Consider the following 103560-nt stretch of genomic DNA (forward strand, 5'->3'; position numbering starts at 1 on the left):
GCCGGTCTTCCGGGTGAGCTGAGCCGGAATGTGATCGGATGGTGCACACGGACCCCGAACACGGGACCTCACTGAAGGGATTCATCGTGGCAACCACGCGCTCCGCACACACCGTGTGGGAAGGCAACCTGTTCCAGGGCAACGGCGTCGTCACCTTCGACTCCTCCGGAGCCATCGCCGCGCAGCCGGTGTCGTGGCCCTCGCGCGCCGAGGCGGCAGGCGGCAAGACCAGCCCGGAGGAGCTGATCGCGGCCGCGCACTCCAGCTGCTACTGCATGGCCTTCTCCAACGGCCTGGACAAGGCCGGCACCCCGCCCACCAAGCTGGTCACCTCCGCTGATGTGACCTTCCAGCCGGGTGAGGGCATCACCGGCATCCACCTCACCGTCGAGGGCACGGTGCCCGGCATCAGCGAGGAGGCGTTCCTCGCCGCGGCCGAGGACGCCAAGGCCAACTGCCCGGTCAGCCAGGCCCTCAAGGCCGTCCCGATCACCCTGTCCGCGAAGCTCGCCTGAGCGTAGAGGATCATGGTTCGCGCAGGCCGCCCACCCGGGCGGCCTGCGCGACGTCGGTTCGGGGTATGACATGGACGCCGATGAGTCGGAAGGACCGCGATGGGGACGGGAACGGCAGGGAGCGCGACGGTGCTTGACTCCGCCACTCGGGAACTCACCCGTATTCTCCTGCTGTTCAGCCTGGGCTGCCGGGTCCGCCCGCCCGACCCCGCCCCGGAGGGCCTCGTCGACCGGTTCCCGTTCGGCCGGTTCAGGCCGCATCTGGAGTCCGGCGAGGCGGTGCTGCCGGTACCGGTGCTGACCGAGCGAATAGCCCCGGGCGATCTGAGGCTGCCCGACGGCGACCACGGCCTCGTCCTCTCCTCCGTCGACCTCCTCGTCGTCGCCACCCCGCGCGGGGACGCCACCCTGCTCCTGGACTGCGAGTTCGCCGGAGACACCGACGCCCTCGCCGTCGCCTCCTGGCTCGCCACCACCTGCTTCGAGCGCCACCAGCTGGAACTCGGTGACCGGCCGCTGCTGGAGGCGCTGAGGGAACGCCTGGGCCTGACGGAACCCCTCACCTTCGGCCTGAACGTGCACCAACTCGTCTACCCCGGCGGCCGGTTGCGCGAGGAACTGCTCGCCCACGCCGACGAGAGCCGCCAGTCCGCGCTGCTGAACCGGATCATCTACCGGGGCAAGATGCCGGCCGAGGCCGCCGAGCGGCTCACGGTCAGCGTGCCGCCCAACCTCAAGAACCACGGCGTCACCCTCTCCGCCCACGGCCGCGGTGTCTCCGTCCAGGCGGGCTGGGCCACACACGTGGAGAACGGTCTGGCCGTGGTCGCCCTCGGCATGATCTCCGCGCTGGCCGTCCTCCAGCGCACCCGGCTCGCGGCCTTCGCGATGATGAAGCAGAACGAACAGGCCCTGACCGACTCGCCCTCCGAGGTCCGCACTCTGATCTCCCGCCTCTCGGACGGCGTCAACGAGCTCCAGCTCGACCTCGCCTTCGGGGTCGAGGCGTACGTCGACAGCCTCCTGATCCCGGAGATGCTCACGGAGGGTTTCCAGTCGTCGCTGCGCGACATCCTCGGCATCCGCGACAGCCTCGACAACTCGGCCCGTATGGTCGAGCGCCTGACCTCCGTCATCAACGCCCGCTCGGCCGCCCTGGACGCCGCCCTCGCGGACCGCGACGAGCGTCAGAACCGCGTCATCTCCGCGCTGGTCGCCGCCGCCACCCTGATCGCCCTGCCGCCGACGCTGCTGCTGGCCTTCTTCGGCGTGAACGCCACCAACGTGGACGAGGGTCGCTCCATCCTCGACCTCGGCCGGTACGGCACCGCGTACGCTCTGGCCTGGCTGCCCTTCGTCGTTCTGGTCGTGATCGGATACTTCCTGCTCCGGAGGGTCAGCAGACGGTCCGGCAGCCTGCTGTCCGCGTCCGACGCGCCGACCGCTCCGGTGCCCGCACCTCGTACCTCGACCGGGAGTTGACCGATCATGCCGCGACGACCCGCCGTCTCCGCCCACCGCGGCGGCTCCGAACGCGCCGGCGCCGCCACCTGGGAGGCGTACGAGGACGCGCTGCTCAGCGGCGCCGAGTACGTCGAGTTCGACATCCGGCGGACCGCGGACGGCATGCTCGTCGTCTACCACGACGCCCGGGCCGACCACACCGGACCGCCGCTGTCGACGATCACCCACGCCGAGCTGAGCGAGCGGACCGGATACGCGGTGCCGGTCGTCGACGAGGTCATGGAGCTGATCGCCGGGAAGCTCGTGGGCCATCTGGACCTCAAGGAGGTCGGCTACGAGCGTGAGGTGATCGACCGCGCCGTCGCCCTGCTCGGGGAGGACGGCTTCGTCGCCACCACCCTGGAGGACCGTTCCATCGCGGCGATCTCCCGGGACTTCCCCCGGGTGCGCACGGCGCTCTCGCTCGGCCGCAACCGTGACGAGATCGGCTGGGCCCGGCTGCCCGGGACCCGGCTCAGCGAGCTGCTGCCCATGCGCCGGGTGCGCGCCTGCGGGGCCGGCGGGGTCGCCGTGCACCAGCAGCTGGCCCGGGCCAGCGTGCTGCGGGAGGCGACCCGGCACGGCCTGTTCACCATGGTGTGGACGGTCAACGACGACACCCTGATGCGGACCTTCCTCGACCATCCCCGCGTCGACGTGCTGATCACCGACCGGCCCCGGCGTGCCGTGGCACTGCGCGGTGAGCCCAGGGAGCCGGAGCGTGTGATCGGCTGAGCTTTCCGCACCGGCCCGCCGGGGTACCCGGACCATTGACAACAGCTCACTCAAGTTTTGTGCTGGAGTTCGGGAAGTGCCCTGGCGGAAGGGGACAGCGATGGGACGTGCGGTCGGTATCGATCTCGGGACCACGAACTCCGTGGTGGCCGTGCTGGAGGGCGGCGAACCCACCGTCGTCGCCAATGCGGAGGGGGCCAGGACCACACCGTCGGTCGTGGCCTTCGCCAAGAACGGCGAGGTGCTCGTCGGTGAGGTGGCCAAACGGCAGGCGGTGACGAACGTCGAGCGGACCGCCCGCTCGGTCAAGCGCCACATGGGCTCCGGCGACTGGCGCTTTCCGCAGGAGGGCTCGGTCGACGGCACCCGCTACCGCGCCCAGGAGCTCTCGGCCCGGGTGCTGCAGAAGCTGAAGCGGGACGCAGAGTCCTATCTCGGCGAGGACGTCACCGACGCCGTGGTCACCGTCCCGGCGTACTTCGACGACGCCCAGCGGCAGGCGACCAAGGAGGCCGGGGAGATCGCGGGCCTGAAGGTGCTGCGGATCATCAACGAGCCAACCGCGGCCGCCCTCGCCTACGGCCTGGACCGGGGCGAGGAGCAGACCGTCCTCGTCTTCGACCTCGGCGGCGGCACCTTCGACGTCTCGCTGCTGGAGATCGGCGACGGCGTCATCGAGGTCAAGGCCACCAACGGCGACACCCACCTCGGCGGCGACGACTGGGACCAGCGGGTCGTCGAGCATCTGGTGAAGAAGTTCAAGGGGCAGTACGGCATCGACCTCGGCAACGACAAGATGGCGCTGCAACGGCTGCGCGAGGGCGCCGAGAGGGCCAAGATCGAGCTGTCCAGCTCCTCGGAGACGACGATCAACCTTCCGTACATCACCGCCTCCGCCGAGGGCCCGCTGCACCTCGACGAGAAGATGACCCGCGCCCAGTTCCAGGAGCTCACCGCGGATCTCCTCGACCGCTGCAGGACACCCTTCCACCAGGCGGTCAAGGACGCCGGGATCAAGCTCGCCGCGGTCGACCATGTGATCCTCGTCGGCGGCTCGACCCGGATGCCTGCGGTGACGGACCTGGTGAAGGAGCTGACCGGCAAGGATCCGCACAAGGGCGTCAACCCCGACGAGGTCGTGGCCGTCGGCGCCGCGCTCCAGGCGGGCGTGCTCCGTGGCGACGTCAAGGACGTGCTGCTGCTCGACGTGACCCCGCTGTCCCTCGGTATCGAGACCAAGGGCGGCATCATGACCAAGCTGATCGAGCGCAACACCACGATCCCGACCCGGCGTTCGGAGATCTTCACCACCGCCACCGACAACCAGCCCTCGGTCGGCATCCAGGTCTACCAGGGCGAACGCGAGATCGCGGCCTACAACAAGAAGCTCGGCGTCTTCGACCTGACGGGTCTGCCGCCCGCGCCCCGAGGGGTCCCGCAGATCGAGGTCGCCTTCGACATCGACGCCAACGGCATCATGCATGTCTCCGCCAAGGACCTGGCCACCGGCCGCGAACAGAAGATGACCGTCACCGGCGGCTCGGCCCTGCCCAAGGACGACATCGACCGCATGATGCGGGAAGCCGAGCAGTACGCGGAGGAGGACCGGGGGCGCCGCGAGGCCGCCGAGACCCGCAACCAGGCCGAGCAACTCGTCTACCAGACCGAGAAGTTCGTCCGCGACAACGAGGACAAGGTCCCCGCCGACACCAGGTCCGAGGTGGAGTCCGCGATCACCGAGCTGAAACAACTCCTGGAACGCAACGCGGAGACGGCGGAGTTGCGCACCGGCGTCGAGAAACTCGCCACCGTCAGTCAGAAGATGGGCCAGGCGATGTACGCGCAGGCACAGTCGGAGCCGACCGGCCGGCACACCACGCCTGAGGAGGAGGGGGAGGAAGGCGTGGTGGACGCGGAGATCGTCGACGACGAGAAGGACCAGAAGGGCGGGGCCGCCTAGGCGTCAGCGGCGGGTCGTCTCCCAGCCCCGCCGCTCCGGGCGCCAGATCAGTCCGGTGACGAGCAGGGCGAGGACGACGTACGGCAGGACGCCCCAGAGGAGGGTGGTCATCGGCGCGTCCCGGTGGGTGCGGTCGGCAGCGTGGCGCACACGGCGTCGAGGACGGTGGCGTACGGTGTGCCGAAGTCGGTGAGCCGGGAGCGGAGTTGCTCCAGGCCGTCGCGGTGTTCGAGGAGCAGGTCGGTGTTGCCGGTGCGGGCGGCGAACTCCAGTACCGCGGGCAGGAAGTCGGGCAGCTCCTCGCCGCTGAACTCCAGGCCGTGCTCCCGGTAGACGTCCTTGAAGCGGACCAGCGACATCCCGCGCCGCCGGGTGTCCCCGTCCCGCCACCAGCTCAGGTACAGACTGTGCCGGTTCTTGATATCGAAGACCTGCACATAGTGCGCGGCCAGTTCCTGGGCGTCGGTGACCGCCGCGTGGTCAGTGAACTCCCGTAGCTGGGGGGCGGCTTCGCGCAGCAGCGGAAGCCGGGCGCGGAAGTCGTCGTCGGGGTAGGTCAGGCAGAGCGCCGCCGCCTGGTAGAGCACCGCGTCCGAGGGCATCAGGTCTCCTCCGCGTCGTCCGAGGTCTGGCGTCTGCGCAGCACGTGGAAGTTCTCCACCGACACCAGTCGCAGCAGCTTGCGGCCCGAGTCCTGGCCGAACGGCCCGTCGCCGCCCATGCCGGGCCCGCCCTCGTAGTCCAGCCTGCAGCCCTGCGGCAGCGCGGACTCCTCCAGGCGCCGCGCGTCGCCGACGGCGGCCGGGACCGACGGGTCCGGGGTCTCGCCGAGGTTCAGCGCCAGCATGTGGGAGCGCATCGCGGCGAGCTTCTCCAGTGAGGCCCGCACCGGGCCGACGTCTCCGGCGGTGAAGAGCTCCGCGAGGTACTCCAGCGGGATGCGCAGGGTGTCGATGGCGCCGAAGACGTACACCTTCCAGCGGCAGGAGCCGGTGCAGTTCACCCCGTGCGTGGAGAAGGCGTCCGCCTCGCGACCGCCCGTGATCCGGACACTGTGCAGATCCGGCGCGGGAGTGCCGGGCCGGAAGAAGCGACCGGCCTTCAGCAGCGCCGCGCCGGGCTCCGTGGGCGGTATCCGGGTGTCGGTCACATGCGCTCCCTTGCTTGCCCGTGGTCTCGAACCTAGGGCGGAGCCGGGGAGCGCACCCGCTGACGGCACCCGTACGGGTCAGAAGTCCGCGCGGCGCTCCCTGAGGAGCTTCGTCGTGCGGTCCGCGGTGGCGGCGCTGGTGGACATGTGGTCCAGGACCTCCAGATGGGCCGCGACCTCCGTGCGGGAGTCCAGGTACAGGGCGCCGGTCAGGTACTCGGTGAAGGCCATGTCGGGCAGCTCGGGCTCGGCGAAGCGGAACAGGGTGAAGGGGGCGTAGGTGCCGGGGTGCGGGCCGCGGGCGAACTCGGCGATCTGGAGGGTGACGCGGTCGCGCTCGGCGAATTCCAGGAGCTTGTCGATCTGCTCGCGCATCACCGAGGGGTGGTCGCTCACCGGGCGCCGCAGCACCGTCTCGTCCATGATCACCCAGAGGTGGGGGCGGTCCTCGCTCTCCAGCAGCCGCTGGCGCTCCATGCGCAGGGCCACATGCCGCTCGATCGCCGCGGGACCGGTCTGGCCTATGGTGCCCGCCTCCAGAACGGCGCGCGCGTAGTCCTCGGTCTGGAGCAGGCCCGGCACGAAGTGCGGCTCGTAGGAGCGGATGATCCGGGCCGCGCCCTCCAGGCTCACATACAGGCTGAACCAGTCCGGCAGCACATCGTGGTACCGCTGCCACCAGCCCGGCTGATTCGCCTCCTCGGCCAGCGAGACGAACGCGGCCGCCTCCTCCTCGGGCACCCCGTAGGTCTCCAGCAGCACCTGCACGTACGGGATCTTCAGGGAGACCTCGGCCATCTCCATCCGCCGTACCGTCGCCGAGGCCACCCGCAGGACCTTCGCGGCCTCCTCGCGCTTGAGCCCGGCCGCCTCCCGGAGCTCCTGCAACCGCTTGCCGAGCACCACCTGACCCACGGTCGGCGCGGGCCGCCGCTCACTCACGCCACGCCTCCCCTACCCGCCGAACTACCCGTGCAGTGTGCCATGTTCCGCTTTCGCTCTCACCGGTTCGGCGATGAGGCGCTCGCCACTGCCGGGCCCGGCATTACCCGGGAGGTAATCGACCCTGTCCCAGGGGCGCGGGATCGTTGCCTCACCGGGCTCCGGATCGGCGCACTCCGATCCGGGACCCGGGTTCCTGTTCAGACCCGACCCGACGGAGGGTGATTCGTCATGTCCGCGACCCAGCTTGCCGCGCTCGCCCGGACCTCCGACCCGCAGGCCGTGCTCCGCCGGTTCCTCGCTCTCGACGCGCTGGTGACGGGGGCCAACGCCCTTGCCTACCTCGCCGTTTCCGGGCCGCTCGGGCGGCTGTTCGGGGTCGACTCGGCGCTGCTGCTCGAACTCGGGGTCTTCCTCGCCGTGTACGCCGGCGCCGTCGGATGGCTCGCCTCCCGCTCCCGGCCCGCCACCTTTCCGGTGCGGGCCGTGATCGAGGCCAACTTCGCCTGGGCCGCGCTGAGTCTGGTCGCCCTCGCGGTGTGGCTGTCGCCGACCACGACCGGCGCGGTGTGGACCGTGACGCAGACGCTCACCGTCGCCGGGTTCGCCGCGCTGCAGCACATCGCCCTGAAGGGGCGTCAGGGCATCAGCGACTGAAGGTACTTGACCGTCGCCGGGTCGGCCGGGAGCAGTGTCTCGATGGCCAGCTCGGCGACGGTCACGTCCATCGGGGTGTTGAAGGTGGAGATCGAGGAGATGAAGGACAGGACCCGGCCCCCGTGCTCGATCTGGAGCGGGAGCGCGAAGTAGGGGACCGGGTCCGCCGGTTCCTCGCTCGGGTCCTGCTCCGGCACCGGGTAGGCCGCCACCTCCTCGTACAGCTTCCGTAGCGCCGCGGAGCGGTGCAGGGCGATCTGCCGTTCCATCTGCGCGAGGAGATGGCCGCGCCACTCACGGAGGTTGCGGATGCGCGGCGCCAGGCCCTCCGGGTGGAGGGTCAGACGCATGGCGTTCAGCGGGGGAGCGAGGAGGTGCTCGGGGATGCCGTCGAGCAGCATCAGGATGCCCCGGTTGGCCGCGAGGACGTTGTACATCGCGTCCACCACGATCGCCGGGTAGGGCTCGTAACCCTGGATCAGCCGCTCCATGCCCTGGCGCACGGCGTCCAGCGCCGGGTCGTCCAGCGGGGTCTCCGGGTAGCGCGGCGCGTAACCGGCGGCCAGCAGCAGGGCGTTGCGCTCCCGGACCGGCACGTCCAGGTGCTCGGCGAGCCGCAGCACCATCTCCTCGCTCGGCCGGGAACGGCCCGTCTCGATGAAGCTGATGTGGCGGGCCGAGGAGTCGGCGCGCAGCGCCAGTTCCAGCTGACTGACCCGGCGCTGCTCCCGCCAGGCCCGCAGTAGCGGCCCGACGCCCCGGTCGGAGGAAGTGACGGTCATGGCTCGACCGTAGACGAAGAACCGGCACCCGGGCGAAGCAACCCCTTCTGACCAGGGCTTCGGCGGGGCCTCTGTGGCAGTCTTGAAGGGAACCCGCAGCCCAGGAAGGAGCGGCGTATGGCCGTCGAACCGCTGTCGCAGAAGGAGATCGAGGACCGCCTCGCGGAACTGCCGGGCTGGTCGCTGGACGGGGACCGCATCGCGCGTTCCTACCGGCTCTCCTCGCACTTCGCGGCCACCGCGATGGTCGTCCACATCGCCCAGGTCCAGGAGGAGCTCGACCACCACTCCGACCTCACGCTCGGCTACAACACGATCTTCCTGACCGTGAACACGCACAGCGTGGGCGGCGCGGTCACCGAGAAGGACTTCGAGCTGGCGCGCCGGGTCGAGGAGCTGGCACCCGGGCACGGGGCCGAGTGAGGGGCGCGTGCTCGACTACGACAAGGAAGCCGACGTCTACGACTCCTCCCGCGGCGGTGAACCCCGGGCCGCCGCAGCGGCCGAAGCGGTCCTCGGCCTGATCCCGGACAGCGCGCGCAGCCTCCTCGACATGGCCTGCGGCACCGGCATCGTGACCCGGCGGCTGGTGTCGGCGCGGCCCGCGCTGCGGGTGACGGGCGCGGATCTGACGTACGGGATGGCCCGGATGGCCGCCGCACGGCTGCCCGGCGCGGTGGTGCTGGCGGACAGCCGGCGGCTGCCGTTCCCCGACGGGACGTTCGACGCGGTGACCAGTGTGTGGCTGCTGCATCTGCTGGACCGGGGCGACGACATGGGCGCGGCGGTCGCCGAGTGCGCCCGGGTGCTGCGGCCCGGCGGGGTGTATGTGACCACCGTCGACAAGGCCGCCGCCCATGACGTCGGCAGCGACATCGACGCCGTGCTCGAACCGCGCCCGCGCCGCCCCGCCTTCGACGCGGCGGCCCGAGTGGAGGCCCGCGCCGCCGCACATGGCCTGACCCTCGTCGGCCGGGCCCGCTTCACGGGACTCGGCCAGGGCCGCAGCCCGCGCGGCACGGCGGCCGACCTGCGGCGCGGCTGGTTCACCCAGCTCCCGCCCGGCGACCCCCTCACCGAACGCTTCGCCACCCGGCTGGAGTCCCTCCCGGATCCGGACCGCCGCCGCCCGGACCCGGTCTTCAGCCTCCGGGCGTTCCGGAAGCCCGGGTGAAGTCCATGACCCAGTTGGTCAGCCAGGTCTCCCCGCCGTCGAGGGAGAACGCCTGCTCCCAGCGGGCGGTGGTGGCGGAGATGCCCGACCACACGAACCGCACGCGCACGTCCTTGCCGTCGTGGGTGTCGTCGCCGTGGAACTCGCCACGCTCGCCCTCGAAACGGCCGGTCACGGGCGGGAACAGCCTGCCGCTGCGGCTGGAGGACCAGTTCAGGGACCACTGCTTGGTCTCCGGGTCGAACAGGCGCAGCGTCACGCCCTTCGAGCCGAGGTGCGGCATGTCGATCTCGTCGATGTTCGCGGCGCCGTCGAACAGGCTCCAGCAGCGCGAGGTGCTCGGGAACTCCTCCCAACCGCTGTCCGCGTCCAGGAAGTCGGTGCGACGGCGGTGGCGGACCTCCCAGTCGCCGTGGAAGAAGTCGAAGTCGTGCGCGGTGCTCATGCGTGGTCTCCCGTGGTTCCTTCGGGCAGGGAATCGGCCAAGTAGGCCTCAAGGTCGGGGGTTTCGGGCGCGAGGATGTGCCGTATCCACGCGTCCCTCTCGTGCTGGATCGGCGGCAGTTCCCAGACGCAGCCGATCCAGGGCCGGTCCGTCGCGACGAAGTGCGCCGGGTCGCCGTCCGGACAGCCGAGGACCGGCTGGCCCGCCGCCGCGCCCCGGAAGTGCAGGACGTTGTCCCACACCCAGCTGTACGCGTTGAGGTACGCGCCGGTGTCGCCACCCCGGTGCAGGACGACGAAGGTCACCGGGGGTGTGCCGTCCGGCTCCGGCAGCAGCTCCGGCAGGATCGCGTACGCCGCCTTCTCCACGTCGGGTGCGATGCCGGCCGGGTCGGCGGTGACGTGGTAGCGCTTGATCCTGCGGCCCGCCACCTCGATCGGCGGAGGCACGGTCAGGAGTTTCTCCGTGAAAGACATGCCGAGACGTTAGGGCCGCTTCACTGACATCCTGTGTCAGTGGGTTCGGTTGGGTTTTTGCTGGTGGTGGCGCCGCCTGCGCGGATGACGTGGGGAATTCTAGCCCTAGTTATCTCTAGTTAGCCCGACCTAGCCCTAGTGGGGAAGATCTATTCCCCATCCGTTCCCCATGGGGTACGGCGAAGGCCCCCGCAGCCTGAAACGGCGGGGGCCTTCGCGTGTCGGCGCTCGGACCAGGACGGGACCTCCACCCGGGGAGGTGGACGCGGCCCCGCCCTGGCCATCTGATCCAACGATCACATACGGCATGCGTCACGGTCAGATACTTCGCAGATTTTGCAGATTTTGTGTGGGAAATGACCGCCGAGTAGAGGACTCTGCTAAGACCGACCGCCCGCGCGCAGGGGGGTGCTCACGACAGGGCCGTGATCCTGCGGCGGGCGGCCGGCCGTCCGGCGGCCGCGCGGGGACTGGGCGCGGGCCGGGCCGGTGAGGGGGGTGGCTTCCACTCGACTGCGGCCCGGTTCGGGGTGGGAGTGCGTGCGCAGGGAATGAATTTGCGCTCCAGTCGTGCCCCGAGTGCTTTTGTCACGCGCTGTTGAGTTCTGCCCGATGGTACCTGCATATATCTACCGGGTTCCCAAGATCTCAAGAAGTACCCCTACGGGTACAGACTTCCCACCAAGATCGTTCCAGCTTTGTCGGGTGCCACTCGACCCCCTGCCCGACTGGGTACCCGCCCGCCGCCGGGAGATCGGGGTCCGTATCCGCGCCGCCCGCCGAAACGCCGGCCTCACCCAAGAGCAGCTCGCCGAGCATGTCGGCCGGGACCGCAAGACGATTGTCCGCTGGGAGAACGGTTACAGCGTCGCGGACCTGGACGATCTGCTGTTGCTTGCGTACGTTCTCGGGGTTCCGCTCGCCGACCTCGTGAGGTAGGCCCGCCGCCAGCGCCAGGGGGGACACCGGCGGCGGGCCCGCGGCCGCGAGCGCGGGGGCGTGTGCGGCCGCACCCTGGCGCCGGGGGTCATCGGGCCGGCGCCAGGGGGTTCAGCGGTATATGCGGCGGTGGGTCTGGTCTTCGGGTGCGGTCTGGGTGGGCGGCTGCTTGCACAGCCGACGGTGCACGTGGAGAACCATCCCGCCGGCGGACGGAGAGAACTTGTCGACCGGGTCGTAGGGCTCGTTGGGGCGGATGGGCTTGTCGCAGCGTGCGCAAATCATTGGGCCTCCTTGCACGCGCTGGTCCAGGCCTGCCGCAGAATTGCGGCAGTGGGGCAGTCCGCGGGGGTCCCAACCGTGCGCCCCAAGAGATCGAGCTGGGGTTTGCAATCCGGGCATTTCGCGCAGTGGTTCATGAGGTTGCGGTATGCACTGCCTGCCCTGCCGGTGACAGCCTGCGCCAGGCGCTGCACTCTGCTGCCGCTCATGCTGGGGTTGCCCTCTGGGCGTCGGCTGGGCCAACAGCGAGGAGCCGCGCGATGCGGTCGGCGCACTCCTGCTCTGCGCCCTGCACTCCGATCTCGTAGTCGAATCCGGTGACGTACTGGTCTGCGACGGCGACAATCTCTTCGGTAAGGCGACTGTTGAGCGGGTTTGTGACGTGCATCCGCATCTCGGCCTCGTTCACGACCACCTGGAGTCCGCGCTCCTCCAGGTGGCCAGCCAGGTTTTGCAGATCGTTGGTGTCCACACGCAGACGATCCCAACGGCTGGCAGGGCAGGGGATATGACAACCTATGACACGGAGTGGATCTTGACTCGGACCGTGACAATCACGGGTACGCGGAGCACGGGCCATAAGAGCCTCAGCCAGTACGCGGACACCTTCGCCGCCTACCTGGGCCCGTTCGCCCCCGGCGCACACTTCTACATTGGCGGCGCGAAGGGCATCGACTCACTCGCCCTGCTCTGGCTGGCCGGGAACACCGACGCGGACCTCACCATCGTCGTACCGGGCACCGTGGACCAACAGCCCGCCGAAGCCCGGCAGGCCATCGCCCGGGTCCGGGACCACATCAAGGAGATCGTGGAGCTCGGGGCCGACGACTTGAACTCGGCCGCCTACCACGCCCGGAATCGATGGATGGTCGACCGCACCACGATGACGATCGGCTTCCCACTCGCGGGGCAACTTCGCTCGGGAACATGGCAGACCCTTAACTACACACGCGATAGGGGGAAGCCGCATCTGATCGTGCCCGTGTAGCTGTCGGTTGCTGCACCATAAGCCGTATGGAGGACAGGGCCGCGGGGGCGGCCGCACTCAAGGCGCTGCGGAAGCGGCGCGGCTTATCCCTGGCCGATACCGCTCGCGCGCTCATCGCACTCGCCGACGAGCTGCACCAGCCGCCGCTCCCCGCCGTGGCCAGCGTCCAGCGGTCCGTGGCCCGGTGGGAGGCCACGCGGCCGACCATGCCGGATGAGAGGTACCAGCTCCTCCTGGCCCACCTCTACGCCCGTACCCCCGCCGGTGGCATCGCCCTCGGCTCCGGCAGCGACTTCGCCGAGTACCTCAATACCCTTGGCCTGCTCGGCGAGAGCGAGCGGCGCACCGCGGAACTTCGGAGCGTCATCCTGCGGACCGCCACCGACACAGGCGGCGGGATGCTCGCACTCCTTGCACCCGGCGTCCACGCCAGCCTGGCTGAGGCCCTTGCGGATCCGTCGCGTGCGGGCCAGGACACGATCACCGGCCTTGCGACTGTGGTGGTGGACGTCAACGCGGAGGTCGGCAGCCTGCCCATGGTCCGGCTCCAGCTGCTCCTCGCGCCGGCGGTCGAGGCGTCCAGGAGGCTCCTCGCCGGGCCAGTGCCGGAGCCGCTCGCCCTGCAGCTGCGGAAGGTCGCTGTCGCGGCGTCCACGCTGGCCGGGCGGCTGGCCTTCGAAACGCGCGACGATGCCGCGTCGCGCGCCCTGTACGCGGAGGCCACCCAAGAAGCTGGCCAGCTGCCGGAGTCGTGGCGGCAGGCCAGCGTCCACATGAGCCACGCACTCACGACCCTCTACTCGCAAGGGGTCGAGGACGCGCGGCTGCTCGTCGACCAGGCTGTCCGAACCGCTCGCACCGGGGAGAGCTCCCTTGTTCGAGCGCGCGCACACGCATTGCAGGCCGAGCTGGCGGCTCGGGCCGGACAGGAGCGGCAGGCGCAGGCCGCACTCGGGCTCGCTTGGTACGACATGGAGTCAGACCACGCCGACGATCCGGCGCCTACCACGTTCTCGCCTGGGCACCTGCGGGGGTTCGAGGGTGTGTGCGAGCTGTACGTCGGCGACGCCGACCAGGCCCACGATCGCTTCGCTCGATCGGCGGCCACCCTGTCCGCGCCGCGAGAGCAGGTGCAGCGAGCGATCGTCACGACGGATCAGGCGCTGGCCCGGATCCGGTTGGGTGAGCCGCGTGCCGCAGCGGACCTGCTGCATGAATGCGTGGGGGCGGCCTCCAGTACGGGCGGCCGGGTGCCGGCGCTGCGGTTGCGGCAGGCTCGGCAGGAGCTGCGGCCGTGGCGACGTGAGGACTGGGTGGCCGATCTCGACGATCACCTGATGGACGTGCTCGGGGCGTGACGGGCCATCCGCTGCTGCTGGTTCCGCTGTGTCAGCGGGCGCCCGTAGGCTTGAGCTATGTCCCCCCACTCTCAGGCCGTGGGCCTACCGCGCGCTGCTGCGGTTGTGAACGAGGACATCCGCGCGCTGTGGCCGCATCCGGCAGTGCAGCTCTCGCGGGAACAGCGGGCGCGGCTGGAGCGGCTGTATGAGGAGTGGGCGGCGGCGGTGCGGGCCGAAGTCGTCGAAGCGCTGACTGTGGCTCGCCGCCCGATCGCTGCTAGCACTCACGGAGGCCGGTTAACCCCACACGAGGAGATCTCCCCGATCCCATCGCCGGGCGACGAGCTGAGTGCGCGGAGTCTGTGACCCTTGGCCTTGCGGCTCAGGCGTCGCGCGCCGCCTTCGGTCGTCCCCGTTCCCGGCGACTTCCTACACGGGCCCCGAGAGACCTTGGCCGCGTCCGGCTCCGGCGTTCGTGTCATGCCGTACCGCCACTGTAGCGCCTGCGGGGTCAGCCGAGGATGTGGCCCGGCAGCCACACCCCCAGACCAACCAGCAGCCCACACACCGCCACAAACAGCCCGCGATGCTGCCTCGCCCACGGCCGAATGAACTCCGACAGAGTGTCACCCTGCCGCTTCGACCACAGCGCATAGGCCTCCAGCCCGAGCCCCACCACCACAGCCCCGCCCGTCACGCTCAGCAGACCAGCCCACAGAACATCGGTCACCGACCCACCGCCTGCCACACACCCAGCCCGATCGCCGTCACCGACGCCAACGCCGCCACCGACTGCAACGGCCACTGACGGCCCTTCACACCGTCGAGCTCCGCCCTCACCTGGTCCAGTTCCTCCCGAAGATCACGCACGTCCTGCTCTGTACGATCCGAACGGGCAACCAGCACAGCGCACGACGTCTTGATGTCCCCGATGTCCCGGCCGAAGCGGTCGAAGGAGCCCCGCAGGTTCGCGAGCTCGACCGCAACAGCCGAGGACTCCGGCGGCGTCACGAACGCCCTCTCGCAGTGACCAGGGAGTCCTGCGCGACACCCGCGATACCGGTCGGCTTCCACAGCCCAAAGTGGGAGAGCACACCCGTACCGAAGCTGACCAGGGCGAGCACCGCGGCCGTGCCCGCGTCGTAACCCGGGCCCGGGTTCGCGAACTCAACAAGGAACCCGTTCCCCGTGGACAGCGCGAGCAGCAGCACGGCCTTCACCCCGGCGTGCGTGACCCGCGTCGTCACCAGGCCGACGAGGACGGGCAGGGCGACGGAGATGATGAGGCCGAGCCAGTAGGCGGCATCGAGGTTGACGGTCATGATCTGTTCTCCTTGGGGGTGTCGAGGGCTGCGCGGACGAAGCAGTCCTTCGCCTCCAGCAGCTTGCGGAGCCCGGCGGTCAGCTCGGGCCCGTCGGGCAGGGCATCGGTCATCTGCTGAGCGAGGTCGCCGCAGGGCTTGCTGACGGCCTGGAGGTGCTCGGGCAGGTGCGCGTACTCGAAGTAGCGCAGCAGGTGTGTGGTACCGGGATGCCGGTCGGCCATGGTCAGTTCTCCTTCTGCGCGGGTGCGCAGGTTACGAGGCCAGCCGGGCGGCCAGCTTGGTAGCGACCTTCTCGGCAATCAGGTCCGCGAGCGCCGGGTGCGCGGCCAGCGCTGACGCGAGCGCCGCGACCTGCGCGTCCGAAATGGAAGGCGCTCCGAGCCCGATCACCTTCGCCTCAGTCCTGCGGGCCACGATCTCGATGTTCCGCACCGACGTCTCCAGCGAGATATGCGTGTTCTCGCTGCCCTTCACCGGGTTGTCGATGATCCCGTCCGTGGTCAGGACCGCAACCGGCACCAGCCGCTTGATCGCACCCTCGAACCACGCCTTGTCGTCAGCGCTCAGCGCCATCTCTTCCTCCTGCTGGTTGCCGTCCAACCGCGCGGCCACCCGGCCACGCATCGTCTGCATGCTGAAACCCCGCGGATCGACCTTCCCCGGCTGCCACTCCAGGTGCCCGATCACACTGCCCGCGCCCCAGCCGTGGAACCGGCAGATCGCCGCCGACACCCGCTCAATCGCCAACAGTTGCGCGTCAGTCCACGGATCCACGCCGTCGCCGAGGTTCTCGCACTCGAAGCCGTAGAAGTGCCGGTTCCCGTCGGTACTGGCCTCGTTGTCGGCGGGCAGGGCGGTCTCGTTGATGACCGCGGTGAGCACGTCGCCGTCCCCGGCTCCGGCGTGGTTGGCGCGGCCGTAACCGACGAGGTGCACGCGGCCGTCTTTCGTGATGACGCCGTGGCACAGCGGGCCGGGCAGCGAGGCGTAGCCGGTCCGGCAGATCTCCACCGTGCGGGCCGACCCGGACGTGACGGTGTGGTGGATCATCACCCCGTGGACGGGCCCCCACGGGCCCATGTGGTTGCGGTTGTGGGTCTCCCAGTCGCCGACCTCAACAACCGTGCAGCCCTCGGCACGCAGCGCGGCGGCGAACTGCGCGGCAGTCATCGGTGTAGCCATGATGTGCCCCCTTAGGCGGCTTGGTAGGAGAGGGTTGCGCGGATCGAGTTGGTGGAAGCCCACGTCCAGGGAGCAGAGGCGTCAGCGATGCCCTGCTGGCCAGCTGTCAGAGCCACAGCGTCAGGCGTGCCCGTCGAAATCTCGAACATGAAGACGCTGGTGCTGTTCAGGCGGCAGCGGGCGTACACGCGTTTGGCGTTCGACTGCTGAAGCGCAGCCTCTCCCACGTCGGTGAGCGTGGCGGAGGCGGTCACGGGCAAGCTGAACGTCCAGTTGTCGGTGCTGCCGAACGTGGTGGTCGACCCGAAGACCACCTCGAAGCGGGCAACAACGAGGTCGCCGGTCTGGCAGTACGAGCAGTCGATCGTCGCGTCCCCGTAGGTCGGAATGTTCGAGCCGGTCGTTGTTGACCATGTCGGTGTCCACGACGACCAGCGGGCCTGCATCGCATCAAGGCGGGCGGCGGTGATCCGGTTCCCGGCGCGCCAGGGGGCAACGGCCATGTGAGCCTCCTAGAGGGCCGCGTAGGCGGGGTAGGCGAGGGCGACAGTGGCCCCCGCGGCATGGGTTTTGGTGACGCCGTTCACCGATCGGGTGACGGTGTACGTTTGCGGGTTGGTGACCTCGAAGTTCTGGAAGCGGAACTCCGCGTTGGCGTTGGTGTTGCCGGTGTCGCGGAAGCAGCGCACGCCGATGCCCTCAGCGGCGGTGAGTGCGGTGTCGGTGGCTTCCATCTGCCAGGCGCCGGGTTCCAGGTCGCCCACCCGCCAGAACTTGCCCTTCACCGCGCTGCCGATCGTCTGCAACCGCACCCGGTAGAAGGTGCCCGCAGCGTGCGTGTACGGGGCGGTGTAGGAGGCGAGGGTGGTGTCGACCGACGACACCCGCTTCTGCAAGATCATGGTGATGGTGCCGGACGTGTTGAACGCGATCCGCACCGTGTAAAAGTTGCTGTTCCCGGTGCAGCGGGACACCGGCCCGGCCACCAGCGCCGCCCCCGTCGCCGTCGCCCCGGTCGCGATATCGACAACGAAGTCCGAGTCCGCGGACGGCGCGGTGATCCGGGCGATGTGCGCGGACCCCGCTGAGGGATTGGTCTGCGTCCCGTAGGTGCCCGTGATGTCGTAGTCGGCCGCCGTCCCCGTCAGCAGCCATGTGTGCCCAGAGTCCGAGGTGCCCCACGAGTCCGTCACCGACCGGGTGAACGTGTCGTACAGCGACGACGCCTTCGCGCGGGTCACACGCACCGCCCACGCGTACCAGGTGTTCCCCGCGGCGGGAGTGCCGGTCTGCTGGACGATGACCTGTGCCTGCGACGCAGTGGACGGCGCTGTGAACGTCTCGTCAAGGAGTGTCCACTCGCCCGCAGGGGCTGTGGTGACCGTGCCAGACGACGTCGATATCAGAGTCCCGCCGGAGTCACGCCAGTTGACCTGCACCTGGAAGCCGTTCCAGGTGGTCGGGGACCACACCCAGGCGACAGCCTGATGCGGGCCGCCCGGATTGACGGTGCCAGCCCCTGTGTTTGTGGCCTGGATCCGGCAGTTCGCACCGCCGGCGGGTGTCACGAACGCGGATCCCAGCGCCCTGGGGTGTGGGTGGATGACAGCGGTGGAGTGGGCGATCGAGCAGCTCACTGCGGTCCACCCGGTCACGCTGGTGTCGTAGAACGGGTTCGTGTTCAACAGGGAGTGTGGGGCGGTGACGGTCATGACCTCGCCGCCCACACGCCAGTCGAAGGGGGTGTCGGAGGCGTCGTCGGTCCAGGTGGGTCCGCTGGTGGTGAGGACGTCGACGTCGGTTTCGGTGGCGGTGAGGGCTTCGGCCAGGGTGGTGCCTTCGGTGTCTGCCCAGGACAAGTCGCGTTCGGCTGTGGCGGAGTCGTCGTCCCCCGCCCAGGCCACGTTGAACGGGCCGGCCGGCGTGCAGTTGTAGGTGATGTTCCACGCGCGCTGGTCGAGGGTCTCGCTGTAGCCCTGTACCAGCAGGTCGAGTGTGTCGGGGGGAAGCCACACGGGCGGGTTGGTGATCTGGATACGGGAGCCGACGTCGACGGCGGCCGCGTTCTCGATGCTGGCGGGGGCTCCGGCGAGGTTGACGGCGACTTGCGGGAAGCGGGTCTCGTCCCAGGTGCCGAGGTGGAGGCGCCATGCGGCGTGCTGGGCGGGCTGGGTGTCGTCGAGGAGGTTCGTCGTGTACGAGGTGTCGTACAGGCCGATCCCGTTCGGGGGCGCGGCCGTCGACAGGGTGCCAGAGGTGAGGACGGCGCGGGCGGAGGCGCCGCCTTCGCGCTGCTCGGTGACGTCGTTCGTCACGGACTGGTCGTCGTCGACCGGATCCAGGGGGGCGACGAGCCCGTCATCCCCCGTGTAGTTGAGCGACAGGGTGACGGGCTGGGAGTACATGCTGGCCCGGGTCACATAGCGGATGCCGAGCACGTTGCGGAGTTCGGCGAGGATGCCCTTGTCGACGGCTTCCGCGCTGCGCATCAGGTCGACGGCCGTGGAGCGGGCCTGCACGCCCATCTGCTCATCCCCCGAGCCGGTGGCGTAGGCGTGGATGCCTTCCTCCGTGCCCAGCCGTGTGACGCGTGAGGGGGCTTCTTCGGCGTTCCAGCCGACTCCGGGCGCGGCGAAACCGTTGAATGCGGTGCTGGTGTTGCCGACGACGACGTGCCCGATCGCCGTCGAGTTCATCGCGCCGTCCTCACCGAAACGAATCTCCGAGAGACGCACGACGGAGGTGGCGTTCACCGTGTTGGTGATCGTGAACGAGTCCAGGACGTTGTCCGGGACCGCGGTGGCCTTCGACCCGGCAACATCGGTCACCGACACCACGTATTCGACGAATACCGGCGGGCCCCAGCGGATCGCGATCAACTTCTCCCGCCCGTTGATCGAGGTTCCGCTGAAACCGGACGAGTGGATCTGCGTGCCGTCGCTGTCGTAGGCGCGCATGTCGAGGAGACCCGCTGTGTTGACGTACAGCGACCAGGTTGCCGCCTGCCCTGTCGTCGACACCGACACCAGCCGCTGCGTCGACACCACCCCGGCAGTAGGGACCTTGGCGAAGAAGAACAACTGGTTGTAGGAGTTCGAGCCGTCGGTTCCGTAGGTGGGCACCGACACCCGCATCGACCCGGTACCCACGGTCGGGATGGCATCGGAGCCCACCCAGTCCGAGTAGGCGGCCGGTGTCACCGACCCGGTCAGTTTGACCGCTGGGTGCCCGTCGATCGCCGACCCGAACTCGGTGGCTTCGGCGCCGTCCTCCAGCGGCCAGTAGGCGACGACCGCGGTGCGCAGCGGGCTGGTTGCCTCCCGGTATATGGGCGACTTGAGGGGGACGGCGCCGAGGCCGAGGCGGCGGAGGATGCCCGCGGCTTCGACCTGGGTGACGACGTCGAATCCGCCGGTGTCCCAGCGGGGCGTCCAACTGCTGATTTCGCCGACGAAGCGGGTTTTCCGGTTGGTGATGGCCGCGGTTCCCGCAACCGTCCACGTGCGGCCGGCGGCATCGGCGAACGAGGTCGTGCCGGATGCCTGCGCGGTGAAGTTCGGGTTCGCCACCGCAGTCCCGGCAATCCCGGAACGCACCTCCACAGCGTGGACGAGACCGATCGCCTCGCTGTAGGAGACATCCGGGATGCTCCCGACCCGCAGCGCGGCCGTGCCGGAGTGGATGCTGGTGGTGCCGGAGCCGGTGACCGCGTCGCCGAGCTGCGTCCATGTCCCGGATATGGAGTCGGAGGTGTAGAAGGTCACCGTGTGCCCCGAGGCGCCGTTGTCGACGTCCAGGGTGGCGCGCACTGCGAGACGGCCCGATGTGGTGAGCGGCAGATCGGCGGTCGAGGAGGCGCTGGTCAGGGCGGTGCCGTTCGTTGACCACGTCAAATGAAGTTTGGACAGGCGCACGTACAGGTTCCACGACACCTGCCCGCTCGCTGCTTTGCCCATGAGTTCGGTGTGGTCGTAGTCCGTGCCCGACCCGGTGGGGTAGTCGGCGAGACACCAGTTCGCGAGGGTGGCGTCGAAGCGGACGTCGAGGTCTCCGGTGATGTCGAGGGCGGCCGCGTCGGGGGTGGAGGCGTAGTCGCCTTCGGCGCCCGGCAGGTCGAGCGCCACCGACCCGGTTTCCACGCTCACGCGGACGGGGGTGTTGCGGCCGATCTGCCCGTAGTAGGTGCCTTCGGGGTTGCGGGGCGAGTATTTGCCGTTCGTGTTCGACAGGGCGAAGTTGCAGCGGCCGAAGTCGACTTGCTGCCCCCAGTCCGACCGGCCGCGCGTAATCCGAATCTTGTCCTGGTAGCGGACATCCGCTGATACGTCCGTCCACGTCGACCCGTCCAGCGACAGGTGCACCTTGATCGGAAGGTTCGTCTCCGGGAACGCCATCAGTCCAGCCCCCCGAACGTCGCCCGCAGTCCGCCCCGGGTCGAAACCACCTTCCGCAACGGGTCGATGATCACCTCGCCGAGCTGGGTGTCACCGATCTGCAACTGAATCACCGCAGGCGGCCCCGACATTGCCCGCCCGGCCGTGCCCGCCGGCAGCGTCGTCCGCGGCATGCTGCCCGGGCGGGGCATGTTCAGCATCGACTCCCACGCCGGGCGCACCGACCGGTTCTTGACGATACCGAGCGCGAAGCCTTCTGCGGTCTGGTCGCCGACCCGCATCATCACCTGCGACGGGGATTTGATGCCGAGGGCCTTCTTGATGGCCTTCTCCATACTCTTGGCGATCTTCAGCATCTGGTCTTCGATCTTGTCCTGCTTCTTCTTCAACCCCTCGACCAGCCCCTCCGCCGCCTTGATCCCCGCCCCGTAGAGGGCGTTGGCGGCGGCTTCGCCTGCATCGTCGGCGGACTGGCGGATCGACTGGTTGAGCTTGTTCAGCTCGGTGATCTGCCCGGCATCCGCGCCGAGCAGGGCCTGCGCGGTCTCCAGGCCGCCGCCCTGGATGCCTGCTTCGGCGATCTGCTCGATGATCCGCCCGGAGACGCCCTTCTTCTTCAATGCCTTGAGGGCGTCCTCGAAGGCCTGCGCCTGGGAGGCGTCGCCGCGGGCCTGGGAGAGGAGGGTGTTGATGGTGACCTGGCCCTCTTCCGCCGTGGCGGCACGCGTGATGTTGGCGCCGGAGATGATGCCGGACTTCACGCTGCTGTCGAGGGCGGCGGCCGAGTCTCGCAGCTTGTCGAGCTTGTCCCGCGCCTTGTCGAGGCTCTTGTTGACGTCTTCGAGTTTGCGCTGGTACTTCCACAGCGGGTTGCCCGAGCCGTCCGCTCCGATGGCGCGGAGGGCCTGCTGCTCTGCGCGGCCGTGACTGGCCTGTTTGATGAGGCTGGCCATCTGGTTCATGACCCGCACCAGGTCGCCGACGCTGTCTGCGCCCATCACGCCGCCGATGAACTCGTTGTTCTTGAACCCGGCGTTCTGGGAGAAGTACGACAGGGAGGTGAAGTTCTCCAGCTCGCGGCGTGCGCGGCGTTCGTTGTCGGTGAGACCGCCCTTGGCGAAGCCGGGTATGCGCAGCCGGTTGTCGTTGATGGCTTCCAGCAGCGGCAGGTACTTCTTGGTCGAGGCGGCGTTCACCACGAACTCGGTGTCCGACACAGCGCCCACCGCGCCGGACGCGAACATGGCGAGGATGCTGTCCGACGTACCCGTGCCGGGGCCGGAGAGGAGCCCGTTCGGGGCGAACTGCACGACCTTGCTGCCGTCCGCGTAGCGGGGCACACGGCCGCCAGCAGCGAGCATGCTGTGTACCGACTTGCCGCCCGAGACGCTCCCCGCAGTGGAGTAGGTCGTCTTGACGTTGTGGTACGTCCACGTCGTGGCCGTCTTGCCGTTGAGGTTGGACAGCGCCTTCAACACCGCGCCGATCGCGCCGAGGGACTGCCCGTTCTTCGTGAAGACCTCGGTGCGGCCGTCCTTGAGCTGCCGAGTCTTCAACCCGACCGCTTCCAGCGCCTTGATCGCTGCCCCATTCAGGGTGTCGACCTTCACGCTCTTCGCGCCCGGCGTCGCTTCGATCGCCGCCTGAACGTCCTTCAGACCGGTGATGGCCTCCTCGCGCTCCAGCCTGACGAGCGTCTCGATGTCCCCAGGCACACCAAGCAGCGTGTTCACGTACTCGGTGGCCTTGGCCTTGTTCCCGTCGAACGCATCCACGGCGAGCCGCATCATCGTCTCGCGCAGCTCGTTCGACTTCTGCGTCATGCTGCCGAGAGACTCGCCCGCCGCAAGCCCAGCTGCGATGAATTCGTCCTGCGCCGCAGCCGCCTTCGACATCGCCTCACCGTTGCGGCGGCCCGCATCAGTGTCGAGGTCGAGGGTCGCGCCGTGCTCGCGGAAGCTGGCGGTGAGGCTGTCGAGGGATTCCTCGAAACCGATCTGCGCGTCATACGCCGACCGGTTCACATCGTTCAACGCGAGAATCGACGCGCGCAGCCCGTCCGCCGCACCCTTCTGCGCCTCCAACTTCGCGCTGGTGTCCTGCGCCGCAGTGGCGAAGACGCCCATCGACTGCGCGGCAAGCTCCTGCTCGAACTTCAAGTCCTCAAGAGCCGACTTGTAGCCGTCGAGCCCGCTGCGGAACTTGTCCGCCTGCTCCGGGCTCATGCCCTTCAGCATCTCGCCGAGCGCAGCCTTGGCAAGATCAGCCTTACCGCCCTTGACCAGGTCCGTCAGTGACTGGTCGATGGCGTCCATGGACTTGGTGAACTCTTCGGTCGCATCCCCCGCGTCGAGGATGCCGTTCGAGACGTCCGCACCCCAGTTGTTGATGGACTCCGTGACACTGGGGTCGATGACCTTGTCGATCTGGTCCCGGAGCTTCCCGAAGTCCTCACCGAACGCCTTGGCCGCCTCCCCCGTCACCTTCCCGGAAGAGCCCAGCTTCCCAAGCGACGTGGTCAGCCGGTCGACGTTCGGCGGGGCCTTCTCCCCGATGTCCGACAGCTTCGACACGGCATACACCAGCGCGCCGATACCGGCCACGACAATCGATGCTTTCGCCGCCTTGCCCAGCGTCCCGAACGCCGCCGCCAACCCAGCCATACCGCCGCCCGCAGCAGCCGACGCCGCGCGCAGCGCAGTAATCTGCGCCCCCAGCGCGGCAATCCCGGTAGACACCGCAGCCGCCCCAGCACCGGCCAGTGTGACGAGCTTCAGCCCCACCGCAAGCTGCATCACCGTCGCCACCAACTCCGGCGGGAGCGCGGCCACCAGCTTCAAACCCGCGTTGACCAGGGTGAGCATGCCCGGCCCGGCTGCGGCAGAGGCCTCCATGAGCGTCATCACCGCGTCGCCGACGTTCCGCAAGGTCTCCTGCAAGGCGGGCCCGTTGGCCTCGGCGAACGTCATGAACGACTGAATCGGGCCCGACGCCTCACCCTCCGACAGCGCCCGTGTGAAGTGAATGATCCCGTCGACCGCATCCTTCAGGGACTCGTTCGCGAACGTACTGAACTTCTCCGCCAGCGCATCGAAGCCAGGCGAAGCCACCGCACCCCCGGCGATCGTGACCAGCCGGTTCAACTGGTCCGCCGCCCCCGTCGCCATCGGCGTCAGCTTCGGAATCAACTCGCCGAGCACCGTGAACGACTTTTCGACCGGCTTCATCGTGAACCCGGAAATCTCATCCGACCACGCCTGAAAACCCGACTTGAGCGTCGACAGGCCGACCGCAGCCCGCTGCGTGGCATACGGCATCGCCTCGAACGTCGCCGCCACCTGCCGCTGCGCCTCAGCCGCCTGCTTCGACCCCTGCCCGTACCGGGCGACCGCCTGGTTGTACTTGTCCTGCGCGCCCGCCGCCTCCGACAGCGCCGACACCTGGCCGGCCACCGCCGCACCGAACGCGGCCACCGCCACCCCGGCAGCCCCCGCCTTCGCCGCGACCGGCGTGAGGGCCGCAGCGAGTGGTACGGCGGCGGTGGCGAGGGGGATGAGGGAGCCTCGCAGGCCGCCGATGGAGGCGGTGACCCGGTTCATGGCGCCTGACATGGCGGCGCCTTCGGAGATGAAGCGGCCGCGCATGTCGCGGAGGCGTCCGTCGACGTCGCGGAAGGCGCGGATGGCGTCGCCGCTGTCGGCGCGGATGACGATGGTTACGTCGTCTGCCACTCGTTTTCACCTCCTTCGGGTTCGTCGGGTGTGCCGAGGTTTTCGATGGCGAGCAGCCTGAGTAGGCGTGTGTCCTCTTGGAGGAGGGTGGTGAGGGTGTAGCCGGGGAACTGCCGGAGCAGGCCGAGGAGGTAGCGGGCTTCGGCTAGCTCGCCGGGTTCTCGGATCCGTTGACGGGGGTCATCGGGATGGGGGGCGCCGGGGAAGTCTCGCCAGAGGGCGAGTTGTCGGGCAAAGGGTCGTTCTTGCGGACCCCCTGGAGGTGTTGGATCCAGGCGTTGTTGAGGCGTCGGATCATCCGGCTGTCGCGGTTGGGGGCGTCGGTGACGGGGACGGGCTGGTCGTGTTCGTCTTCGAGGTTCCAGGCGATGAGGGCGTCGTAGAAGCGCTTCATGGTGGCGGCGGTGTCGTCGCCGTCGCCGCCGTCGAGGCCTGCGGCTTGGAGCCAGTCGGCGATGCTCATGCCGCGCATGCGGACTTCGAGGCCGTGGTATTCGTCGCCTGGCTCGAAGGTGAGGACGATGGTGCTGGGCTCGCGGAATCCCACGGCTGCACCTCCAATCAGTGTCTGAGTTGGGGTGTTACGACCAGGTGGGTACGGTTCCGTCCGCAAGCTGGAACGGAACACTCCACGTGAACTCGCCGGTCTGCGCCCTGTTCAGCGCGTAATCCGTCAGCAACACCTCGTTGTTGAGGGTCTGGCCGGAGATCACGATGCTCATAGTCCGGTTCACGCTGGTCGACGAGACCGTCTTGAACACGCTGTGGGCGAGGTTCGTGCCGTCGTCGAAGCCGCCCGCACAGGTGCCGGAGAAGTCGGCGAGGAGCAGGGTCCGCGCGTTCGCGGACTGCGTCAGCGCGGTGGTGTCCCACACGCCGCGCGGCATCGTCCAGTCCAGGTTGAAGGTCGAGGAACGGATATCCCGTGCTGTGCCTGCGCTGTCGTCCACACTGAACGTGGTCCACCCGAGGCCCGACTCGATCGCCATGACTACTTTCCTCTCTAATGACTGGGCATGCCGCCCTGATCAGCCCTTGTTCCGCTCGTCGAGCAGCAGACCCATGTGCTGCTGCACGTGCTCCACCCAGTCCTCCGGCCGCTGATGCACCCGCACCTTGCCCACCACGCCCCGCCAGTCCCCGCCGCGCACCACGTACTTCTCCGGCATCGTCTGGTGATCCTGGAAACAGCGCTGGTACGGCTCGAACCGAAACACCGTCAAGCCCACCGCGTTCCGCTGCTCACGGAAGGTGCGCCGCGACTGGGTGCGAATCCACGCCGCCTGGTCCCGGCCAAGCTGCGTCGACTCATCGATGAGGGACTCCCAGCCGTGCCGCCACTGCTTGCAGCCCACCCGCTCACACACCGTCTTCACGGCCCGGTCCGGGCGGGACTTCACACTGAACGTCTGATACGCCTCGACCGGCATCCGCGGGTCGTTGGGGCGGAAAGGCTGGCCCATCAGAACAGCACCTCCACATCCGGCCGGTTCACGGCGACCACGAACTGCACGTTCGAGAAAGTCCCGGTCGTCGCCACCCGCAGATACCGCTCCACCGTCTGCGAACGGCCCGTCTGAATCCGCTCCACCGTCGGCCCGGCAGTCACCGCCGTGAACGCCCCGCCAGTCACGTCCGCCCACGCATCCCCGGCCCCGTTGTCCGACGACTCCTGCAACTTGATCGTCACCGTGGTGCCGGTAAACGCCAGCACCTGCAAATAGGCCTGCAATCCGAACGCCGTGCTGCCGGTCCCCAGATCCAGCGAGGCGCCGTTCGTCGCCACGGTGTCCGTGCGCACCCCCGCCGTCAGCAGGTCACACCACTCCAGGCCGTAGCCGTTCGCCTGCGCGTTCACCGCGATCGTCAGCGAGCCGTCCTGCGGGCGCGTCGGGTCGTAGTTGATCTGCTTACCGACCATGCACGCCGCCGGATCACCGATCGTGCTGCCGGTCAGCCACATCAACTGCCGGTCCGCCGTCGGCAGCGCAGACAGCCGACTGTGCGCGGCACCGACCGCATCGTTGAAGAAGGACATCCACGAGATCCGCCCATCCCGCAGCAGCCCGGTACGCCGGAACGCGGACTTGTTGATGGGGGTGGTGTCCTGTGTGCCGGCCAGGCCGCCGCCGATGTCGTCGGCGGATCCGGTGTCGCCGGAAAGGTCGTAGCCGCCGTAGTAGAAGGACTGCCCGAGGCCGTTGCTGATCGACATCTACGCCACCTGTCCCCACACGTTGTTGATGATCAGCGGGATCGTGAGGGTTGCCACCCTGTAGGTCGTGCCGCCGGTGAAGCTCGTGTAGCCGAACACCGCGCTCAGTGAAGTTCCGTGGGCACCCAACAGGTCGACGTTTCGGACGGTCCCGCCGAAGTCGAAGTCGCCGGTGTACGCGGTCAGCAGAGCGTCGGCTGCGCCCGTCAGGTCGACGTCCACGCCGCCTTGCGGTTCTGTGTCCGCCGGCAGGAACAGGCGGCCCATCAGTTCTAGGCGCGCGGTGGTGGACGCCAGCCCCGACCCAGCCGGTACCGGTCCGATGCGGCTCACCCAGAACGCGGCCGACAGGCCGTTGCCGGGCGCTGAGACGGGCTCGTGGTCGAGGACTTGGCCGAAGAGGCCAGTCGCCATGGCGTGCGAGACGGCCACGTCACGGTAGGTCGTAAGGTTCAGTGCCACGGCCGCTCACATCCTTCCTGTGTACCGGCGCAGGAGGCGTTCGCCGATGCCCTGCTTGCGCCGGTTGAGCTTGTCGCGGGTGACGGTCCAGTGGTCGTAGCCCTTGAACTTGGTGACCGGGTAGTTCCGAGAGCCAATCCCGGCCAGCCACGGCCCGTACACCACACGACTGTCGGTGATCTTGTTGCCGTCGACGACCTTGCAACGCGACTCGTAGTAGCCCGTCGGGTTGCGGAACACGCGGTGCATCTCCCCGCGCAGGATGTCCAGGCCTTCCTCGGCGAGACGGCGTTCGAGGTGGTCGACGTAGGCGTTGAGGGCCCGCTGGGCACGCCCGTCGAACATGGGGCCGCGGCCGGTGGTGGAGACGTCGAGGCGCATGGCTACACCGCCCTCGATCGGGCCTTGCGGCCGTGGCTGGTGTACACGCGCTCACGGAGGTCTTTCAGGCCGCGCCCGGACGCCTCACGCTCGCTCTCACCCGAGCCAGCAGTGCGCGCGTATCCGGAGCGGCCTTGCAGGAGGTCGGTGAGGGCCTCAGCCATGCACAGCTGCCGGACCGGTCCGGGCGCGTCCCACCGGTACACGCTGGCAGCCGTCAGGTGGGTGGCGGCGGTGGTGCCGAGCGCGCCCCGCTCCACGGTGAGGGTGCGCGGCGCGTAGATGATGGCGCCGGCCGTGTGTGCGGCGATCGTGGAGCCGTCCCACGCGCGCTTCACGGTGAGGTTGTTGCCTGCGATGTCCTCAATGAGCATGCGTTCGGAGTCGATGAGGATCGTCTCGCCGGCCGCGAACGCTGTGCCGGACTGGACGCCGATGGTGACGACGTTGTTGACGTTGGTGATGCTGCTGCCCAGCGTCTGGCCGGTGTCCAGGTTCGAGCGGGCGGTGACGATGACGCGTTCGGAGTCGATGCGGAGCAGGCTGCCGACGCCGACGGCTGCGGAGGTGGCGGCGTCGACGTCGATGCCGGTCTCGGATGCGTCGAGGGCTTCGGCCGCGGTGCCGACGAGGGTTTCGTCGTTGCGGTAGCCGAACAGGCCGGTGATGGTGATGTCGCGCTGGTGGGTCGAGCCGCCGCCGAAGCTGGCGTTCGACGACAGGTCGATTTCGATGTGGCTGTATGGGGGTCCGTACTGATTCGGTTCGAGGAAGTAGTCCGCTGCCACGATCGTTGTGCCGCCCGAGCTGAGGGTGGTGACGGAGATGATCTCGCTCTTGTCGAGCCACAGCCGCCACGACGTGCCCGACTGGGAGTTGGGCCAGTTCCAGGAGCGGGTCGCCAGCGTCGGGTAGAAGACGCGGTGGCACAGGCCGTGTACGGCATCGGTCGCGTCGGCAAGCGCCCTGTCGATGCGGGCGTTGCTGCGCGCGGTCTCCTTGACGTCGAGCTCGGCCTTGATTTCCTCGCGGGTGGCGTAGAACGGCGTTGTTGTCATCTGTTGTCACCTCCTCTCAGGTCTCGTCGTCGGGCAGGTCAGGCGGGTTCGGCGAGCAGCCACACGACCGTTGACGTGTCGGTGCCGCTGGAAGAGTTGATGGTGAACGACGTCCCAGCGCTGACCGTGTAGGACAGGTGGCCGACGGTTCCGCCCGTCGTCGACCGCGTCAGGACGATCCGCGTGGACGCGGTCACGCTGGTGTTGGACACCGTCACCGTGCCGCCCACGAGCGTGGCCGTGCCCATGCGGGCGTTGGAGCCCTCCTTGATCCGCAGCCCCTTACCGGCCACATCGCAGATCAGATTTCCCTCGCTGAGGAAGTCGTTGATCGTGTGCAAGCGGGCGCTGCCATCGCGGAACAGCGCCGTGTCGGGCGCGCCCACGCCGCCGGACCATTCGAGGCGCCCGTTCGCATTGACGACCATCTGCGGGTCGGTGTCACCGGCCACCTTCGTGGTGAACACGTCCGTCGTGGACGCCGCCCCCACCAGCGCAACAGCCTTCGAGTAGAGGGGCATGGGTCACCACTCCGTCGTCCGGGCCGAGCCGTTGGCGGCAGCCCAGATGCCGTCGACGACGCCGCCGTACACCGGTTGCGGGAACTCGTAGTAGTCCCCGCTGGCCAGTTGCACGGTGTAGCTGGTCGTGCTGGCGGTGGCGCCGAATTTCAGGTAGAGCACCGCGGTGGAGTCGTTGAAGACGGTGCGGCCCTTGACGCTGCCCTTCGCCGCGAACACCGTCACCGAACTCGCGGACGAGGCAACGTTGGCGAGGGTGGCGGACTGAGGGCTGAGGACTGTCACCGGTCAGCCCCCAGTCCGCCGTCAACAGCGGAGTCGGTCGCCGACGTACCGTCCCCCCGGTCGCCATCCGTCGAACGGACAGAAGAGCTCCCCGTCCGGGCCCGTGTCGAGCGGCTCCCCGTCGTTCGGGCAGGCTTCCGGGTCGCGGGTACGCTCGGTTCGGACTCCATCTGCGGCTTCTCGGAGGATGTCTCGGAGCTGCTCCCAGCTGATGGCTGCTCACTCCCTTCCGGCTCTCCGTGGTAGACCGCGGCGCCGACCGGCAGATCAACCAGTTCGGGCCCGTGCTCGCCCTGAAGCTCGAAGCGGTTGGTCGGCCCACCGTGGCGGGTGATCTTCGGCATGTCCTCTCCCTGCTCCACGTGCTCCGTCGCCCCGCAGTGCGGGCAGCACGGAGCGCCCACCGAGTAGGTGGTGGTGCACTCCATGCAGACCCAGGCCGCCATGTCAGGCCGCCGTCACAGACGCGCCGTCGTCGAGCGGCACGTAGAACAGCGACCACTTGATTGCGCCCGTGGCGTCCGCCGCAGACACATGCAGGTCGAGCGTCCCCGCCTTGAGGACGAACGGCTCCTGCGGGATCGGGGCAACCGACTCCAGCACGGCGAGCGCGCCGCCGACCGTGGAGACGCCGTACAGGTTGCCGACCGCGTCGCCCGTGATGGCAACGGCGGTGGTGACGTCCGAGTCTGCGCCGGTCGTCGGGTTGGCGACCAGCTTCGCCGACGGAGTCGTGCCGCCGATCACGGTGGTGACCTCACCGACGATGCCCGTGACGATCACGCGACCGCCGGAGACGGTGAACAGTGCAGACAGCGCGTTCTGGGGAACCGTCTTGGCGGGCTGATCGACCTTGCGGCCGAGGTTCAGCGTCCGCAGCTGGGTGCCCTGTACGAAATTCGAGTTCGGCATGTCAGGCCCCTTCTCAGCTCAGCGGGGCGGCGAGGTTGGCGGGCGTCCGCTGCGAGTTCAGGTCACGCAGCAGGTACAGCACGCAGCCGAGCTGCGCGTTCGTACCCGTGTCGGCAACGTCGACGCTGATGTAGGAGTAGCCGTCGGACAGTTGGCGGCCGTCGACCTCGAACACGACGATCTGCTGCGCCTCGGCGCTGGTGCCGTCGCCGCCCGGGTCGGCGATCGTCGCCGCGGCGGCCTGGGTCTCGCGGGTCCACGTCTCATCGCCGTCGAGGGTGGCCTCGGTCTTGATCCAGTACTCATCGATGATGGCGAGGTTCTGGGACGTGCCGCCGGTGGAGGCGGTGTGCTCCTTGAGCGTGAGCGTGGGATCGTCCCCAGCCGTGCCGGCCGCCTTGAACAGCACGACGGTGACGCCGCCACAGTCGCGCAGCGAGACTCGCTTGCCGGTCTGGGCGGTCTGCATGTCGACGGGCACGAAGCCTGTGCTGATGTCGAAGAGGCGCCCGAGCGCATCCTGTGCCATGAGGGTTGTCCTTCCTGTTCGGTGCGCTTAGCGGGCGGCCAGTTCGACGAACGGGGACAGCGTCTGGTCGCCGTTCTTGGGGGTGATGGCGCTCTTGATCCAGGGGCGGCCGTCGACGCGCTGGATGATCCTGTACGCGGTCTGGTCGTTGCCGAACTTCCAGTCCGTGGAGGAAGCCGCGGTCATGGACTGGCGGTCACCGATCAGGTAGTACGTCAGGTCGACGAAGCTGATGTCGCCGCGGTCGCCGAGCGCGGATGCCTTCTCGGTGACGATGATCGGCCGCCCGAACAGGGTCATCGTCGGGGCTGCGCTCGCGTTGACGACCATGACCGGGGCGCCGCCGGTGCCGACGCTGATGGTCATCGTCAGCAGCTGGGTGAGGACCCGCGGGGAGACGAGCCACACCGCGCGACCCAGCGAACTGGGGAACATCCTGCTGTACATGTTCACGACGTTCTCGTACAACACCGTGTCCACGGCCTGACCCGACTCGGCATCCACAGGGATCGCGGCCGGGTTGCGGGAGCCGAGGAACCCGAGCGGTTCGCCGGCGCCGTCGCCGGTCATGAACGCGTGGTCCTCTTCGAAGGCCAGGGTCATCGGCCACAGGCGCTCGATGAGAGCGCTGAAGCTGATCGCGGAGTCCTGGATCAGCTCGTTGGGAACGACGGACAGGCCCGTGAGCTTCTTCGCGTCGAGGACGACGCGGCCGAACTTCGGGTTGGCGTCGGTGAGCGCCGCGGACTCCTCACCCCAGTAGGCGATCATCCCGCCGAACACCGAGCTGGCGTTGGAGGTGACGTCGATGGTAGGGAACGGCACCCGAGCCGTCTCCATCGGGACCACGGTCGCCAGGGGGCGGACCTTGGCCATCTCCAGGGAGATCTCCAGCAGGTTGCTGCGGAGAGTCTCCGGCACCAGGAACCCGCCGTCCGACGGGGAGACGGAGGATGCGGCGTTGCGGACGTCGAGGAGCTTGGCCTGCGCCTCAGGGGAGGCGTTCAGGTGCCAGATCGTGCGCAGGTAGTCGACGGCGTTCTCGAACTTGCCGTCTAGGACCACGCCCGGGGCGTTCTTGTTGTAGGCGGCGCCCTGTCCGTAAGAGGCGAGCATCTGCTGCTTGCCGCCGCGCTTGGCCTGCGGGTCGAGGTTGAGGCGCTGGATCCGCTCGCGGCCCTCGTTGTCGATGTCCTTCTCGCGGAGAATATTCGCGAGCTGACGCTCGGTCTCCTCCTTGACGAGCCGGTTGAGTTCGGTGCCGTCGCCCTGAACGCGGTTGGCGTAGGCGTCCATGTGCTCGGCGAGGGTGTCCGGCGTCGCGAGGATCTCCTTGCGTGCCGCCGGGTCGTGGAGCTGCTCGCGGAGTTCCTCGCTGTTGCGCGGGACGGGGATCGTAGGGGTTGCCACGTTGCCTCCTTCAGGCTTCCGCCGCCGCGCGGGACGACGTGTCGGGCTCGGTCAGGTGGGAGACGAGCGCCGACCAGGTGTCTGCGTCGTCCTGGGTGAGGTGGGCAACCATCGCCGCCCACTCGTCTACGGGCTCGGCCGGCGCCTCGGGCTCCGGCTCAGTCGGGTCGTCGACGTGCGCCTCGGGGGCGGGCGCCGGTTCCGCGACGGGCTCCACGGCAGGGGCGGTGGGCGCCTCCGGCTCAGAGCCGGGCTCCTCGAACATGGCGCGGATCCTCGCGGCCATGTCCTCGCCGAGCATTTCGGCGACGGTGGCGGCGAACCGCTGCATCTCGGGGTGGGTTGGCGGCGCGGGCTTCGGCTCCTCGCGCTTCGGGCCGGTGTAGCCGTAGGCGGCGAGGTCGAAGGCGCGCGCCATGTCCGGTTCCTCCTCCGGATCCTGCTCGACCGGGTCACCGGCCTTCGGTGCGGCGATGGCCTCGTCGGCGAGCCCGTTCTCCACGGCGTCCTCGGGCAGATACCAGGTCTCGGCGCGCATCCTGGCTCGCCACTCGTCCCGCGTCCCGCCCGCCCGCGCTGCGTATGCGTCGGCGATGTTGTCGCTGATGAGGTCGAGGAGTTCGGCCATCTCCTCCATGTCGGAGGCGTCGCCCATGCACAAGCCACTCGCGTCGTGAATCATGAGCATCGTGTTCGGGGCCATCTCGATCCGGTCCCCGGCCATCGCAATCACGCTGGCGATGGAGGCGGCGATGCCGTCGACCTGCACGGTGACGTTCGCGGGGTGCGAGCGGAGGGCGTTGGCGATGGCGATGCCCTCGAACACGCTGCCGCCCGGCGAGTTGACCCGGACGCGCATACGGGGCGCGGTGATCTGCCGTAGCTCGGCGATCAGTTCGTCGGCGGTGGAGCCGAACCATCCGCCGATCTCGTCGTACAGCATGACCTCGGCCTCGTCCGAGTCCGTGGCGTTGGTGATGCGGTACCAGGCGCGGGCCTCGATACCGAGCTGCTCGCGCTGCTTCTCGGCCCGCTCGCGCTGGCTGGCCATGAGGGTGGCCGCCTTCCCGGGCAGCGTGATGTTCACGACGTGGCCTCCTCGGCGGGCGGGGTCCAGCCGAGCCGGACCAACAGATCGCGCGTCTTCTCCGGAACAACCACGCGGGGGTTCGGCAGCTCGGTGTCCAGCTCGTGCACGATGACGTCGAGCGTCACGGTCGGCAGAGCCTTGACCCCAATCCGCAGCGACAGGCCCTCGACAAGCGGCGCGATGTCCTCGCCGTCGAGCTCCACCTGCGTGCCGCCGGGCAGGCCGGTCCCGCTGATGCGCAGCGCGCCCGGGCGGACGCCGTGCTTGCTCATTCGTCGTCCTCCGACTTCCTGCGCTTGACCACGCGGCAGCGGCAGTCGTTGCCGTACTGGGCGCCCGTGCACTTCACGTAGCCCGACCCGCCGGGATAGTCCTTGTACGCGGCAGCCCGGTTGCGGTAGAGGCGGCCGTCGTTGTCGGCGCACGCCTCACACGTGTTGTCGTCGATCTTCGCGACGGCCTCCCACCGCATCGCCGCCTCGATCTCCGGAACCTCGCCCGTGAGGCCGGCCACCAACTCGGCCCACGCCGCAGCAGGCTCGCCCTCCACGGGCGCCAGAGTGGGCGGCGCGGCAGTGCGCGGCGCGCCCACGAACGGGATGTCGGGGAGGCCGACCGCGGACAGGGTGCCCTTCGGCTCGAAGCCCACAGTGACCAGCGCCGCCGCAGCCGCGGACTGCGCCGAAAGCTGCTTCGAGTCGCGTTCGACGTCAGTCCCTACCGGGTCTTCGAAGTCGAACTCCAAGCCCTCACCGAGGCTGCCGTACATGGGCAACAGGCGGGTGTTGAGGGCTTGGCGGGTGCGGCGGCAGCGGGTGCGCACGAGCCACTTGGAGAAGATGTCCTCGGCGGCTTCCATGTTGGCGCGGTTGGCGTCGTCGACCGTGCCCAACATGGGCTTGGGGAACCCGAACGCCTCGCGGATGATCTCCCTGCTCGCCTCACGCAACTCGACGAACTGCATGTCGTTCATCGAGAACGAGCGGTCCTGCCACTTCATGCCGTTCTCAAGAACCCCGACCCGGTGCGCGTTGTGAACGCCCTTGTGCTGCTCCGCCCACCGCTTGTTGAACTCGTCGAACTCCCAGTCGTCCAGGCGCCGGTCGACCTCGATGATGCCGCCCGGCCGGGCGCTATTGCGGAAGAACGTCGCGTTCCACTCCGCCGAGGCGCGGGTGGCGTCGAGGTCGGCGAGGATCGTCTGCACCGGCCCCCACCCGCGGTACGGGTCCAGCGGGTTCGGGCGGCGCAGCATGATGACGTCGTCCACACCGAGGGGGACCTGCTCGCCGGTCGGACTGGAGTACACGTACCCGGACAGAAACTCCTCCCGGTCCGGGACCGGGGTCATGCGGTCGGGGCGGGCGAACCACAGCTCGCCGGGCATCTTGAACCGGGGGTGCTGGGCAATCACCCACCACTGCTCGCCTGTCAGTTCCTCGTGCTGCTGGGTTGCCTCGCGCCACATCGGCCCGGTCATGAACGGGTTGGGTTGCGTCCACAGGTCGAGTGCCGGGTGGGCGGTGACCTCTTCACGGTCCTCGTCCCGCCCTGACTTCGCGGACCGGTACAGCTTCCACTCGACTTGCGAGTAGGCGGTGGTGATCCGCTCGACGATCGCGAAGAGGGTGCCGACGCTGCCCATGGCGCGCATCTGCGCTTCTTGGCCGGCGGGGCGGAGGAATCCAGCACCGAAGCTGCGGCCGGAGGGGGCGTAGGTGATGGGGCTGCGGTTGGAGAGGTTGCGGAGGCCGTGGGCGAGGTCGCCGAGGAGGGTTCTGGCCACCCGCGCCTCCTCTCGCTACTGGCGACCGCCGTAGATGCGGTGGTTGATGTAGATGACCGACAAGCCGAGGGCTGCTACACCGGCCACGACATGCACGAGCATGGCGGAACCTGACAAGAGCATAGCCGCAGTCGCGTCAAGAACAACCGGCATCGCTTCGTTCACTCGGCGCCATAGCCTGCCATTATGTTGCTTTGTCACGATTACGCCCCTCTCGCCCCGTCGGAGCGTTGACTGTGGGAACCCTACAAGTCAGCCGACGAATCGGACCTGCGGACGCCCACGAAGATCCCGCTCCGCGACCATGTACCGCAGTGCGTCCATGCCGTGGTCGTTTTCCTTCACCGGCACTTCCTTCGGCGGCTTCTCCTCGGCCTGCGCCTTCGCCGTACCCCGGTCCCACACGTATCCGACGACCTCGTCCGCCGTGCACGTGGGCTTCTTGCTCTCGCTGAGCGCCTCGTCGACCTCGACGACCGCGCCCCGCACCAGAAACAGCCGCGGCCGGCCATCACCCGCCGCCTTGAGCCGCGACTGCACATGCTGGATCCCGTCCGACACCGACTTCTTCGCCGGGGTCGTCGACAGCTTCAGGTGCCTCTCCAGCGTGGCTCGGTCTTCTGCGTCGTGGTCGCAGATCACCGCCCGCGGCCGGGGCTCGGTCCACTCCAGGTGGCATTCGTCGCAGCCGAAGCAGTCGTGGCTGGCGGCTTTCGAGCGGCAGCAGCCGGTGCAGCGCTGGACGCGGCGCAGCGCCTCCCTTGCGTGGTCCTCGACGAGACGCTTCGTGCGGTAGATCTCCCGGTACAGGTACAGCCGTCCGTCCGGGTCCTCTGCCCACATCTGCAACACGAACGGGTTGGTGAACCCGAAGTCGACTGTCCACCAGCGCGTCCAGTTTTCCGGGACGGTGAACGGATCGACGAGGTGGACGGCGTCGTCCCATTCCTCGTAGATCAGACCCTCGGCTGCGACCCACAGGCCGTGGCGGAGGCGTTGCTTGCGGACGCCTGTGAGCGCGTCCAGCTTCTTGATGTACTCGCGCCCCTCGGGCGTGAGGGTGCCATCTGCGTTGAACAGACGCGGGTTGTCCTCGTGCCGGCAGTGCAGCATGGTCGTGGCGCCGATGTCGCAGCGCTGCTTGAGCCAGTGGGTGGGGATGTCTGGGTTGCAGTCGGCGATGAGCTGCTGGAAGGAGACACGGCCGTTGCGGAGGCGGGTGGTGATGTTCTCCCAGTCCGTGGTGGTGAGTTCGGTGGCTTCCTGGACATAGGCGACGTCGTACTCGGACGACATGATTTTGGTCGGCTTGTCCATGCCGCCGATCATGATGCGGGAGCCGTTCCCGTACCGGTACTGCGGAGGCTCTTCCGCCGACCCTCCGTAGAACGACACGATCCCCGTCTCCAGGGCCTCTTTCGCGACGTGCTCCCGCCACGTCACCAGGGCCGTCGACCCGAGGCTCTCGCGGGTCTTGCGGACGATGAGGCCGCGCATCCCTGGGTTGACGAGCGCCATCAGGTGCAGTTTCTCCAGGCAGCCTCGGGACTTCCCGGTGCCGGCGGGCCCGGATAGGAGGACTTCGGATCCGCGGTGGGCGAAGAGTTGCTTGGGCGCGCCGCGCGGTTCGTATCGGTGCGCGACCGCTGTGGTCACTTCAGTTGCTCCGGGTCGACGCCGACGACTTCGTACTTCACGCCGCCGGAGTGTTCGACCTTGGCTTTCTTCAACCCGGTCAGGGAGGCGATCGAGTCGATGGTGGCGCGGGCTTCACGGAGCGCGGCGAGCTTGGGCCCGTGGTCGGTGAGCGGCCGCTCGACACCGTCCTCGCCGGGCAGGGTGATGACTTTGCCGTGGGAGACGACGACGTGGTTGGCCTCCATGACCTCCATGGCGGCTTCGTAGAGGGTTTCTGCGCGTTCGAGGAGTAGGGCGAGGAGGTCGCCGGCGCCGTCGGCGCAGATTTCGCGGACGGCGCGTTTGACGGCGTCGATGGCTCCGGTCTTGGTCTTGTAGCCGAGGTGGTCGGCGATGCGTTGGTAGGTCCAGCCTTGGGCGCGGAGTTGGGCGGCGCGTGCGTCGTTGGCGGCGGTGGCGGGGTTGCGGGTGAAGCGGTTGCGGCCGTCGCGCATGCGGAGTTGTTCGGGTGTGGGGGTGGTGTCCGAGCCGTCGGGTGGGCCCGGTGTGGTGGGTGGCTCGTTACCGGTGGTCATGTTTTGATGGTAACGATGCGTGCAACTGCCGGTGGGCCGTGAGGGTGCGCGCAGGGAGAAGCCCCCTCGCCGGGCGGCGGCGAGGGGGCTTCGGCCATGCGGGGGTCAGTCGGAGGACCAGCCCGCCCACTCCGGCTCGATGAACGCGACGACACCGGACGTGTAGCGGATCAACTGCCCGTACCGGTGCAGGTAGTGCACGGCGTCCTGGTCGTCGGTGACGCGCCAGCACGAGCCGAGGGGGTCCTCGACCGTGGCGATCGTGCGGCCGTCGGGCAGCGGCGCGCCGGGGGTGATGGCGAACCGGTCGTAGCCGAGCAGGCATCCGTTGGCGGGCACGGTCTCCAGGATCTCCGGCTCCGGGGTGGTTGCGGCGTCATCCACCGGGATGACGGAGATGTCGATGCCGCCGAGGAATGTGGAGGTGGGGTCGGTGGTGCGGACGATGCGCAGCGGGTTGCCGTTGCGGTCGGTGACGTTCCACTCGTCGATCGCGTGGCCCTGAGCGCGGGCCTGCGCAAGGTCGGCCTCGGTCTTGGTGACGGCGTCGTGGCCCCAGAGGGTGCCGTAGTGGTCGTAGTTGGCGACGATGGCGGGTTCGATGACGGGCTCCGGCTCGGGGGTCGGGAGGGGGGTGTTGAGGGCGCGGATGGGCTGGGGGGCGATGGGGGCGAGGACGAGGGCGGCGCCGATGACGACGGTGGCGGCGAGGGTGGTGGTGTCCACGGTGCTCCGATCTGGGCAGTGGTGCGCGGGCGGGTGAATCAGGCGGCGAGGAGCATGCGTGCGGCGAGCTGGTGGTAGCAGCGGGTGCCCTTGAGTCCGGCCTTGCATGTGCAGGCGGTGGGGGCGGTGCGGTAGGTCTCGGCGCCGTCGGTGCTGACGGCGATGAAGATGACGCTGCGGAGGGGGATGATGGCGCCGTCTTCGATGAGTTCGCGGGCCGACTGGACCTGGTGGGGCTTGTAGTCGGTGAGGTCGACGCGGGCGGCGCGGACCTTGGCGCGGCACTTGGGGCCGTAGCCGTCGCGGGAGGGGTTGCGGAGGGTGCGGCCGCAGCGGAGGCAGTTGGTGTGCTGGTGGGTGGTGGCTGCGGCGTTCATGTGGTCCCCCTCGGTTGCGATGTCTATTTTCTAGACACTTAGAGCATGACAGAGGTGGGCAACCCTGTCTACTCCCTAGACGAATCTCGTCTAGGAATCAGACAGCATCCGTGAGACCATGGCCGACATGACCGACTGGGAGAAGCAACTCGCCCGCCGAGCACAGGCCGTGGAACGCGCCGACCAGCAGCGCGACGAGGACATTGCCGCCGCTCGCCTCGACGGCCACTCGTTCCGGGAGATCGGCCGGTGGGCCAAGGTGAACCACGAGCGGGCGCGGGGCATCGCCATCCGCATCAACGGAGACTCCCGCACCCGCGCTGAGCATGAACCCCAGACCGTGCAGACACCGCACGGGGACCTCACCTGGGGGCCCGGCAACCCGCCTCGCGAGGAGGGGCCGACGTATCGGAAGCCGGAGCGCCCGGTGGGCAGCGAGGAGAAGACCACATGAGCCGCTGGGGAGAGCTGATCCCGCACCGCGAGGACGACGACAGCTGCCTGTGTGGGTGCCAGGACGAGGAGCAGCCCAACACCGTCGACATGCTCTACGTGGACGCGGAGCACTTCGCCCTGACCGCCGAGTCCGGGCCGCCGATGGAGCCCAGGGATCGCGTCGTGCCCATCGAGGGGACGCGCCGCCCGTTCCCCGGACTCACCCCGAACGAGGAGAGGAACGCATGAGCGAGCCAGCCCGCTACGCCGACGGGACGATCAACCCGCACGGGCACCTGCGCCAGGCCATCGCCGACGCGATCCGCGAACGATTGGAAGCGTCGGAGAAGGAGACACCCGGCGGCGAGCCTCCACAGCCATGGGATCACGAGCCGGAATACGACGGTCTGGTGAGCATCTACGAACTGGCCGACGCCGTTTTGAGCGCGGTGCTTGCTACGAGCGCGGGCCCGGTGCGCCCGGACGAGGAGCCCACATGAGCGACGTCGACTGCCCCCACTGCCACGCCACCCTCGACAACCTCGACGTCCGCATCGTCGCCCCCGGCCCGAACGGCACCTACGTAGCGATCAAGCACACCAAAGACTGCGTGGACTACCCGCCAGAACCCCAGCTCCCGGACGAGGAACCCACACCATGAGCCTGCCGCACCTCTTCCACCGCGACCCGAACTGGCAACAACGCGGCCTGTACGCGTACTTCCAGTGCCGCTGCGGGGCACGCCGGACGAAGCGCGCCGTCCTCAACCACCATGGTCCACACGACCCTGCTTGGCCCGCACCACGCGACCGGCACGCCCGCCCAGTGAACGACTCAGGATGGCAGCGGCCCACCGCATGACGAAGGCCCCGCCCGGACGCGTTCCGGAGCGGGGCCTCGCCACGACGACCACAACGCTAGTCGAGACCTTCCACCATCTTCAGCTTGTCGAACTCCCCACCCTCACCCGTCCACCCCAGACCATCAATCGCCGTGGCCATCAGCAGCGTGTTGTAGTCGTCCTCACTGAGCGGCTCACACGCCTCCGGTCTACCCTTCCCACCCTCCTGGGTCTTCTTCTCCACCGCGTCGAACGCGTCCTCGGCCACGCCCTCGTACCCGGAACGGACCATGTCCGCGAGCGTGTCATCGAGCGCATCGACCCGGTCCTCAGCCTCGCTGATGGTCGGCGTGTCCGCGGAATCACCGCCGGTCCGCTCCGCGAGCGCGGCGGCACAGTCCTTGGCTTCCTCGTCGGCGGACTTCGAACAGCCCACCGCGGCCCCGGCAAGCAGCAGGCAGGCGGCGAGCAGAACAGTGGTGCGGCGCATGGTCCCCCCAATGGACGCGTGAATGATGCGCCCGGATCGTAGCCGCCGGCACCGACAGCACGGAACGGAAACGCAGAAGCCCCGCCTCGACGGGGGAAACGAGGCGGGGCCTGTACTGACGATGAACCCAGTGTCGCACGCGGCTTCACAGGTTCGTGGTGTTCCTCCCGAACCAGCGCGCATGATTGTGGACTTCCTGATGAACGTGCATGCCACCCCGCCCACGCACCCCCGCAGCCAGCAGCAGACCGAGAAACAGCAGCAGACCGGACGTGCCCATCAGCGCCATCCCGGCGAACACCTGACCGGCACCCCAGCCGAGTCCGGCGCCGGCCGCGCCCACACCGAGGCCGCCGCTGAGGATGCGCTGCGCGACCGGGTCGAGGAGCGGCTGCGGTGCGAGGTCGCGGGGCTCGGTCCGGGACGGTGCTGCGGGGAGTTGGGAGCGGCGCATCGGCACCATCTGCCCGTAGGCGTCCGGCACGTACACGACCGGGTCACGGTCGTCGCGAAGCTCGACCTCGCCGAGCCGGACGGCCGGCTGCCCGGGGTGGGCGTAGCGCTGGTATCGCTCAGGCAGCGCAGACATCAGGGGTTCTCCGTTCAGTTCCAGGGTGCGGCGGCCGCGTAGCCGCGCGCCCACCGGTCGAGCCGGGAGTGGTCGACGAGACAGATCCCGACCCGCTTCGCGAAGGCGCGCGCCGGTTCGGTGAAGTGCGAGGTGGTGACGATCGCCGCATGCGCGCAGCCGTGCGCGTCGCGGTAGGTGCCGTTGACGATTTGCACGTGCTCGTTGCCGACACTGTTGCCGGGCGCGTACCGCTTCGCCTGGATCAGGCCACGATGGCCGTGCGGGTCCACGTACAGGACGTCCGCGCCGTGATCGTTCGCCCCGCCCACCACCTGCACGCGGGTGCATCCGTCACGGACACACAGGCGGGCGAGGAACTCCTCGAACTCGCCAGGACTCATCCGGTGCGGGTCCGCGGCGAGCGCGAGCGGGCGGCGTATACGGGGCAGCAGGCCGCGGAAGCGGGCCACGCCGAGCGTGACGGCAGCCACGGCAAGCACGGCGAGGATGAGCACGCCGAACAAGGGGTGCGCGGTGATCCATTGGTGGGCGAGGTAGGCCAGTAAGGCAAGGCCGGCGATCGTCCAGCCGCTTATGCGGCGCCGCTTGCGGGTGGGCATCGAAGGTTCCCCTCAGACGTGGGTGTTGGAGGTGAGCCAGTCCGACGCCCACCTCAGCGGACGCGTGACGGCGTAGTCGACGCCGACGCCCACGCAGATCACGGTGACAGCGACGGGGGTGGGCCAGGTGCTGCCTCCGACCCACAGCGCGCCGTAGGCGGTGGCGCCGTGGCAGAGCCATCGGATGGTGTCGGCGGCGAGTGCGGCGGTCTTCACGAGGCTCTCCCGGGGCTGCTGTTCGGTGCGCTGTGAGGCCGGCTGTTCGGTGCCGGTTCCTCGCGCGCGCGTATAGGGGGTTTGGGGTGGCGCTGTGCGGTGCGCCTCACAGTCCTGTTCGGCCGTTCCTGCTGGTCATCGGGCTGTGAGGGACTGTGCGGTGCTGTGCAGCGGGCTGTTCCGCCGCCAGGGCCCGCTGTGCAGGCCCTGTTCCGTGCTGTTCGTGCAGGTCAGACGGGCTGTGCGACGTTGATGCGGTAGATCCCGGCCTCATCCGTGGTGGACAGAACGCCACGGGCTTCGAGGCTCCGGAACTCCTTCCGAACCCAGCTCGCGGACTTCCCGATGCGGGCCAGGTGGGGGGTCATGTCCTTCGGCCCGAACTCCAGTCGGCCCTTGTCGACGAACTCGTTGAGGACGTCCTCCAGCTCCTGAAGCGCCCCCTCCCGGCTCATCTCACGCCCCGAGCCGCTGGGCTGGGGCAGCGGCACGTCCATACCCTCCGGGACGGGCGGAAGCGGCCGGTCGATGTCGACGTGCAGGTCCGCGTACTCCGGGTCCGTGGCGTGCAGCGCCATGTCCTCCGCGTTGAGGTCGGGGTCGCCGGTGGCCGCTTCGACGGGCTGTTCGGCCGCGGCCTGCTCGGCGGAGTCGTACCGCTTACGGTTCGCATACTTCGGACCGGCCGCAGCCGCGGTGACCGGGCCCGCATCGGGGGCACGCACCGGCCCGAACTGGGCAACAACCTGCGCGGCTTCACCCTTGTCGAGGAGATAGGTGCGGGTGGGGGTGGCGAAGCGTTCCTCGTCCAGGCCGGCGGCCTCCCAGTAGGAGTAGCCGGGTTTGTTGTTCTTCCAGGCTTCCGGGCGGGCCCCTGCGTCGATGGTGTCGTCCGAGAGGGCGAACCCGGTGTCGGTGGCACTGTTCGTGCCGAACACCCCAGCTCCGCCGATGTTCGCCCGAACGTCAGTGTCCATGCTCGTGTGGCTGGAGCGCTGGAGCGAGAACACCAGGGAGATACCTGCGGATCGGGCCTCCTGCGCGATCGGCGCGAGGTCGACGCCGTCCCGGAACAGCTTGGCGACCTCTTCGAACCACACCACCATGTAGGGCATGTTGAGGCTGGCCCCAGCCTCTGCGGTCCACTGATCGAAGCCATGCTTACCGAGTTCATTCGCCCGTGCGGTGATCACGTTCGGGAGCACGCCTATCACGGCCTGGCACTCCGACATACTGAGCGCAGCCCAGTCCGCACCCGGCAGGATCGGCCCGAACGTCTGCTGCCCCTTCGACGGATCGAGCAGCCACAGCGCCACGTCCCGGCGCGTCATGAGGTCGACGAGCGCGACCCGGCCGCCCTGCGACTTCCCCGCGCCGGTCATCCCCATGACCTGGTAGTGCTGCGCGTTGCGGCCCGCGTCCTCGTCGCCGTTGAACCAGATCGCGCACGTCGGGCCGTCCTCGTAGATCCCCACCGGGATCGGGGCGTCGGCGATGGATCCACCGGGACAGGACGGCCCGGGCCACGGGGTGGGCTCCTTCAGCATGTCCTCGGGGACGATGACGTACTGGCCGCGGCCTGCATCTTCGGGGTCCTTTTCCCAGCGCACGGCACTCTCCGGCACGCCCACGACACCAGCGAGGCCCTTGGCGGCCTTGGCCGCGTCGTCGTGGGTCTGCGCACCGCGGTCGAGTTCGATCGGCACGGTGACCTTGTTCGGCTCGACCTTCGGCTGCCGGGCCTGCGCACGGGCAAGGCCGATCTTCTCCAGCAGGCTCTTCTCGGCGCTGCTGCCGCTGGCCTGCGTGTTCTCCGTTGTTCGCAGGGAGCGCTTAACCGCCCACGCCAGCGAGATCGTGAACCCGCCCATCAGCCAGGAGTTCACGGCCCACTCCGTCGTGGCGCCGCCGATTGCGGCCCCGGCGAACCAGGACGACGCCGCGGCAGCGGTGCCGACAGCCATAGCCAGTCGCTGCCGCTTCAGCCCGTGCTCGACACCGGCCCACCAGGTGGTGCCAGTGATGCCGACCGCGGACAGGGTCAGGAACGCGCTGGCCACCGCCGAGCCGCCCCACTGCCAGTGCGCGGCCGCGGCAACCGGCCACTCCGCCAGCCACACCGCGAACGGCGCCGAGTGTTGGATCGCCTTGTCCGACAGGAACGTGAACAGCCCGTTCCGCACCCGAGCAGGGGCAAGTTCGGGCTGTTCGGCCTGGTCACGCCTTGCCATCATGATTGATCACGCTCCGAAGTTGTGGCGCTGAGGGGTCTGCGGCTTCGGGCCGCCCATGGCGTTGATCCACGGCTCGTACTCCCGCAGATAGGCGGGCCACGTGCGGGCGGAGTGCGCGCTGGCGGCCTGCGCGGCGTTCGCGGCCCGCTTCAGGGAGCGGGCAACGCGGTTGGCCTTCATGTACATCTGGCCGCGGTGCTCGCCCTGTGGCGGCGGCACCTCCCGCAGCACGGCGCGCAGCGCCTCGTGGGCGTAGGAGAAGTCCATGGCGGCCTGCCGCATGGCCTTGCGGCCGCGTTCGGCGAAGGCGCGGACGTGGCCGGCGGAGAGGAATTCGGCGTCGCCGATGGGGCTGCTGCGGGACCAGTTCCCGGCAGCGCCCCCGCCCGCGCCGCTCTGGTTGCCGGTCTTGTGGACGTGGATGTGGATGTTGCGCTGCTTGTTCGTGGTGCGGTTCTTCGTGGTGCTGTTAGCGGTCTTGCGCTGGCGGGCTTGCTGACGGGCTTTGGTGCTGGATGTCTTGCGGGTTCCGCTCGTCGGGACGGTGTGCAGGTTGCGGGCGGCGTTGGTGGCCATGGGCTACTCCTGTGGGTGCTGGTGGCGGGCGGGGCTCAGGCGTAGCCCTGGGTTTTGCGGCGTTCGCGGCGGACGGCGGCCGAGACGCTGTCGCGGTTGGCGTCCGGGCGGGCGGCCATGACGGCGTTGACGGCGTCGCGGTTGTTCGTGGTGCTCGCGACCTGCTCGCGAACGAGATCGGCCATGCTCGGCTCGCCGATCGGCTGATTCGGGCTGGTGACGGCCTTGCCTGCGACCTGTTCGCCAGCGGTGTTCGCGCGGGCCGCGAGCACGTTCGGCAGCAGGTTCGGCTGCTCGGGGGCACGATCGGCGAACACGTCCAGCTGTTCGGTGGCAGACGTCGATGCGGTGAAAGCGAGGGGGGTGCGGCGATCGATCTCGGCGCGCTTACGGATCCGCTCCAGCACGATCTGAAAGTCGGCCTCGTCGCGGGCGAGGACTGCCCGCGCCTCCTCCTCGATGCGGGCGATCTCCCCGTCAGAGCGGGCACGCTGGAGTCGCGCGATGAACTCCGCTTCCCGCCGCACCGAGTTGATCTCCTGCTCCTGCTCCGGGGTGAGCGCGGACGGGTCGACGGTCGCGGCAAGGGCGAACAGCCATACGACCTTGCTGACGGTGATGACGAGGACTCCGGCCATCGCCTTCGCCCACGAGCCGTCCGGGCCTTGCGCCCCGTGCACGGCGAGGAGGCCGCCGACGCCTGTGGCGATGAGCCAGCCTGCGGCGGCGGCCGGCCAGGTGCGGCCTGCGATGCGGACGCGGTTGGCTTCGGCCCATAGGACGGTGATCCAGCCGATGTCGCCGGCGATGGCGACGGTGAGTCCCCAGGGGCCGGAGTGCATGAGGTCGGTGATGGCGTAGCCGGACCAGATGACGGAGAGAGCGGCGAGGAGGCGGGCGCCTTGGACGATGCGGGGGGTGTCCTGGCTGCCCGGGGTGGGCGGGTTCTTCACGGTGCTCTCCTGGGAGCGGGCGAGCCGCCCCCGTCGCGGCCGTGGGGGAACGGATGCGCGACGGGGACGGCGGTCTGGCGGGGTCAGGTGCGGCGCAGTGCGGTGTGGGCCTTGCTCGCTAGGTGGTCGAGTCCGAGGCCGGCGGCGAGTGTGGCGGCGAGGGCGGCGAACCAGGCTGTCGGCAGGGCGCCGGTGGGGGTGGGGATGGCCGGCAGGTGGGGGGCGGTGGCGAGGTGCACGGTGATGCCGGTGGCTACGGTGGCGGTGAGGTGGAGGAGGTTCACGGCGTGGCGGGCCACAGCGCGCAGGGGGTGAGGCGTGGGGGTGGGCTGTGGTTGGGTCTCGCGGATACCATCCACGGTCAGGACCTGCTCTTTCGTCGCAGTGAGAGAGGGTCCGCCCCTCGGCCCGGAGTTCCCGCTCCGTGTGGGTCGAGGGGTTTTCCCTTTACCGAGTACGACCGTAGCCGACCCTGTTGCCACGTGGCAACAGGGTCAGACAGGATGGTGCCCATGGGCGAGGCCGAAGGAGGGCCGGACATGGTGTCGTTCCGCGAACTCGCGCGAAGACTCGTTGAGGAGGGGATCGTTGAGACGATCTCTCACCAGCGCCTGTCGAAGATCTCGCGTGAAGATCCGGACTTCCCGCCCGTGGTAAAGATCGGAAGCTCAAACGCCGTCGACTACCGGCTCGCGGCGCCGTACTTCCGGAACCGGATCACACGACCGGGGTGGCGGACGGACGTGAAGGGGAAGCCGCCGAAGAGCGAGCCGCAGGAGTAGCCGCACACAGCAGCGCCCCCGTCGCATCGAGGACGACGGGGGCGCTTCGTGCTGTAGCAGGCGGCCGGGTGCAGCAGCAGGAGACCAGGCCGCACGCTCAGGATGCCACGGCCGTCAAGCCGGGCCAGGACGCGACTGCGCCCGGCGGATCTGGTGACCACATCACGAGGCGTAATGCATCAGGTCGCGGTCCCGTTCCGCCGGGCACGGGCATCAACCTACGGTGCGGCGCGGGTGTGGCGCGAGGTGGCGTGGGGGTGGTTGTTCGTTCGAGCTGTCACCCGGCTGCGTCACCACATGCGGCAGGCCCGCCACAGCAGCTCGGCCGCGAGAGTGCAGCGGTGCCCGCACAGCCACGCGCAGAGGCTGTCGATGCGACGCTCGGCGTAGAAGCGGGCGCGGGCACCGAGCGGCAGACGCGGAGACAGGATCTCCCCGGGCCACGTCACGGCCGTAGCTCGCAGCTGCATCGACAGCCGCACGAGCAGGGCTTCGGCGGAGGTGGCGGCGGGGGCGGTGGCACGGGAGTCCGTGGCGGTGTGAGCCTCGGATTCGGGTTGTGGCTCACGGCGTCCTCTTCCAGTTGGGGCCGCGCAACGCGGGCGGCACCTCCGACATCTGCATGAGATCAGCAGCACGCAGCCGGCCGATCCGGATACCGGGGCCCGGCTCGGGGCGCGGCGGCATCGGCGAGGGTACGGGCTGGTCGAGGGTGGCAAGGATCTCCGGGGTGAGACCGTGCGCGTAGCCGAGGTCGAGGAGCTCCGGGCACTCGTTGAGGTTGTCGGTTTCGGAGAGTTCCATGTCGCCGTAGGTGCCGCAGCCGAGGCAGGCGGGTTCGTGGTGGACGTCGGGGTTGAGGCGGTGGCGGTTGAGGATGCGGCGGTCGGCTTCGCAGCGGCGCAGCACGGCGGCGGGGTCGTGCATCGCGATCAGCAGGTGCTCGTTCCGGCCCGTCTGGACGAGCGCCACGGGCTGATCGCTCTCACGCACGGCGGCCTCGGGCGGCTCGCCAAGGGTGCGGGAGTAGGCGACGATCTGCGCCCATCTGCCGGAGCGGGAGGGTTCGGTGCGCCATTCGTCGGGCTCGTAGCCGCCCGGTGCGATGAGGCGCGCGGTCTCCTCGACGCGGTCGATTTGCTGGGTGATCCAGCCGCGCAGGTCAGGCACCGGGGGTCTCCTTCCAGGTGGTGAGCGGCGGCTCGGCCTCACGCAGCGGACACTCCACGCACCCGCCGTTCCGCGCCTTGATGCACGCCTCCAACCGGGCGCGCCCATACGCGAACCACGGGCCGTCCCACCGATTGCCGGGGATACGGGCAACGATCCAGTCCGGGCCGACCGCCTCGACACGCACGCACACGTCGTGGTCTTGGCCAAAGGCGCCGCCAGCGTCGCCGTGGATGATGTCGCCGGGGGTGAGTGGCTGGTAGCCGGGGCAGTCGTGTTCGGCGTAGACACGGATGCCGGGCTGGTGGCAGGTGGTGCAGACGCTCATCGGGTGGGCTCCTTGATCCAGGTGGCGGGCTGAAGAGTGAGGCGTCCGTCCGACAGTCGGCCCCACCAGTACGGTCGGCCAAACAGCCAGACGACACGCAGTCCATCGGGGTCGCGGATCACGACGGCTCCTTCGGCTGATCGGCAGGCATCAGCGCCCGCATGTACTCCTCGATCTCCGCCACGCTGAGCGGCGGCGCTGCGGCCGGCGTGGGCCGGCAGTGAACGATGCCCGGCCGGAGCGTCTCGTCGTACGCGAGGGGCCAGTCGCAGGACCGGGCCGCTTCGAGGAACTCGGGTGTAGCCCTGGGCTCGACGGTCTTCGGGCGGAGGACGTCCTTCAGGTAGTCAAGCGTGCCGGATTCGGCGGCGATCTCCTGCACGGGGTCGGTACGCACGAACAGGATCTCCATGGTCACTCGGCCTCTCCGTTGAGGGCGCGGATCGTGGGGCACGGCCACGGCACCGAGTAGTCGGGGTAGTCGTGTTCGGAGCAGTGCTCGCAGGTGCCGGAGTGCTCGTTGCGGCAGTGGAGGTCGTGGACCCGGGCGATGGCGGCCTCGGCCTGGAGTGCACGGCTGTGCTTCGTCGTGAGCTCAACGAGCTTGAGCAGGAAGCGGCCGACGTCGCCCATGACGGTGTCGTGCGGGGTGTCACCCCAGTCGTCTGCTGGGGCGCGGGTCGCCCAGTCGGTGGCGTTGGCGACGACGCCAGCGACGGTGCTCTCGGCGCGCTCCATCCGTGCGTACAGCTCGTCGAGTTGGTCGCTGGTGAGGTGGTCGAGGGGGATCCGGTCGGTCATGCGCTGCTCCTTCGCTGATGGTGCCAGCCGCCGCACCCGAGCCCACACGGCACGGCCTCCTGTCCGGAGTCGCCAACGTGCCCGTGGAGTGCGGCGAGGGCGAGGGCTTTGGTGCGGTAGCGGATGCCGGCGGGGCACCGCCGTCTGCGGCCGATGGTGCGGGCGGGGTGGGGCAGCTGTGGGCGGGTCATGTCGGCTCGTTGTCGTCGGCGGGTGTGCCGAGGCCGCGCCACCAGGCGGTGGTGTGTTCGGCCAGTTCGAGGTCGGGGTTATCCGAGTCGTCGTCGGGCTGGGGCAGCCACGGGCGGGCGGTCACGGCTGGCCGCTCTCGTCGTTATGGGCGAACAGGATCGGTATCGCGGGGGCTGCTTCGTCGCCGCGTGCCTGCCGTACTGCCTCCCGGGCGGCGTCGATGCCGTGCAGGCTGGTGTGCTGGGGCTCGGGGTAGACGGGGTTGGGTGCGGCGGTAGCGGCGTCGGTGTGGATCGGATCACCTGCGGGGAGGGCGCAGACGCAGACGTTGGCCCGGTATGCCTGCGTGAACTCGTGGGGGTGGGTGCGGGATTCTTCGGCCATGCCGCATTCGCAGTTGCCTGCGTTGGTGTGCGGGGACCGGCTGTACGGGTGGATGGTCACGGTGTTGCTCCTGGGTGCGGGGTCCGGCCCGGGTGACGGGCCGGACAGGCGGGGCGGGGGTCAGGCGGGGTCCACGACGCCTGGTGCGCCGTGGTCGACCGTGCCGAGGACTTCCTGGCAGAGGCAGCCGTCGACCGGGGACCAGGACGGGCAGACGCTGACGGCTTCGGCGTCGTGGCTGCATGGGTCGAGCCAGCACTCTTCGGTGCAGCCGCACTTGTCGTTGTTGTGCCAGCGCGGGACGGTCTGTCGGCAGAGGTCGCAGATGAGGTACGGGTTGGCGAACGAGACGTAGACGTGGGTTCGGGTGTGGGTCATGCGGCTGCCTCGCAGTTGTGGGCGCGGATTGTGCCGTCGCGTTTCGGCTGGAAGTTGCGCCCGCAGTCGGGGCACGGGATGGGCTGCTGACCGGGGGCAACGAGGATGGCGATCTCGCTGTCGAGGTCGAGCCAGACGAGGAGGCTGATCAGGGCGTCGGCTTCGATGGCGCGGCCGTTGCTGATGCGGGTGAACACGCTGACGGGGAGGCCGACTTGTCGTCCGACGCCGCGCCACGAGAGGCCAAGGTTGCGGCGTTGGATGTCGAGTCTGCGGTGAAGTTCGGGGACGTCGAGGCGGTGCGTGCTCATGCGGTCCACCGCCTGACGGGGATCCCGGCCTGCTCGGCGAGAGCGGCGGTGTGGGAGGCGCCTCGGCTGCCGTTGCGGATGAACGCCAAGCACACGTCGGCGCCGAGGTTGACCATCTCGGCGTTGCGGCGGAACCCGGCCGAGCGGTCGAGCTTGCCGCCGGGCCGCCAGTTCGCAGGGTGCTTCTCCTCGGTGACGCTGCCGAGGGCGAACAGGCGGGCTGTCCTGCACCAGTGGGCCGCCTGCTCGTCTGCGCCGTGGGGGCACGCGCCGTGCACGACGGTCAGAGTTCGGCCGGAGATGAGGGCTTCGTCGCGGACGTCGTTGAGGGCGGCCCACACGGTGTCTTCGGTGGGCCAGTCGCGGCTGCCGGTGACGAGTACGCGGTACGGCTTCACGGGTTCCTCCATGATCGAAAGCCCTGTGCGCCTCTGAGAGGCCCTGAGGGCCCCTCCGGACGTCGCGAGGCACCGGCAAGTGGGGTTGAGGCGCTCCTGGGGGCGCTCAGCGGCTTCCTGGGGGCCGAGTTGGGGGTGTGGGAATCTGCGGTCACGACTTGCCTCCGGGATCTGTCATGGTTTGCGAGGTTTCGACGCCCATCCGAAACGCGGCCAGCTCCACCGCCTCCCGGATCGACAGCTCGCCGTCGGCTTCGGCCCACATCTGCGCGGCCCGACGCGAGAGTTCGTCGGCTATCGCCTGCGCTTCCTGAGTCATCTGCGGGCGGCCCTTCCGGCTACGGCGGCCGGGCGCGAACTCGTGGCCGCTCACGTCTGCGCCCCGTCCTGCCCCGCCCCGGCGGCGGGCCACTCGCCGCGCTCCTTCTGCGCGACCCGGACCTGCCGCAGGCTGATCAGCCACTCGACCCGCAAATGCCATCGGCGCTCCTGCGAGCGGGCCCGCTGGAGCTGGGCGTCGATGGACTCGACGCTGGCGTGGTCGGTGAACTCGGGGCGGAGACGGTCGATGCGGGCTGGGTCCTCGGCGGGGGTGGGCGTCTCGGTGTCTGGCTGCCGCACCCCGGCGGCGGGCTCGGGCTGGGGCACCTCGGCGGCCAGACGACGCAGCGCCTCCCGCCCGGCCTCGATCTCCCGGGCGCGGCGGCGCAGATGGCTGGCTCCGAGGGCGCCGATGTGCTTGGCCATTGGGTCGCCGAACGCGTCGGTAAGATCGTCGGCCGCCTCGCGCAGGACGGCGGCCCGGTCGGCGGGCGGCGGCAGCACCGCGAGGACCGAGTCGGCGGCGCGCTCGGCGTTCAAGCGGTCGCCGTCCCAGTCGGTCAGCGGCCACAGCGCTTCGGCGATGCGGTCGCGGAGGGTGTCGGGTACGGCAGACACAGGCACGGCAACAGGTGCGGCGTTCGGGTCGTTGCGGTGTACGACCGCATCAGCAGCCGCCAACGCCAACGACGCGTACTCGCCCACCGACAGGCCGACCGTCTCGCCGCGCTCCAGTAGCACCCGCGCGTTCGGACCCAGGTGGATCTTGATGGTGCGCAGAGCAGGCTCGATCAGCTCGGCCAGTTGCGGGACGGTGTACGTGTCGAAGCCGATCGCCGGAAGCCCGTCAGTGGCCTTGTAGACGCGCGACAGGCTCACGGTGGGTTCGGGCTCCGTCGCGTGCTCGCACTCGCCCCAGACGAGCGTGTGGGCCCCAGCGCGGCGGCACTTGCGGTTGCAGCCGTCGAAGTCGATGGCGGTATGCGGCTGGTCGTTCATGGTCGTCTCCAGGTCTAGGGTTGGTGGTGCCGGCCGCCGTGGCTCCAACACGGCGGCCGGTCTGGTGGGTGGTCATGCCGGGATGTCGGTGAACAGGCCAAGCTGGTCACCCAGCGGGCGGTTCGCCCACAGCACCTCGGTGCGCGCCTTGTCGCCCTTGCCGTTGCCGGTCGACGTCGCCTGCTCGTACCGGTGCCAGCCGTCGTACAGCTCGCCGTACAGCGGGCTGTCGTAGCCAGACAGGACCACGGTCGCCTTGCAGTCGCCGAGCGCGGCCGCCAGCTCGCGGTGATCCCCCTCCGCCTTCATCTCCACCCGGTAGTTCGACCACGGGCGGGTCGTGCCGAGGTACGGCGGATCGACGTACAGCAGCACCTTGGGCTGCTTGCCGTACTTGCCGATCAGATCGAGCGCGGGCAGCGACTCCAGCGACACGGCGTGCAGGCGCTCCGCTGCGAACGCGAGGCGGTTCACGTAGGCATCGAGGTAGCCGGGCATCGACGTCACCGAGCCAGCCGGATCGATGTAGTAGCGCCAGCCGGTGTTTCGCAGCGTGCCGGAGCGGCCCTGGGCGAGGCGGCACCAGATGCGGCGGGCGAGTTCCAGCTCATCGTTCGTCGGCTCCCACGTGGCGGCGAGTTCTTCGCGGGCGTGCGGGGTCAGGGCGCACGCCCGGATCAGCTCGGTGGGCCGGTCGCGGAGGACGCGCCAGAACGTCATGAGTTCGCCGTCGAGGTCGTTGACGGTCTCCATGCGGGAGGGCCGTTTGGCGAGGAGGACGGACATGCCGCCGGCGAACGGTTCGACGTAGTGCTCGTGGGTGGGCAGCATCTGGACGATCCAGTCGGCGATGCGCTGCTTGCTGCCGAAGTACGGGACGGGGCTCTTCACGACTGGTGTCCGTTCTCGGCGGCAGACGACACGACCGGGACGGCAGGGTGCGTGCGCCGGTACGCCTCGACGGCCGTGTGGCCGTTGACGGTCATCTCGGGTGCCTTCTTGCGGGCCAGGGCGAGCGCGTCGTCGTAGTCGGCGAACCGGTGCGCCAGGGACTCGCTGGGCTGCCAGGTGCCGTCCTCGGCGTAGAACTCGTGGCCGCTGTGGACGACCCATCCGCCGTGCTTCAACTCGACATGCAGGGCGAAGTACTTGTGGTTGATGTCGCGGGCGGGCAGGACGGAGACGGTGTAGCGGGTGATCGAGACGATCACCTCGGGCTGGTTCATGGTGGTGGTTCCTTCCGGGTCGGAGACGATGCGGGGGCGGGCAGGTCAAGCGGCGGGCTGCATCCACGGCTGCGGCGTGAGATCGGCCTTGAGGTACAGCGGATGGCGGGGCTGCCCGTCCTTGGTGAGCGCGAGCGCCGACAGCCGGTCCATGCCAGGCAGGGCAAGAACGGCGGCTATCCGGTCCTGACGGGCGTTCGCGCCCCACGCGGCAACCAGCGGGCCCCCGGACGCGGCGGCGATCGTGGCGGCGGCGTACAGGTGCGCGTCGTTCTCCGGGCCCACCGGGTCCTCAACCGCCCACAGCGCAGCCGGGTCGGTGGCGCGCCAGGCGTACAGGTTCGCGACCATCAGCGCGCCGCAGCCCCAGGCGCGGGCGTAGCCCAGGCAGCGACGGATCGTCGGGTCATCGCGGAGCACGTCGGCCGTGGACGGGTTGAGCATCACGAACACGGCGGTCGGCTTGGCGTCGTCCCATTCGCGGCCGAGGAGGTAGCGGTAGCGCTCGCAGTCGGACAGGACCGCCGAGCCGAGGACGGTGGGTATCGGCTCTGCGTCGAACAGGGTGGGCGGGTTGGTCACGGTTCCTCCGGTCTGCGCTGGTTCGGGGTGTTGTGGGGCGTGAGGGTGTGGACGCGCGGGAACGGGCGCGACAGTGATCGGTTAGGCGGCGCCTGCATGTGGCTGGACGAGTCGGAGGCGCCGCGTCCGGGCGCGGTCGCGTGTGGCACGTTCGCTGGGGTCCTGCCAGCCGTTGAGTGCTTCGTCGAGGATGCGGAGGTGTTCGGCTTGTTCGAGGGCGGTCCAGGGGCGTGGGCCGGCGGGTGGTGGTTGGGCGTGGCCGAAGGTGCCGGTCGGGATTGCTTCGGCGAGGAGCTTGTCCAGCGGTGTCATGCGCAGGTGTCCTCTGCTTCTTGGTAGCGGCGGGCGTGGACGCCTTTGCGGGGGATGCCGTCGTCGTGGCAGGAGATCCCGGGTTCGACTTGGCATTGGGGGCAGCAGGCGGTCGTGCGGGCCCACGCGTTGACGCGCTGCGGGTGCGGTTGCGGGAGGCGGCGTCCGGACTTCCGCAGGACGCACGGGGCGTGGGCTTTCGCGCCGCAGTGCGAGCACGGCACTGAGCGGGCGGGGTGGTGGCCGGCGCGCAGTTGGTGGCGGAGCTGCGGGGGCATGGGGGCGACGTAGCGCTTCACGGGGCGTACTCCTCGGCGAGCTGCTGCTGGAAGGCGTCGAGCTGGGCCCGCTCGGCGGGGGTCATGCGCTTGAGGCGGTCGCGGGCTGCGCCCTGTCGGCGGGCGGCCTCGGCGGCCTCCGCCTCCGGGTCGGCGGCCTCGCCGCGGCGGGCGCTGTGTGGTGCGCGCTCGGCGCCGCTGGGTGTACGGCACGAGCGGCCGACGGGCGCGGAGCACTTGGCGCAGACGGTGCCGAGCGGTCCGGGCCGCTTTACGTCTTCGACTTCGGGCGGGACTGGGCGGCCGACGCCGGAGACGAGTTCGGCGATGGGGCGACGGGTGGGGAGTCCGTCGGCGGCACGGTGCCGCTGGTTGCGGATGGCGGCGAGGTAGGCAGGGATGTTGTCGGGGTCGGCGTCCGGGATCTCCGCGGGAAGGCCGGGGCCCTGGATGTCAGCTGCGGTGTCGGCGCGGTGTTGGCGGACGGCTTGGCGGATGTCGGCGGGCATGATCCAGCGGGTTTCGGTTGCGTAGTGCGCGGTGACTGCCGCTTTGGCGGCGGTGAGGTCGATGTCGGCGAGGACGGTGGTCCAGGCGGCGACGTCGGTGCGGCCGATGGTGCGGCGGTCGAAGGCGGCGCAGAGGCCGAGGAGTTCGGCGGTTTCGGCGGGTGTCATGCGGTGTGTCCTTCCTCGGCTCTGAGTTCGGCGGCGAGTTGGAGGGCAGCGGCGACGCGGTCGTCGGTGGTGGAGCGGCGGGGTGGGGGGGTGTGGCCGTTGCCGTCGAGGGCAACGAGGAAGGCGCCTTGGGTGGGGCTGGCTCGTTGTGTGGTGCGGCGGGCGTCGTCGCGGATCCACTTCTGCCAGGCGTCGGGCCAGCTTTTGCGGCGGGCGCCGGTGGAGCGGTAGTGGCTGACGAATTGGGCGGTGCTGTGGTCGATGTCGACGCCGGGGTGTGTGGCGTGGGCCCAGCGGCGCATGGCGTCGGTTAGCTGGAAGCCATCGATCTCGATCGGCGCGGGCGCAAGGTGATCAAGATCAGGCGCCTCACTACCTGCACTATCCCCACCTACATCAGCCATAGAAGGGGTACGGGTCGGGACGGGTCGGGACGGGGCAGCGTCTCCGACGCCGTTACGAGACGCGTCGCGAGACGCATCTGTAGACGCGTCTACATCGGGGCTGCCGTTCGGGGGCTCCGGGTCAGGTGTGCCGCCTTGCTTCTTCTTCCGCCACCGCTGCTGACGTGCGGTCCTCTGCTCCCGGTCGGCACGGACCTGCTCGGCGGTGGGGTTGTAGTCGTGGTAGTCGTGGATCTTCCAGCCGACGCCTTCTAGGACTTCGAACAGCTCAGCGTCGACGAGCTCTTTGGCGCGCGTTCGTGTCGCCCTCACGTCGGCTACGAGTCGCAGTTCTGCCGTCTTGATGACGCCGTCGGTGAGGTTCTCGGCCGACCAGCAGATCGCGGAGACGTACAAGCGGAACGCGCCGTCGGACAGGAGGCGCACTTTCCTGTTCGAGGGGAACCGGTCGTCGAATCGGGCCCAGGGCATCTGCGCTTCTTTCGGTCGTGCGGAACAGAGGTTGGCGTCTTGGCAGGGCTGGCCTCGCCCTGCCATACTACTTTAAAGATTGGCGAGATTGGAAGGATTGGCGATGACTTACACTCTGGCCATGGCTGCTGACCAGGGCATTCAGACTGCGGACGACGGTGTGGCGGAGGTCTCGATGACCTCGGCGCGCGCGAACCTGACCCAGCTGCTGCGCGACGTGCGATACGGCGGGCGCCCGGGTGCCTTCACCGAGCGCGGCGAGCGAAGCGCCTACGTCGTGCCGCCCGACTTCTACGAACAGGCCCTCCGCGATCGGGCACTCGTCGAGCTGCTTGAGCGGCGCGCTCAGAGGGTCATGGACCCGGACGCCCCCGTGAAGAACCACGCCCAAGCCCTGCGAGTGGAGTTGGACCTCGCCAGGCAGGACGTGGACGCCAGGCTGAACATCGCCGAGTCCTGACCCCGCCCCCTCCTTGCCGGCCCCGCCGTGCGCGGGGCCTTTGCCATGCCTGCTCACGCGACCCGTCCAGCCCGGGCGGCTGGTGTGCCCCGCCACACGGACACCGCGGACCGTTCGCCGGTGGGCCGGCTGCTGCGTTCGAAGTCGACGTGCTCGATGAGTCCGTCGCGGACGAGGGATTGGGCGAAGTTGCCCCAGTCGGCGCGCGGGTTGGGCGGTTCGGGCAGCTCGTGCTCTTTGGCGATCTCGTAGGTGGTGAAGCGGCGGCCTGAGCGTGCGGCGGTCACGAAGGCGGGGCGCACGTCGTCGACCCATTCCGCGTAGCTGCTGGTGGTGGGGATGGTGCCGTCGAGGGCGGGTTGGATGGCGGTCATCGCGTGCCTCTCGCTTCGGGTGGTGCTGGTGTGGTTCGGAGGGGCCGGGCCCACCCCGCAGGGGGGGAGGTGCGGGGCGAGCCCGGGGCGGCCGCTGGGGGAAGACGGCCGCCGGTCAGGTGGTCAGTCGTGGCTGTAGAACTCGACCTCGATGCCATCGCGGCGGACGGTCACCTCTGCGTGGTCGCCGAACGCTTCGAGCAGGACCAGTTCGAAGGCGCCGCAGTCGATGGCGTCACCCAGCGCCTTGCAGCGCCGGTAGCGGGCCCCGTCGGGGCCCTCGTACGTCTCGCTGACTACGACCCGACGCTTGGTCTCGGGGTCGTCGGCCCACTCCGTGGTGACCTTGCCGAGGGTCCGGTGGCCCCACATCTCCAGCTCGTACTCCTCGGCGTCCTCGTCCGCGGTGGTGCGCACCCACAGGCCGTGGGCGCTGAACTCGCAGGGGTCGCCGTCGTTGAAGTACGGGGTGTACTGCCGCCACCCGAACTCGACGATCGTCGGGTCGTCGAGGACGGCCTGAAGGATGGGCTGGAGTTCCTCGATCGGTTTCTGCTCGACGCGGGTGGCGCCGGGGGTGATGTCGCCCTGGACGGGGATGCCGAGGAAGTTGCGGGTCGTGTCGGTCACTTGAGGTCTCCAACGGTGGCGGGCTGGTTGAGGAGCAGGTGGGAAAGCGGGACGGTCTTGCGCTGACTGCCGGACATCCACGGGGCGATGGGCATGCCGTCGATGTAGTCCGCCGGGGAGGGGAGCCAGCCGAGGTCCTCCAGGACGTGCTGTTCGGCGATGAGCCGGACCGGGACCTGCACGGCGGACCGCTGCTTGGGGACGTCGAGGGTGACGCCGAAGATGCGCTGGCACAGCCACACGCCTTCGGTGTGGTGGTAGAGCGAGCGGTGGCGGACGTCGCCGATGATTCGCTTCGAGCTGTCGATGAACTCGTGCACGGGCAGGTAGAGGTTGGGGTCGCCTCCCCACTTGCGGGCGGAGGATTGGGCGTGGTGCCAGGAGTTCATGTGGTCTCCTTGTCGGGGCCCCGCCTCAATTCGCCTGAGGCGGGGCGCTTCATGTGGGCGGTTCAGTGGCCGACGGGGCGGCCGCAGTTCTTGCAGCCACCCGAGTTCGGCGGTATCGGGGCTTGGCAGTTCGGGCAGGCAGTCACCGCGGCCCCCTCTGCTCGGAGACGGCGGCCTGAGCCGCCCGGTACGCCTGCGGGTTGGACCTGCGCTTGCCACTGGCTACCGCCCGCGCGTCATGCACCCGCGAGTCCGAAATCGGCGACGGCGTCGTCCACGCGGCCGCCGGATAGCCAGGGCCTGGCTGCGGCTCCGGACGGTCGGCCAGCGCGCTCGGCGTGTGAGCAGGGCACGCATAGCCAGGCAGGAAGAGGCGCACGCCGTCGACCGCCCGGCAGTACCGGGACTCGGCACCCACCCAGTGACCGCAGACGGGCGCCTGCACCTCGCCGCTCACGACGCCAGCTCCAACGTGGTGCCGGTCCTACGCAGCCGGTTGTCCGCGTCCGTGTTCGCCCGCTTGCACGGCTCGCACGCCTCCTCGCCCCGGCGGCGATGCCACGTGTAGCCGGACCGGGTCCCGCACGTTCCCCGCTCTTCCTGGTCCGTCAGATGCGCAGGCAGCACGCAGCCGGAGACTCCGCAGCCGGAGTACACGCGCCCGCTGGGGTAGTGGCCGCGATCCTGCGTGAACGCCAACTGCTTCGGCGTGTACTTACGGCCACCCCAGTACGCGTCGGTGGTGCCGACCCACACGCGATGCCCGTTCTGGGCGCGGGTGTTGAGGTTGAAGTACTCGCCGATGGTCCGCGGCTGCGCAGGCTCAGACTGTCGTGCGGCCTCGGCCTTGGCCGCGGCCTCCTCGGGCGCGGTGTTGCCGCGGGCGACGGACCGGCGCAGGCTGCGGCGTTCGTGTTCGGTGAGCCCGCCGTAGATGCCGTCGCTGATGTTGTTGTCGTTGGCGAAGGCGAGGCAGGCATCGACCGAGGGACAGCGCCGGCATACCTTCTTGGCCTCCTGGATGGCGAGCAGCCAGGGGCCATCCGTGCCTTTCGGGAAGAACAGCTCCGGGTCTTCCTTGCGGCAGGAAGCGGTGTCGCGCCAGTCGGCGGGGCGGGCGTTGGTGCGGGTGTCGCGGATCCCGGTGCGGGTCATGACGTCACCGCCCCGGGGAGCGGCCACACGTGGATGACGCAGCCCGGCACCGTCAGTACGTCGTCGGCGTCGGTCTCCGCGTACCACTTGCCGAGCTGTACATACTCGACGACCCGTGCGTCGTCCTTCCACACGACGCCGGTCAGGGCGTCCTCCGTGGAGCGCACGAGCTTGGACAGGTCCGGTGTTCCGGCAGGCCGGGACGGGGCCGCGTCCCGCAGCAGGTGCGCGTTGCGGCCCGTGCGGTAGTGCCCTTTGGGCCGGTCGAAGGTGAACGTCATGGCGACGGCGAGCGGGCCGTCGAGGACCGTCCAGTTGTCGAGCTGCTCGGTGATGGCGAGGGCGGCGTGTTTGACGTCCTGCCGCCACGGCTTGACCTTCTTCGACGACTCGACCATGATCCCGCGGCCGACGTGCCGCTTGGATCCCTGCGGGGCGGGGATGCCGTGGACGGTGATGGTGATGGCGGGCTCGGGCCGGGACCCGGCCACCGTGGTGGCGGCCGGGGTGCCGGGGGCGAACAGGGTCGGTGCGGTCATGCTGCACGCTCCTTCCGGCGCTCCCGCTGGGCGCGGAGCCTGCGTGTGTTGGCCGCTTTGCAGGCGTCGCAGCGGCACGCGTAGTTGATGTAGGTGCTGGGGCTGCCGTGCCCGGCACGGTCGGCCAGGGCCGGGTTGGCGGCGCGCCGCTTGTTCGCGGCGTTCTGGTAGAGGCGGTTGGCTTCCCGGCAGGCATTGCAGCGGCAGCCCTGCTTGTACGTGCCGGGCTTGCCGTGGCGTGGGTCGGTGCTGCTCACAGGTCCCCCTTCGTGTTGATCGGGCAGTCCGCGGTGGTGGTGGCGGGCTCGCCGGTGCGCTTGGTCTTCTGCCGGTAGGTGCGTTCGGTGTTGGCTTTGCGGCAGAGCGGGCAGCGGCAGCCCTGCCGGTAGCCGCGCATGCCGTGCTCGGCGACGACGTGCTTGGGGAGGAGGCCGAGGACGTCGAGGAGCTGGCGGCAGTCCGCCGCGTCCCGGGCCTGCGAGGCGACGTACAGCGTGGCGCGCTGCTTCTCGTCGGGGGTGGCGTGGTCGTGGATGCCCCACGTTTGCCGGTTGAGGTCGAGGCTCACCGCTGGTCCTCCTCTTCGGGCTGGTCGAGGACGGCGTCCCACAGGCGTTCCGGCCCGGCGTTCCAGGCCGGGTCGTAGGCGGGCTGGGAGTAGAGGAGTTCGAGGTCGTCGACCTCCCGCGCGGCTGCGGCCTGCTCGGCGTGCGCGGTGTCGGACGGGCGTGGGCGGAGAGCCCCCCACACCAGCCATGCGAAGCCGAACAAGGTGGCGGCGATGGCAAGGTTGAAGAGCGCGCTCACAGCGCACCCCCTGTCGGGTGGCTGGTGAAGTCGTCGCAGCGGAACCCGTTCCGGGTGATCACCCCGGCTTTGGTCTCCCAGCACACGTCGCACCAGCCGAGGCCGATACGGACCACTCCGAAGGCCTGCGTTTCTGCGCAGGGGTCGACGGCCGTGTACTCGGAGGGCGGGCCGATCAGATCCTCCAGCGGAGGCAGAAGCCCCACGCTCCGGTGCCGGCCGGGCGCGTGCTCGGGGCGCACGTACCAGCGGGCAACACCTGCGGCGGTGACGAGGGCGCCCATCAGTGAGGCGGCGCCGACGGTGATGCGGTCAATCACAGCTCGCTCCCTTCCAGACGGGCGAGCTCCAGCCGGAGGTCGATACCGCGGGCCTCGCACGCCTCCCGCAGCGACAAGGCCATCGAGCGGGCGTCTGACAGCGCGCTGGAGGGGTGCTCGGCGGCGACGATGTGCAGGGCCACCTCGTCCTTCAGATCCGAGAGTTCGCGCGCGAACCGGCGCCGGGCGCTGGTCTCGGCGGCGAGTTGCCCGAGAGCTCTGTCGCGTTCGCCGATGAGCCGTTCGACCTGCGCGACCAGACGCGCATTCCGCTCGGCGAGAGGGCCGCGACTCATGACGTCACCCCCTGCCTGAGGTCGTGCAGTTCGCGGGTGTCGGCCTCATGCGTGGCCTGCATCTGGCCGAGCCGCTCGGTCAGTTCCCGGACAGTGCGCTCGGCGAGCTGAAGTCGGCGGCGGAGTTCGGCATCCCCCACCGCGGCCTCCGGCTGCGGGAGCGGGGTGGCCGGGCTACCGTCCTCGGCTTTGGCGAGGTCGCTGCGGAGGCGGGTGATGGTGCCCAGCCGGTTGGCGGCGAGTTTCTCCGCGGCTTCCAGGTCGCGGGCGGTGCGCTGCTGGAGGGACTGGAGGGCTGCATACTTGGCGGCACTGACGAGCCTCACGACGCACCCCCGTCCCGCTGCACCGGAATCAGCGGCCACTCGGTGCGCACCCCGTCCGCCCACGACTCCTTGCCAGGCGTCCGACGGAAGTACGCGGCCAACGAACGGCCCTGCTCCTCAGCCCATCCGATCTGCGCCTGATGCAGATCGTCGATGCTCATTGACCCGAGCTGCTGCACCGTGGTGCCCAGTCGCCAGGCGACCCGGCACGCGGCGATGGCGTCGGCATCCGCGCTGTGCGCGCCGTCCAACGGAACCCGGTAGTGCTCGCACAGATCCGACAGGGTGCGCTTGCCCTTACGGCGGCTGACCTGCTTATCCAGGACGCGGGGATCGATGACCCGCAGCTGGTCGCCGACGATGTCGCTGAGCGGGCACACGCGGTGCCTGCGCGCCTCACGGTCGAGCATGGTGAGGTCGAAGCTCGCGTTCATCGCGACGAGCGGGATCCCGGCGAGCACGACCTGCGACAGCGCCGCGACAACCTGCTCGACGACTTGGCCGGCGGGTTGCCCTTCGGCCCGGGCCCGCTCCGTGGTCACCTTGTGGATGTCGCTGGCGGCCTTGGGGATCTCGACGCCGGGGTCGGCCAGCCAGTTCGCGGATTGGGTGGGGTGCTTGCCGCCGCACTGGACGACGCATGCGGTGACGATGCGGTCGGACTCGACGTCGACGCCTGTGGTTTCGAGGTCGAAGCCGCACAGGCGGCCGAGGTGCCAGCTCATGCGCCACCGCCAGTGCGCTCGCCGTGAATCCGTCGACCGAGGTCGCCGAGCGTTTCCCACTCGCCGGTCTCGTTTTGCACGCGCGAGCCCAACATCCGTGCGTTGGACACCTCGTAGCCGATCTGCTGGATCCGGCCCGGGCTGGTCTTCGGATCGAGGAGCTCGTCGCGGTACGACTCTGCGGATCGGGCTGGCGCCTCGATGCCCCGCTCGATGCGGTCGGCGTCCGGGTCTGTGTCGTGCGTGGGCGTCAGCCCGAACCCAAGGAGCAGCGTCCGCAGCGCGACCGACTGCGCCTTCGTCGTGGCCTTGTCGGCGGTGTCGAGGGCCTCGCCCATCGTCTGGAGGGTGAGCGTGTCACCCATTGGCCCCATGATCGTCCAGGTGACGAGGACGGAGCACTCCCGCATCTTGCCGCCGGACTTCGTCGTCTTCTCGCCGTACGACGCTTCGACCTTCGACGACATGACGTGCACACCGTGCTTCAGCGTGACCGGGCCGAAGACGTTGACGACGGTGTCCACACCGCGGAAGTTGAAGCGCGTGCCGGACTGGTTGTACAGCTCGCCCTTGCCGATGGCGCGGATGTCCCGGCGGACCCGGAGCCATGCGACACCGACGGGCACCATGTCCGGGTCGTCGTCGCCGGGCTCGTAGTCAGCCATGGGGTCGGGCGCCGGGATGAACTCCTCGGCGGCCGGTGCTTCCTCAGCCGGGGCCGGGGAGTTGTCGGTGCGGCCTGCAGCGGCCGCAGCCCGCTCAGCGATCGTGGTCATGCGTTGTGCTCCTCACGGACAGAGCGGGGAATGTTGATCTGGCGATAGGTGCGGTCCTCGACGCAGTCCGCGTAGGCATCCGGCCAGCGCTCGGCGAGGCGGGCGACGTCCGTCCACTGCTTGGAGCGCTCATCGAGGGACACATGGACGCGGTCCAGGACCGTGGCCGCCTCGGCGCTGCCGAGCCCGGCGAGGATGCGGGCCTTCGCCGCCTTCTTCCGCTTCTCGGCCGCCACGTAGTCGTTGTGCGCGTCGAGGTAGTCGGCGACGGCGTCCTGCGTGTCGACGTCGCGGGTGATGTCCACGACCCCGTCATGCTCCGGGTGCAACCGCTCGTACAGGTCGAGCAGAACGTCCGGGTCGGCGTCCGCGGGGAGGACCGGCGGCCGCCGGTCAGTGATCTGCTGCCAGGCGCGGGCCCCGGCCTCACGCAGGTCCGCAATCAGCTGCTCGTGGTCGACGACGCGGACGACGAACTGCCGGTAGTCGTTGCCGCCGATCCGCACCGCAACATGGATGTGGTCGAAGCCGCACACGTCGGCTTGCCACAGGGTCTGTACGAGGACGTCGTCGGCGACGCCCTTGCGGAACAGGCCAGCCTTCATCTTGTCGCGGCACTTGATCTCGACGGCGCACTTCTCGGCGCCGTCGGCGAGCGGGCATTCCAGGACGCGGCGGTCGAGGGTGCACATCTGCCAGGGCCGGTCGATGTTGGCGACGAGGCCGACGCGGCGGACCACGCTGCGGTTGCGGCGGGCCCACTCGCGGGCGACGCCTTCCTCGTCGATCCGTCCCCAGAGGGCGGGTTCGCTGTCGTCGGACTCCAGTGGTAGGCCGCCGGTCTTGTCGTGCCAGACCGAGAGGGCGTTGCCGTACCGGCTGATGCCGAGGATCGCGGCGATGTCCGAGGAGCCGATTCCGGAGCGTCGGGCGGTGAGCCAGTCGGCGCGGTCGGCGTCGGCGGGGAGGATGAGTCGGCCAGTCGGTGTGACGCGGCGGCCGGCGGCCGGGGCCGTGTTGGCCCCGGCGTCGGTGGTGGTGGTCATCGGGTGGCCTCCGCTTCAGCAGGCTGGCCGTGGTTGTGCTGGTACACGGCCAGGAGGCGTTGCGCCGCCTGCACGTTGTTCATCTGCACCGCCTTGTTCAGGGCGGTGATGAGGGCGCGGAGGTAGCCGAGTTCACCAGGCCACCCCTCGACGACGGCGCCCTCGGAGGCGAGGACCTCGGCCCGGTAGGCGCCGAGGAGTGTCCGGGCCGCCTCCTCGTTACCTCCGCGCCGGGACGCCAGCCCCGACACGATCGCCTCAGCGGGAGTGCGGGTGGCGTCGCACCAGCGGCAGTTCAGGCCGTTGTCCCAGACGTGGCCGGGCGGATGGTTCGGGCAGACGGAGGCGCTCATACGGCAGCACCACCCTCACGGCGCTGCGCCGGGATCACGACCGGCTTCGGCACAGCAGCCTCCAGCCGCTTCGCCAGCCGCGCCAGCGCCTCACCGCGCACAGGCACCTCGTAGCCGACCTTCAGCGCCAGGTGCTCCATGAGGAGCTTCTCGGGCTCCCACCCGTTGTGCTCACGGGAGACACTGCGGTCGTCGATGATCTCCATGAGGAGAGCGAGGGCGTCCTCGTCGTCGGCGATGGCGGTGACGACGTGGGTGAAGTACTCCTCCAGGTCGAGGTACACGCCGTCCGGGACACGCCGGGTGTACAGGCGCATCGGCTTGGTGGTGGCGGGGCGCCGGAAGAGGCGGTGGAGGGCGAGTCGGATGCGGTTCATCGGGTGGCCCCCTTCAGGGCGTTGAAGCGGGACGGCTTGGCGTGACGCGGTTCGAACCGGGCGTCAGCGATCGCGATCAGCAGCCGGTCGAAACGACCCGACTCGACCAGCAGCCACACATCCGGCCGGGGCACACGGGCGTCGACGAGGAGGAAGTACGGCACCGCCAGCGCGGCGCCCGCGCTGATCGCGCCGAATACGGCGCTGGCCGGGGTGAGATCGGCGAGGAGGGTCAGCACGGAGCACCGCCCGTCTCGGGCAGATCCCGGGACACCCGGTAGGTGTGGTGCAGATGGAACGGGTCGTCCTCACGCAACGCCTGCGTCGGCGCGATCCGCTGTGTGATCCCGTCCGCTCCCCGCAGCACCTCCTGCTGCGCCTGAAGCGCGGCCAGTTGCTCCGTCAGCTCGGCAACCCGAGATCGCAGCCGCTCCAACTCGGCGGCGCCGCCCGACTCCACCAGCATCCCCGCGTCGATGAAGATCTGCGGCGCCGCCGACACGAACTCCTCGCCACTGTCGATGAGCCCCGCCCACAGCACCCGGCGGCCCTCAGCCAGCAGTTCCTCCCGGGCGCTCACGACGCCACCGCCGACCTGGCGATCAGCGGACCGAACGACTGCTGCACCTCGTGCAACGTCCACGGGTACGAGGCACCGTGGCCCGCGTCCTCCGGGTTGTGCGGGTTCGGGCAGGCGAGCAGCAGCTCGCCGTCGGAGGTGTGGCCGTTCGGCACCCACACGTCATCGCTGCTGTCGACGAACTCCGTCTGCGGCAACGTCGCCTTGTGCAGCGGCACCACCCGCGAGGGCTGTGTGATGCTCAGGGTTTGCAAGAATGTGGCCATCGAAGGCCTCACTTTCTGGATTGGTGGGGTCGCCGATCAGGGGCCGTCTACCGGGCAAAGGGGGCGGCCCTTCGGCGTTGAAGGGGTCAGGCAGCGGCAGACGCGGGCTTCCGCCCGGCCGTCCGGCGGCGCTGACGCGGCATCGCACGGCCCGTTCTCGGGTCGCCGGCGCGGCGCGCCTCATAGATCGCGGCCCGGTCCTCGCGGTTGGTGACGATGCGGCGGCCGCTGTAGCTGTGCAGGTGGCGGTTGGCCCTGAGGAACCGGCGCAGCCATGAGACGGAGCAGTTGAGTACGTGGGCCGTCTCCTGGACGGTCATGAACTCCTGCTCCGGGTCCTGCGGGGGGACGGGCACTCCGTAGAGCTCGTAGGCCTTGGTGGCCATGGCGGTTATGTCCTTTCGGGTGGGTCCTCGGTGGGGCGAGGTGGCTGGCGTTGGAGGCGCTCGTCGCTGGCTTTGAGGGCGGTGCGGAGCGCGATGTACGGCGGTTTGCGCATGTGTGTGCGGGTGCCGGTTTCGAGGTGGCGGATGTAGCGGTCGGTGACTCCGACCAGGTCAGCCAGCTCGGCGCGTGTCAGTCCCGCTCGCATGCGTTCCTTGCGGATCGCGTCCCCGTCGACCTCGAAGGTCGTCGGTTGGTGCATGCCTTAAAACTAGCCCTAGTTAGCCTCGCTGTCTAGCCTAAGTTAGCCGAGCATCGCGCGAAATCGACTTCCAGGGTGACTGGCAAGTAGCCTTAGTTAGCCTTGCCTCAGCGGAAACCGGCCGTTTGGCCCGTCAGAGCTAGTCGGAACTGGGTTCCGGCTGCCAAGATGTCGACATGGCTACTCGTGATCTCGGACGCCTCGCGCGGCGCGTGAAGGCGCACCGTCTTGAGCTGTTCTCCTCGCGCCTTGCCGCAGCTCGGGCGGCAGGGATCTCGAAGGACACCTGGCAGAGGGTCGAAGAAGGGGAAGAGGTCCGCGAGTCGACGTACGCCAAGATCGACAGGGTTCTTGGCTGGGCTGTCGGCAGCTGCATTCTGATCGCCGCTGGCGGTGAGCCGGTCCTCGCCGACGAAGCGCCAGCGGCGGCCGCAGTTGCGCCGCGCCTGTCCGAGGAGGACGTGCGGGAGGCGGCTTACAAGGCGGCGATGGCGAAGCTGCCGGACGCCCCTATCGGGGCTGTGCAAGCGTTCGCTGAAGAGCTTGTGAAGGTTCTGCGCAGTACGGGCGCCATGGAAGATGACGCCTGATCAGGTCTGATTGGCCGTACAACCTTTTCGCCGTAACCTGATTGTGACCTTCCGGGGCTGACGAAAGCTCACCAACCCCCTCCCGCTCCCGTGTTCGACATGTAACGCTGTGTCCCCACCCGGGGAGGTTCCCGCCAGGCGACACACAGGGGGACCGGTGAGTTGTGTAATCAACCTCGACCTGGGGCCGGGCATCCTCGGATACCCGACCCAGATCGCAGGCCAGGAGGTATGTGTCCTGTCCCCAAGAGCCGCTGACGACCGCACGATTCAGGCGAGCGTGAGGCGGTTCATGAAGGGCCAGGGCCGGGATTGCGGAACCTGCCGCGGCTGCCCTGTAGGCGCGACAGAGTAGGCAGTTCCAGTACGCGGAGGCCGGCGGTAGGGGTGCCTGCCGGCGTATCCGCACTCACCGAACTCGCGCAAAGCGTCTGGGGGGACGGCATGCCATCTGTGGAGATGCGCGGAAACAGCATCCGGGTGAAGTGGTGGGGCGGCGAGTACCACCTCGACGAGCACGGGAAGCCGACGAAGCGGAAGAAGTACGAGAGCGCATCCGGGCCCGAGCCTGGTGTGCCGTTCGAGAACGAGGACGAGGCGTACAACTACGGTCTCGACCGCGAGTCCGACGTCCGCAACAACCGTCACCGGCCCAAGTCCAAGAACATGGGCATGGGCGAGTACTGCGATATCTGGTTCGCCTCGATCGAGCTGCGCGTGCGGTCGGAGAACAAGTACGAGTCGATCCTGAACGCTGTGATCAAGCCGTACTGGCACACATGGACCGTCGCCCAGATCACGCCCGTCGACTACGACCAGTTCAAGAGCTACGTCACCAAGCGGTATTCGGAGAGCTACAAGAACAGCATTCTCAGCGTGTTCCGGATGCTCATGGACGACGCCGTCCTCAAACACAAACTCCGCGACGAGACACCCGTCATCGTCCAGAGACGGCGTGGCCGGTACGAGAAGAAGCAGACCCGCCGCGTAAAGCGCGAGCTGCCCATTGAGGCTGTGCACCAGCTGGCCTCAAACGCCTACCACGTATGGGGGTTCGCGGGCTGGGTGTACATCTGGACCGTCGCCTTCACCGGCATGAGACCGCCCGGTGAAATGTACGGGCTGCAACGCGGGTTCGCCTCCCCGCACTGGCCGGCCACTGACCCCGACCGTGATCGGCGAGAGGAAGAGGAGCCGCGGTACGCGGACTTGCATGCGCTGCGCGTGCAGCACCAGATGTACTACGCGGACGGCAAGCCGGTATTGGCCGGGCCGAAGTACGACAGCTACCGATCTCTCGTGATTCCGCCATTCCTTCATGAGCAGCATGCGGCGCTGCTGGCATCCCACGACAAGCCGTTCATGTTCGTGTCGAAGGCTGGCAAGCCGATGCTCGGCGTCGGATTCACGAAGAACTACTGGTACCCGATTCGGGACGGGCAGGACGAGGTGAAGCCGGCGCCGGGCGGCGCGCGGGTTGCCCGTCCGGAGCTGCCACCTGTGGAGGAGATGGCCGGGCAGGACATCTACCGGCTGCGGCACTGGCACAAGGCTCTACTGGACGAGCCGGGGGCGGACATCGCTGATGTGGCGAAGGAGGCCCGGCTGGGGCATGAGTTGCCGGGTATGGCGGGCGTCTACAGCGAGGTGACGCTGTCGATGGAGCGGCGCATTGTGGAGTACCTTCAGGAGGTATGGGAGAAGCGGGTTGTCGCGAGGGGTCTGTGGGTGGCTCCGTTTCCCATCGCTTCCCCAGATGATCTTTTCGAGGGGGAGAAGTCGCTGTTCAGCAGCCTCCCTGTGCTTGGCCTCAAATGACATCCTGTGTCAGTGAAGTCCAGCCGTCTCGTCTCGATCCTGCTGCTGCTCCAGACCCGCGGCCGGATGACCGCCGCCCAGCTCGCCGAGGAGCTGGAGGTCTCCGTCCGCACCGTCTACCGGGACGTCGAGGCGCTGAGCGCGGCCGGAGTCCCCCTGTACGGCGACGCCGGGCACGCCGGCGGCTACCGGCTCCTGGACGGCTACCGCACCCGGCTCACCGGACTGACCGCCGACGAGGCCGAGGCCCTGTTCCTCGCCGGGGTCCCGGGACCCGCCGCCGAACTGGGGCTCGGCTCGCTGCTCGCCGCCGCCGAGCTGAAGGTCCGCGCCGCCCTCCCGGTCCAGGCCGACCGGATCAGCGCCCGCTTCCACCTCGACGCCCCCGGCTGGTACTCCGACGCCGACGCGACCCCGTTCCTCCCGCAGGTCGCCGACGCCGTCTGGAACAGCCGGGTCCTGAACATCCTGTACCGCCGCTGGCGCGAGCCCACCGATGTGGAGCGCCGCCTTGAGCCGTACGGACTCGTCCTCAAGGCGGGCCGCTGGTATGTCGTGGCGGGGCCGGGGCCGCGTACCTTCCGGGTCGACCAGATCCTCGAACTGACGGCGACACCCGAGGAGTTCAGCAGGCCCGACGACTTCGAACTCGCGGCTTACTGGGCGGCGTACCAGCGGGATTTCCACGACCGGCTGCACCGGGGCGAGGCGGTGGTGCGGCTGGCGCCGGGGCGGACCCTGCCCCGGGCGAGCAACCTCCGTACGGAGAAGGACGGTTGGACGCGGGTCACGGTCCCCATCGAGTCCGTCGACCACGCGCACGGCGAGTTCCTGCGCCTAGGCACGGACGTCGAGGTGCTCCAGCCCGTCGAGCTGCGCGAGAAGATCGCCCGTACCGTCGCCGAACTGGCCGAGAAATACGGCAACTTCACGGTCGACGGCGGCGACTGAAGGGGAACGGAACCCGTCCGTCCTCCCAGGAGGTACGTCTCGTGCAGCACCCGCACAAGCACCGCAGACGCAGGGTCGTCCTGTCCGCCCTCGGCACCGCCGCGGCCATCGTCGCGGCCGGGCTGACCTCGCTCACCGGCGCCGGCCCCGCCGAGGCCGCCACCGCACGTCAGGTCGAGGCGCTCGACCGGGGTGTGGTCAGCGTGTACACCGGCAGCGGCAACCTGGTCAGCTGGCGCTGGCTGGGCACCGACCCCGACAACGTCTCCTTCAACCTCTACCGCGCCGGTACGAAGGTCAACGCGACGCCGATCAACGGCTCCACCAACTACTTCCACTCCGGCGCCCCTTCGCACGCCGACTACACGGTCCGCGCGATCGTGAACGGCGTGGAGCAGGGCGACTCCGTCCACGCGATCCAGTTCCGCACCGGCTACAAGGACGTCCCGATCTCCCCGCCGGCCGGCGGCACCACACCCGACGGTGTGGCCTACACCTACGAGGCCAACGACGCCTCCGTCGGCGACCTCGACGGCGACGGCGCCCTCGACCTGGTGCTGAAGTGGCAGCCCACCAACGCCAAGGACAACTCCCAGTCCGGCTACACCGGCAACACCGTCGTCGACGGCATCAAGCTCGACGGCACCCGGCTGTGGCGGATCGACCTGGGCCGCAACATCCGCTCCGGCGCGCACTACACACAGTTCCAGGTCTACGACTACGACGGCGACCGCAAGGCCGAGGTGGCCATGAAGACCGCCGACGGCACTGTCGACGGAGGCGGCACGGTGATCGGCAGCTCCTCCGCCGACCATCGCAACTCCAGCGGTTACGTCCTGTCAGGACCCGAGTATCTGACCATGTTCAACGGGCAGACCGGCCGGGCGATGCAGTCCGTCGACTATGTCCCGGCACGGGGCACGGTCTCCTCCTGGGGCGACTCGTACGGCAACCGCGTCGACCGCTTCCTGGCGGGCACGGCGTATCTGGACGGCTCCCGTCCCTCCCTGATCATGGCCCGCGGCTACTACACGCGGACCGTCATCGCGGCCTGGGACTGGCGGAACGGCTCCTTCACCCGCCGCTGGACCTTCGACACCAACTCCTCCACCAACTCCGGCAAGGGGTACGACGGCCAGGGCTCCCACAGCCTGTCCGTGGGGGACGTCGACAACGACGGCAGGGACGAGATCGTCTACGGCTCGATGGCCGTCGACGACAACGGCAACGGCCTGTGGACCGCGAGGACGGGCCATGGGGACGCCCAGCACCTCGGCGACCTGGATCCGTCGACGCCGGGTCTGGAGTACTTCAAGGTCTCCGAGTCCACCTCCCAGCCCGCCGAGCTGTACATCAACCCCGCGAACGGCGCCGTCCGCTGGAAGCTGGCCGCCTGCTGCGACAACGGGCGGGGTGTGGCCGGGGATGTCTACGCGGGGAACGACGGCGCGGAGGTGTGGTCGGCGTCCGACACGAACATCCGGGACGAGGCCGGTGCCACCAAGGGCCGCGAGCCGTCCTCCGTCAACTTCCTGTCCTGGTGGGACGGGGACACGGTCCGTGAACTCCTCGACGGCACCCGCATCGACAAGTACGGCACCTCGTCGGACACCCGGCTGCTGACCGGCGCCTCGGTCCACTCCAACAACGGCACCAAGGCGACCCCGTCCCTGTCCGGCGACATCCTCGGCGACTGGCGCGAGGAGGTCATCTGGCCGACCAGCAACAACACCGCGCTCAGGATCTACTCGACGCCGCACGAGACGAACACCAGGATCACGACCCTGCTGCACGACACGATGTACCGCACTGGCCTCGCATGGCAGAACACGGCGTACAACCAGCCGCCGCACCCGAGCTTCTTCCTCGGCAACGGCATGGCCACGGCACCGCGGCCGGCCGTGTACGCGCCCTGATGTCCTGATGGATCCCGCGCCCTGCCCGCCGCCCCGGCGGTCGCAGGGCGCACTCATCGGCACATTTTGATCACACCAAAACGGCAGAGGCCGGCAGTGGCGACGCCTACACCCTGACCGACACCGTGGCCTACGAGAACGACGTCGAGGTCAGCCTGTCCGGGTTCACTCGCGGGGTGTGCGCGCCGAACACCGGCCCGCGCCCCTCGGGTTCAGCTCACCGTGCAGGACTGGTCACCGACCTTGAAGGCGGTCGGCTTGCCGTTCGTGCCCGACCAGTTGCCGGTGAAGCCGAAGCTCACCGAGGAACCGGCCGCCACATTGGCGTTCCAGCCCACGTTCTTCGCCGTGACCGAGGAACCCGACTGGGTGTGCTCGGCGTTCCACATCTGCGAGATCGTCTGACCGTTCGGGAAGGACCAGTTCAGCGCCCAGCCCGACCACGCGCTCGTCCCGGTGTTGCTCAGCTGCACTTCCGCCTGGAAACCGCCCGACCACTGATTGGTGATCTTGTACGTCACCGCACAGGCGCCCGTCGGCGTGGGATCGGGGCCGGGATCCGTACCGCCGCCGCTGTCGGAGGAGTCGCCGTAGATGACCCCGCGGCCGTTGGTGGCGATGTAGACGCGGCCGTAGACCCTCGGGTCACCGGTGATCGCCGCGCCGGTCCAACCCCACTGGTGGGCGTCGTCGTTGATGCGGGTCCAGGTGGCGCCCTGGTCGGTGGAGCGGAAGATGCCGCGCACGCCGCCGATCTTCGCGCTGGTGTAGAGCGTCTGGTACGAGGCTCCGGTCGCCGCCTTGCCGAAGCCGATGGTGTCGGCCTGCTCGACGTTCGTCAGCTTGGTGAAGCTCGTGCCGCCGTTCGTCGAGTGCCACAGCCCGTACGCGCCGTCACTGGCGCCGCCCGCGAGCCACACATCGCCCTTGGTGCCGGGCAGCGCCTTGAAGCGGACGCTGTCGCCGCTCGGCAGGCCGGTCGCGGCAGAGGCGGTGAAGGTGGCGCCGCCGTCCGTACTGACGTAGAACTTCCCGGACTTGAAGCCGTAGAAGACCTTCGGGTCGACGCGGTCGGACTCCACGATCGCGCCCGCCGGGATGCCGGAGGACGCCGACCAGGAGGTGCCGAAGCCCGTCGCGTAGTGCACGCCCGCGCCCTGCGGGCTCCACACGAACCGGCTGCCGTCGGCCGCCGCCGCGACCGTGCCGCCGCCGCTGACGCCCGAAGGGTCGGTGCCCGCGAACCAGTTGGCGCCGTTGTCGGTGGAGAACGCGATGTGCGGGCCCGAGTCCAGGTTGCCGACCCGGACGACCGTGTTCGGGTTGGACTCCGTGAAGTCCAGGCTGGTCGTCGAGGTGAAGTTGGGCTGGGTGTACATCATCGCCGGCACCTTGGTGAGGTCCGTGTGCCGGAAGCCGCCGATGTCACCGAGCGCGCTGAGCAGCGGGGCGCCCGACGGAGGCGAGGCCAGGTCGTTGACCGCCGTCTCCTCCAGGCCCTGCACCATCGGCTTGATGGTGAACTGCGAGCCGCTGTCCCAGTTGCCGAGGTTCTCGGTGCCGTAGATCGTCGCGCCCGTGCCGTACATCATGCGGTCGGAGTTGAACGGGTCGATCTCCAAAGCCTCGGTCATCCAGCCGAGTTTGGGCGTCTGCTCCGGCGGGGCCGGGTTGGCGTTCCAGGTCAGCCAGGGGGAGGAGGAGACGTCCATGGTGTAGCGGTTGGCGCGGTTGGGGTACGACGTGTAGTCCCAGGCCTTCGTCCAGGTGGCGCCGCTGTCGGTGGAGCGGAAGATCTGGGTGTCCGGCCACCAGGAGCTGTACGCCGTGGCCATCACCGTGCCCGGATCCTGCCGGTCGACGCTCAGACCGCTGAAGCCGTAGTAGGTGTCGGCCTCCGCCACCGGGCTGATGTTCGTCCAGGTGCCCGTCGCCGTCGCGTACCGCCACAACTGGCCCTTGCCGCCGTCGTAGGGGCCGCCCTTGTCGCTGTACGACAGATACAGATGGCCGTTCTCCGCGTCCAGGACGCCCTTGTGGGCCAGATAGCCGGTCGGCTGCCCGGCAACGCGTGACCAGGTCGCACCCGCGTCCGTCGAGCGGTACACCGCGTTGTCCTTGTCGGCGACCCCGACGTAGATCGTCCGGGTGGCGTTGCCCGAGGTGCCCGTGGACTCGTCGAAGGTGACCCAGACGATGCCCTGGTTGTCGGAGGCGTAGCCGCTGGTGTCGCTCGGATCCTGGGCGTAGTTGCCGACGTTGGGGAAGTTCGTCACCTGCGACCAGCTCGCCCCGGAGTCGGTCGACCGCCACAGGCCCTTGCCGCTCGGCGCGCCCAGATACAGCACGCTGTTCTTGTTCGGGTCGATCGCGAGGCGCTCGCCCATGCCCCGGCCCGGCATGTTGCCGCCCAGCTTGAACGGCAGATCCGCCTTCTGCCAGCCGGCGCCCCGGTCGGCGGAGCGCAGCACGGCTCCGTTGCCAGGGTCCCAGCTGTTGGTGTACGTGCCGACGGCCGCGTACACATTGTCCGGGTCCACGGAGTCGGAGGCGAGGCTCACCACGCCGGTGTGGCCCCAGTCGTCCCAGCCGACCGAGTCCAGCAGCGGTGTCCAGGTCTTCGACGACTCCACCCAGCGGAAGGCGCCGCCTATGTCGGTGCGTGCGTAGGCGAGGTTCTCCTCGGTGCGGTTGAACACGATGCCGGGGACGAATCCGCCGCCGTCGATACGGGCGTTCTTCCAGGTGTAGGTGTCGGCCGTGATCGACACGGCCCTGTCTGCGGGCTCGGTGGCGGCCAGCGCGGGCGGGGCGCCCGAGAGCAGCCCGGCCGCGAGCGCCAGGACGGCCGTGAGGATGCGGGTTCTTCGCACGGGAAGTCCTTCCGATGGGGGGCGGGTAAGCGCTTTCCCTACTGAGCGAGAGGTGCCGGGCGACCCCCAGTGCGGGAGGGGGCCGCCCGGCGAAGCGGCCTCGCCGTCAGGTGACGAGACCAGGTACGCGGAGCCTCTCGGGCGGTTCCGAGGAAGCACCGTGAGCTGCCGCGCCCTTCAGGGGCGCGAGGAACTGCGCGACCAGCCACACCGGACCCGCAGCCAGAACACGGCCCGACCCGCGGAGCGCCTCGCTGGGTTATTCGAGAAGCTCCGCGTACGAACCCATGGCGAGGGCGATGTCCGCCTGCGCCCAGAACCGGTGGTACGTGAACGAGGGCACCGCACCGCCCGCCAGATACGACTCGATCTTCGACCAGGCCGGGTCGTCCTCGTAGAACGAGCGGATCGAGTCGAACGTCGACGAGGAGTTGATCGCGTCGCCGTTCGGCATCGTTCCGGTCCAGCCGCTCGGGATGTAGACGGAGTCGTCGAAGCGGTTGTAGTCGGCGCGGTTCTCCGGGACGGCGATGCCGAGGGCGTCCTGGTGGTTGTCCCACATGCCGTCGAGCAGCGCCTTCGCCGTCGTCGCCGCCTCGGTGTCACCGGAGCGGTCGGCGTAGTACGTCAGGGTCTTGGCGTACGCGGCCGCCACACCGACGTCATTGGTGTAGTCGGCGACGGTGACGTGAAGGGACGCGTTGGCACCGGGGTTCGTGGCGTTCCAGGTGTCGGGCTGGCCCGACCACTGGAGCGTCGACGGGATCCGGTAGTTGCCGTCCGGGTTGACGGTGGTGTGCTCCAGCGCCCAGTCGACCCACTTGTCGAGGACCGCCTTCGCCGAGGCGTTCCCCGTCTGCTGGTAGTACTCGGCCACCCGCTCCATCGACCACGCCTGGAAGCCGAACCACTGGTTGGACGGCGGGTCGTGGTAGACGGGCTGCTGGTCGTAGTACATGCCGTAGAAGGTCGACTTGCCGGCCGGCGGGGTCGCGTAACGGCCCGCCCAGCTGTTGGTCGCGCCGCCCGCGATGGCGCCCTCGTCGGACTGGAGCCAGCGGTAGAACTCGATCTGCCGCTCCAGGGACTTGGCCCAGTCCGCCTGTCCCGTCGCCGACTTCGGCTTCAGGTCGGCGTAGCTCGCCAGCGCGTACGCGGCCATCGGGTTCTGGTAGCCGCCGTGCGCGTGGCTGGAGCCGATGCGCCAGGCCCAGCCCGCCGAGGCGTCGGTGGCACCGCCCCAGGCGTAGTACCAGGAGAGCAGGTAGTGCGAGGAGTCCTTGCCGGTGCCGGCCGCGCAGGCCGACGGACCGACACAGTTGCCGACCTTCTTGAAGTACTTGTCGTACATGGCGTAGCGCAGATAGTCGCCCATCTTCGCGGCCTTGGCGACGGTCGCGGAGATCTCGCCGCCCTTGCCCTGCGCGTCCGCCCACTTGTCGGCCCAGTACGCGGCCTGCACCGCACGCGCGTCGGCGTCCGGGGCGTTGGTGAACTTCCACTGCTTGGCGTAGGAGGCATCACCCGTGAACAGGTCCAGGTACCCGTTCGTGCCACCGTACTTGAACGCGTCACAGGTCGGCTGCGGCACCGTCTCCCACACCGACTCCTGCGCACCGCGCTGGAAGGTGTTGATGTACGAAGGGCCGGTGTCCGACGGGCCCGCCTCGCACTTGCCGGGCGAGTTGCCGTAGCCGTAGACGTTGTCCACGTCCTGCAGCCAGTGCATGCCGTAGACGTCGTCCGTGCCGTACGCGCTCTTCAGCTCGGCCGCGATCGGGTCGGAGCCGACCGGGACACCGGTGTCGAGCTTGGCCGGGTACTCGTTCGGGGTGTCCAGCTCGGGCGCGTAGGTCGCGGGCTTGGAGGCGTTGTAGAAGGAGTTGGTCGGCTGGTCGGCGTGGGTGGGGATCATGTACTTCTCCATGATCTCCCAGGCGCCGTTGAACTTGGTCCAGTCGCCCGTGACCTTGCCGTACATCGCCTGCAGCCAGAGAAGGTAGCTGTAGGCCTCCGACGTGGTCTCGTGGCCGTGGTCCGGGGCCTCCACGATCAGCGTCTCGACCGAGTGGTAGGGGATGCCCTCGGGTGAGAAGTAGCCGTTCGCGGGGTTGGTGATCTTCCCGTGGAGCTCCAGGAAGCGGGCGTCGTACTCACCCGATGCCTCGACCTGGGTGACGGTCACCGCGGCCTTCGCGTGTCCGTTCGCGGTCGACTCGAAGGTCGCCGCGCCGGTCCCCGAGGAGTCGGCGGTGATGGTCACGCGCTGCGCGGTGTTCCAGTTCGACGGGGTGAAGGTGAGCGAGGCCCCGCCGGTGACCGACAGTCCCGAATTCCCGCTCGCGCGGGCGGTGGTGACGGTGACGTTGCTCGACGGCTGCGTCGACAGCTTGATGTCGTACGTGCCCGTCTCGCCCTGCTGTACGGCCAGTTGGTTGGTCGAGGCCACCACGGCGGGACCCGAGGCGACCGTGATGCCGACCGGCGTGGACTCCGCGGACGCGCCCAGGCTGTCGTACGCCTTCGCCAGCAGGGAATGACTGCCCACGGTCAAACTGGAGACGGAGAGCGAGTAGGGTGCGCTCGTGTCCGTGCCCAGCAGCGTGGTGTCGTCGTAGAACTCCACCTTGCTGATGGTGGCGTTGTCGGCGGCCGCCGCGGTGGCCGCGAGCGGCACCGCGTCCCCTTGCGAGTAGACGGCACCCGCGGCCGGGCTGGTCAGCACCGTGATCGGGGGCTGATGGGCGCCGGTGCAGGTGGTGCCGTTGATCGCGAAGGAGCTCGGGGCGGTGTTGGTGCCGCTGTAGCTGAACTGCGCCCCGGTGGAGACCGCGGCGCCGGCGGCGATCCGGCCGTTGTACGAGGCGTTCTGCACGGTGATGTTCTGGCCGGACTGCGACCATGTCCCGTTCCAGCCGTTGCTGAGCCTCTGGTTGCCCGTGTAGGCGTAGGTCAGGGTCCAGCCGTCGATCACGTCCGTGCCGCGGTTGGTGATCGTCAGATCCGCGGTGAAGCCGGAGCCCCAGTCGTTCGTCCTGTAGTCGACGCTGCACTGGAGCGGCGCCGCCTGCGCGGGTGTGGTGCCCGTCGCGAGCAGCGTGAACGCAAGCGCCAGGGCGGCGACGACGGCTGTCCAGGCACGCCGTACCGCTCTTCGTCTCCGGGGTGGGGGATGCATGTGCTGGTTCCTCCTTGCGGCTCGGAGAAGTCAAGGCTTGAACCAGTGGGAGCGCTCCCATAGTGAGGACGGGGGTGCAAGTGGTCAAGACGCTTGAAGAGTCGAAAAGATTCGACGAACGAGGTTGAGTAAAAGTCAAGGAACTCCCCTGTCCTTTACCGTCACTTGGCGCTAACTTCGGTGACACCAGTGGGAGCGGTTCCATCAGTCGACGCGTCGGTCACGGCGCGCTGATCTGCAAGGAGTCGCTCATGCGACACCCCCCGCGTTCAGTACTTTTAGCCGTCGCCGGAGCGGTCAATCTTGTCACGGGCATGACCATTCCGGGCACCGTGAAGGTCACCAACGACGCGGCCGCGCTGAGCGGTTGGAGCCTCGGCTTCGACTTCGCGGCCGGACAGAAGGTCAGCCAGGGCTGGGAGGCGCGACCGCCACGACCACCCAGGCGTGGCAGTGCCGGCGGGACGGCGGCACCTGCCCCGGCATCGGCTACGAGGTGGCCGGGATGCAGGACCTGTCGACGCGGTGCCCTCGACCGGCGCCGAGAACGTGATCCTGGCCGGCGGGCTCGCCTACTCGAACGACCTCAGCCAGTGGCTGACGTACAGACCCAGTGATCCCACGGGCAGTCTCGCCGCGGCATGGCACGTCGACAACTGGCGGGAACTCCACGCTCGCCCCCGTCGCGGCCCAAGTGCCGCTGGTGGTGGTGGAGATCGGGGAGAACACCTGCGGCTGGGACTGCTCCTCCGGTCCCGCGCTGATCACCTGCGCGCCCTCCATCAGTAACCCCGTATCGGAAGAAGGACACCCGCACTCATGAGTCGTACCAGAACAGCGATGCTCGCCGCCCTGGCGCTGGTCGCCGGGGCCTCCGGGACGGCGTTCGCCGCCGTGCCCGACGAGGTCGGCACCGCCGCCGTGCCCTGCACCGTCGACTACAAGGTGCAGAACCAGTGGGGCACCGGCTTCACCGCCGCCGTGACGGTCACCAACAACGGTGCCGCCAAGAGCAGTTGGGCCGTGAAGTGGTCGTACGCCGGCAACCAGCAGATCACCAACGGCTGGAACGCCAAGATCACCCAGAGCGGTACGGCCGTTACCGCCGCCAACGAGTCCTACAACGGCACCCTGGGCACCGGCGGTTCGGTCAGCTTCGGCTTCAACGCCTCCTACAGCGGCACCAACGCGATTCCGGCCACCTTCACCCTGGACGGCGTGACCTGCAACGTCGACGACGGAGGCGGCGGCACCGACCCGGACCCGGACCCGCAGCCGGGCACCCGCGTGGACAACCCGTACTCCGGTGCCAAGGTCTATGTGAACCCCGAGTGGTCCGCCAAGGCCGCCGCCGAGCCGGGCGGCAGCCGGATCTCCAACCAGCCGACCGGTGTGTGGCTCGACCGGATCGCCGCCATCAACGGCGTCAACGGCGGCATGGGTCTGCGCGACCACCTCGACGAGGCCCTGACCCAGAAGGGCAGCGGCGAACTCGTCGTCCAGCTGGTGATCTACAACCTGCCCGGACGCGACTGCGCCGCCCTCGCCTCCAACGGTGAGCTCGGCCCGACGGAGATCGGCCGGTACAAGACCGAGTACATCGATCCGATCGCCGCGATCCTCGCCGACCCGAAGTACGCCTCGCTGCGGATCGTCACCACCGTCGAGATCGACTCGCTGCCCAACCTCGTCACCAACACCGGCAGCCGCCCGACGGCCACTCCCGAGTGCGATGTGATGAAGGCCAACGGCAACTACATCAAGGGCGTCGGCTACGCGCTGAGCGAGCTCGGTGACGTGCCCAACGTCTACAACTACGTGGACGCCGGCCACCACGGCTGGATCGGCTGGGACGACAACTTCGGCGCCTCCGCCAACACCTTCAAGGAGGCGGCCACCGCCGAGGGCGCAACGGTCAACGACGTCCACGGCTTCATCACCAACACGGCCAACTACAGCGCCCTGAAGGAGAACAACTTCACCATCAACGACAACGTGGCCGGCAAGTCCGTCCGCGAGTCCAAGTGGGTCGACTGGAACCGGTACGTGGACGAGCTGTCCTTCGCCCAGGCCTTCCGCAACCAGCTGGTCTCGGTCGGCTTCAACTCGAACATCGGCATGCTGATCGACACCTCCCGCAACGGCTGGGGCGGCTCCGCCCGGCCCGCAGGACCCGGGGCGGCGACCTCCGTCGACACCTACGTCGACGGCGGCCGCTACGACCGCCGCATCCACATCGGCAACTGGTGCAACCAGTCCGGAGCCGGCCTCGGCGAGCGCCCGCAGGCCGCCCCGGCGACCGGGATCGACGCCTACGTGTGGATGAAGCCGCCGGGCGAGTCCGACGGCTCCAGCAGCGCGATCCCGAACGACGAGGGCAAGGGCTTCGACCGGATGTGCGACCCGACGTACACGGGCAACCCGCGCAACGGCAACAACATGTCCGGCGCCCTGCCGAACTCGCCGCTGTCCGGCCACTGGTTCTCCGCCCAGTTCCAGCAGCTGATGCAGAACGCCTACCCGCCGCTGTCGTAAGCGGCTGACCCCGCCGGGGCCCGGGAGTGCCGGGCCCCGGCGCAGGTCGCTTTTGCGGTTACGGCAACGTCGATTGCCTCCCGACGGTGCGTCGGCGCACGCTGGCGGCACCCGGAGGAGAGGCTGGCCACCATGGCGCACGAACACGCACACAAGCACGCGCACCACCACGACCACACCGACATCGACTGGGCCGAGATGGCCGAGCACCTTCAGACCCAGGCCGAGCTGTACACGCCGCTGACCGAGCACGCGCTCGCCTGGCTGGGCGGAAAGCAGTCCGAGCCGGGTCTGATCGTCGACGCGGGCAGCGGCCCCGGCGTCGTCTCCTGCATGCTCGCCGACGCCTTCCCCGGCGCCCGGGTCGTCGCCGTCGACGGCTCCGAGCCGCTGCTGGAGCGGGCCCGCGCCCGCGCGGAGCGGCTCGGCGTCGCGGACCGATTCGGCACGATCGCCGGTGACCTGCCGGATGCCATGGCCGACCTGGACTACCCCGCCGATCTGATCTGGGCCAGCCAGAGCCTGCACCACCTCGGCGATCAGCAGGCGGCCATCGCCGCGTATGCCTCGCGGCTGGCTGTCGGCGGGACCCTTGCCCTCGTGGAGGGCGGTTTGCCGACTCGCTTCCTGCCGCGGGACTTCGGCATCGGGCGGCCGGGGCTTCAGGCGCGGATCGACGCGGTGCAGGAGGACTGGTTCGCCGAGATGCGGGCCGCTCTGCCGGGCAGTGTTTCCGTGTCTGAGGACTGGCGTGCGCTCATGGCTGCCGCCGGCTTGAAGCCCACGGGTACTCGTACCTTCCTGCTGGATCTGCCCGCGCCTGCGCCCGACCGGGCTCGTGCCGTGGCCGCCGCCACGTTCGGGAGGTTCCGGGAGATGTTCGGGGAGGCGCTCTCCGCGGAGGATCGGGGCACGCTTGATCGGCTGCTTGATCCGGACGACAAGGCGAGCGTGCACCATCGGCCGGATCTGTTTCTTCTGGCCGCCCGCACAGTCCACACCGCGGTCCGCACGGCCTGACGCCGCCCCCGCTCAACAGCCCCCTGGCCGGGCATGCACCGTGATCCGCGCACCCTGGAGCTGTCGGGTGCCGCACTCCACGAAGTACCGGTCCAGCACCCGGCGCTTCGTCATCTCCTGGGTGGTCCGGTCGAGGGGCTGCCCGGCGGGGTCGGCGACCGCGACGACGCGTTCCGTCGCGAGCAGCCGGACGCGGATTTCTGACGCGGGTACCTCCGTGCCGTACAGCGTGTGCGAGGTGGCCGGGCTGTCCTTCAGGGCCAGGTCGCGCATGCCGTGCAGGGCTCCCGGGTCGGTCAGGGTCCAGACGCGGCGGCGGGACGGCATGAACACGATCGCGTCGGCGTCGGTCTGCCCGATGGCCTGTGCGATGGCGGTGACGTTGTCCGTGCGGCTCTGGGGTGTGCGCAGGTCCAGGGTGATCGGCAGTACCGCTGCCACGGCGGTCCCCGCGGCGGTCAGCCGGATCACGGGCCGCTTGCGGAGCAGCCGGTCGAGTGCGGCGCCGACCAAGAGCGCCGTGCCGAGGTGGCCGTAGAGGACGTAACGGTCGACGTACAGCGGCTTGATCAGGGAGAGCAGCAGGAGCAGGAGGGCGGGCAGGATCAGCAGGGGGAGGGCGAGTCTTGGCAGGGGGCCCTTGACCAGTACGGCGCACCCGATCCCGAGCAGGGTCACCCCGGCGAAGCCGAGCACTGCCCCCGCGCCGGGCCCGCCGATCCACCCGACCTGCTCCGACTGGCCCATGCTCAGCACGGCGAGCGGGGCGAGGCCGGCGCCGACCGCGAGGGTTACCGTGATCCCGGCGCGGCGGGGCAGGGCGACCAGATGCGCGAGGGCGGCGAGCACCGCGAACTCGTGCAGCAGGCAGGCGGTCAGCAGTACGGCCCCGTACCCCGCCCAGGCCCGGCGGCTCCCCGACCGCACCGCGCCGAGCAGCAGATACGACGCCCAGGCGACCAGCGCGCACACCAGCGCGTAGCTGCGGCCCTCCTGCGCGTACCGCTGCACCGGCGGCAGGAGCGCGAACACGATGCCGGCGAGCAGCCCGGCCCGGGGTCCGGCGAGTCGGTGCCCGAGCAGTGCGACGAACCCGCTCGCCGCGGCGGCCGCCAGTACGGAGGGCAGCCGCAGCACCAGCAGAGGGTCCAGGTCGCCGGACACCTGGAACAGGCCGTGCATGAACAAGTAGTACAGGCCGTGCACGGCGTCGGCCTCGGCGAGTGTCCCCACGAGGTCGGGCAGCGAGCGCCGCGCCATGTCGTACGTCACCGCCTCGTCCCGCCACAGGCTGCCGCCGCGTCTCATGCCCCACAGACCGAGGGCGAGGCAGAGGACGACGGGCAGGAGGACCGCGGTGGCGGAGGTGCGCGGCGCGGGCCGTATCACGCGGGCGCGTGGGGGCCTTGAGGGCAGGAGGACGGGCTCGGGTACGTGTGCGGTGGCGATGGCCGGCTCCGGTGCGTGACGGGAGGGGTGTGCACCGACGAGTCCAGACGTCAGCGGGTTGTTGGGCAGCCCCGATCCGCGGTGCCCAACAATTCGCCGGGGGCCGGTTGTTAGCTTTGTCGGGGGAACGGGGGAGGCAGGCATGGGGCGCCGGGAGAAACCACTGGACCCGGGGGAGGGTCCGGTACAGCGGTTCGCTCACGAACTGCGCAAGCTGCGCGACGAGACGGGCGGTCTGACCTACCGCGCGATGGCGGAGCGCGCGGGCTACTCCGCGCCGACCCTGGCCGCGGCGGCGGGCGGTGAGCGGCTGCCGTCGCTCGCGGTGCTCACGGCGTATGTCACCGCGTGCGGTGGCGATCCGGAGGAGTGGGCGCGGCGGTTGCGGGAGGCCGTCGCGGAGGCGCACACCCCAGACGAGGGCGTCGGCCCCTATCCGGGCCTCGCCCGCTTCGAGACCGGCGACGGGGAGCACTTCCACGGCCGGGACGACCTGATCGGCGAACTCGTCCGGCTCACGGCCCGGACCCGGTTCGCGGCGGTCGTGGGGGCGTCCGGCAGCGGCAAGTCCTCACTGCTGCGGGCCGGTCTGGTCCCCGCCCTGCGCGGCACGGACGGTGACCGGCCGGCGGTCATCCGGCTGCTCACCCCGGGCCCCCATCCGGCCAAGACCCACCAGGAGTTGTTCACCCCGCACGACGGAGTCGGTGACACCCTCCTCGTCGTCGACCAGTTCGAGGAGCTGTTCACCCTCTGCACCGAACCCGGCGAACGGGACCGCTTCCTCGGCCAGTTGCTCACCGCGACCGACCCCGCCTCCCGGCTGCGCGTGGTGATCGCCGTCCGCGCCGACTTCTACGGCCGCTGCGCCGAGCACGGTCCGCTCGCCGAGGCCCTGCGGGACGCCGCCCTCCTGGTCGGCCCGTTGTCGCCGCGTGGGCTGCGCGAGGCCGTGGTCCGGCCCGCCGCCGCGCGCCGGATGGTCGTCGAACGCGCCCTGACGGCCAGGATCGTCGCGGACGTCTCCGGCGAGCCCGGTGGACTGCCCCTGATGGCACACGCCCTGCGCGAGGTCTGGCGCCGACGCTCCGGCAAGGCCCTCACCCTCGCCGCCTACGAGGCCATCGGCGGAGTCCACGGCGCCGTGGCGCACACCGCCGAGGCGGCCTACGCCCGCTGCACCCCCGCCGAGGCCGCCGCGGCCCGGGCACTGCTGCTGCGGTTGGTACAGCCCGGCGACGGCACCGAGGACACCCGGCGGCCCGTCGCCCGGGCGGAGCTGGACGCCGACGAGACGACGACCCAGGTACTCGAACGCCTGGTACGTGACCGCCTGTTGACCGTGGACGGCGACACCGTCGAGCTCGCTCACGAGGCCCTGATCGGCGCCTGGCCCCGACTGCGCGGCTGGGTGGAGGAGGACCGCGACCGGCTGCGTCTGCACCGGGGACTCACCGAAGCCGCCCACGCCTGGGCCGACTTGGGCCGCGACGCGGGCGCGCTGTACCGGGGGATACGGCTGACTGAGGCGAGGGAGACCTTCGGCGACGGTTCCGAACTGAGCCGCCTGGAACGCGACTTCCTGGCCGCCGGCGTCGCCGCCCACGAGGACGCCCGCCGTTCCGCGGCTCGGGCGGCCCGCCGCCTGCGCGCGCTGACCGGCGCCCTCGCGGTACTGCTCTGTCTGGCGGTGGTCGCGGGCGTGGCCGCCTGGCGGCAGAGCGGGGTCAGTTCCCGGCAGCGCGACGAGGCCGAGGCCCGCCGGGTGGCCGCACTCGCGGACACCCTGCGCGCCACCGAACCGCGCACCGCGATGCGCCTCGCCCTCGCCGCCTGGCGCACCGCCGACCTGCCGGAGACCCGCACGGCGTTGCGCACGGCGGCGGCCCAGAGCGAACAGGACGCCTTCGTCCAGCCCGAGGAGGGCGGCCGTGCCCTGAACGCGCCGGCGTGGCACAGCAGCGACGGGCGGATCCTGACAACCGCCGTGCACGACAGGGCCGTTCAGTGGGACGTGCCGGAACACCGGCGGCTGCGGTCGGTGCCGCTGGAAGGGCTGTCCGAGGGCGTGGTCGATGTCAGCGCGGACGGACGCCTGATCGCCTACCGCACCCCCGGCCGCCGGGAAGGCCTGGTGATCGCCGGTCTGACGGACGGCAGCACGTACCGCCTGCCGACCGGCCCCTGGACCGACACCGACGTCGCGTTCGGGCCCAGCGGAAAGACGCTCGTCCTACGGCGGCTCGACCACGGCTCGGCCGACGGCCGGGCCACGCTGGAGGTGTGGGACGTACGCCGGGAGCGGATGCTCATGCGCTACGACCGGGGCGACGACGACGGAGCCCTGCCCGTGCTCAGCGCCGACGACCGGCACCTCGCCTGGTGCGCGCGGGACGGGCAACGCCTGCGGATCCTCGATGTCGCCGAGCGGCGGCTGGTGACCGGCGAGGCGTCCCCCGCGACCCAACGCGCCGTGTGCCAGGGCGAGCTCACCTTCACCTCCGACCAGCTGGCCGTGGCGTCCGGAACCCCCGAGGGGGTCGTGACCTGGGACTTCCGGGCCGGGCGTGAGCGTCCCCCGCTGCCGATCGCGGGTGGTGCCAACAGCGTGGAGTTCGCCGGAGACTATGCCCTGGCGTGGGGTCCGGGCAGTCTCACCGTGTGGCGTACGGACCTGCCGGAGCCTTCCGACGGAGGCCCGCGCGAGCCGCTGCTCGCTCTTTCGCCCGCCTCCTCGGCGATCGGCGACATCCGGCTCGACCTGGGCGGCGGAGTGCTGCGCTTGAGGGAGGGCGGCCGGACCAGCGTCGTACGGACCTACTCGCTGCACGGATTGGCGGGGCGGACGTGGACGGACGACAGGGCCGCGGCACGTGACGAGATCGGTGGCCGGACGCTGGCCGTCCTGGGGCGCATCGCCCTCACGGCGGAGGGCGCGGTGGTCGACGCCTCAACGGGCGGGAAAATCAAGGGAGTCAAAGGGGTCACTGACGAGGACTTCCTGCGCGCCGCCGCCTTCAGCCCCGACGGCCGCCATCTCGTCGCCGAGGATTCGACGGGGCGACTGACTCTGTGGGACGCCCGCACCTGGCGCCGGGTCGCCGTCCTGCGAGCCGCGGCCTCCACCGTCCACCGTGCCGCCTTGGCGTTCTCCGCCGACGGCTCGCTCCTCGCGGCCGGTGCGCCCGACGGATCCGTGCAGGTGTGGGAGACGGCCACGCCCGCGCTCAAGCCGGCCACCCTCCCGGCCGGAGACGGCCCGCTGGTCGGCCTCGCCTTCACCTCCGGCGAGGTGCGGATCACCAGTGCTCATCTGCCCGCGAGAAACCTCCCGTTGGCGCCCGAGCGCGCCGCGACCGAGGTGTACGCGCGAGCCGCTGGCGGGGCGAGCGAGGCGGAGTGGCGCCGCCACCTGCCCTCGGTGCCGTACCGGAAGACCTGCGGCGGGGCTTGACTTCGAGAACGCTCCAAGTGATGAACTCCCCCTCACCGAACAACAACAGGGGGGTAACCATGACCGACTCTCCGGTCGCGCTCATCACCGGCGGCGGCAGTGGTATCGGGGCCGCGGCCGCTCGGCAGTTGCTGGATGCCGGGCACCGGGTGGCCGTCACCGGCCGTGGGGAGGCTCGGCTGCGTGGCTTCGCCGAGGAACTCGGGGAGCCCGAGGGGCTGTTGACGATCGTCGGGGACGCCTCGGACTACGAGCCGATCAAGGGCGCGGTGGAGACCACGCTGAAGGAGTTCGGGCGGATCGACACGGTCGTCGCCAACGCCGGTATCGCCACCCATGACTCGGTCGCCGAGGGAGACCCGGCCGGCTGGTCGGAGATGATCCTGACCAACGTCCTCGGACCGGCGCTGCTCATCCGCGCCTCGATCGACGCCCTGAAGGAGACCCGGGGCCGGATCGTGCTGATCGGCAGTGTCGCCGGGTTCGTGCACACGCCGGGCAACCTCTACGGCGCGACCAAGTGGGCGGTGACCGGGCTCGCCGAGAACACCCGCCGTGAGGTGACCGAGTGGGGCGTCGGCGTCACACTGATCGCGCCGGGCCGGGTGGAGACGCCGTTCTGGGACAGCTACGGCAGCCTGCCGCCGGGGCATCTGCTCACCGCCGACCAGCTCGCCGACTCGATCGTCTGGGCGATCCGGCAGCCGCACGGAGTCGACGTCAACACCGTCGTCGTACGGCCCATCGGGCAGCCCAACTGACCTGCGGGGGCGGCCCGTTGGACCGGGCCGCCCGCGGCGGAGTGAGTCAGGCGACGTCGAAGGTCGCCGGGTCCGGACCGATCCGCCGGTCCTCGTTCAGTGCGCTGATCGCCGCCAGGTCCTCGTCGTCCAGGCTGAAGTCGAACACGTCGATGTTCTCCCGGATCCGGGACGGCGTGACGGACTTCGGGATCACCACATTGCCGAGCTGGAGGTGCCAGCGCAGCACGACCTGGGCCGGGGTGCGGTGGTGCTTCTGGGCGATGGCCACGATGGCCGGGACCTCCAGCAGACCCTTGCCCTGGCCGAGCGGCGACCAGGCCTCGGTGGCGATGCCCTGCTCCGCGTGGAGCTCACGGGAGACCCGCTGCTGGAGATGCGGGTGCAGCTCGATCTGGTTGACGGCCGGGACGATCGACGTCTCGCCGATCAGCCGCCGAAGGTGCTCCGGGAGGAAGTTGGACACGCCGATCGCCTTGACGCGGCCGTCGGTGTGCAGCTTCTCGAACGCCTTGTAGCTGTCGACGTACTTGTTCCTGGCCGGCAGGGGCCAGTGGATGAGGTACAGGTCGACATAGTCCAGGCCGAGCTTGGCCAGCGACTCGTCGAAGGCGCGCAGCGTGGTGTCGTACCCCTGGTCGGCGTTCCAGAGCTTGGTGGTGACGAAGACGTCCTGGCGGGGGATGCCGGAGGCGGCGATGGCCTTGCCGGTGCCCTCCTCATTGCCGTAGATCGCCGCTGTGTCGATGCTGCGGTACCCGGCCTCCAGCGCCGTGCTGACCGCCTGCTCCGCCTCGTCGTCCGGCACCTGCCAGACGCCGAAGCCCAGCTGGGGCATCTCGACGCCGTTGTTGAGGATGATCGGGGGGACCTTGCTGCTCACTAGCTCTTGATCCTTACGGTTGTCGTCAGGTGGTACTGACATCGTCAACGATCACGGGCCGGGATGCATTCCTGATCACGGAATCCGTACGGATCGCGCCGTCGGACGTGATGGTGAACGTCATGCGCGAACGTGAACGACCTCTGAGCCGTCAGGCCTGGTACAAGGCCTCCACCTCGCCGGAGTAGGCGTTCTCGATCGCCTTGCGCTTCAGCTTCAACGACGGGGTGAGCAGGCCGTGTTCCTCGGTGAACGGCTGGGCCAGAATGCGAAACGTACGGATCGACTCGGCCTGTGAGACGAGGGTGTTCGCGGCGACCACCGCACGCCGTACCTCCGTCTCCAGGTCGGCGTCGCGCACCAACTGGGCCGGGGACAGCTGCGGTTTGTCCCGCATGTTCAGCCAGTGCTCCACGGCCTCCTGGTCGAGGGTGACCAGGGCCGCGATGTACGGGCGGTCATTGCCGACGACGATGCACTGGGCGACCAGCGGATGGTCCCGGACCCGCTCCTCCAGCACTCCGGGCGAGACGCTCTTGCCGCCCGAGGTCACCAGGATCTCCTTCTTGCGCCCGGTGATGGTGAGATAGCCGTCCTCGTCCAGCGAGCCGAGGTCGCCGGTGGCCAGCCAGCCGTCGTGCAGGGTCTCGTCGGTGGCCTTCGGGTTGTTGAGATAGCCCTGGAAGACATTGGCGCCGTTCAGCCAGATCTCCCCGTCGTCCGCGATGTGCACGGTCATCCCGGGAATCGGCTGCCCGACCGAGCCGTAGCGGGTGCGCTCGGGCGGATTGGCGGTGGCGGCCGCCGTGGACTCGGTCAGGCCGTAGCCCTCGTAGATGTGCACGCCCGCGCCCGCGAAGAACAGGCCGAGCCGGCGGTCCATCGCCGAGCCGCCGGACATCGCGTGCCGGATCCGGCCGCCCATCGCGGCCCGCATCTTGCCGTAGACGAGCTTGTCGAAGAGCTGGTGCTGGATCCGCAGACCGGCCGAGGGCCCCGGACCGATCCCCCAGGCCTTGGCCTCCATCGCTTCCGCGTAGTTCACAGCGACCTCGACGGCCTTCTCGAAGGCGCCGGCCCTGCCCTCCTTCTCGGCCTTGCGGCGGGCGGCGTTGAAGACCTTCTCGAAGATGTACGGCACGGCGAGGAAGAAGGTCGGCTTGAAGGCGGCGAGGTCGGGCAACAGGGCGGCGGCGTTCATCTGCGGCTGATGGCCGAAGCGGACGCCCCCACGGATCGCGGCGACCTGCACCATACGGCCGAAAACATGGGCGAGCGGCAGGAAGAGCAGGGTCGCCGCCTCGTCGCCCTTCTTCGAGTGGAACACCGGCTCCCAGCGCTCGATGACCGTGTCCGCCTCGTACATGAAGTTGCCGTGCGTGATGACACAGCCCTTGGGGCGGCCGGTGGTGCCGGAGGTGTAGATGACGGTCGCGACCGAGTCGGGGGTGACCGCCTGACGGTGCCGGTGCACCACCTCGTCGTCGAGGTGGGCGCCCGCGTCGTACAGCTCCTGGACACAGCCCGCGTCCAGCTGCCACAGCTCGCGCAGCCGCGGCAGCCGGTCGATGACCGTGGCGATGGTCATCGCGTGGTCCTCGTGCTCGACGATCGCCGCCGAGACCTCCGCGTCGTACAGCATCCAGAAGCACTGTTCGGCCGAGGAGGTCGGGTAGACCGGCACCACCTGGGCGCCGATGGTCCACAGCGCGTAGTCGAAGAGCGTCCACTCATAGCGGGTGCGGGACATGACGGCGACCCGGTCGCCGAACCGGACGCCCCGGGCGAGCAGCCCCTTGGCGAGGGCGAGCACCTCGTCGCGGAACTCGGCGGAGGTCACGTCCCGCCAGCGGTCGGCCTCGTCCTTGCGGCCGAGTGCCACATGGGCCGGGTTCTCCTGGGCACGCTGGAACACCACGTCGGCCAGTCCGCCCACCGGCGGTGCCAACGCCAACGGAGGGTTGGTGAACTCGCGCAATCCCGCTCCCCGCTCCCCGTTCCTCGTGACGCTCAGCGCTGGCCGTGAAAGCTACCCCACCCTCCGGCGGGGCGGGAGGGGGTGGAAAACCGGGCGGGGTGCGGGTGCCCTCGTGTCAGTCACTGAAAATGCACTCACATGGGGAAGGGTCGGACAGAAAACTGACGGTTGAGTAAGTTTCGGTGCCGTAATCTCCACCGAATCTGTACGACCCACTCAGCGCCGGTGCAGCCGCTCCCCGCCCGCCAGGATCGCCGCCGCCAGCGCCTCCGCCGCCCCCTGCGCGGCCGTACGCCGCCGACCATGGACCAGGACGAAGTCCACCCGGCCCAGCTCCGGCAGCAGCCCCGACCGCTCCGGCATCCGTACCAGACCCGGCGGGATCAGCCCCCGAGAGTGCGCCATCACGCCCAGCCCCGCTCGCGCCGCCGCGATCAGGCCGTTGAGGCTGCCGCTCGTGCATACGATCCGCCAGTCGCGGCCCTGGCGCTCCAGCGCCTCCAGGGCCAGGGCGCGGGTGATGCCCGGTGGCGGAAAGACGATGAGCGGCACCGGCCGGTCGGGGTCCAGACGCAGCCGCTCCGCTCCGATCCACACCAGCCGGTCGTGCCAGACCAGCTCGCCGCGCGGGTCCTCGGGGCGGCGCTTGGCGAGGACCAGGTCCAGTTTTCCGGCGGCCAGCTGCTCGTGCAGGGTGCCCGAGAGCTCCACCGTCAGCTCCAGATCGACCTCGGGGTGCTCGTACCGGAAGCCCTCCAGGATCTCCGGCAGCCGGGTCAGGACGAAGTCCTCCGACGCGCCGAAGCGCAGCCGCCCGCGCAACCGGGTCCCGGTGAAGAAGGCCGACGCCTGTTCATGGACCTCCAGGATCCGCCGGGCGAAGCCGAGCATCGCCTCGCCGTCCTCGGTCAGCTCCACGGAGTGGGTGTCGCGGGCGAAGAGCTGCCGGCCCGTCGCGTCCTCCAGGCGCCGTACGTGCTGGCTGACCGTGGACTGCCGCAGCCCGAGCCGCTTGGCGGCCTGGGTGAAGCTCAGGGTCTGGGCCACCGCCAGGAACGTACGCAGATGGGAAGGGTCGTACACGCCCTCAGGTTATCGCGGAACGTGATGACAGTCAGAGTGGTATGCCGGATTCCCGATCGGCCCGGCGCGGAGGACGATGGAGAGGGCACGACCGTGCCCGGGAACCGCACGTACAGCGAAGTAGTGGAGCACAGTGAAACGCCTGCGATGGCCGCGTTGGATGCCGATCGACCCGTTCATCCTGCTGCTGCTCGGGACGGTGGGCCTCGCCGCGCTGCTGCCGGCGCGCGGGACCGGGGCCGAGGTGGCCTCCGGCGCCTCCACGGCCGCCATCGCCCTCCTCTTCTTCCTCTACGGCGCCCGCCTCTCCACCCGTGAGGCGCTGGACGGACTGCGCCACTGGCGCCTCCACGTCACCGTCCTGGCCTGCACCTTCCTCGTCTTCCCGGTGCTCGGCCTGGCGGCCCGCGGACTCGTCCCGGTGATCCTCACCGACCCCCTCTACCAGGGCCTGCTCTTCCTCACCCTGGTGCCCTCGACCGTGCAGTCGTCGATCGCGTTCACCTCGATCGCCCGCGGCAACGTGCCCGCCGCGATCTGCGCGGGCTCCTTCTCCTCACTGGTCGGCATCGTCGCCACCCCGCTGCTCGCGGCGAGCCTGATCGGCGGCAGCGCCGGCGGGTTCTCCGCGGACTCGGTGGTGAAGATCGTGCTGCAACTGCTGGTGCCGTTCCTGGCCGGACAGGTGCTACGGCGCTGCGGAGTCAGAAGGGGCCGCGCGAAGCGCGTCGAGCAGGGTGGCGGTGGGCGACGGGTGGGCGGCTTCATCGCCCGGCACAAGAAGGTCCTCGGCCTCGTCGACCGCGGCTCGATCCTGCTGGTCGTCTACACCGCGTTCAGCGAGGGCATGGTCCAGGGCGTCTGGCACCAGGTCAGCCCCGCCCGGCTGGCCGGACTGCTCGCCGTCGAGGCCGTGCTGCTCGCCGTGATGCTCTCGCTGACCTGGTACGGCGCCAAGGCGCTGCGCTTCGACCGCGAGGACAGGATCGCCATCCAGTTCGCCGGCTCCAAGAAGTCCCTCGCCGCCGGACTGCCCATGGCGAGCGTCCTGTTCGGCGCGCACGCCTCGCTGGCCGTGCTGCCGCTGATGCTCTTCCACCAGATGCAGCTGATGGTCTGCGCGGTGATCGCCAAGCGGCGCTCGCACGACAAGGAGCTCAGCCCTCGGGCGCCAGCCGCAGACTCACGAATCGCGGTCGGTACAGGGACACGTTCCGGCTGAGGTTCGCCGCGGCGCCGTTCGTCTCCAGCCAGTTGACGTCGTAGCTGAGCACCAGCCGCCCGTCCTCGCTCAGTTCGGGATGGGTCTGCGGGTTGTACGCGGCCACCTGGCCGTCGGGCAGGGCGGGGCTGAAGTCCTTGGCCGGGCCGTGCCAGGGCCCGGTGGGCGAGCAGGACCAATAGGAGGTCACGGTCGTCAGCCCGGCCCCGCCCGCCGCCATCGTGAACAGCACGTAGGTCCGCCCCTCGCGCACCACCGAGAAGGCGCTGCCCACCCCGGTGCGCCGCTCGTCCCCGAGCACCGCGCGCGGGCGGGCCCCCGCCGCCCACTCCTCGCCGTCCCAGTACTCCCAGGCGCCCGGATCGGCGAGCCCGCCCTCGGGCACCCGGGCCACATACGCCCGCGAGGCCGGACGGGACACCGCCCGGCCGTCGTCGCCGCCGAAGACGTACGTCCAGCCGTCCTCCTCGACCAGCGTCGTGCCGAACAGCACGCGCCGGGACGGATCGGCGACGAGCTGCTGGTCGAACACCTTCATCGTCGACTCGACGCGCAGATCGGGCAGCGAGACCGTGGCGACCTCGGTGGCGGTGGGCACACCGTAGATCCACGGCGCCTGGCCGCTCGTCCGCACCCACAGCAGCACCCGCAGCACCTGTTCCGAGGAACCGGGGGAGCGGGGCTCGACACGGGCCGCGACCGGCCAGCGCCACTGGCCCGGCGCGGGGTCGGCGAAGAGCGGCGCGGGGAGGGTGCTCTCCAACCGGCCGTCCCGCATGACCACGGCCGAGTTGCGCACCATCGGGGCCGTGGTGTCCCGCCAGGCATAGGATTCGCCGACCGGGTTGGGCGGGGCGTACACCTGGCCCAGATAGGTGTCCGAGAACAGCCACAGCACCCGTCCGTCCGGCAGCCGCACCGAGTGGGTGCCGTCGCCGCCGGTCCAGTCGTCGGTGCGGGAGGCGTCGTCGCCGTAGCGCGCGAACTCGGAGGTGAGCCGTTCGTCGGCGGACCAGGCCCGGACGGTACGGGGCGAGCAGGCGCCGTCGCTTTCGTCGTCCTCGGGGAGGGCGGTGAGCAGCACGGCGCCGAGGACCAGGGCCAGCAGCAGGCCGAGCCCCGTTCCCGTCCGGTGTCGTGCTCGTGCGTCGTCGGGCACGCTCCGGGACGTTAGTGGCAGGGCCGCACCCGGTCCATGGTGCCTCCGAACGCGGCGCGTTCATGGGCCAGGGTGAGATTCACAAACTGACGGCAAGAGGCCAACCAAGGGCGCCTGTATCGAGGCGACCGACCCATCAAACACTGAGGCAAGCTGTAGTTGGAGGCGCCCAACAAAAACAGCGGGACCCCTGTTGGCGCAGGGGGCGCTCCCCGCCGTCAGGGGCCCCGCCGCCGTGTATCGCGGGGGACCGTCAGCCCTGGGTGGCCGCGGCCCGCAGGGCGATACGGTCCTCGCCCGCGTACACGTTCATGGAGCTGCTCCGGAGGAAGCCCACCAGGGTCAGGCCCGTCTCGGCCGCGAGGTCCACCGCCAGGGAGGACGGGGCCGACACCGCCGCCAGTACCGGGATCCCCGCCATCACCGCCTTCTGCGCCAGCTCGAAGGAGGCCCGGCCGGAGACCAGCAGGATCGTGCGGGACAGGGGCAGATCGCCGCTCTGGAGCGCGCGCCCGACCAGCTTGTCGACCGCGTTGTGCCGGCCCACGTCCTCCCGTATGTCCAGCAGCTCCCCGTCCTCGGTGAACAGGGCCGCCGCGTGCAGCCCTCCGGTGCGGTCGAAGACCCGCTGGGCGGCGCGCAGCCGGTCGGGGAGGCTCGCCAGCAGCTCGGGGTCGACACGGACCGGGGGAGTGTCGGCGATGGGCCAGCGGGCGGTCGTGCGGACGGCGTCGAGGCTCGCTTTGCCGCACAGGCCGCAGGAGGACGTCGTATAGACGTTCCGCTCCAGGGTGATGTCCGGGATCACCACCCCCGGCGCGGTCTTCACGTCGACCACGTTGTACGTATTGGAACCGTCCACCGTGGCGCCCGCGCAGTACACGATGTTCTGCAGATCGGCCTGCCCGGCGAGTACCCCCTCGCTGACCAGGAACCCGGCGGCGAGCGCGAAGTCGTCGCCGGGGGTGCGCATGGTGATCGCGAGCGGTTTGCCGTTCAGCCGGATCTCCAGGGGCTCCTCGGCGACGAGCGTGTCCGGGCGGGTGGAGATCGCCCCGTCCCGGATGCGGATCACCTTGCGTCGTTCCGTGACTCGTCCCATGTCCCCATCAGCCCCGATCAGTTCCGGTTCTGGACGTGCTGGTAGCCGAAGCGGCCCTTGATGCACAGATTGCCGTGGGTCACCGGATTGTCGTGCGGCGAGGTGACCTTCACGATCTCATTGTCCTGCACGTGAAGCGTGAGGTTGCAGCCCACTCCGCAGTACGCGCACACCGTGGTCGTCTCCGTCTGCGCCGACTCGTCCCAGGTACCCGCCGCCCGCATGTCGAACTCCGACTTGAAGGACAGTGCCCCGGTCGGGCACACCTCGATGCAGTTCCCGCAGTACACACACGCGGAGTCGGTCAGCGGGGCGTCGTGCTCCACGGCGATCCGGGCGTCGAAGCCCCGCCCGGCCACCGAGATCGCGAAGGTGTTCTGCCACTGGTCGCCACAGGCGTCGACGCACTTGTAGCAGAGGATGCACTTGTCGTAGTCGCGCACATACAGATCGTTGTCGACCTTCGGCTCTTCGTTCAGACGGGCCGCGTCCGGGCCGAAGCGGTCCGGTTTCGCCTCGTACTCCTTGATCCACTCGGTGACTCGCGGTGTGGTCGACAAGTCGACCGAGGAGGCGAGCAGTTCGAGGACGATTCTGCGGCTGTGCCGGGCCCGCTCGGTGTCGGTACGGACCTCCATGCCCGGCTCGGCCTTCCGCGAGCAGGCCGGGACCAGTGTCCGGGATCCCTCGACCTCCACCACACATACGCGGCAGGCGTTCTTGGGCCGCAGTGTGTCCCCTTCGCACAGGGTCGGGACGTCCTTCCCGGCGGCCCGGCAGGCGTCGAGGATCGTCGAGCCCTCGGGGGCCCGTACCGGCTCCCCGTCGATCGTGAACTCCAGCAGCCGGCGCGGGATCCCCAGCGGTGTCACGGTCATTCGTACGCCCCCAGACGGTCGATGGCGGATTCCACGGCGTTCCACGCGGTCTGTCCCAGACCGCAGATCGAGGCGTCCCGCATCGCGCGGCCTACCTCCCTGAGCAGGGCGATGTCATCGGCGGCCGCCGCACCCGTGCGCTCCGCGATCCGGTGCAGCGCCTCCTCCTGGCGCACGGTCCCGACCCGGCACGGCACGCACTGCCCGCACGACTCGTCGCGGAAGAACTCGGCGATGCGCAGGAGGAGCCGGGGCAGCGGCACCGTGTCGTCGAAGGCCATCACCACGCCCGAGCCGAGGGTGGTGCCCGCCTCCCGGGTGCCTTCGAAGGTGAGCGGGATGTCCATTTCGTCGGGCCGTACGAAGCCGCCGGCCGCGCCGCCGAGCAGGACCGCTCGCAGCCCGTCGCGCACCCCGGCCAGCTCCAGCAGCTCGCCCAGCGTGGCGCCGAAGGGGAGCTCGTAGATCCCGGGCCGCTCCACACTCCCGGACACGCAGAACAGCTTCGGCCCGGTGGACCTCGCGGTGCCGATCGCCGCGTACGCCGGTGCGCCCATGGTCAGGATCGGCAGGACGTTGACCAGCGTCTCGACGTTGTTCTCCACCGTCGGTTTGCCGAACAGGCCCTTCTCCACCGGGAACGGCGGCTTCGAGCGCGGCTCGCCCCGGTAGCCCTCGATGGAGTTGAACAGGGCCGTCTCCTCACCGCAGATGTACGCGCCCGCGCCCCTGCGGATCTCGATGTCGAAGGAGTAGCCCTGGCCGAGGATGTCCTCGCCGAGCAGGCCCCGCGCGCGTGCCTGGGCGAGGGCGTGCTCCATGCGCGCGAGGGAGCGCGGGTACTCACCGCGCAGATACAGATAGCCCTGGTGTGCGCCGGTCGCGTAGGCGGCGATCGTCATCGCCTCGACAAGCGCGTACGGATCGCCCTCCATGATCACGCGGTCCTTGAAGGTGCCCGGCTCGGATTCGTCGGCGTTGCAGACGAGGTAGTGCGGATGGTCGGGCCGGGACGCCGTGGCCTGCCATTTGCGGCCGGTGGGGAAGGCGGCGCCGCCACGCCCGACCAGGCCGGAGTCGGTGACCTCGCGGATGACGCCGGCCGGGCCGAGGGCGAAGGCCCTGCGCAGGGCGGTGTAGCCGCCGTGGGCGCGGTAGTCGTTGAGGCTCGACGGGTCCACGGCGCCGATCCTGCTGAGCAGGGTGAGACCCGGCTCCCCGGCTTGGGGCACCGCCATGGCTGCCGGTGGCTCCTCGGGGGCCGAGTCGGGCGAGGCCGCGGCGAGGACGGCGGTGTGTGCGGTGGCCGGGGCGACGACGGCGGTGGCCCTGGGAGTCCCGCCCCCGCCGCCCCTACCCGTCCCATCCCCGGGGCGCTGCCCCGGACCCCCGCTGGGCGCTGCGCCCCCAGACCCCCGCTTCGGCCCTGAACGGGCCTCGTCCTCAAACTCCTCCAGAGGGGGTGCCCCCAGACGGGCCGGGTGTGCCGCCGGACGGGCCGGGTATGTCACGCCCGCTCGCACCACCAACGCCGCCGGCGCCCGCTCGCACAACCCCAGGCACGGGCTTCGCTCCACCGAGACGCCGGGGCCGAGGCTGCCCTCGATGCCGGCGCACAGGTCGACCGCGCCCGCCGCCGCGCAGGCCAGGTCGGTGCAGACGTGGAGGACGGTCGCGGGGCGGGGCCTGACGGAGAACATGGCGTAGAAGGTGGCCACGCCGTACGCCTCGGCCGGCGGTACCGTCAGGCGGCGGCACAGGTAGTCGAGGGCGCCGTCGCTGATCCAGCCGATCCGGTCGTTGATGGCATGCAGCCCCGGCAACAGCAGGTCCCTGCGATCCCGGGCCTCGCGTCCGCCGCGCGCCCACCTGAGGTCGGCGGCTCGCATCTCATCGCGGGCGGCGCCCTCCCAGGAGGACTCCGGGGGACCCAACAGGGCGTCGACGGCCGCCCGTTCGTCGTCCGTCGGCTTGCTGTCGCCGAAGTGCAGGTCCACTTGCGTCACCTCACGATGGTCGCGACGGGGAGCTTCTCGATCCGGATCGCCGACGCCTTGAACTCCGCCGTCCCCGCGATCGGGCAGTTGGCCTCGATCGTCAGCTGGTTGGTGTCCACCTCGTCGGGAAAGTGCATGGTCATGAAGGCGAGCCCGGGCCTGAGGGCGGTGTCGATCCACACCGGCGCCACCACGGAACCCCGGCGCGAGGTCACCTGGACCTCCTCGCCCACCACGACCCCGTACCGCTCGGCGTCCTCCGGGCACAGCTCGACGTACTCGCCGCGCCGGAGCGGGGAGGCGAAACTCCCGCTCTGCACACCGGTGTTGTAGGAGTCGAGCCGTCGCCCGGTGGTGAGCCGGATCGGGTACTGCTCGTCGGTGAGGTCGACCGGCGGATCGTGCTGGACCAGGCCGAAGGGTGCCAGGCGTCCCCTGTTCGCGGGGTCGGGATCCCACAACCTGCCGTGCAGGTAGGTCGGTTCGAGTGCGTCGGTACTGGGACACGGCCACTGGATGCCCTGGTGCTGCTCCAGACGCTCGTACGTCATCCCGTAGTGGTCCGGGGAGACCGACCTGAGCTCGTTCCAGACCGCCTCGGCGTCGGCGTACTTCCACTCGTGGCCGAGCCGTGCCGCCAGCTCGCAGATGATGTCGATGTCCTCGCGCGCCTCGCCGGGCGGGGCGACCGCCCGGCGTACGCGCTGAACTCGCCGCTCACTGTTGGTGGTTGTGCCCTCCGTCTCGGCCCATCCCGCGGTCGCGGGCAGGACGACGTCCGCGAGCTCGGCCGTCTTCGTCAGGAAGATGTCCTGCACGACGAAGAAGTCGAGGGCCTGAAGACGCCGTACGGCCTGTTCGCTGTCGGCCTCCGACTGTGCCGGGTTCTCGCCGATGCAGTAGACGGCCTTGAGCGTGCCCTCCTCCATCGCCTCGAACATCTCCGTCAGGTTCAGCCCGTAGTGCGGCTGGATGACGGTGCCCCACGCCGACTCGAACCTCAGCCGGGAGCCGGCGTCGAGGATGTCCTGGAAGCCCGGCAGACGGTTGGGGATCGCGCCCATGTCGCCGCCGCCCTGGACGTTGTTCTGCCCGCGCAGGGGCTGAAGTCCGCTGCCGTAGCGGCCGACATGGCCGGTCAGCAGCGAGAGGTTGATCAGCGCGCGGACGTTGTCGGTGCCGTTGTGGTGCTCGGTGATGCCGAGGGTCCAGCACAGTTGGGCGCGCTCGGCGCGGGCGTAGGCGTGCGCCAACTCCTTGATGGCGGCGGCCGGTACGCCCGTCACCTTCTCGGCGAGCGAGAGCGTCCAGGGCTCGACGAGTGCCTTGTACTCCTCGAAGCCGCTGGTCGCCCGCTCGATGAACGCCTCGTTGGCCAGGCCCGCGTGAATGATCTCGCGGCCGATGGCGTGCGCCATCGGGATGTCGGTGCCGACGTTCAGCCCCATCCAGCTCTCCGCCCACTCGGCGGTGGAGGTGCGGCGCGGGTCGACGGCGTACATCCGGGCGCCGTTCCTGATCCCCTTCAGCACGTGCTGGAAGAAGATCGGGTGCGCGAAGCGGGCGTTGGAGCCCCACATCACGATGACGTCGGTGTGCTCGATCTCCTCGTACGAGGAGGTGCCACCGCCGGAGCCGAAGGCGGCGGAGAGGCCGGCGACGCTAGGGGCGTGACAAGTGCGGTTGCAGGAGTCGACGTTGTTGGTGCCCATCACCACCCGGGCGAACTTCTGGGCCACGTAGTTCATCTCGTTGGTGGCGCGGGCGCAGGAGAACATGCCGAAGGCGCCGCGGTTGCGCTCGATGCCCTGGGCCGCCCGCTCCAGGGCCTCCTCCCAACTCGCCCGCCGGAACGGCTCGTCACGCGAGTCCCTGATCAACGGATGGGTGAGCCGGGTATATGTCCTCGGCCGGCGTTGCCTCATGCGGCGCTCCTCAGTGCGAGCAGGTCCGAGATGGCGTGCACGGTGCGCAGGGTGGGCACCTCCACGCCGGTGATCCCCGCCAACTCGACGACCGCCGCGAGGAGTACGTCGAGTTCGAGCGGCTTGCCGCGCTCCAGGTCCTGGAGCGTCGAGGTGCGGTGGTCGCCGACCTTCTCGGCGCCGGCCATCCGGCGTTCGATGGAGATGCCGATCTCGCAGCCGAGGGCCTCGGCGACGGCGAGCGTCTCGGCCATCATGGTCTCGATCACCTTGCGGGTGCCGCCGTGCAGACACATCTGCCGCATGGTGGCGCGGGCCAGCGCGCTGATCGGGTTGAAGGAGATGTTGCCGAGCAGCTTGAGCCAGATGTCATTGCGCAGATCCGGCTCCACCGGGCACTTCAGGCCACCGGCCTTCATGGCCTCGCTGAACGCCAGACAGCGCTCGGACACGCTCCGGTCCGGTTCGCCGACCGAGAACCGGGTGCCTTCCAAGTGCCGTACGACACCGGGCCCTTCGAGCTCGGTGGCCGCGTAGACGACACAGCCGATCGCCCGCTCGGGCGCGAGCACCGCACTGACCGCGCCGCCGGGGTCGACGCTCTCCACGCGATGGCCGTCGTGGGGGCCGCCGTGCCGGTGGAAGTACCACCAGGGGATGCCGTTCTGGGCGGCGATCACCGCCGTGGAGTCATGCACCAGGGGCTCGATCAGCGGCCCGCACGCCGCGTACGAGTTGGCCTTCAGACCCAGGAACACATAGTCGACCGGGCCGATTTCGGCCGGGTCGTCGGTGGCATGGGCGCGAGCGGTGAAATCACCGCGCGGGCTGAGCACCCGCACGCCGTGCTGCCTCATGGCCGCCAGATGCGGTCCGCGGGCGACGAGATGCACATCGGCGCCGGCGCGATGGAGCGCGGCACCGACATAGGCGCCGATCGCACCGGCGCCGAGGACTGCGACTTTCATACGGGGGAGCTCCGTTCGGTCGAGGGATACCGCGGAGATGGAGCGCTGCCGAAACTCTGTCGACGAAATATTGTCTACAGTATGCCCGTTGGGGCGGCAAGGGTTCGGGCAGCACCGGAAACCGGCCGGTTCGACCGTTCGTCGCGCGCTGGATACCGTTCATCGCATACGGTCGACGCACCGCCTTCTCAACTCCGTTCAGGGTTCCTACCGTTCGGGATCATGAGTCCACCGGTCGCACCCCAGGGTTGGAGCCGCTGGCTGGTTCCCCCCGCCGCTCTCTCGGTCCATCTCTCCATCGGACAGGCCTATGCCTGGTCCGTGTTCAAGCCGCCCCTGGAATCCGCGCTCGGCCTCACCGGCACGCAGAGCGCGCTCCCCTTCCAGTTGGGCATCGTCATGCTGGGCCTGTCGGCCGCGTTCGGCGGCACGCTCGTCGAGCGCAACGGCCCGCGCTGGGCGATGACCGTCGCCCTGTGCTGCTTCTCCTCCGGCTTTCTGCTCTCCGCCCTCGGCGCGGCCACCGAGCAGTACTGGCTGATCGTCCTCGGCTACGGCTTCGTCGGCGGGATCGGCCTCGGCATCGGGTACATCTCGCCCGTCTCCACGCTGATCAAGTGGTTCCCGGACCGCCCCGGCATGGCCACCGGAATCGCCATCATGGGCTTCGGCGGCGGCGCGCTGATCGCCTCGCCGTGGTCCGCGCAGATGCTGGATTCCTTCGGTACGGACAGCGGCGGCATCGCGCTGGCGTTCCTGGTGCACGGGCTGACGTACGCGGTGTTCATGTCGCTGGGTGTCCTCCTGGTCAGGGTGCCGAGAACCGGCCCAGGGGCGCGGGGCGGTGTTGAATCTGCGGCTACCGCCGCGGGGGCGCGCTCAACCCCCACCGGCCCGCAGGTATCGGCGAACACAGCCCTGCGCACCCCGCAGTTCTGGTGCCTGTGGGTCGTGCTGTGCATGAACGTGACCGCGGGCATCGGCATCCTGGAGAAGGCCGCGCCGATGATCATGGACTTCTTCGCGAACACCTCGACAACGGTGTCGGCGACCGCCGCGGCCGGCTTCGTCGCCCTGCTGTCGGCCGCCAACATGGCCGGACGCATCGGCTGGTCGTCCACCTCCGACCTGATCGGGCGGAAGAACATCTACCGGGTCTACCTGGGCGTCGGCGCGCTGATGTACGCCTCCATCGCCCTGTTCGGCGACTCCTCCAAACCGCTGTTCATCCTGTGCGCCCTGGTGATCCTCTCCTTCTACGGCGGCGGCTTCGCGACGATCCCCGCCTATCTGAAGGACCTCTTCGGCACCCACCAGGTCGGCGCGATCCACGGCCGGCTGCTCACCGCCTGGTCCACGGCGGGAGTCCTCGGACCGCTGATCGTCAACTGGATCGCCGACCGGCAGGAGGAGGCCGGCAAGACCGGCGCGTCCCTGTACGGGCTCTCCTTCGTCATCATGATCGGCCTGCTGGTAGTCGGCTTTGTCGCCAATGAGCTGGTCCGACCCGTCCATCCCCGCCATCACATCCCCGCACCCCGTCAGGAGGTCCTCGATGTCGAACGACAGCAGCCAGAGTCCGCCTGACCGGCGCGGGCTGATCGCCTTCGCCTGGCTGTGGGTGGGAGCACCGCTCTGCTACGGGCTCTACGAACTCGTACAGAAGGCGACACAGCTGTTCACCGGGTGACCGGGGACGGCAGACCGTTCGGAAAGTGTTCGGGCGTCCGAGTGCCTGACAGAAGCCGACAACCCGGGCGGCCGATTCCTGTGGCATCGCCTGCCGCCGTACCCGCGAGTCACTGATCAGACTGGTGGATCCCGCTACCCACAGCAACGAGGGGGACCACCCGATGAACGGCTCGCGCATCGCCGCGCTCGGCCACTACCAGCCGGCCAAGGTACTCACCAACGAGGACCTGGTCGGCATGGTCGAGACCAGCGACGAGTGGATCAGATCCCGGGTGGGCATCCGCACACGCCATATCGCCGGGCCCGACGAGCCGGTCGACGAGCTCGCCGGGCACGCGGCGGCCAAGGCGCTCGCGGCCGCGGGCCTCACGGCGGGCGACATCGACCTGGTGCTGGTGGCCACCTCCACCGCCATCGACCGCTCCCCGAACATGGCCGCGCGCGTCGCCGCCCGGCTCGGCATCCCCTCGCCCGCCGCGATGGACGTCAACGTCGTCTGCGCCGGTTTCACCCACGCGCTCGCCACCGCCGATCACGCCGTCCGGGCGGGCGCCGCCACCCGGGCCCTGGTGATCGGCGCGGACAAGATGTCCGACGTGACCGACTGGACCGACCGCACGACCTGTGTGCTCGTCGGCGACGGGGCGGGGGCCGCCGTCGTGGAAGCGTGCCCTTCGGGTGAGGCGCCGGGTATCGGGCCCGTGCTGTGGGGCTCGGTGCCCGAGATGGGGCACGCCGTGCGGATCGAGGGGACGCCGTCGCGTTTCGCCCAGGAGGGGCAGAGCGTCTACCGCTGGGCCACCACCCAACTGCCGGCCATCGCGCGGAAGGCCTGCGAGCGGTCCGGGCTCGCGCCCGCCGAACTCGCCGCGGTCGTGCTCCACCAGGCCAACCTGCGGATCATCGAACCCCTTGCAGAGAAGATCGGCGCGGTGAACGCCGTGGTGGCCAAGGACGTGTCCGACTCCGGGAACACCTCGGCCGCGAGCATCCCGCTCGCCTTCTCCAAGCTCGTGGAGCGCGGCGAGATCTCCACCGGTGACCCGGTGCTGCTGTTCGGCTTCGGCGGGAACCTGTCGTACGCCGGGCAGGTCGTCCGCTGCCCCTGACGGGTGCCGTGCCTCGGGTGTGATGAGGCCAACTCCCTCTCTCCCTGGCCCTTGTGCGCCGTAGACTGTAGACGAAAGACAATCCATACTTTGCTGTCCGACGGCTCTGGAGGGGGACCGCGATGTTGTCGACAGGACTTCCGCAGGGGGCGGTGCCCAAGCTCGAACGGCCCGGGCCGCTGCGGGACCGTGTCTACGAGGCCCTGCTCGAACTCATCACCACCCGCGCCCTGCGCCCCGGCCAGCATCTGGTCGAGAGCGAACTCGCAGGTCATCTCGGTGTGTCCCGGCAACCGGTGCGCGAGGCGCTGCAACGTCTGAACACCGAGGGCTGGGTCGATCTACGGCCCGCCCAGGGCGCGTTCGTGCACGAGCCCACCGAGGAGGAGGCCGACCAGCTCCTCACCGTGCGCACCCTGCTGGAGGCCGAGGCCGCCCGGCTCGCCGCCGCCAATGCCGGAGCCGCCGGGATCACCGCCCTGGAGGAGCTGTGCGCCGAGGGCGAGCGCGCGGTGGCGGCGGACGACGTGGACGGCGCGGTGGCGATGAACGCCCGCTTCCACGCGAAGGTGATGGAACTCGCGGGCAACGCCGTCCTCGCCGAACTCGCCGCCCAGGTCGACCGCCGCGTGCGCTGGTACTACACGCCGGTGGCCCGGCAGCGCGGCAAGCAGTCCTGGATCGAGCACCGTCGGCTGATCGCGGCGATCTCCGACCGGGACCAGCAGCGCGCCACCGAGCTCATGCGCGAGCACACCGAGCACACCCGGACGTCGTACCACGCCCGACAGCGTGGCTGACGCTCACAAGGTGTCGGCGTGCTCCCGTGCCCTGGGGTGCCGACGCGAATGACACCAGGCTTTGTCCTGTGAGTGGAAAAAGTGGGAAGCAATTCGTGCACAGATTCTTCCCAGTCACGGCGACCGCTGCTACGTTCCCCTCGAAAGCCCGGCAACTGGTGGCCGACTGAGGCGGGGAGGGGCACGTGAGACGCATGACGGCGCGACCCGCGAACGCCCATCAGGCCCGGCTGCTCAAGCTGTTGCGCGACGGGGGGCCCAACTCCCGGGCGCAACTGGGCGATCAGGTCGACCTCTCGCGGTCCAAGCTGGCCGTGGAGGTGGACCGACTGCTGGAGACGGGCCTGGTCGTGGCCGACGGACTCGCCGCCTCGCGCGGCGGCCGGCGCTCCCACAACATCCGGCTCAACCCGGGGCTCCGCTTCCTCGGTGTCGACATCGGCGCGACCTCGGTCGACGTCGCCGTCACCAACGCGGAACTGGAGATCCTCGGACACCTCAACCAGCCCATGGACGTGCGCGAAGGCCCGGTCGCGGTCTTCGAGCAGGTCCTCGCCATGGCCGCCAAGCTGAGGGCGTCGGGGCTCGCGGAGGGGTACGACGGCGCCGGCATCGGCGTCCCCGGCCCGGTCCGCTTCCCCGAGGGCGTCCCGGTCGCGCCGCCGATCATGCCCGGCTGGGACGGCTTCCCCGTGCGGGAGGCGCTCAGTCAGGAACTC

126 protein-coding genes and 4 pseudogenes (1 of these 130 only partly in view) are annotated in these 103560 nt (G+C 69.6%); 33 read left to right on the forward strand and 97 right to left on the reverse strand.

Going from position 1 to position 103560, the window contains the following annotated elements; translation table 11 throughout:
* From H4N64_RS16135 to dnaK, 5 genes are all read left to right on the forward strand, one after another.
* Positions 1-22: the final stretch of a vWA domain-containing protein gene (locus tag H4N64_RS16135; RefSeq protein WP_222109036.1), read on the forward strand. 1712 nt of this gene lie to the left of the window's left edge; the window shows 22 of its 1734 coding nt (coding positions 1713-1734); its start codon lies beyond the left edge, outside the window; its stop codon occupies positions 20-22.
* Positions 23-86: 64 nt separating this feature from the next.
* Positions 87-515, forward strand: coding sequence for an OsmC family peroxiredoxin (locus H4N64_RS16140; protein WP_186283002.1), 429 nt, complete (start codon positions 87-89; stop codon positions 513-515).
* 129 nt (positions 516-644) lie between these two features.
* Positions 645-1997 (forward strand): CorA family divalent cation transporter, encoded by a 1353-nt coding sequence (locus tag H4N64_RS16145; RefSeq protein ID WP_336246713.1) that lies wholly within the window; start codon positions 645-647, stop codon positions 1995-1997.
* A 6-nt stretch (positions 1998-2003) separates the two neighbouring features.
* Positions 2004-2753 carry a glycerophosphodiester phosphodiesterase family protein gene (locus H4N64_RS16150; protein WP_186283004.1) on the forward strand — a complete coding sequence of 250 codons (750 nt, stop codon included), beginning with the start codon at positions 2004-2006 and terminating at the stop codon, positions 2751-2753.
* A 100-nt stretch (positions 2754-2853) separates the two neighbouring features.
* The gene (gene dnaK, locus H4N64_RS16155) at positions 2854-4713 is read left to right on the forward strand and encodes a molecular chaperone DnaK (protein ID WP_186283005.1); all 1860 of its coding nucleotides are present in this window, start codon (positions 2854-2856) and stop codon (positions 4711-4713) included.
* A gap of 3 nt (positions 4714-4716) precedes the next feature.
* On the opposite strand, the gene H4N64_RS16160 is transcribed toward dnaK, so the two are convergent.
* The 4 genes from H4N64_RS16160 to H4N64_RS16180 all read right to left on the reverse strand — a co-directional run bounded on the left by H4N64_RS16160 (position 4717) and on the right by H4N64_RS16180 (position 6805).
* Positions 4717-4824: a respiratory nitrate reductase subunit gamma gene (locus H4N64_RS16160; protein WP_260859750.1), complete on the reverse strand. Its 108-nt coding sequence runs from the start codon at positions 4822-4824 to the stop codon at positions 4717-4719.
* Complete coding sequence (gene narJ / locus H4N64_RS16165; protein WP_186283006.1) at positions 4821-5315, reverse strand: nitrate reductase molybdenum cofactor assembly chaperone; 495 nt, start codon at positions 5313-5315, stop codon at positions 4821-4823. Before narJ ends, H4N64_RS16160 begins: the two co-directional genes overlap by 4 nt.
* Positions 5315-5863, reverse strand: a complete 549-nt coding sequence (locus H4N64_RS16170; protein ID WP_336246714.1) for a hypothetical protein — start codon at positions 5861-5863, stop codon at positions 5315-5317. Before H4N64_RS16170 ends, narJ begins: the two co-directional genes overlap by 1 nt.
* Positions 5864-5941: 78 nt before the next feature.
* The gene (locus H4N64_RS16180; protein WP_186283007.1) at positions 5942-6805 is read right to left on the reverse strand and encodes a Scr1 family TA system antitoxin-like transcriptional regulator; all 864 of its coding nucleotides are present in this window, start codon (positions 6803-6805) and stop codon (positions 5942-5944) included.
* A 231-nt stretch (positions 6806-7036) separates the two neighbouring features.
* Here H4N64_RS16180 and H4N64_RS16185 point away from each other — a divergent pair, with 231 nt between their 5' ends.
* Positions 7037-7462, forward strand: a complete 426-nt coding sequence (locus H4N64_RS16185; RefSeq protein WP_186283008.1) for a hypothetical protein — start codon at positions 7037-7039, stop codon at positions 7460-7462.
* Here H4N64_RS16185 and H4N64_RS16190 read toward each other — a convergent pair.
* The gene (locus tag H4N64_RS16190) at positions 7444-8244 is read right to left on the reverse strand and encodes a helix-turn-helix domain-containing protein (protein ID WP_186283009.1); all 801 of its coding nucleotides are present in this window, start codon (positions 8242-8244) and stop codon (positions 7444-7446) included. The genes H4N64_RS16185 and H4N64_RS16190 overlap by 19 nt on opposite strands.
* Before the next feature lie 117 nt (positions 8245-8361).
* Here H4N64_RS16190 and H4N64_RS16195 point away from each other — a divergent pair, with 117 nt between their 5' ends.
* Entirely contained in the window at positions 8362-8667 is a 306-nt protein-coding gene (locus H4N64_RS16195) for a 4a-hydroxytetrahydrobiopterin dehydratase (protein ID WP_186283010.1), read from the forward strand.
* Positions 8668-8674: 7 nt separating this feature from the next.
* Positions 8675-9418, forward strand: coding sequence for a methyltransferase domain-containing protein (locus H4N64_RS16200; RefSeq protein WP_186283011.1), 744 nt, complete (start codon positions 8675-8677; stop codon positions 9416-9418).
* Here H4N64_RS16200 and H4N64_RS16205 read toward each other — a convergent pair.
* Together H4N64_RS16205 and H4N64_RS16210 are read right to left on the reverse strand one after the other, a co-directional pair.
* Positions 9387-9863 (reverse strand): hypothetical protein, encoded by a 477-nt coding sequence (locus H4N64_RS16205; protein ID WP_186283012.1) that lies wholly within the window; start codon positions 9861-9863, stop codon positions 9387-9389. The genes H4N64_RS16200 and H4N64_RS16205 overlap by 32 nt on opposite strands.
* Positions 9860-10339 (reverse strand): hypothetical protein, encoded by a 480-nt coding sequence (locus H4N64_RS16210; protein ID WP_186283013.1) that lies wholly within the window; start codon positions 10337-10339, stop codon positions 9860-9862. Before H4N64_RS16210 ends, H4N64_RS16205 begins: the two co-directional genes overlap by 4 nt.
* Positions 10340-11044: 705 nt before the next feature.
* On the opposite strand from H4N64_RS16210, the gene H4N64_RS16215 reads away from it, so the two are divergent.
* Positions 11045-11278 (forward strand): helix-turn-helix domain-containing protein, encoded by a 234-nt coding sequence (locus H4N64_RS16215; RefSeq protein ID WP_186283014.1) that lies wholly within the window; start codon positions 11045-11047, stop codon positions 11276-11278.
* A 111-nt stretch (positions 11279-11389) separates the two neighbouring features.
* On the opposite strand, the gene H4N64_RS16220 is transcribed toward H4N64_RS16215, so the two are convergent.
* Both H4N64_RS16220 and H4N64_RS16225 read right to left on the reverse strand, forming a co-directional pair.
* Positions 11390-11563: a hypothetical protein gene (locus H4N64_RS16220; RefSeq protein ID WP_186283015.1), complete on the reverse strand. Its 174-nt coding sequence runs from the start codon at positions 11561-11563 to the stop codon at positions 11390-11392.
* 202 nt (positions 11564-11765) lie between these two features.
* Positions 11766-12032 (reverse strand): hypothetical protein, encoded by a 267-nt coding sequence (locus tag H4N64_RS16225; protein WP_186283016.1) that lies wholly within the window; start codon positions 12030-12032, stop codon positions 11766-11768.
* Between the two features lie 36 nt (positions 12033-12068).
* Between H4N64_RS16225 and H4N64_RS16230 the strand changes: the two genes are divergently transcribed.
* Together H4N64_RS16230 and H4N64_RS16235 are read left to right on the forward strand one after the other, a co-directional pair.
* Positions 12069-12548 carry a hypothetical protein gene (locus tag H4N64_RS16230; protein ID WP_186283017.1) on the forward strand — a complete coding sequence of 160 codons (480 nt, stop codon included), beginning with the start codon at positions 12069-12071 and terminating at the stop codon, positions 12546-12548.
* Positions 12549-12574: 26 nt separating this feature from the next.
* Entirely contained in the window at positions 12575-13906 is a 1332-nt protein-coding gene (locus H4N64_RS16235; protein WP_186283018.1) for a hypothetical protein, read from the forward strand.
* A 493-nt stretch (positions 13907-14399) separates the two neighbouring features.
* Here the strand turns inward: H4N64_RS16235 and H4N64_RS16240 are convergent, their stop codons facing one another.
* From H4N64_RS16240 to H4N64_RS16370, 27 genes and pseudogenes are all read right to left on the reverse strand, one after another.
* Positions 14400-14618, reverse strand: a complete 219-nt coding sequence (locus H4N64_RS16240; RefSeq protein ID WP_186283019.1) for a hypothetical protein — start codon at positions 14616-14618, stop codon at positions 14400-14402.
* A complete protein-coding gene (locus tag H4N64_RS16245; RefSeq protein ID WP_186283020.1) occupies positions 14615-14899 on the reverse strand; it encodes a hypothetical protein in 285 nt (94 codons plus the stop codon). Before H4N64_RS16245 ends, H4N64_RS16240 begins: the two co-directional genes overlap by 4 nt.
* Positions 14896-15210, reverse strand: coding sequence for a hypothetical protein (locus H4N64_RS16250; protein WP_186283021.1), 315 nt, complete (start codon positions 15208-15210; stop codon positions 14896-14898). Before H4N64_RS16250 ends, H4N64_RS16245 begins: the two co-directional genes overlap by 4 nt.
* Positions 15207-15434 carry a hypothetical protein gene (locus H4N64_RS16255; protein WP_186283022.1) on the reverse strand — a complete coding sequence of 76 codons (228 nt, stop codon included), beginning with the start codon at positions 15432-15434 and terminating at the stop codon, positions 15207-15209. The genes H4N64_RS16250 and H4N64_RS16255 overlap by 4 nt, the downstream gene beginning before the upstream one ends.
* A 376-nt stretch (positions 15435-15810) precedes the next feature.
* Positions 15811-16395, reverse strand: a pseudogene (locus H4N64_RS16260) (N-acetylmuramoyl-L-alanine amidase); the annotation flags it as partial.
* 11 nt (positions 16396-16406) lie between these two features.
* Positions 16407-16898 (reverse strand): hypothetical protein, encoded by a 492-nt coding sequence (locus H4N64_RS16265; RefSeq protein ID WP_186283023.1) that lies wholly within the window; start codon positions 16896-16898, stop codon positions 16407-16409.
* A gap of 9 nt (positions 16899-16907) precedes the next feature.
* On the reverse strand, positions 16908-20789 hold the full coding sequence (locus H4N64_RS16270) for a hypothetical protein (protein WP_186283024.1): 3882 nt from the start codon (positions 20787-20789) through the stop codon (positions 16908-16910).
* Entirely contained in the window at positions 20789-24520 is a 3732-nt protein-coding gene (locus H4N64_RS16275; protein WP_186283025.1) for a phage tail family protein, read from the reverse strand. The genes H4N64_RS16270 and H4N64_RS16275 overlap by 1 nt, the downstream gene beginning before the upstream one ends.
* A gap of 145 nt (positions 24521-24665) precedes the next feature.
* Entirely contained in the window at positions 24666-25067 is a 402-nt protein-coding gene (locus tag H4N64_RS16280; RefSeq protein ID WP_186283026.1) for a hypothetical protein, read from the reverse strand.
* Between the two features lie 34 nt (positions 25068-25101).
* Positions 25102-25509: a hypothetical protein gene (locus H4N64_RS16285; protein WP_260859751.1), complete on the reverse strand. Its 408-nt coding sequence runs from the start codon at positions 25507-25509 to the stop codon at positions 25102-25104.
* Positions 25510-25548: 39 nt separating this feature from the next.
* Positions 25549-25983 (reverse strand): hypothetical protein, encoded by a 435-nt coding sequence (locus H4N64_RS16290; protein WP_186283027.1) that lies wholly within the window; start codon positions 25981-25983, stop codon positions 25549-25551.
* Entirely contained in the window at positions 25983-26735 is a 753-nt protein-coding gene (locus H4N64_RS16295) for a hypothetical protein (protein ID WP_186283028.1), read from the reverse strand. Before H4N64_RS16295 ends, H4N64_RS16290 begins: the two co-directional genes overlap by 1 nt.
* A complete protein-coding gene (locus tag H4N64_RS16300; RefSeq protein WP_186283029.1) occupies positions 26736-27197 on the reverse strand; it encodes a hypothetical protein in 462 nt (153 codons plus the stop codon). It lies immediately after the preceding gene.
* Positions 27198-27203: 6 nt separating this feature from the next.
* Positions 27204-27578: a hypothetical protein gene (locus H4N64_RS16305; protein ID WP_186283030.1), complete on the reverse strand. Its 375-nt coding sequence runs from the start codon at positions 27576-27578 to the stop codon at positions 27204-27206.
* Between the two features lie 2 nt (positions 27579-27580).
* Positions 27581-28636: a hypothetical protein gene (locus tag H4N64_RS16310; protein WP_186283031.1), complete on the reverse strand. Its 1056-nt coding sequence runs from the start codon at positions 28634-28636 to the stop codon at positions 27581-27583.
* 38 nt (positions 28637-28674) lie between these two features.
* The gene (locus H4N64_RS16315) at positions 28675-29157 is read right to left on the reverse strand and encodes a hypothetical protein (protein WP_186283032.1); all 483 of its coding nucleotides are present in this window, start codon (positions 29155-29157) and stop codon (positions 28675-28677) included.
* A gap of 3 nt (positions 29158-29160) precedes the next feature.
* Positions 29161-29442, reverse strand: a complete 282-nt coding sequence (locus H4N64_RS16320; RefSeq protein WP_186283033.1) for a hypothetical protein — start codon at positions 29440-29442, stop codon at positions 29161-29163.
* 447 nt (positions 29443-29889) lie between these two features.
* Positions 29890-30354 (reverse strand): hypothetical protein, encoded by a 465-nt coding sequence (locus tag H4N64_RS16325; RefSeq protein WP_186283034.1) that lies wholly within the window; start codon positions 30352-30354, stop codon positions 29890-29892.
* A 13-nt stretch (positions 30355-30367) separates the two neighbouring features.
* Positions 30368-30883: a hypothetical protein gene (locus H4N64_RS16330; RefSeq protein WP_186283035.1), complete on the reverse strand. Its 516-nt coding sequence runs from the start codon at positions 30881-30883 to the stop codon at positions 30368-30370.
* A gap of 27 nt (positions 30884-30910) precedes the next feature.
* Positions 30911-32293 carry a phage major capsid protein gene (locus H4N64_RS16335; RefSeq protein WP_186283036.1) on the reverse strand — a complete coding sequence of 461 codons (1383 nt, stop codon included), beginning with the start codon at positions 32291-32293 and terminating at the stop codon, positions 30911-30913.
* A gap of 10 nt (positions 32294-32303) precedes the next feature.
* Positions 32304-33380, reverse strand: coding sequence for a head maturation protease, ClpP-related (locus H4N64_RS16340; protein WP_186283037.1), 1077 nt, complete (start codon positions 33378-33380; stop codon positions 32304-32306).
* Positions 33377-33655 (reverse strand): hypothetical protein, encoded by a 279-nt coding sequence (locus tag H4N64_RS16345; RefSeq protein ID WP_186283038.1) that lies wholly within the window; start codon positions 33653-33655, stop codon positions 33377-33379. The genes H4N64_RS16340 and H4N64_RS16345 overlap by 4 nt, the downstream gene beginning before the upstream one ends.
* The gene (locus tag H4N64_RS16350) at positions 33652-35169 is read right to left on the reverse strand and encodes a phage portal protein (RefSeq protein WP_186283039.1); all 1518 of its coding nucleotides are present in this window, start codon (positions 35167-35169) and stop codon (positions 33652-33654) included. Before H4N64_RS16350 ends, H4N64_RS16345 begins: the two co-directional genes overlap by 4 nt.
* A gap of 252 nt (positions 35170-35421) precedes the next feature.
* A complete protein-coding gene (locus H4N64_RS16355; protein WP_186283040.1) occupies positions 35422-36825 on the reverse strand; it encodes a phage terminase large subunit in 1404 nt (467 codons plus the stop codon).
* On the reverse strand, positions 36822-37382 hold the full coding sequence (locus H4N64_RS16360; protein WP_186283041.1) for a hypothetical protein: 561 nt from the start codon (positions 37380-37382) through the stop codon (positions 36822-36824). The genes H4N64_RS16355 and H4N64_RS16360 overlap by 4 nt, the downstream gene beginning before the upstream one ends.
* Before the next feature lie 105 nt (positions 37383-37487).
* A complete protein-coding gene (locus H4N64_RS16365) occupies positions 37488-38108 on the reverse strand; it encodes a hypothetical protein (RefSeq protein WP_186283042.1) in 621 nt (206 codons plus the stop codon).
* Between the two features lie 38 nt (positions 38109-38146).
* The gene (locus H4N64_RS16370; RefSeq protein WP_186283043.1) at positions 38147-38485 is read right to left on the reverse strand and encodes a hypothetical protein; all 339 of its coding nucleotides are present in this window, start codon (positions 38483-38485) and stop codon (positions 38147-38149) included.
* 118 nt (positions 38486-38603) lie between these two features.
* Between H4N64_RS16370 and H4N64_RS16375 the strand changes: the two genes are divergently transcribed.
* The 4 genes from H4N64_RS16375 to H4N64_RS16390 are packed head-to-tail and all read left to right on the forward strand — an operon-like array spanning position 38604 to position 39581.
* Complete coding sequence (locus tag H4N64_RS16375; RefSeq protein ID WP_186283044.1) at positions 38604-38939, forward strand: hypothetical protein; 336 nt, start codon at positions 38604-38606, stop codon at positions 38937-38939.
* Entirely contained in the window at positions 38936-39169 is a 234-nt protein-coding gene (locus tag H4N64_RS16380; RefSeq protein WP_186283045.1) for a hypothetical protein, read from the forward strand. Before H4N64_RS16375 ends, H4N64_RS16380 begins: the two co-directional genes overlap by 4 nt.
* Positions 39166-39420: a hypothetical protein gene (locus tag H4N64_RS16385; RefSeq protein WP_186283046.1), complete on the forward strand. Its 255-nt coding sequence runs from the start codon at positions 39166-39168 to the stop codon at positions 39418-39420. Before H4N64_RS16380 ends, H4N64_RS16385 begins: the two co-directional genes overlap by 4 nt.
* A complete protein-coding gene (locus H4N64_RS16390) occupies positions 39417-39581 on the forward strand; it encodes a hypothetical protein (RefSeq protein ID WP_186283047.1) in 165 nt (54 codons plus the stop codon). The genes H4N64_RS16385 and H4N64_RS16390 overlap by 4 nt, the downstream gene beginning before the upstream one ends.
* A 256-nt stretch (positions 39582-39837) precedes the next feature.
* Here the strand turns inward: H4N64_RS16390 and H4N64_RS16395 are convergent, their stop codons facing one another.
* The 8 genes from H4N64_RS16395 to H4N64_RS16430 form a co-directional block, all read right to left on the reverse strand.
* A complete protein-coding gene (locus tag H4N64_RS16395) occupies positions 39838-40251 on the reverse strand; it encodes a hypothetical protein (protein ID WP_186283048.1) in 414 nt (137 codons plus the stop codon).
* A 145-nt stretch (positions 40252-40396) separates the two neighbouring features.
* On the reverse strand, positions 40397-40840 hold the full coding sequence (locus H4N64_RS16400) for a hypothetical protein (RefSeq protein WP_186283049.1): 444 nt from the start codon (positions 40838-40840) through the stop codon (positions 40397-40399).
* Positions 40841-40854: 14 nt separating this feature from the next.
* On the reverse strand, positions 40855-41442 hold the full coding sequence (locus tag H4N64_RS16405; protein ID WP_186283050.1) for a restriction endonuclease: 588 nt from the start codon (positions 41440-41442) through the stop codon (positions 40855-40857).
* A 12-nt stretch (positions 41443-41454) separates the two neighbouring features.
* A complete protein-coding gene (locus tag H4N64_RS16410) occupies positions 41455-41658 on the reverse strand; it encodes a hypothetical protein (RefSeq protein ID WP_186283051.1) in 204 nt (67 codons plus the stop codon).
* A 230-nt stretch (positions 41659-41888) separates the two neighbouring features.
* Positions 41889-43892, reverse strand: coding sequence for an FtsK/SpoIIIE domain-containing protein (locus tag H4N64_RS16415; RefSeq protein WP_186283052.1), 2004 nt, complete (start codon positions 43890-43892; stop codon positions 41889-41891).
* A 6-nt stretch (positions 43893-43898) separates the two neighbouring features.
* Positions 43899-44468 carry a plasmid transfer protein TraA gene (gene traA, locus H4N64_RS16420; protein WP_186283053.1) on the reverse strand — a complete coding sequence of 190 codons (570 nt, stop codon included), beginning with the start codon at positions 44466-44468 and terminating at the stop codon, positions 43899-43901.
* 35 nt (positions 44469-44503) lie between these two features.
* Positions 44504-45421, reverse strand: coding sequence for a hypothetical protein (locus H4N64_RS16425; RefSeq protein WP_186283054.1), 918 nt, complete (start codon positions 45419-45421; stop codon positions 44504-44506).
* Between the two features lie 83 nt (positions 45422-45504).
* Positions 45505-45720, reverse strand: coding sequence for a hypothetical protein (locus H4N64_RS16430; RefSeq protein ID WP_186283055.1), 216 nt, complete (start codon positions 45718-45720; stop codon positions 45505-45507).
* A 213-nt stretch (positions 45721-45933) separates the two neighbouring features.
* On the opposite strand from H4N64_RS16430, the gene H4N64_RS16435 reads away from it, so the two are divergent.
* Entirely contained in the window at positions 45934-46203 is a 270-nt protein-coding gene (locus H4N64_RS16435) for a hypothetical protein (protein WP_260859752.1), read from the forward strand.
* 290 nt (positions 46204-46493) lie between these two features.
* Here H4N64_RS16435 and H4N64_RS16440 read toward each other — a convergent pair whose 3' ends face one another.
* The 20 genes from H4N64_RS16440 to H4N64_RS16530 all read right to left on the reverse strand — a co-directional run bounded on the left by H4N64_RS16440 (position 46494) and on the right by H4N64_RS16530 (position 55435).
* The gene (locus H4N64_RS16440) at positions 46494-46652 is read right to left on the reverse strand and encodes a hypothetical protein (RefSeq protein WP_186283056.1); all 159 of its coding nucleotides are present in this window, start codon (positions 46650-46652) and stop codon (positions 46494-46496) included.
* Positions 46653-46767: 115 nt separating this feature from the next.
* Entirely contained in the window at positions 46768-47373 is a 606-nt protein-coding gene (locus tag H4N64_RS16445) for a DUF6221 family protein (RefSeq protein WP_186283057.1), read from the reverse strand.
* Positions 47366-47701, reverse strand: coding sequence for a hypothetical protein (locus tag H4N64_RS16450; protein WP_186283058.1), 336 nt, complete (start codon positions 47699-47701; stop codon positions 47366-47368). The genes H4N64_RS16445 and H4N64_RS16450 overlap by 8 nt, the downstream gene beginning before the upstream one ends.
* A 118-nt stretch (positions 47702-47819) precedes the next feature.
* The gene (locus H4N64_RS16455) at positions 47820-48119 is read right to left on the reverse strand and encodes a hypothetical protein (protein WP_186283059.1); all 300 of its coding nucleotides are present in this window, start codon (positions 48117-48119) and stop codon (positions 47820-47822) included.
* Positions 48116-48502, reverse strand: a complete 387-nt coding sequence (locus H4N64_RS16460; protein ID WP_186283060.1) for a hypothetical protein — start codon at positions 48500-48502, stop codon at positions 48116-48118. Before H4N64_RS16460 ends, H4N64_RS16455 begins: the two co-directional genes overlap by 4 nt.
* Positions 48499-48693, reverse strand: a complete 195-nt coding sequence (locus H4N64_RS16465) for a hypothetical protein (RefSeq protein WP_186283061.1) — start codon at positions 48691-48693, stop codon at positions 48499-48501. Before H4N64_RS16465 ends, H4N64_RS16460 begins: the two co-directional genes overlap by 4 nt.
* On the reverse strand, positions 48690-48818 hold the full coding sequence (locus H4N64_RS45100; protein WP_260859753.1) for a hypothetical protein: 129 nt from the start codon (positions 48816-48818) through the stop codon (positions 48690-48692). Before H4N64_RS45100 ends, H4N64_RS16465 begins: the two co-directional genes overlap by 4 nt.
* A complete protein-coding gene (locus H4N64_RS16470) occupies positions 48815-49138 on the reverse strand; it encodes a hypothetical protein (protein WP_186283062.1) in 324 nt (107 codons plus the stop codon). The genes H4N64_RS45100 and H4N64_RS16470 overlap by 4 nt, the downstream gene beginning before the upstream one ends.
* Positions 49139-49198: 60 nt before the next feature.
* Entirely contained in the window at positions 49199-49456 is a 258-nt protein-coding gene (locus H4N64_RS16475) for a hypothetical protein (RefSeq protein WP_186283063.1), read from the reverse strand.
* Positions 49453-49767: a hypothetical protein gene (locus tag H4N64_RS16480; RefSeq protein ID WP_186283064.1), complete on the reverse strand. Its 315-nt coding sequence runs from the start codon at positions 49765-49767 to the stop codon at positions 49453-49455. The genes H4N64_RS16475 and H4N64_RS16480 overlap by 4 nt, the downstream gene beginning before the upstream one ends.
* The gene (locus H4N64_RS16485) at positions 49764-50165 is read right to left on the reverse strand and encodes an SLOG family protein (protein WP_336246715.1); all 402 of its coding nucleotides are present in this window, start codon (positions 50163-50165) and stop codon (positions 49764-49766) included. The genes H4N64_RS16480 and H4N64_RS16485 overlap by 4 nt, the downstream gene beginning before the upstream one ends.
* Before the next feature lie 151 nt (positions 50166-50316).
* A complete protein-coding gene (locus H4N64_RS16490; RefSeq protein WP_186283066.1) occupies positions 50317-50538 on the reverse strand; it encodes a hypothetical protein in 222 nt (73 codons plus the stop codon).
* Positions 50535-51485: a sulfotransferase family protein gene (locus tag H4N64_RS16495; protein ID WP_186283067.1), complete on the reverse strand. Its 951-nt coding sequence runs from the start codon at positions 51483-51485 to the stop codon at positions 50535-50537. The genes H4N64_RS16490 and H4N64_RS16495 overlap by 4 nt, the downstream gene beginning before the upstream one ends.
* A 72-nt stretch (positions 51486-51557) precedes the next feature.
* Positions 51558-52376: a DNA adenine methylase gene (locus tag H4N64_RS16500; RefSeq protein ID WP_186283068.1), complete on the reverse strand. Its 819-nt coding sequence runs from the start codon at positions 52374-52376 to the stop codon at positions 51558-51560.
* On the reverse strand, positions 52373-52711 hold the full coding sequence (locus tag H4N64_RS45105; RefSeq protein WP_186283069.1) for a hypothetical protein: 339 nt from the start codon (positions 52709-52711) through the stop codon (positions 52373-52375). The genes H4N64_RS16500 and H4N64_RS45105 overlap by 4 nt, the downstream gene beginning before the upstream one ends.
* A 45-nt stretch (positions 52712-52756) precedes the next feature.
* Positions 52757-53293: a DUF1643 domain-containing protein gene (locus tag H4N64_RS16510; RefSeq protein WP_336246716.1), complete on the reverse strand. Its 537-nt coding sequence runs from the start codon at positions 53291-53293 to the stop codon at positions 52757-52759.
* An 81-nt stretch (positions 53294-53374) separates the two neighbouring features.
* Complete coding sequence (locus H4N64_RS16515; protein ID WP_186283070.1) at positions 53375-53605, reverse strand: hypothetical protein; 231 nt, start codon at positions 53603-53605, stop codon at positions 53375-53377.
* Positions 53602-53904: a zinc finger domain-containing protein gene (locus H4N64_RS16520; protein WP_336246717.1), complete on the reverse strand. Its 303-nt coding sequence runs from the start codon at positions 53902-53904 to the stop codon at positions 53602-53604. The genes H4N64_RS16515 and H4N64_RS16520 overlap by 4 nt, the downstream gene beginning before the upstream one ends.
* Entirely contained in the window at positions 53901-54560 is a 660-nt protein-coding gene (locus H4N64_RS16525; protein WP_186283071.1) for a zinc finger domain-containing protein, read from the reverse strand. The genes H4N64_RS16520 and H4N64_RS16525 overlap by 4 nt, the downstream gene beginning before the upstream one ends.
* Complete coding sequence (locus tag H4N64_RS16530; protein ID WP_186283072.1) at positions 54557-55435, reverse strand: hypothetical protein; 879 nt, start codon at positions 55433-55435, stop codon at positions 54557-54559. Before H4N64_RS16530 ends, H4N64_RS16525 begins: the two co-directional genes overlap by 4 nt.
* A 121-nt stretch (positions 55436-55556) precedes the next feature.
* Between H4N64_RS16530 and H4N64_RS16535 the strand changes: the two genes are divergently transcribed.
* On the forward strand, positions 55557-55895 hold the full coding sequence (locus H4N64_RS16535) for a type II toxin-antitoxin system Phd/YefM family antitoxin (protein ID WP_186283073.1): 339 nt from the start codon (positions 55557-55559) through the stop codon (positions 55893-55895).
* A 53-nt stretch (positions 55896-55948) separates the two neighbouring features.
* On the opposite strand, the gene H4N64_RS16540 is transcribed toward H4N64_RS16535, so the two are convergent.
* From H4N64_RS16540 to H4N64_RS16640, 21 genes and pseudogenes are all read right to left on the reverse strand, one after another.
* Positions 55949-56269 (reverse strand): hypothetical protein, encoded by a 321-nt coding sequence (locus H4N64_RS16540; RefSeq protein ID WP_186283074.1) that lies wholly within the window; start codon positions 56267-56269, stop codon positions 55949-55951.
* A 123-nt stretch (positions 56270-56392) separates the two neighbouring features.
* A complete protein-coding gene (locus H4N64_RS16545) occupies positions 56393-56899 on the reverse strand; it encodes a hypothetical protein (protein ID WP_186283075.1) in 507 nt (168 codons plus the stop codon).
* Complete coding sequence (locus H4N64_RS16550; RefSeq protein WP_186283076.1) at positions 56896-57288, reverse strand: DUF6915 family protein; 393 nt, start codon at positions 57286-57288, stop codon at positions 56896-56898. Before H4N64_RS16550 ends, H4N64_RS16545 begins: the two co-directional genes overlap by 4 nt.
* 879 nt (positions 57289-58167) lie before the next feature.
* Positions 58168-58443 (reverse strand): annotated as a pseudogene (locus H4N64_RS45110) (WhiB family transcriptional regulator); the annotation flags it as partial.
* The gene (locus H4N64_RS16560; RefSeq protein WP_186283078.1) at positions 58440-58982 is read right to left on the reverse strand and encodes a RusA family crossover junction endodeoxyribonuclease; all 543 of its coding nucleotides are present in this window, start codon (positions 58980-58982) and stop codon (positions 58440-58442) included. The gene H4N64_RS16560 and the pseudogene H4N64_RS45110, both read right to left, overlap by 4 nt.
* A complete protein-coding gene (locus H4N64_RS16565) occupies positions 58979-59239 on the reverse strand; it encodes a hypothetical protein (RefSeq protein WP_186283079.1) in 261 nt (86 codons plus the stop codon). Before H4N64_RS16565 ends, H4N64_RS16560 begins: the two co-directional genes overlap by 4 nt.
* Positions 59236-59550 (reverse strand): hypothetical protein, encoded by a 315-nt coding sequence (locus H4N64_RS16570; RefSeq protein ID WP_186283080.1) that lies wholly within the window; start codon positions 59548-59550, stop codon positions 59236-59238. Before H4N64_RS16570 ends, H4N64_RS16565 begins: the two co-directional genes overlap by 4 nt.
* On the reverse strand, positions 59547-59789 hold the full coding sequence (locus H4N64_RS16575; RefSeq protein ID WP_186283081.1) for a hypothetical protein: 243 nt from the start codon (positions 59787-59789) through the stop codon (positions 59547-59549). The genes H4N64_RS16570 and H4N64_RS16575 overlap by 4 nt, the downstream gene beginning before the upstream one ends.
* A complete protein-coding gene (locus H4N64_RS16580; protein WP_186283082.1) occupies positions 59786-60109 on the reverse strand; it encodes a hypothetical protein in 324 nt (107 codons plus the stop codon). The genes H4N64_RS16575 and H4N64_RS16580 overlap by 4 nt, the downstream gene beginning before the upstream one ends.
* Entirely contained in the window at positions 60106-60405 is a 300-nt protein-coding gene (locus H4N64_RS16585) for a hypothetical protein (protein WP_186283083.1), read from the reverse strand. The genes H4N64_RS16580 and H4N64_RS16585 overlap by 4 nt, the downstream gene beginning before the upstream one ends.
* Positions 60402-60731, reverse strand: coding sequence for a hypothetical protein (locus tag H4N64_RS16590; protein WP_186283084.1), 330 nt, complete (start codon positions 60729-60731; stop codon positions 60402-60404). Before H4N64_RS16590 ends, H4N64_RS16585 begins: the two co-directional genes overlap by 4 nt.
* Positions 60728-61456, reverse strand: coding sequence for a 3'-5' exonuclease (locus H4N64_RS16595; RefSeq protein WP_186283085.1), 729 nt, complete (start codon positions 61454-61456; stop codon positions 60728-60730). The genes H4N64_RS16590 and H4N64_RS16595 overlap by 4 nt, the downstream gene beginning before the upstream one ends.
* A complete protein-coding gene (locus H4N64_RS16600) occupies positions 61453-62232 on the reverse strand; it encodes an ERF family protein (protein ID WP_260859754.1) in 780 nt (259 codons plus the stop codon). Before H4N64_RS16600 ends, H4N64_RS16595 begins: the two co-directional genes overlap by 4 nt.
* Positions 62229-63278, reverse strand: coding sequence for a YqaJ viral recombinase family nuclease (locus H4N64_RS16605; protein WP_186283086.1), 1050 nt, complete (start codon positions 63276-63278; stop codon positions 62229-62231). Before H4N64_RS16605 ends, H4N64_RS16600 begins: the two co-directional genes overlap by 4 nt.
* A complete protein-coding gene (locus tag H4N64_RS16610) occupies positions 63275-63631 on the reverse strand; it encodes a hypothetical protein (RefSeq protein WP_186283087.1) in 357 nt (118 codons plus the stop codon). Before H4N64_RS16610 ends, H4N64_RS16605 begins: the two co-directional genes overlap by 4 nt.
* The gene (locus H4N64_RS16615) at positions 63628-64008 is read right to left on the reverse strand and encodes a hypothetical protein (RefSeq protein WP_186283088.1); all 381 of its coding nucleotides are present in this window, start codon (positions 64006-64008) and stop codon (positions 63628-63630) included. Before H4N64_RS16615 ends, H4N64_RS16610 begins: the two co-directional genes overlap by 4 nt.
* Positions 64005-64247 carry a hypothetical protein gene (locus tag H4N64_RS16620; protein ID WP_186283089.1) on the reverse strand — a complete coding sequence of 81 codons (243 nt, stop codon included), beginning with the start codon at positions 64245-64247 and terminating at the stop codon, positions 64005-64007. Before H4N64_RS16620 ends, H4N64_RS16615 begins: the two co-directional genes overlap by 4 nt.
* Entirely contained in the window at positions 64241-64588 is a 348-nt protein-coding gene (locus H4N64_RS16625; protein WP_186283090.1) for a hypothetical protein, read from the reverse strand. Before H4N64_RS16625 ends, H4N64_RS16620 begins: the two co-directional genes overlap by 7 nt.
* Positions 64585-64854 (reverse strand): hypothetical protein, encoded by a 270-nt coding sequence (locus tag H4N64_RS16630; RefSeq protein WP_186283091.1) that lies wholly within the window; start codon positions 64852-64854, stop codon positions 64585-64587. The genes H4N64_RS16625 and H4N64_RS16630 overlap by 4 nt, the downstream gene beginning before the upstream one ends.
* Before the next feature lie 86 nt (positions 64855-64940).
* Positions 64941-65240: a DNA-binding protein gene (locus H4N64_RS16635; RefSeq protein WP_186283092.1), complete on the reverse strand. Its 300-nt coding sequence runs from the start codon at positions 65238-65240 to the stop codon at positions 64941-64943.
* 5 nt (positions 65241-65245) lie between these two features.
* The gene (locus H4N64_RS16640) at positions 65246-65500 is read right to left on the reverse strand and encodes a helix-turn-helix transcriptional regulator (RefSeq protein ID WP_186283093.1); all 255 of its coding nucleotides are present in this window, start codon (positions 65498-65500) and stop codon (positions 65246-65248) included.
* A 176-nt stretch (positions 65501-65676) separates the two neighbouring features.
* On the opposite strand from H4N64_RS16640, the gene H4N64_RS16645 reads away from it, so the two are divergent.
* The 4 genes from H4N64_RS16645 (at position 65677) to H4N64_RS16660 (ending at position 70775) form a co-directional block, all read left to right on the forward strand.
* Positions 65677-66090: a helix-turn-helix domain-containing protein gene (locus tag H4N64_RS16645; protein WP_186283094.1), complete on the forward strand. Its 414-nt coding sequence runs from the start codon at positions 65677-65679 to the stop codon at positions 66088-66090.
* 444 nt (positions 66091-66534) lie between these two features.
* Complete coding sequence (locus H4N64_RS16650; RefSeq protein ID WP_186283095.1) at positions 66535-67908, forward strand: integrase; 1374 nt, start codon at positions 66535-66537, stop codon at positions 67906-67908.
* 12 nt (positions 67909-67920) lie between these two features.
* Entirely contained in the window at positions 67921-68859 is a 939-nt protein-coding gene (locus H4N64_RS16655) for a WYL domain-containing protein (protein ID WP_186283096.1), read from the forward strand.
* A gap of 41 nt (positions 68860-68900) precedes the next feature.
* Positions 68901-70775: a rhamnogalacturonan lyase family protein gene (locus H4N64_RS16660; protein ID WP_186283097.1), complete on the forward strand. Its 1875-nt coding sequence runs from the start codon at positions 68901-68903 to the stop codon at positions 70773-70775.
* A gap of 212 nt (positions 70776-70987) precedes the next feature.
* On the opposite strand, the gene H4N64_RS16665 is transcribed toward H4N64_RS16660, so the two are convergent.
* The gene (locus tag H4N64_RS16665; protein WP_186283098.1) at positions 70988-73648 is read right to left on the reverse strand and encodes a cellulose binding domain-containing protein; all 2661 of its coding nucleotides are present in this window, start codon (positions 73646-73648) and stop codon (positions 70988-70990) included.
* A gap of 259 nt (positions 73649-73907) precedes the next feature.
* Positions 73908-76826: a glycoside hydrolase family 48 protein gene (locus tag H4N64_RS16670; RefSeq protein ID WP_186283099.1), complete on the reverse strand. Its 2919-nt coding sequence runs from the start codon at positions 76824-76826 to the stop codon at positions 73908-73910.
* Positions 76827-77140: 314 nt separating this feature from the next.
* Here H4N64_RS16670 and H4N64_RS46750 point away from each other — a divergent pair.
* The 4 genes and pseudogenes from H4N64_RS46750 to H4N64_RS16680 all read left to right on the forward strand — a co-directional run.
* Positions 77141-77206 (forward strand): annotated as a pseudogene (locus H4N64_RS46750) (hypothetical protein); the annotation flags it as partial.
* Positions 77207-77250: 44 nt separating this feature from the next.
* Positions 77251-77595: pseudogene (locus H4N64_RS45115) on the forward strand (cellulose-binding protein); the annotation flags it as partial.
* Between the two features lie 50 nt (positions 77596-77645).
* Positions 77646-79361, forward strand: coding sequence for a glycoside hydrolase family 6 protein (locus H4N64_RS16675; RefSeq protein ID WP_186283100.1), 1716 nt, complete (start codon positions 77646-77648; stop codon positions 79359-79361).
* A 132-nt stretch (positions 79362-79493) separates the two neighbouring features.
* Positions 79494-80381: a class I SAM-dependent methyltransferase gene (locus H4N64_RS16680; protein WP_186283101.1), complete on the forward strand. Its 888-nt coding sequence runs from the start codon at positions 79494-79496 to the stop codon at positions 80379-80381.
* A gap of 12 nt (positions 80382-80393) precedes the next feature.
* On the opposite strand, the gene H4N64_RS16685 is transcribed toward H4N64_RS16680, so the two are convergent.
* Positions 80394-81770, reverse strand: coding sequence for a glycosyltransferase family 39 protein (locus tag H4N64_RS16685; RefSeq protein ID WP_336246718.1), 1377 nt, complete (start codon positions 81768-81770; stop codon positions 80394-80396).
* Between the two features lie 202 nt (positions 81771-81972).
* On the opposite strand from H4N64_RS16685, the gene H4N64_RS16690 reads away from it, so the two are divergent.
* Together H4N64_RS16690 and H4N64_RS16695 are read left to right on the forward strand one after the other, a co-directional pair.
* Positions 81973-85284, forward strand: a complete 3312-nt coding sequence (locus H4N64_RS16690; protein WP_186283102.1) for an nSTAND1 domain-containing NTPase — start codon at positions 81973-81975, stop codon at positions 85282-85284.
* 59 nt (positions 85285-85343) lie between these two features.
* Positions 85344-86045 carry an SDR family oxidoreductase gene (locus H4N64_RS16695; RefSeq protein ID WP_186283103.1) on the forward strand — a complete coding sequence of 234 codons (702 nt, stop codon included), beginning with the start codon at positions 85344-85346 and terminating at the stop codon, positions 86043-86045.
* Between the two features lie 46 nt (positions 86046-86091).
* Here H4N64_RS16695 and H4N64_RS16700 read toward each other — a convergent pair whose 3' ends face one another.
* The 3 genes from H4N64_RS16700 to H4N64_RS16710 form a co-directional block, all read right to left on the reverse strand.
* Complete coding sequence (locus tag H4N64_RS16700; protein ID WP_336246719.1) at positions 86092-86928, reverse strand: aldo/keto reductase; 837 nt, start codon at positions 86926-86928, stop codon at positions 86092-86094.
* Between the two features lie 151 nt (positions 86929-87079).
* On the reverse strand, positions 87080-88906 hold the full coding sequence (locus tag H4N64_RS16705) for an AMP-dependent synthetase/ligase (protein WP_186283104.1): 1827 nt from the start codon (positions 88904-88906) through the stop codon (positions 87080-87082).
* A gap of 216 nt (positions 88907-89122) precedes the next feature.
* Positions 89123-89989, reverse strand: a complete 867-nt coding sequence (locus tag H4N64_RS16710; protein ID WP_186283105.1) for a LysR substrate-binding domain-containing protein — start codon at positions 89987-89989, stop codon at positions 89123-89125.
* A gap of 160 nt (positions 89990-90149) precedes the next feature.
* On the opposite strand from H4N64_RS16710, the gene H4N64_RS16715 reads away from it, so the two are divergent.
* Positions 90150-91211 (forward strand): bile acid:sodium symporter family protein, encoded by a 1062-nt coding sequence (locus H4N64_RS16715; protein ID WP_186283106.1) that lies wholly within the window; start codon positions 90150-90152, stop codon positions 91209-91211.
* Here H4N64_RS16715 and H4N64_RS16720 read toward each other — a convergent pair.
* The 6 genes from H4N64_RS16720 to H4N64_RS16745 all read right to left on the reverse strand — a co-directional run bounded on the left by H4N64_RS16720 (position 91147) and on the right by H4N64_RS16745 (position 99240).
* The gene (locus H4N64_RS16720) at positions 91147-92370 is read right to left on the reverse strand and encodes a DUF4185 domain-containing protein (protein WP_186283107.1); all 1224 of its coding nucleotides are present in this window, start codon (positions 92368-92370) and stop codon (positions 91147-91149) included. The genes H4N64_RS16715 and H4N64_RS16720 overlap by 65 nt on opposite strands.
* A gap of 253 nt (positions 92371-92623) precedes the next feature.
* The gene (gene fdhD / locus H4N64_RS16725; protein WP_186283108.1) at positions 92624-93472 is read right to left on the reverse strand and encodes a formate dehydrogenase accessory sulfurtransferase FdhD; all 849 of its coding nucleotides are present in this window, start codon (positions 93470-93472) and stop codon (positions 92624-92626) included.
* A 17-nt stretch (positions 93473-93489) separates the two neighbouring features.
* Positions 93490-94350, reverse strand: coding sequence for a 2Fe-2S iron-sulfur cluster-binding protein (locus H4N64_RS16730; RefSeq protein ID WP_186283109.1), 861 nt, complete (start codon positions 94348-94350; stop codon positions 93490-93492).
* Positions 94347-96347, reverse strand: coding sequence for an NADH-ubiquinone oxidoreductase-F iron-sulfur binding region domain-containing protein (locus H4N64_RS16735; RefSeq protein WP_186283123.1), 2001 nt, complete (start codon positions 96345-96347; stop codon positions 94347-94349). The genes H4N64_RS16730 and H4N64_RS16735 overlap by 4 nt, the downstream gene beginning before the upstream one ends.
* Before the next feature lie 5 nt (positions 96348-96352).
* Positions 96353-98272 (reverse strand): molybdopterin oxidoreductase family protein, encoded by a 1920-nt coding sequence (locus tag H4N64_RS16740; protein WP_186283110.1) that lies wholly within the window; start codon positions 98270-98272, stop codon positions 96353-96355.
* Positions 98269-99240: a 2-dehydropantoate 2-reductase gene (locus H4N64_RS16745; protein WP_186283111.1), complete on the reverse strand. Its 972-nt coding sequence runs from the start codon at positions 99238-99240 to the stop codon at positions 98269-98271. The genes H4N64_RS16740 and H4N64_RS16745 overlap by 4 nt, the downstream gene beginning before the upstream one ends.
* 222 nt (positions 99241-99462) lie before the next feature.
* Here H4N64_RS16745 and H4N64_RS16750 point away from each other — a divergent pair, with 222 nt between their 5' ends.
* The 5 genes from H4N64_RS16750 to H4N64_RS16765 all read left to right on the forward strand — a co-directional run.
* Positions 99463-100827, forward strand: a complete 1365-nt coding sequence (locus H4N64_RS16750; protein WP_186283112.1) for an OFA family MFS transporter — start codon at positions 99463-99465, stop codon at positions 100825-100827.
* Positions 100796-100930, forward strand: a complete 135-nt coding sequence (locus H4N64_RS45120; RefSeq protein WP_260859755.1) for an MFS transporter small subunit — start codon at positions 100796-100798, stop codon at positions 100928-100930. Before H4N64_RS16750 ends, H4N64_RS45120 begins: the two co-directional genes overlap by 32 nt.
* Positions 100931-101093: 163 nt before the next feature.
* Positions 101094-102041 carry a beta-ketoacyl-ACP synthase III gene (locus H4N64_RS16755; protein WP_186283113.1) on the forward strand — a complete coding sequence of 316 codons (948 nt, stop codon included), beginning with the start codon at positions 101094-101096 and terminating at the stop codon, positions 102039-102041.
* A 122-nt stretch (positions 102042-102163) separates the two neighbouring features.
* A complete protein-coding gene (locus H4N64_RS16760) occupies positions 102164-102841 on the forward strand; it encodes a GntR family transcriptional regulator (protein ID WP_186283114.1) in 678 nt (225 codons plus the stop codon).
* 194 nt (positions 102842-103035) lie between these two features.
* On the forward strand, positions 103036-103560 hold a 525-nt coding region (locus H4N64_RS16765; RefSeq protein ID WP_186283124.1), incomplete at its 3' end, for an ROK family transcriptional regulator.

The organism is Streptomyces cupreus (assembly GCF_014257025.1).
In the GTDB taxonomy this organism is placed as follows: domain Bacteria; phylum Actinomycetota; class Actinomycetes; order Streptomycetales; family Streptomycetaceae; genus Streptomyces; species Streptomyces cupreus.

Coding starts and splice junctions, on each gene's coding strand:
- H4N64_RS16150 (WP_186283004.1), top strand. CDS start 2,004: ATGCCGCGACGACCCGCCGTCTCCGCCCACCGCGGCGGCTCCGAACGC.
- dnaK (WP_186283005.1), top strand. CDS start 2,854: ATGGGACGTGCGGTCGGTATCGATCTCGGGACCACGAACTCCGTGGTG.
- H4N64_RS16160 (WP_260859750.1), bottom strand. CDS start 4,824: ATGACCACCCTCCTCTGGGGCGTCCTGCCGTACGTCGTCCTCGCCCTG.
- narJ (WP_186283006.1), bottom strand. CDS start 5,315: ATGCCCTCGGACGCGGTGCTCTACCAGGCGGCGGCGCTCTGCCTGACC.
- H4N64_RS16185 (WP_186283008.1), top strand. CDS start 7,037: ATGTCCGCGACCCAGCTTGCCGCGCTCGCCCGGACCTCCGACCCGCAG.
- H4N64_RS16190 (WP_186283009.1), bottom strand. CDS start 8,244: ATGACCGTCACTTCCTCCGACCGGGGCGTCGGGCCGCTACTGCGGGCC.
- H4N64_RS16195 (WP_186283010.1), top strand. CDS start 8,362: ATGGCCGTCGAACCGCTGTCGCAGAAGGAGATCGAGGACCGCCTCGCG.
- H4N64_RS16205 (WP_186283012.1), bottom strand. CDS start 9,863: ATGAGCACCGCGCACGACTTCGACTTCTTCCACGGCGACTGGGAGGTC.
- H4N64_RS16210 (WP_186283013.1), bottom strand. CDS start 10,339: ATGTCTTTCACGGAGAAACTCCTGACCGTGCCTCCGCCGATCGAGGTG.
- H4N64_RS16220 (WP_186283015.1), bottom strand. CDS start 11,563: ATGATTTGCGCACGCTGCGACAAGCCCATCCGCCCCAACGAGCCCTAC.
- H4N64_RS16230 (WP_186283017.1), top strand. CDS start 12,069: ATGACAACCTATGACACGGAGTGGATCTTGACTCGGACCGTGACAATC.
- H4N64_RS16235 (WP_186283018.1), top strand. CDS start 12,575: ATGGAGGACAGGGCCGCGGGGGCGGCCGCACTCAAGGCGCTGCGGAAG.
- H4N64_RS16250 (WP_186283021.1), bottom strand. CDS start 15,210: ATGACCGTCAACCTCGATGCCGCCTACTGGCTCGGCCTCATCATCTCC.
- H4N64_RS16255 (WP_186283022.1), bottom strand. CDS start 15,434: ATGGCCGACCGGCATCCCGGTACCACACACCTGCTGCGCTACTTCGAG.
- H4N64_RS16265 (WP_186283023.1), bottom strand. CDS start 16,898: ATGGCCGTTGCCCCCTGGCGCGCCGGGAACCGGATCACCGCCGCCCGC.
- H4N64_RS16270 (WP_186283024.1), bottom strand. CDS start 20,789: ATGGCGTTCCCGGAGACGAACCTTCCGATCAAGGTGCACCTGTCGCTG.
- H4N64_RS16285 (WP_260859751.1), bottom strand. CDS start 25,509: ATGGCGATCGAGTCGGGCCTCGGGTGGACCACGTTCAGTGTGGACGAC.
- H4N64_RS16290 (WP_186283027.1), bottom strand. CDS start 25,983: ATGGGCCAGCCTTTCCGCCCCAACGACCCGCGGATGCCGGTCGAGGCG.
- H4N64_RS16295 (WP_186283028.1), bottom strand. CDS start 26,735: ATGTCGATCAGCAACGGCCTCGGGCAGTCCTTCTACTACGGCGGCTAC.
- H4N64_RS16305 (WP_186283030.1), bottom strand. CDS start 27,578: ATGCGCCTCGACGTCTCCACCACCGGCCGCGGCCCCATGTTCGACGGG.
- H4N64_RS16310 (WP_186283031.1), bottom strand. CDS start 28,636: ATGACAACAACGCCGTTCTACGCCACCCGCGAGGAAATCAAGGCCGAG.
- H4N64_RS16315 (WP_186283032.1), bottom strand. CDS start 29,157: ATGCCCCTCTACTCGAAGGCTGTTGCGCTGGTGGGGGCGGCGTCCACG.
- H4N64_RS16325 (WP_186283034.1), bottom strand. CDS start 30,354: ATGCCGAACTCGAATTTCGTACAGGGCACCCAGCTGCGGACGCTGAAC.
- H4N64_RS16330 (WP_186283035.1), bottom strand. CDS start 30,883: ATGGCACAGGATGCGCTCGGGCGCCTCTTCGACATCAGCACAGGCTTC.
- H4N64_RS16345 (WP_186283038.1), bottom strand. CDS start 33,655: ATGAGCAAGCACGGCGTCCGCCCGGGCGCGCTGCGCATCAGCGGGACC.
- H4N64_RS16360 (WP_186283041.1), bottom strand. CDS start 37,382: ATGACCACCGGTAACGAGCCACCCACCACACCGGGCCCACCCGACGGC.
- H4N64_RS16370 (WP_186283043.1), bottom strand. CDS start 38,485: ATGAACGCCGCAGCCACCACCCACCAGCACACCAACTGCCTCCGCTGC.
- H4N64_RS16375 (WP_186283044.1), top strand. CDS start 38,604: ATGGCCGACATGACCGACTGGGAGAAGCAACTCGCCCGCCGAGCACAG.
- H4N64_RS16380 (WP_186283045.1), top strand. CDS start 38,936: ATGAGCCGCTGGGGAGAGCTGATCCCGCACCGCGAGGACGACGACAGC.
- H4N64_RS16385 (WP_186283046.1), top strand. CDS start 39,166: ATGAGCGAGCCAGCCCGCTACGCCGACGGGACGATCAACCCGCACGGG.
- H4N64_RS16390 (WP_186283047.1), top strand. CDS start 39,417: ATGAGCGACGTCGACTGCCCCCACTGCCACGCCACCCTCGACAACCTC.
- H4N64_RS16395 (WP_186283048.1), bottom strand. CDS start 40,251: ATGCGCCGCACCACTGTTCTGCTCGCCGCCTGCCTGCTGCTTGCCGGG.
- H4N64_RS16400 (WP_186283049.1), bottom strand. CDS start 40,840: ATGTCTGCGCTGCCTGAGCGATACCAGCGCTACGCCCACCCCGGGCAG.
- H4N64_RS16405 (WP_186283050.1), bottom strand. CDS start 41,442: ATGCCCACCCGCAAGCGGCGCCGCATAAGCGGCTGGACGATCGCCGGC.
- H4N64_RS16415 (WP_186283052.1), bottom strand. CDS start 43,892: ATGATGGCAAGGCGTGACCAGGCCGAACAGCCCGAACTTGCCCCTGCT.
- traA (WP_186283053.1), bottom strand. CDS start 44,468: ATGGCCACCAACGCCGCCCGCAACCTGCACACCGTCCCGACGAGCGGA.
- H4N64_RS16435 (WP_260859752.1), top strand. CDS start 45,934: ATGGGCGAGGCCGAAGGAGGGCCGGACATGGTGTCGTTCCGCGAACTC.
- H4N64_RS16450 (WP_186283058.1), bottom strand. CDS start 47,701: ATGAGCGTCTGCACCACCTGCCACCAGCCCGGCATCCGTGTCTACGCC.
- H4N64_RS16460 (WP_186283060.1), bottom strand. CDS start 48,502: ATGACCGACCGGATCCCCCTCGACCACCTCACCAGCGACCAACTCGAC.
- H4N64_RS16465 (WP_186283061.1), bottom strand. CDS start 48,693: ATGACCCGCCCACAGCTGCCCCACCCCGCCCGCACCATCGGCCGCAGA.
- H4N64_RS16475 (WP_186283063.1), bottom strand. CDS start 49,456: ATGACCCACACCCGAACCCACGTCTACGTCTCGTTCGCCAACCCGTAC.
- H4N64_RS16480 (WP_186283064.1), bottom strand. CDS start 49,767: ATGAGCACGCACCGCCTCGACGTCCCCGAACTTCACCGCAGACTCGAC.
- H4N64_RS16495 (WP_186283067.1), bottom strand. CDS start 51,485: ATGAACGACCAGCCGCATACCGCCATCGACTTCGACGGCTGCAACCGC.
- H4N64_RS45105 (WP_186283069.1), bottom strand. CDS start 52,711: ATGAACCAGCCCGAGGTGATCGTCTCGATCACCCGCTACACCGTCTCC.
- H4N64_RS16515 (WP_186283070.1), bottom strand. CDS start 53,605: ATGACACCGCTGGACAAGCTCCTCGCCGAAGCAATCCCGACCGGCACC.
- H4N64_RS16525 (WP_186283071.1), bottom strand. CDS start 54,560: ATGACACCCGCCGAAACCGCCGAACTCCTCGGCCTCTGCGCCGCCTTC.
- H4N64_RS16530 (WP_186283072.1), bottom strand. CDS start 55,435: ATGCCCTGGGCCCGATTCGACGACCGGTTCCCCTCGAACAGGAAAGTG.
- H4N64_RS16535 (WP_186283073.1), top strand. CDS start 55,557: ATGGCTGCTGACCAGGGCATTCAGACTGCGGACGACGGTGTGGCGGAG.
- H4N64_RS16540 (WP_186283074.1), bottom strand. CDS start 56,269: ATGACCGCCATCCAACCCGCCCTCGACGGCACCATCCCCACCACCAGC.
- H4N64_RS16550 (WP_186283076.1), bottom strand. CDS start 57,288: ATGAACTCCTGGCACCACGCCCAATCCTCCGCCCGCAAGTGGGGAGGC.
- H4N64_RS16560 (WP_186283078.1), bottom strand. CDS start 58,982: ATGACCGCACCGACCCTGTTCGCCCCCGGCACCCCGGCCGCCACCACG.
- H4N64_RS16585 (WP_186283083.1), bottom strand. CDS start 60,405: ATGAGTCGCGGCCCTCTCGCCGAGCGGAATGCGCGTCTGGTCGCGCAG.
- H4N64_RS16595 (WP_186283085.1), bottom strand. CDS start 61,456: ATGAGCTGGCACCTCGGCCGCCTGTGCGGCTTCGACCTCGAAACCACA.
- H4N64_RS16600 (WP_260859754.1), bottom strand. CDS start 62,232: ATGACCACGATCGCTGAGCGGGCTGCGGCCGCTGCAGGCCGCACCGAC.
- H4N64_RS16605 (WP_186283086.1), bottom strand. CDS start 63,278: ATGACCACCACCACCGACGCCGGGGCCAACACGGCCCCGGCCGCCGGC.
- H4N64_RS16610 (WP_186283087.1), bottom strand. CDS start 63,631: ATGAGCGCCTCCGTCTGCCCGAACCATCCGCCCGGCCACGTCTGGGAC.
- H4N64_RS16615 (WP_186283088.1), bottom strand. CDS start 64,008: ATGAACCGCATCCGACTCGCCCTCCACCGCCTCTTCCGGCGCCCCGCC.
- H4N64_RS16630 (WP_186283091.1), bottom strand. CDS start 64,854: ATGGCCACATTCTTGCAAACCCTGAGCATCACACAGCCCTCGCGGGTG.
- H4N64_RS16635 (WP_186283092.1), bottom strand. CDS start 65,240: ATGGCCACCAAGGCCTACGAGCTCTACGGAGTGCCCGTCCCCCCGCAG.
- H4N64_RS16640 (WP_186283093.1), bottom strand. CDS start 65,500: ATGCACCAACCGACGACCTTCGAGGTCGACGGGGACGCGATCCGCAAG.
- H4N64_RS16645 (WP_186283094.1), top strand. CDS start 65,677: ATGGCTACTCGTGATCTCGGACGCCTCGCGCGGCGCGTGAAGGCGCAC.
- H4N64_RS16650 (WP_186283095.1), top strand. CDS start 66,535: ATGCCATCTGTGGAGATGCGCGGAAACAGCATCCGGGTGAAGTGGTGG.
- H4N64_RS16670 (WP_186283099.1), bottom strand. CDS start 76,826: ATGCATCCCCCACCCCGGAGACGAAGAGCGGTACGGCGTGCCTGGACA.
- H4N64_RS16675 (WP_186283100.1), top strand. CDS start 77,646: ATGAGTCGTACCAGAACAGCGATGCTCGCCGCCCTGGCGCTGGTCGCC.
- H4N64_RS16680 (WP_186283101.1), top strand. CDS start 79,494: ATGGCGCACGAACACGCACACAAGCACGCGCACCACCACGACCACACC.
- H4N64_RS16690 (WP_186283102.1), top strand. CDS start 81,973: ATGGGGCGCCGGGAGAAACCACTGGACCCGGGGGAGGGTCCGGTACAG.
- H4N64_RS16695 (WP_186283103.1), top strand. CDS start 85,344: ATGACCGACTCTCCGGTCGCGCTCATCACCGGCGGCGGCAGTGGTATC.
- H4N64_RS16715 (WP_186283106.1), top strand. CDS start 90,150: ATGCCGATCGACCCGTTCATCCTGCTGCTGCTCGGGACGGTGGGCCTC.
- fdhD (WP_186283108.1), bottom strand. CDS start 93,472: ATGGGACGAGTCACGGAACGACGCAAGGTGATCCGCATCCGGGACGGG.
- H4N64_RS16730 (WP_186283109.1), bottom strand. CDS start 94,350: ATGACCGTGACACCGCTGGGGATCCCGCGCCGGCTGCTGGAGTTCACG.
- H4N64_RS16740 (WP_186283110.1), bottom strand. CDS start 98,272: ATGAGGCAACGCCGGCCGAGGACATATACCCGGCTCACCCATCCGTTG.
- H4N64_RS16745 (WP_186283111.1), bottom strand. CDS start 99,240: ATGAAAGTCGCAGTCCTCGGCGCCGGTGCGATCGGCGCCTATGTCGGT.
- H4N64_RS16750 (WP_186283112.1), top strand. CDS start 99,463: ATGAGTCCACCGGTCGCACCCCAGGGTTGGAGCCGCTGGCTGGTTCCC.
- H4N64_RS45120 (WP_260859755.1), top strand. CDS start 100,796: ATGTCGAACGACAGCAGCCAGAGTCCGCCTGACCGGCGCGGGCTGATC.
- H4N64_RS16755 (WP_186283113.1), top strand. CDS start 101,094: ATGAACGGCTCGCGCATCGCCGCGCTCGGCCACTACCAGCCGGCCAAG.
- H4N64_RS16760 (WP_186283114.1), top strand. CDS start 102,164: ATGTTGTCGACAGGACTTCCGCAGGGGGCGGTGCCCAAGCTCGAACGG.